The sequence below is a fragment of the Streptomyces sp. BoleA5 genome (assembly GCF_000373665.1).
In the GTDB taxonomy this organism is placed as follows: domain Bacteria; phylum Actinomycetota; class Actinomycetes; order Streptomycetales; family Streptomycetaceae; genus Actinacidiphila.
Genome location: NZ_KB892114.1, coordinates 1 through 98,787 on the forward strand (window position 1 = coordinate 1; position 98,787 = coordinate 98,787).

Sequence of the window (98,787 nt, forward strand, 5' to 3'; positions counted from 1 at the left end):
GCGAGGAGCTGCAGCAGGTGGTTCTGGATGACGTCGCGTGCGGCGCCGATGCCGTCGTAGTAGCCCGCGCGGCCGCCGATGCCGATGTCCTCGGCCATCGTGATCTGCACGTGGTCNACGTAGGAGCGGTTCCACAGCGGCTCGAACATCGTGTTGGCGAAACGCAGCGCCAGGATGTTCTGGACCGTCTCCTTGCCCAGGTAGTGGTCGATCCGGAAGACCTCGGCGGGCGGGAAGACCTGGTGGACCACCTGGTTGAGCTCCTGGGCACTGGCCAGGTCGTGGCCGAAGGGCTTCTCGATCACGGCCCGCCGCCAGGAGCCCTCGGGAGGGTCGGACAGCCCGTGCTTCTTCAACTGCTGTGCGACCAGGGGGAAGAACTTGGGCGGCACGGAGAGGTAGAAGGCGAAGTTGCCGCTGGTGCCCCGGGCCTTGTCGAGCTCCTCCACGGTCGCGCGCAGATTCTCGAAGGCGTCGTCGTCGCCGAAGTCGCCGGGCACGAAGCGCATTCCGGCGGCCAGCTCCGTCCAGACCTCCTCACGGAAGGGGGTGCGCGCGTGCTCCTTGACGGCGTCGTGGACGACCTGCGCGAAGTCCTCGTCCGCCCAGTCGCGGCGGGCGAAGCCGACGAGCGAGAAGCCCGGGGGCAGCAGCCCGCGGTTGGCCAGGTCGTACACGGCGGGCATCAGCTTCTTGCGGGACAGGTCGCCCGTCACACCGAAGATCACCAGCCCGGACGGGCCCGCGATGCGCGGCAGCCGCCGGTCGGATGGATCGCGCAGCGGATTCTTCCAGCTGTCGGTTTCCGTCATGGGTCCACTTCTCTTCATGGTGGGTGCGGCGCGTCGTGGCGCGTCCGGGTGTCATACGGCGCCGAAGAGTTCCAGGAGTGTGTCCTTGCCGAACATGCGGGCGGTGTCGATGGCCGACGGGGTGCCCGCGGCGGGGTCGGCGCCGCCGTCGATCAGGACGCGGACCACCTCGTCCTCGCCCTTGAAGACGGCACCGGCCAGCGGCGTCTGGCCGCGGTCGTTGGCACGGTCGGGGTCGGCGCCGTGCCGCAGGAGGGCGGCCACGGTGGCGGCGTGGCCGTGGTAGGCGGCGAGCATGACGAGGGTGTCGCCCTTGTCGTTGGTGAGGTTCGCCGGGACGCCCGCGTCCACGTAGGCCGCCAGCCTCTCCGTGCCGCCGCGGCGGGCGAGGTCGAACATCTCGGCTGCGAGCCGCAGGACGCCGGGGTCCTGGGCCGGATCGTTCTGCGGGGTCGGCTCGCTCATCGTTCCTCACTGCAAGGGGCCGGTCGCCGTGCGCGGAGGGGACCGCTCTCGTGATCCACCCTAAGCGGCCTCAACCGCCCTGGCCTCGCCGGGCGGGCTCCCGGATCGTGCAGCGGCCGGGGTGTGGACCGAACGAGAAGCCATGGCCGAAGCTTAACGATGTTGATCACTCGAACGGGCGACTTCACTGCTCCGTCGGCGGGGCCTGCCACATGACACGCCGGATGACCGGCGAGGATCACGCCGGAAGAAACAGTTCAGCAGAGCTGAAAGGGTGAACCTCCCTATAAATCACCCATTCGCCTCTTTTCAGAACATATTACTATCTGTAATTCTGGAACAACTCATGGTGACAGTCCCCATCACACAGGAGTAGCCCCCATGATCCTGTCCATCTCAGGCGTCGTCCTGCTCGGCATCATCGTCTTCCTGTTCTTCCGGAAGGACGGACTCAAGGCGTCCCACGCACTCGTCTGCGCCCTCTTCGGTTTCTACCTCGCGGGCACCGCCATCGCCCCGAGCATCAAGGCCGGCGGGGCGAGCCTGGCGAGCCTGCTGGGCGGGATCAAGTTCTAGGCCGTTCCGCACGGCCGATCCACCGGGCCCGGCGCCGCTCCGCACCGGGCCCTTCCCGTCACGTCCCCTCCCACCCTCCCACCGTCCCCACCCACCGTCCCCTCCCGCCGTCCCGTCGTACCGCCCCCGCAACGACCCTCTGGAGCTCCCCGTGGTCCGGCGCCCCCTCTCCGCCCTCCTGAGCAGCCGCCCCTCGCTCACTCGCGGCCGTGAGCTCGCGCGGGCCGCCGTCGACAGCACCACGGACGTCCTCCACCCGCTCTTCGTCATCGCGCGCGGGCTGCGCCGCCAGGCCGGCTGGGCACGCGACTGGTGGGGCAGCACGCCCAAGGACCGGCGCGGACCGGCGCTGCTGGCCTCCGTGGGGGCCGGGTTCCTCGTCCTGGTCCTGCTGCCCTACGGCGCCTACCTGATGTTCGCCGCCTGGATGGGTTCCGCCGGCTGGATGGGAAGGGACCGCACCCCCGCCCCGAGCGGACCGAGCGGCGCCGAGAACGACCGGCTGACCGCGCTGTACGAGGCCCTGGTGCCGTATCTGTCCGTCGCCGACGACCCCAGCCCGCTCTACGCCCACGACGGCAGCTGGGAGAACGTCTTCGGCGACCACGCCTTCGAGGACGGACGACTGGTGCGCCTGCACCTGAAGTACCCCGCCTACTTCACCGACGGCGAGGCCGCCGCCAGGGCCCGCGTCGAGCACGTGCTGCACGCCAAGGTGGGCAGGGGCCGCGAGTACCGCTTCGAGTGGAACGAGGAGGAGAACCACCTCACCCTCACCGCGCTCCCCCCGCTGCCCACGGACATCGCCGCCCAGCGCTTCGTCACCTCCCCCGGGGAGACGGTGCTCGGCTTCACCGACCCCGGGTCGGTGCAGCGCACCGTCCCCGTCCAGGACGGCGAGGAGGTCAGGGACGCTCCCCCGGTGGTGTGGCGCACCGGCCCGCGCTCGACGGAGCCGCACCTGCTCGCCCTCGGCCACCCCGGCACGGGCACCACCACACTGCTGCGTTCCATCGCGCTCCAGGCACTGCCGGAGGGCGACGTCGTGGTGGTCGACGGCAGCGGGACCGGCGAGTACGCGTTCCTGTCCGGCCGGCCCGGTGTCATGGCCGTCGAGAGCGGCCTCGCGGGAACGCTGGCCACCCTGGAGTGGGCGGCGCACGAGACCGAGCGCCGTCTGATCGCCGTCAACCGCGCCCGGCAGGCGGGCCGCACCGCGCCCGACGACGTACGGCGGCCGCTGTGGATCCTCGTCGACCGGCCGACGGTGCTCAGCCAGCTCGCGCACGCCGAGAGCCGTCCCGACCCGCAGGAACTGCTGGACATCCCGCTGCGGCACGGCCGGGCGGCCGGGGTCACCGTCGCCGTCGCCGACCACCTCGACGGCGCCGAGGCGCTCTCCCAGGTGGTCGTCGCCCAGACCAGGGCCCGGGTGCTGCTGGGCGCGGTCACCGCGGAGCAGACCCAGGCGGTGCTCGGCGCGCCGCAGTGCTCGACGTCCGCCGCGCAGGTGCCGCCGGGCCGCGGCTATGTGCGTCTGGGCACGGGGCCGGTGCTCCGGGTGCAGGTGCCGGCGACCCCGGACCCCTTCGACGAGGACGCCGGCGACGCGCACCGCCAGGCCGTCATGGCGCTGCTGCCGCCCGCGGACGGCGCGCACGGGACGGAGCCCCGGGAGCGGGAGGCGGCGACCGCCGATGCCCCCGGCGCGGTCATGGTCTCCGAGCCCTCGGGCGCGGTCCGGCAGGCCGGAGACCCGGCTCTCGAGCGCTGAGCCGGAACTCCCCGGCGCAGCGGCTCGCCGGCGCGGGTCAGCGGCGCGGCAGTTCGTGCAGCCGCACCTCGCTCAGCACGCCCGCGGCCGCCACGGCGGTGAGGTAGGTGCCGTACGGCTGACGCCTGCGGTCGGTCGGGGAACCGGGGTTGAGCAGCCGCAGCCCGCCCGGTGCGGTGCTGTCCCAGGGGATGTGGCTGTGCCCGAAGACCAGCACGTCCAGATCCGGGAAGCGCTCCTCGCAGCGGCGTTCGCGTCCCTGTGCCGGGCCGCTGTCGTGCACCACGCCGAAGCGCAGCCCGCCCAGCTCGGCGAGGGCGACCTCGGGCAGGCGCGCGCGCAGCCCGGGGCCGTCGTTGTTGCCGTAGACGCCGATCACCCGGCGTGACCTCGCCTCCAGCAGGTCGAGGGTCGCGTCGTCGACCCAGTCGCCGGCGTGGATGACGGCGTCGGCCTCGGGAATCCGGTCCAGTAGTTCGGCCGGAAGCTCCTTGGCACGTTTGGGCAGGTGTGTATCGGACATCACAAGAAGACGCACACGTCCACGCTATCCGCGCGGGGGGACGGAAGCGGTGCCGGGCACGGCGGCCGGAAGTCAGGCCGGCGTCACGGCGTGCCGCGCGGCGGCGTGGCCGGTGGGGCGACCCCGCGGTCGCCGGGACCGCGGGCCTCATCGATGAAGGGCCCACACGTCATGTGCGGTGACACCACCCCCACTCGCTCGGCGGAACTCGTGCAGCCCGCCGAGGCCGCCTACGTGGGCGCCGCGCGGCACTTCACGTCCGAGCTGCTCGGGCTCTGGGGACTGGCCGCGGAGGACCGCATCGCCGCCGAACTGATCGTCGACGAGCTCGCCGCGAACGCCGCGCGTCACGGGCGGGCCCAGATGTCGATCCGGCTGTGCATGCACGACGACGGCCTGGTCATCACCGTCACCGACAGCGGCGAGGCCCGGCACCACGACGGGGCCTCGCCCGACAGCACCCCGCCGGACGAGCACGGCCGCGGGCTGGAGATCGTGCGCCGGCTGGCCGGGTCCACCTGCATCCACGACGACGAGCGGGGCCGCCGCGTGGTCACCACGCGCCGCCTCGCCCCGCTCCAGCGGTCCGTCGCCGGGGTCACCAGCCCGGCGTCGTAGGCGCCCGCGGGCATGGGCGACAATGGCGGGCCGGACGGGGTTCCGCGGACCCAACGTCCGCGGGACGCGGGCCACATGGGCCTCCGCGGCGGTCCCCCGGACCGGCCCGCACCCGGAGGAACGACAGTGACGTCCCGCGTGAACCCGCACCAGCCCTCCGGGACCGCGACGGTCGTGCCGCCGCACCGGGTGCTGGTGCTGTTGTTCGAGGGACTGCAGTTGATGGACGTGACGGGTCCGCTCGATGTGTACACGGCGGCGAACGAGTACGGCGCGCACTACGTGACGAGCACCGTCTCCCCGGACGGCGCGCCGGTGACGACCACCGCGGGACTGCGGCTGGTGCCCGACCTGGCGCTGGACGAGGTCGACTTCCCGGTCGACACCCTGGTCATCCCCGGGCGCCCCGACTGGTGGGCGGCGGTGGCCGACACCGCGCTGGTGGCCGGCATCACCCGCCTCGCGGACCGCTCCCGTACCGTCGCCTCGGTCTGCGCGGGCGCGTTCCCGCTGGCCGCGACCGGACTGCTGGACGGACGGCGGGCCGCCACGCACTGGCGGCTGGCCGACGACCTCGCCGCCCGCTACCCCAAGGTCGAGGTCGACAGCGACGCGATCTTCGTACGGGACGGCCGCTTCATCACCTCCGCGGGCATCAGCGCGGGAATCGACCTGACCCTGTCCCTGGTCGAGTCCGACCTCGGCCCGGACATCGCCCGCAAGGCGGCCAAGTTCCTGGTCGTCTTCATGGCCCGGCCCGGCGGCCAGTCGCAGTTCAGCGTCCGGCAGAGCCCCCGGCACCCCGCGCACTCGGTGCTGCGCCAGGTCCTCGACCAGGTGGCCGCCGACCCTGCCGCCGACCACAGCCTGGCCGCGCTCGCGGCACGGGCCGGGGTCAGCTCACGGCATCTGACCCGGCTGTTCCGCACCGAGACCGGCGGCACCGCCGCGCAGTACGTCGAACGCATCCGCGTCGAGGCCGCGCAGGCCCTGCTCGAAGCCGGCGACGACGCCCTCGACACGGTCGCCCGGCGCAGCGGCTTCGGGTCCGAGGAGACGCTGCGCCGCGCTTTCCGGCGCCGACTCGGCGTCAGCCCCGGGACCTACCGCGACCGCTTCCGCACCACCCGGCCGTACGGCACCGAAGAGGACTGACCGCACCGGCCGGGACGGGCGCCGCGGTCACTCCGCCCAGGGGGACTGGAGGATGGTGTCCACGAAGTTCCCGCGGACGAAGCCGGGCACGAAGCGCTCCAGGACGTCGGCCTTGACGTTGCCGAACGTCGTGCCGGGGCGCGGTGCGATGCCGTGGGTGAACTCCTTGAGGATGTTGTTCTTGAAGTCTGGCCGCGGGTGGGCGGCGACAACCGCCTCGCGCTCCTCCGCCGTGATCTCGTCGTACCCAAAACCGAGGACGTCGACCTCGACGCCCGAGGTGACCAGGGCGATCTCGGGCGCCATGTGCCACGGGATCTCCGGGGTGGTGTGCAGGGCGATCGCCTCCCACACCAGCCGCGCACGCTCCTCGGGGACGTCGTGCTGCAGCAGGAAGCGGCGGGCCTCGTCGGCGCCGTCGATCTCGAAGCGCTGGTCGGTACGGGCGTAGGTGTCGGTCAGCCCCAGGTCGTGGAAGAGGGCGCCGACGTACAGCAGCTCGGGGTCGAAGTCCCACCCGCGGTTGCGGCCGCGCATCGACGCCCAGAAGTACACCCGGCGGGAGTGGTGGTACACCACCGGGCCGGCGGCCTTCCGCACCAGTTCGGTCGCCTCCGCCACGAGCCGGGTAGCGGGCACCTCGATGTCCGCGATGATTTCAGCCACGTCGAATCTCCTGACAGGTCTCCGGGTTCCGCCGGCGGCCGGGCGGGGCGCCCGGTGCCGGTGGATCCATCGTCGGCCGCGGCGGCCCGTCCCGCCGGATGCCGGTGGGACGCGCGACCCTCGGATCGGGACACGCGGTCCGGCCGCCCGCACGGAGGGACGGGGGTCAGCACGCGTCGGCGAGCTCGGCGACGACCTGCGCGTCCTCCTCCGCGAGCGCACCGGTGCGACGGCCCGCGCCCCGCGCGGCCGCTGACACCGCCCGGACCCGTGGAAACCCGCGGGCGGCGGCGGCCGGCCGCCGCCTCCGGGGCGCGCGGGGGCGTCAGGGACGGACGTAGCGCAGGACGCCGAGCATGGCGTCCTCGGCGAGTTCCCCGTCCGGCTCGGCCACGCAGGCGTCGAGAGCCTTGCGCAGGGCGTGCGCGTCGAGCCCCGAACCGATCATCACCAGCCGGGTGGCGCGGGATTCGCCCCGGGACCAGGACGACGGCACGAAGCGAAGGAAGCCGCCGACGGCGTGCAGGGTGTACTTCCGGCGATGGGCGGGCGCGGCGAAGCGCACGAAACCCTTCATCCGGTAGAGCCCAGCGGGCCTGTCGTCGAGGAACTCCATCAGCCGGCGGGGGTGCAGCGGCGCCTCGGAGGTGAACTCCACGCTGTCGTACGCCGCGTGGAGATGGCCGGTGTGGTCGCCGTCCGCGTGGTGCCCGTGGCCGTCGTCGGCGGACAGCTCGTCGAACGACAGCTGGCGGGCGGCCGTGCCGACCGCCGCACGGGCCCGCGGTTCGAAGAGCAGGGCGGGGTCCACTCGGCCGTGGGCGGCCTCGACGAGCGGCGTTCCGGGGGCCACGGCCGCCAGCGCGTCACGCACGCGTTCGCGGCCGGCGGCGTCGACGCGGTCGGTCTTGTTGAGGACGACGAGGTCGGCGGCCCGCACATGGCGGTCGAGTTCGGGGTGCCGCGCACGCACCGCCTCGAACTCGGCGGCGTCGACGACCTCGACCAGCCCGCCGTAGGTGATGGCGGTGTCGGTGCTCGCGAGCAGCAGCCGGATCATGCCCTGAGGCTCGGCCAGACCGCTGGCCTCGATGACGATGACGTCGATGCGGGCCTGCGGACGGGAGAGCCGGGCGAGCATGTCGTCCATCTCGGTGGCGTCGACGGCGCAGCACAGGCAGCCGTTGTCGAGGGCGACCATGGAGTCCACCTGGCCGGCGACGGAGAGAGCGTCGATGTTGATGCTGCCGAAGTCGTTGACGATGGCGCCGATGCGGGTGCCGCCGCTGTTGCGCAGGAGGTGGTTGAGGAGCGTGGTCTTTCCCGAGCCCAGGAATCCCGCGATGACGACGACCGGAATCCGTTGCTTGGCCAAGGCTTCCTCTCCGGGTACGGGCGGCGGCGCCTCATCGTAAGCCCCGCGCACCCCGTGGTGCTTCGTGCAGGCCGGCGCCGGGCGCAGAACCGCGGCGGGGGCGGCGGGGTCTTCCGACGCGTCCACGGGGATGGCCGGACGACGGAGGAGGCGCCCATGGCGGAGCAGGAGGCGGACCGTGGCACGGTCCTGGTGTGCATCGCGGCGGAGGACGAGGAGACGGCGTACCGCATCGTGGACCTGATCTCCGGGCGGCACCCTGCGACGGAACCGCAGCTGCGGCACACCCGCGAGGGCGTGGTGGCGTGCGCGCTGCGGGCACAGACGCTCCGGGTGCTGGGCGACGCGTGACGCGCTCGGCGGGCCGGTCCCACCGGCCCGCCGAGCGAGGGGGACGTCACGGGTGCTGACCGAACTCGCCCTCGCGCACACCTTCCCTGAACGCCGTCCACTCCTGTGCGGTGAACCGCAGGGGCGGCAGGTCCTTGTTCTCGGAATCCCGGATGGCGACGGCTCCGCCGCCGAGGTCCGCCACCTCGACGCACTCCGGCAGGTAACCGCTCTTACTGCTCTTGACCCAGCGCGCATCCCTCAGGTCCCGCGCGTAGAGGTCGGCCTTTCTCGCTCGCATGGGGAACCCCCGATCGAGGTCCGGTACTGCCTTCCCGACCACCCTGAACCCGATCCCTTCCGCGACGCAAGCACCGAGGCCATCAGGTGGTCGCCCCAGGCAACCATATGCTCGGCGGAGAAGGGGGACGCCGCGGTCGACGGGGCTCGGCGGACCCGCTCACCGAGGCCTCGATCGGCCTCGGCGGACCGGCCCGCCGAGCGGAGTCGATACGCGGTGGGCCCTAACCGAACTCGCCGTCGCGCACACCCTCCCGGAACGCCGTCCACTCCTCGGCGGTGAACCGCAGGGGCGGCAGGTCCGTGTTGTTCGAGTCGCGGATCGCGACGGCTCCGCCGGCGAGTTCCGCGACCTCGACGCAGGTTTCCCGGTAGGGGCTCTTGCTGCTCTTCACCCAGCGCGCTTCGGTCAGGTCGCGCGCGTAGAGGTCGGCCTTCATCCCGTGCATGAGAAGCTCCGTTCGATGCTCGATCGGAAGTTCCCCCTTCCCACCCTTGCCCCGTCCCGGCGACCTCGCAACCGGCGCCGCGCCAGGGACCGGCGCGAGGCCCACGGCCAGGTCAAGTGCCCCTGGCCGAAGGGACTCTGACGGAACGTCGAACATCGATCGCACCCTGTCGCGAAGCACCGGAACCAGGCAGTATCGAACACATGGCGGCATCATCGGGATGCGACGTCTGCGGGCGGGAGGACGACACCGTCCGCGACTGCGGCATCCGTCATCTCCCGCTCGCCGTGTGCGACGGGTGCTTCGCGGACATGGCGCGGGCCCGGCGCGCACCACTGCCCCGCCCCCTTGACGGGGCGGAGGTGATGGCCGCCGTGCTGGAGGCGCTTCACGAGGACAGCCGGCGCTCCTCCTGAGCGGGGCCGGGCGCGGGCGGATCCGCGAAGGTCGACGGCAGCACGGCACGTCCGCGGCCCGCACCGACCGGCACGCAACGGGCTCGGCGAAGGTCGGCCGCGGACAGCCCCTCGGCGCGCAGCGCCACCGCCCGCACGGGGGCGCCGTGCCGACCGAGGGCCTCGTGCATGGCGTAGGCGGCCTCGGCGAGTTCCCCGGGGTCGGAGGTGGGCTCCGGCAGGCTGCGGCTGCGGCTGACGGACGAGCCGCCGGCGAGCCGGACGGTCAGGGTGAGCCCGGTGGCGGTGCGGCCCGTGCTGCGCAGCCGGTCCCCGAGGCCGAGCCCGAGTTCGAGGACGGCCCGGCTCAGCGCACCCTGGTCGGTGGGGTCGGTGGCGTCGGCGGTGAAGAGACGGTCGGCGGCGAGCGAGCCGGGCGGGTGCTCGGGCGTGATCGGGGCGGGGTCGAGGCCGTGCGCGCGTTCCCACACGCCGCGCCCGGTGTCGGCGCCGAGGACCGCCTGGATCTCGGGCAGCGGCGTGGCGGCGACCTCCCCGACGGTGTACAGCCCGGCCACCGCCAGCGTCCGGACGGCCTCCGCGGTGATCCCGGGAAGGGCCGCCACCGGTTTGGCGCGCAGGAAGTCGGCGACGGCCCGCGGATCGGAGTCGACGGCCCGGATCCGGCCGACGAGAACGTCGCAGGCGGCCATGGCGGCGACCGTGCGGCTTCCGGCGACGCCGATCGTGAGGCTCACGTCGTACAGGGCCGAGGCCCGGGTGCTGATCATGAGGGCGAGCTGCTCGGGCAGCAGCCCGTAGAAGCTCACCGCGGAGCGTACGTCGGCCACGACCGCGTCCGGCGGTTCGGCGCGGACGACGGGGGTGAACCGGCCGACGAGCCCGGCCAGCGCCGCGAGCGTCGCCGGATCGGTCCCGCCGCAGCGGATGTACAGCACGCAGGGACCGGGGTCCTGGTGCGGCTCGGCTTCGACCATGATGTGTCCGCCTCCACCTCTTTCGAACAACTGCTCGATTTCGAGTGTAGGGCATTCCGGCCCCCCGCGTCCGCCTCATAGGGTGCGTCGCATGACCCTGACCGCCGTCCAGCGCCGAGCCCTGCTGGAGTCCGACGCCAACACCGGTCAGCTCGGCGCACGCGAACCGACCTGCGCCGCGCTGGCCAGGCAGGGCCTCGCCGTGCGTTACGGGCGCACCGGCGGCTACTACCTCACCCAGGAGGGCCGCCGGGTCCGCACCGAACTGGCCCGCGTGGAGCCCCCCGCCCGGGAGTCCGGGGCGGCGCCCGCCGTCGCTCCCGGCCCGCAACCGGAGCCGGTCGCGGAGCCCGGCTTCGCGGCCGACGACGGGCACGGCACGGGCACCGCCGCCCCCCGCCGCGCCGCCGAGGTCGCGTCGGCCTGGTCGGGGCTGCTGGAGATCCGCCGTGTCCTGCAGGACGGCGACACCACGCGCCCCGCACCCTGGGAGCGCGAACGCCTCGTCCACGCCGTCGCCCTGGCGCTGGAGGCGGCCGGCCGGCCCCCGTCAAGGCGCGACGCCGCCGGGCGGCCCTCGGCCACCGGATACGCCGTAGCGCCCTCCGCCCAGAGCGGGGTCGCCGAGGTGTCCTGGCACTCGCCCGCCGGAGACGCCGCCGGCACCGCCGAGGCCGAGCTGTTCCGGTGCCAGGGCGTACTGGAGGCGTACGGCTGGCAGTGCACGCTGCACCACGACCGCCGGCGGAGGGCGTTCCTGCTGGTCTCGCCGCGCAGGGCGTGAGGGAGCAGGATGGAGGCAGCGAGCGTAGGAGGTCCGCCATGAAGTCCACGTCCTCGGACGCCGATCCGTTCCTCTACGCCGAGACCCCGTCCCAGGCGGAGGGGGAGCGGATCTACGACGAAGCCGAGCGCAGCACGATGGAAATCCACCCGGACGTGCCCCGGACGACCCCCTCCCAGGCGGAGGGCGAGCGCATGGACGACATCCCGCCCCAGTGACGCGGGGCGGGAACGGGCCGGCAGGCCGGAAGTCCGTCCGCCGGGTGATCCGTCAGCGGTCCCTGGGGGAGAGCGCCGCCAGGGCGAGGAGGAGTACGGCCAGTCCCGCCCAGGACAGCGGAGTCGGCCGCTCGGCGAGCACGGCGAGCACGACGGCGCCGAGCAGCGCGGCCACGGCGGGCTCGGCCAGGGTGAGCGTGGTGGCCGCCGACTGGTGTGTGCCGCAGCCCGAGCCCGAAGAGCCGGTAGGCCAGGAACGTCGTCAGCACGGCGAGGTACAGCACCACGGCGGCGCCGCGCGGCGTGGCGAGCCTGTCGGCCTGATGGCCTGCCGGGGGCCGGGGTCTGAACCGTCAGTGAGTGCGCCCGGTCAGGCGCACAGCGGCGGAAGGACGACGTGCCAGTAGGAATTCACCCGACGATCCTACCGATGAGCGGGCATGGCAGGGTGACCGTATGCCGATCACTGATGTCACCGATGAGCAGCCCGGACGGGTCGTCGACCTGCGCAGCGACACCGTCACACGGCCCGGCGCGGCCATGCGCCGGGCCATGGCGGAGGCCGAGGTGGGCGACGACGTCTTCGCCGACGACCCGACGGTCAACGCCCTCCAGGAGCGGATCGCGGAGCGGCTCGGCTTCGAGGCGGCGCTGTTCGTCTCGTCCGGCACGCAGAGCAACCTGTGCGCGCTGCTGACGCACTGCGGCCGCGGTGACGAATACATCGCCGGGCAGTCGGCGCACGTGTACCGCTGGGAGGGCGGCGGCGGTGCGGTGCTCGGCGGGATCCAGCCGCAGCCGCTGCCCCACCGGGCGGACGGGACGCTGGACCCGGCCGACATCGCGGCCGCGGTGAAGCCGGACGATCCGCACTTCCCGCGCACCCGGCTGCTGTGCCTGGAGGACACCATCGGCGGCCGGGCCGTCCCCATGGACTACCTGCGGGCCGCCACCGGGCTGGCGCGCGAGCACGGGCTGGCCACGCACCTCGACGGGGCGCGGCTGTTCAACGCCGCGGTGGCCGCGGGCGGCGACCCGTACGAACAGGCGCGGCTGATCGCCGGCCACTTCGACAGCGTCTCGGTCTGCTTCAGCAAGGGTCTGGGCGCCCCGGTCGGTTCCGCGCTGCTGGGCAGCCGGGAGTTCGTGGCGCGGGCGCTGCGCTGGCGCAAGGCGCTCGGCGGCGGGATGCGGCAGGCGGGCATCCTTGCGGCGGGTGCGCTGTACGCGCTGGAGCACCAGGTGGCGCGCCTCGCCGAGGACCACGCGAACGCGGCGCTGTTCGCGGAGGGGATCAAGGGCGTGCCGGGTCTGGTGGTGGGCGACGCCCAGACCAACATGGTCTTCGCCGAGCCGGCGCCGGGGCTGTCCGCCGAGGAGGTGCAGGAGCGTCTCGCACGGCGCGGGCTGCGCTGCGCCGGCTACCCCGGGCGGCTGCGCTTCGTCTTCCACCTGGACGTCTCGCGCGCCGACACGGAGGAGGCCGTGCGCATCGTCCGCGAGACCCTCGACTGCGCCCCGCGCGGCTGACGATCCACCGGTTCCGCTTCCCACGCCGGTCGTTCCGCAACCTCCGGTGGCTCCCGGTTGTCCTAGGGGGTGAGGCCGTCGCGCGACGGCCTCACCGGGGAAGGGGAAGCGATGAGAGCGGGAGCGTCAGCGGGACGACGGGCGGGGGCCGCCCTCGCGGTGGCGGTGATGGCCGTGACACCGGTCGTGGCGGGGGGCGGCACGGCGCAGGCCGCATCGTGCACGACGAGCAAGGGGCCGTACCAGAAGCAGGTGGAGAAGTTCCTGGGACGGCCGGTGGACGGTAAGCAGTCGGCGGCCGACTGCAAGGCGATACGCGCCTTCCAGACGAAGTACGGGATATCGCCGAACATCGGCTACGCGGGGCCGGTGACCTGGGGCGTCATGAAGATCATGAACGCCCAGAAGGCGGCGGGCTCCAATCCCGACAAGGCCGGCAAGTGCCCCACGAACAAGGGGCGGATCGCGTGCGTGGACCTCACGCGGCAGCTGAGCTGGATACAGGACGGCAAGAAGCTGAAGTACGGGCCGGTCCCGGTGCGCACCGGCCGCAACGGCTACGAGACCCGCACCGGCGCCAAGAAGATCTACTGGCGGAACATCGACCACTGGTCGACGCTGTACAACGTCGCCATGCCGTACAGCCAGTTCTTCGACGGGGGGCAGGCGTTCCACTCGATCGCGGGGAGCGTGTGGTCGCCGCCGGGGTCGCACGGCTGCGTGAACATGCGCAAGGCGGACGCCAAGAAGTACTGGAGCCTGCTGAAGAACGGTGACGACGTGTACGTGTACGGGCGCAAGCCCGGTACGTGAGGGGGCTCGACGCCGGTGGGGCGGGCGGGACCGGGCGGGCCTCCGTCCGGGACCGCCCGCCCCTTCTTGGTCCAGACCTCTTGACGGGGTGTGGGGGCGGCAGTTCAATCACGGCGTGAACTAAGCCTTGAACAAAGACGGACGGGAATCCCGTGCCCCCACGCACGAGGTTCCAAGGAATGTCAGGTGCATGACCGTCATGCACCCACCCCCGTCCGTCACCCCCACGACCGCCCCGAAAGGCAGCGCCCCTGTGAAGGCACTCCCCCCACGCCCCCGCCCGCGCCGACTCCCGCGCACCCGCGCCCTGTTCGCCGCCGGCCTCGCCGGGCTCCTCGCCCTCGCCGCCCTCACCACCACCGGCACCGGCGACCGCCCCCTCCCCGCGGCCCCCGCCGCCACCGCCGCCGTCACCACCTTCGCCGACGAGTTCGACGGGCCGGCCGGCAGCGCCGTGGACGGCGGCAAGTGGCAGATCGAGACCGGCGACAACGTCAACAACCACGAGCGGCAGTTCTACACCGCCGGCAACCGCAACGCGGCCCTCGACGGCCAGGGCCATCTCGTCATCACCGCCCGCAAGGAGAACCCCGCCGGCTACCAGTGCTGGTACGGCAGTTGCCAGTACACCTCCGCCCGGCTCAACACCGCGGGCCGCTTCACCACCACCTACGGCCACGTCGAGACCAGGATGAAGGTCCCGCGCGGCCAGGGCATGTGGCCCGCGTTCTGGATGCTGGGCAACGACATCGGCGACGTCGGCTGGCCCGCCAGCGGCGAGATCGACATCATGGAGAACGTCGGCTTCGAGCCCGGCACCGTGCACGGCACGATCCACGGCCCCGACTACTTCGGCTCGGGCGGCATCGGCGCCGGCTACACCCTGCCGGGCGGACAGGCCTTCGCCGACACGTTCCACACCTTCGCCGTCGACTGGAACCCGGACTCCATCAGCTGGTCCGTCGACGGCACCGTCTACCAGCGGCGCACCCCCGCCGACCTCGGCGGCCGCCAGTGGGTGTTCAACAAGCCGTTCTTCGTCATCCTCAACCTCGCCGTGGGCGGCTACTGGCCGGGCGACCCTGACGGCAGCACCGCCTTCCCGCAGCAACTGGTCGTCGACTACGTCCGCGTCACCACCTCCGACGGCGGGGGCGGGGGCGGCACCACCGGCCGCATCACGGGCCTCGCGGGCAAGTGCGTCGACGTCGCCGGGGCCAACCCCGCCAACGGCACACCCGTCCAGCTCTACGACTGCAACGGCACCGCCGCCCAGCAGTGGACCACGGCATCCGACGGCACCCTGCGCGCCCTCGGCAAGTGCCTGGACGTCAAGGACTTCGGCACCGCCGACGGATCCCAGCTGCAGCTGTGGGACTGCGCCGGCGGCACCAACCAGAAGTGGGTCCTGTCCGGGGCGCGCGACATCGTCAATCCGCAGGCGAACAAGTGCCTGGACGTCACCGGCAACAACTCCGCCAACGGCACCAGGCTCCAGCTGTGGACCTGCACCGGCGGCGCCAACCAGAAGTGGACACTGACCCCCTGACCCCCTGATCCCCTGACCCCCTGAACTCCCCGCCCCCAGGTCCTCCGCCCCGCGACCCTGATCCCGGGGCGGAGGACCCGGAAACCGACGGACCGCCATGACATCGTCACCCCATGACGGACCCCCTCGCGTTGACCCGTACGGCCGCGCCGAGTTCGCCCGCGAGCTGCATCGTCAGGTGCGGTCTCCCCCGGCCTGGTGCGCACCGATGTGGCGCGCTTCGGGTGGCAGGGCGCCGAGGGCGCGATCGCCGCCGGACTGCCGATGGGACGCATCGGGGAACCCGGCGTGGCCCGGGCCGTGCGCCGGCCGGTCTCGGACGAGGCGGCCTGGGTCACGGGCACCGAGCTGGTGGTGGACGGCGGCGGGACACGCGTCCGCGCCGCCCGCACCGGCTCCGGCGGAGTCACCCCCGCCGGAGCCGACGCCGTACGGGAGCGGCTGCTCGGCCGCCGGCCCGCTCCGGGACGCCTAGAACTGCACGTCGGAGCAGGCGTAGAAGGCGTTCCCGGTGTCCGCGACGGACCACACGGCCAGGATGATGTGCTTCCCGGTCCGGCTGGGCATGGTGCCCTGGTGGGTGACGGTGGCGGGCGGCCTGGCGCCGTTGTAGTCGACGGTCAGGAACGGCGTCAGGGTCAGCGCGGAGCGGGTGAGCGGCCGGCTGGGGTCGAAGCCCTGCTTGGTGATGTAGTACCTGAAGTCGCTCGTCGCGTGCGACGCGGTGAACTGCCAGCGGAAGCTGTAGCTCTGATTGGCCGTCACCTTGGTGGCGGGCCAGCCGGTGCCGCCGCGCGGGTTGTCGAGCTGGGCGAACCGGCTGTTGCCACCGGCGCAGAGGGTGCCGTCGGAGGGGCCGAGGGACGGGAAGCCCTTGGGGCCCTCGACGCTCTGCGGCTCCCACTGGATGTCACCGCAGTTGGTCACGGCGCCGTTGGCGCAGAGCTTCTGACGACTGATGGGGGCGTCGGTGTAGCCGTGGCTCCAGGCGCTGCCGGTGCCGAGCACGGACAGCACCGCGAGGCCCAGACCGACGACGGCGGGGCCGAATTTCCTGTGCATGCTTCGCTCCTCGGAGAACGTGGGGGAGTTCTGAGAGCAGTGCGCAGCCTGCAGGCACTAGGTCTGGACCAACAGCGAAGGTACTCCCATGAATTGGTCATGTCCAGACCAAGAGCAAGGGGAAGCCCCGGCCAGGACGGGGGGATCTGGCCGGGGCAGCTGAGGAGTTCGCCGCGGACGCTCCTGGGTCCACCGGGCGAGCTGATATTAGTTTAACAGTGAAGGAGGAGTGCTTCGCACCACTCAAACCTGTCAACGTTGTGGTGTGACGCACATGCGCGGGTCCAGCACCCGCTGCAGCCGGTACGCCACCGGCCGGAAGCCCACCGCCGGCCAGTGACCCGCCGACACCGGCGAACCCGCCGGCCAACTGGCCGTGATGTACCGGTAACCGCTGTCGTACGCCCACGCCAGCGCCGTCGCGAGCAGCACCCGGCTGATGCCCTCGCCCCGCGCGGCCTGGGTCACGTACGCCTCGACCAGTTCCACGCACCCGTCGGGCACGACCGGGCCAGGGCCCGCCGGCGTCAGCACCACCATGCCGATCTCCTCTCCCCTGCGGGCCGCGACCCACGCCCCGCAGCGCGCGTCGGCCAGGGTGTCGGCGTAGTGCGTCCGCAACGTCGCGAGCGCGCCCTCGGGTTGCGGCCGGAACACCGCCGTGCCGCGGTCGGCGCGTGCCGCCTCCACCGCCATCCGCCCGATGCGGTCCAGGTCTCCGGGCCCCGCACGGCGCACCGAGAGCGCGTCCACCCCGCGCGGCTGCCGCCCGCGCGGCCGCACCGCCATCAGGCCCCGCACCCGCTCCAGGCCGAAGCCGGTCCGGAACCAGGCGGAGGCCACCGCCTCGTCGGCCGGCAGGTCCACGTAGTGCACGTGCCGGCGCTCCGCGACCAGGCGCGCCGCCACCGCCGCGTACAGCCCGCGCAGCACGTCCTCCCCCACCCCGTCCCGGCCGCCGCGCAGCGCGTGCCCGCCGTAGGAGACCAGCGCGGAACGCGGATGGGCGCGCAGCACCGCCCGGTCGTCGTCCCCGAGGTCCAGCGGGGTCGCGGCGAGGTAGCCGGTGACCGTCCCGTCGCCGCCCCGGGCGAGGACGGCCTCCACGCCCGGCCCGGCCAGGACCTCGCCGAGCAGTTCCTCCCCCGGCGGCGCGCCGGTCCGGCCCGGCTGGTGGGGCAGCGCCTTGCGGGTCCTGGCGTACCAGCGGTCGAGGAGGGCCGCTGCCTCGGGGACGTGCTCGGTGGTCAGCGGGGCGATGGCGACAGTCATGGTGGACCGGGACGCTAACGGTCCCGGCGGGGCGGCGGCAAGGGCCGTCGCGTCACCCGGTCCAGGCCGGGTGGCGCGGGTCGTCGGTGTGCACCACGACGTCCGCGGTCGCGGCGGGTGCGGCCTCCTGCTCGTAACGGGCGTACGCCGGGAGCGTCCAGCGCTCCTCCTGCGGCGTGCGCCTGGTCAGGGCCGCCCCCGACATCCTGAGGTGGACGCAGAGGTCGAAGGGGAAGCCGTAGCCCTGCAGCAGCGCGCCCTCCAGCAACAGCACGCCCCCGGGCGGGAGTTCCTCGTACGCGGCCCGTGTCGCGCGGTCGGTCGCCGGGTCCCGCAGCGAGGGCAGCACCCGCCCGGTGCCGCCCGGCGCGAGCGGGCCGAAGGCCTCCCGCCACAGCGCGCCCGTGTCCAGCCAGCGCTCGTAGAAGGCGTCGGGATCGTGGCGCCCGAGTTCGTAGCGCTGCGAGGCGGGCCGCCAGTAGGTGTCCGCCCGTACCCGCACGACCGGCCGGCCCCGCAGCCGCAGTGCCTCCGTCAGCGCCTCCCCCAGCGCGTGCGGGCGCGTGGCGGGAGCCCCGTCGATGGCGACCCGGGGGCGCTCGCCGCCGTCGTCCGGCTTCAGCTCCAGCACGCGCTCGGCGACGGCATCGGTCAGCCGTTCCCAGGTCACAGGCGTCAGTCGCACGCCCTCCATACTGCCGGTCGGGGTCCGCGCCCGCGCAGGCGGCCCGTGTTCACCCCCCGCCGGCGACCTCGCCGCGGAGCTCGCAGGGGGGCTCGCCCGGCCCCCACGGCACCCGCAGGTCGACGGTCGTGCCCTCGCCCGGGGCGCTGCGGACGGTGAGCCGGGCGTCGATGAGCTCCGCACGCTCGCGCATCGCCGACATGCCGATGCCGCGGGTCTGCGGCGAAGGCGACGCGGCGGCGCGGGGGGCGGCGCGGCCCGCGGCGGTCGCCGCGGCCATCCCGTGCCCGTTGTCGGTGATCGCCACGTGCACGTAACGCTGGTCGCTCTCCAGGTTGACCACCACCCGGGTCGGCTCGGCGTGCTTCACGGCGTTGGTGATCGCCTCCTGGACGATCCGGTACATCTGCGCCTGCGTCTCGGCCGTGAGCCTCCCGCACACGGTGTCCGCCTGCGGGCCGAGCCGCAACTCGGTGCGGATGCGGTACGTCTCGAAGGAGCGCCGGCACAGCGCCTGCAGCGCCGGCTGCAGACCCAGCTCGTCCAGGACGACGGGGCGCAGGTCGACGATCAGATGCCGCAGCGAGACGATCTGGTTGCCGACCAGGCCGCGCGCCTGGTCGATGGCCTCCCGCATGGCCTCGGGCCGCCCGTCCGCGGCGGCGGTGGACAACACCACCTGCACCGCGCCGAGTTCCTGCAGGGTGTCGTCGTGCAGCTCGCGCGCCCAGCGGCGGCGCTCGCGCTCCTCGCCGTCGTGCCGGGCCCTGACCCGCTCCCTGCGCAGCCTGGTCTCCCGGCGTGCCGAGGAACGGACGGCGAACAGCGCGTAGGCGACCAGCAGCAGCGGCAGCACGTGCAGGACGTTCAGCGAGGGCTGCTGGGCTACACGGACCGTCCCGGCCACGGTCAGCATCAGCGCGAAGGCGATGGCCACGATCAGCCACATCCGCTGCCGCGGCGCCACCAGGGGGGTGAGGAGCAGATAGCAGACCGCGGAGGCCAGGGCGAGGGCGAGCTCCCAGGCCTGCGAGCGGTCGGTGACCTCCATGACGGTCGCCGCCGCCAGGAGGCAGGTGCCCAGCCCCTCGAGGGCCAGGCGCGTCCCGGTCCTTCCTGGGCCGGACGGCGTCATGCCACCAGCCCGCGCTCTCTGGCCGCCGCGATCAGCTCGGCCCGGCTCTCCTTGCCGAGCTTGTCCCGCAGCCGCGACCGGTGGGTCTCCACCGTCCGTACGGAGACGAACAGCCGCCGGGCGATCTCCTGGTTGGTGTGCCCCAGCGCCAGCAGGGTCAGGACCTGCGCCTCGCGGTCGGTGAGCGGCTCCTCGTGGTGCCGCTCCGCCAGGTCCAGGTCCTCCACGGCGAGCCGGGCACCGAGCGAGGGCTGGACGTAGGTGGCACCACACGCCACCTGGTGGGCGGCGGCGATCAGTTCCTCGGCGGCGGCCTCCTTGAGCAGGTAGCCGGCGGCGCCCGTGCGCAGCGCCTCGCGGGCGAACGCCGGGTCCTCCTGCATGGTCAGCACCAGGATGCGCGTCCTGGGTGACTCGGCCAGCAGTGCCGGGATCGTCGGGAGGCTGGATCTGCCGGACATCGTCAGGTCCAGGACGAGCACCCGCGGATGGTGGCGCCGTACGGCCTCCAGCGTCTCGGGGACGGTGGACGTCTCGGCGACGATCTCGAAGGCCGGGTCGGCGGCCATGAGCAGCCGCATGCCCGCGCGGACCACCAGGTGGTCGTCGGCGAGTACGACCGTGATGACCGGGTGCGACTGCCTGCCGTCGGAGCGGCTGAGGACGTCCATAGCACATACGGTAGATCGCGCGCGCGCGGGGGGGCAGCCCGCGCCGCCGGTGTTGCGGGGAAACCGCACTCACATCTGCGGGAAATCCCCGATGGCCTCTGCGGACGGACAGGGATGCGTTCGCGCGGACGGCGCTGCAGGCTCGGTGACAGTGCTTGAAAGGGCCACCAACCGCCGACCCCACACCTCACCCGAGGCGAACGTCATGCTCTGTGCCACCCTCCCGCCCCAGGCCGGCCCTGCGGACCGGCCGTGGTCCTACGACGCAGCCCAGCAGCTCGTGGATTCAGCCGTGCCGACCGTGGCCGACTTCGCCGCCGTCGAGGTGTCGGACGCCACCGTCTCCGAGCAGGCGGCCATTTCGGGCCTGCCGGCCACCGGGCTCGCCTTCCGGCGGGGCGCCTTCCGGGCGGCCAGGGGCGCGGCGATCCCGCGCGCCTACGAGGTCGGCGAGGTCAGCAGCCTGCCGGCCAGGACGCCGTACCACGCGCCGCTGACCGACCTGCGGCCGCACCTGGTGTTGAACCTCCGCCCGCAGACGGGATGGCTCACCCGCGACCCGGTGCGCGCCCCCCTTCTGCGGATCAGCGGCACGCACTCCCTGCTCGTGATGCCCCTGGACGTCGGGGGTGTCGTCCTCGGCATCGCGGCCTTCTACCGCACGACGGGCTCCCCCGCCTTCTCGCGCGCCGACCTGGTGCTGGCCGGCACCCTGGCCCGCAAGGCGGCCCGGCTGCTGGACGGCGCCCGCCGGCGCCTGGTCCAGAACGCCGCCGGGCGCATCCTGCAGGAGGCGCTGCTGGCACCGCAGGGCCCGCGGGTCAGCGCGATCGAGGATCCGCGCGGGCACCTGCCGTCCTCCGCGGCCCCCGGCGCCTGGGTGGACGTCATCCCGCTGCCCAGTGCCCGGGTGGCCCTGGTGACGGGTACGGTCCGCGGGCAGGGCCTCTCCGCGGCGACCGCGATGAGCCAGCTCAAGGCCGCGGTCCGGGCGCTGGTGCTGCTGGACATGAGCCCCGGTGAGGTCATCTCGCGGCTCCACCGGCCCGCCGCGACCCCCGTGGGCAACGAGGCCGACCGGTGCCTGATCGTCGTCTACGACCCCGTGGCCTGCCGCTGCACCGTGGCGTGCGGCGGCTGCACGGCCGCCGCGCCGGCGCCGCCCCCGGGCGCGGCGGACGGGGACGGCCCCGCGCCAGGCGAGCCGGAGGTCACCGAGTGCGACGTGCCGCCCGGCAGCGTGCTGGTGCTCAGCTGCGGAGCGGACGGGACCCACGCCGGCGCGCAGGAGGCCGGCCAGGTGACCGGGCTGCGTGTGCTGCCCGCCGCCGACGCGGCGGCCGCGGACCCGGCGACGGTGCTCGACGGCGTCCTGCGCACGGCCGCTCCCGGCACGGACCCGGTGCTCCTGGCCGCCCGCACCCGCTGCCTGGACTCCGACGACGTCGCCACCCGCGAGGTGGCCAACGACCCTGCGGCGGTGGCGGACGCACGGGACTGGGCGGACCGGCTGCTGACCGAGTGGAAACTGCCGGAGCTGGCCTTCACCACCACCCTGGTCGTCAGCGAACTCGTCACCAACGCCATCCGTTACTCCACGGGGCCGATCCGGTTGCGCCTCATCCGCGACCGGGTCCTGGTCTGCGAGGTGTCGGACTCCTGCAGCGCCGCCCCGCACCCACGTCACGCCTCTCCCAGCGACCAGGACGGGCGCGGGCTGGCCATCGTCGCGCAGCTCACCGACGCCCAGGGCACCCGCTACACCGCGACGGGCAAGACGGTGTGGGCGGAGCAGCTCATCATCCCGCCGGTCGCCGCGTAGGCCCGGCCGCGCCGGGCCCACACGGCGGCGGGCGTCAGTCGGCGGGGATCTCCGACCGGTCGCCGCCCCAGAGCGTGTGGAAGGAGCCGGACCTGTCCACCCGCTTGTAGGTGTGCGCGCCGAAGAAGTCGCGCTGCCCCTGGATGAGCGCGGCCGGCAGCCGCTCCGCGCGCAGGGCGTCGTAGTACGCGAGCGCCGCGGAGAACCCCGGCGCGGGGACGCCGAGCTGGGCCGCCGTGGAGACGACCCGGCGCCAGGCGGCCTGCGCGCTGCCGAGGGCGTCGGCGAAGTGCGCGTCCGTCAGCAGCGTGGGACGGCCGGGCTCGGAGTCGAAGGCCTCCTTGATGCGGTTGAGGAAGCTCGCCCGGATGATGCAGCCGCCGCGCCAGATCGTCGCCATCGCGCCCGCGTCGATGTCCCAGCCGAACTCCTTGCTGCCCGCCTGGATCAGGTTGAAGCCCTGGGCGTACGCGACGATCTTCGAGGCGTACAGCGCCTGCTCGACGTCGTCGGCGAAGCGGTCGCTCGCCGCGCTGTCCAGCCAGGTCTCGGCCGGCCCGGGCAGTCCGCGCGAGGCGGCGCGCAGCTCCGCGCTGCCGGACAGCGAGCGTGCGAAGACCGCCTCGGCGATGCCGGAGACGGGGACGCCGAACTCCAGGGCGTTCTGCACCGTCCAGCTGCCGGTGCCCTTCTGGCCGGCCTGGTCCAGTACCACGTCGACGAAGGGCTTGCCGGTGTCGGCGTCCGTGTGGGCCAGCACCTCGGCGGTGATCTCGACGAGGTACGACTCCAGGCGGCCGGAGTTCCAGGTGCGGAAGATCTCCGCGATCTCGCCCGGCCGCTTGCCCGCGGCGTGGCGCAGCAGGTCGTAGGCCTCGGCGATGAGCTGCATGTCGGAGTACTCGATGCCGTTGTGGACCATCTTGACGAAGTGTCCGGCACCGTCCGGGCCCACGTGGGTGCAGCAGGGCACCCCGTCGACCTTGGCGGCGATGTCCTCGAGGATCGGGCCCAGGGACTCGTACGACTCCGCCGAGCCGCCCGGCATGATCGAGGGGCCGTTGAGGGCGCCCTCCTCGCCGCCGGAGATCCCGGAGCCGACGAAGTGCAGACCCTGTTCGCGCAGCGCCTTCTCCCGGCGCCTGGTGTCGCGGTAGTCGGCGTTGCCGCCGTCTACGACCATGTCGCCGGGCTCCAGCAGCGGCACCAGCTCGTCGATCACGGCGTCGGTGGGGGCACCGGCCTTGACCATGATGATGATGCGCCGGGGCCGTTCGAGTGAGTCGACGAACTCCTTGAGGGACTCCGCCGGATGGAACTCGCCCTCGCTGCCGAACTCCTCCACCAGGGAGCGCGTCCTGGCCGGGGTGCGGTTGTACAAGGCCACGGGGTGGCCGTGCCGCGCGAGGTTCCGGGCCAGGTTGCGGCCCATGACCGCGAGTCCGGTGACGCCGATGCGGGCCTGCTCCGCCATCTGCGGTTCCTCTCTCTTGCTGTGGTATGGGGGGCACGTACGACGTCCAGCCTGTCAGCCAACCGTCCGGGCGGCCGGGATTCCGGCGGATCCGTCAGCTGCCCGTGCCGATCCGGCCCTGACCCGCTACACGGGCCATCGCACGGCGCAGTCCCCTGGCCGGCGGCGCGGGGACGGCCCCCGCCGGTGCCGGTGCCCGGGCCTGGCTCGCGAGGAGCGCTCCCGTCGTCGCCGACGGTGGTGGCGGGGGCGGCATCGGGGGCGGCGGCATGATGCCGTGGTCGCCCAGGGCCTCGCGCAGCCGGCGCGCGTCCTCCGGGAGGTCGCGGCGCCAGGCCCAGCCGAGGAAGGGGCCCAGCAGCAGCATGCCGCCGCCGAGCTGGCAGGTGACCTGCAACTGGACGAACGCGCCCCGCGAGTGCGGCAGCATCCGGAACGCGAACTCGGGCGTCTGGGTGCCCAGCGGGCTCCACATCCGCCGGCCGCGGTAGGTGATCCGCCGGCAGGGCTGGAAGACCGAGCAGACCAGCCGGTGCTCCCGGTGGCGGCCCGGATAGTGGTAGCGGTAGACGGCCCGCTCGCCGGGGGCGACGGCGTCCGCCGCCACGGCGGCGACACCGGAGTTCCACGACGCGAGGTTGCGGGCGTCGGCAAGGTAGTCGAAGACCTCTTCCACGGTACGGGTGACGATCACGCTCGTAGACACCGTCGGCATCGCAGACCTCCCCGGTGCCGGCGCGGCCAGCATGTGAGCAGAGTGGCTTCTTGGCTCCTCACCGACAGCCTGCGTCCAATCGGGCGGTGTGTCGTGGCGGGTGAGCCGTCCGGGTGAATCCGGGGTACGTGACCGGCGCGAACGGTGTGCGACCGGACCCTCGCGGTCAGTGCCGGACGGGCTCCGTACCGCTCCTGCGGTCGCGGAATTCGCACCACACTGCCTTGCCCGAACCGTGCGGCTCCACGCCCCACGCGTCCGCGAGGCGGTCGACCAGCAGCAGACCGCGTCCGGACACCTCGCGCTCGCCGGGCTGGCGGCGGCGCGGCCAGTTCGCCGCCAGGTCGTGCACCTCGATGCGCAGCCGCCGGGTGACGTCGGGCGTGGCGTGGGCCAGGGAGGGGTCGGGGAGCATGCGCAGGGTGAGCAGGGCGCCGCCGTCGGTGTGCACCAGCGCGTTGGTGATCAGCTCCCCGGCGGCGAGTTCGGCCTCGTCGACCCGGTCGCGCAGGCCCCAGCCGGCCATGGCGCCGCGGACCAGGGCCCGGGCCTCGGAGAGCGCCTCGGGGTCGCCGGGGGCGATGCGCCGGTGCAGCCGGTGCGGCGGGTGCGGGGAGGCGTCGCTGTCGCGCCGGAGCAGCAGCAGGGCCATGTCGTCGTCCGTGGCCTGTTCGCTCATGACGGCGGTGAGGTGGTCGGCGAGGGCCGGTACCTCGACGGGGCCCTCGCACAGCGCCGCGGACAGCCGTCGCACACCGTCGTCGAGGTCGGCGCCGGGTCGCTCGACGAGTCCGTCACTGAACATCAGGAGGGTCTCGCCGGGGCCGAGTTCGGCGGGGGTGACGGGGTAGTCGGGCCTGCCGAACTGGGCGGAGAGGCCGAGCGGCAGCCCGCCCGCGGTGGGCAGCACGCGGACGGTACCGTCGGACTGCCGCACCAGCGGGTCGATGTGCCCGGCGCGCACCAGCAGGGCGGACCCGGTGGCCGGGTCGACCTGGGCGTACAGGCAGGTGGCGAAGCGGTCGGTGTCCAGCTCGTACAGGAAGGCCGAGGCCCGCGCCATGACGCTGGCGGGCGGGTGGCCCTCGCCGGCGTAGGCGCGCAGCGCGATCCGCAACTGGCCCATGACGGCCGCCGCGTGGGTGTCGTGGCCCTGGACGTCACCGATGATGACGGCGACCCGGCCGCCGGGCATCGCCACGACGTCGTACCAGTCGCCGCCGATGTCCCTGGCCAGCCGGGCGGAGCGGTAGCGCACCGCGATCTCGGTGCCTGGGATGCGCGGGATGGTGCGGGGCAGCATCGCGGTCTGCAGCCCCTGCGCGATGTCGTGCTCCTGGTCGAAGAGGATGGCGCGCTGCAGGCTCTGCGCGATGCTGCCGCTGAGCGCGATCAGCAGATGGCGCTCCTGCGGCGAGAAACCCTGCTTGTGGCGGTACAGCAGGCCCAGGGCGCCGATGGGCTGGCCCTGGGCGATCAGCGGGAGGTAGGCGGCGGCGGAGGCGCCGAGCGGCTCGATGTGCGGCCACAACCTGGGGTAGCGCCGGGCGAACTCCTCGCCGGAGGTGATGAAGCGCGGGACGAGGGTCCGTACGACCTCGCTCATCGGGAACTCGTCCTCGATCCGCGTGTACTGCAGCGAGGGCACCCAGCTGTCGGCCTTGGCGTCGCTCACCACGTGGACCCGGCCGGCCTCGACCTGGCCGAGGAAGAGGCTGGCTATGCCGAGCCGGTCCATCCTGGGGTTCCCGGTGAGGGCCGCGGTCACGTCGCGCACGGTCACGGCCTGGGCCAGCGACGCGGTGACCTCCATGACCAGGTTGCTCTCGGCCGGGCGGTCCTCGTCCGCGCGCAGGCACTCCGCGGCCTGGGCGAGTTCGTCGGTGGCGTCGCTGACGAGGCCTATCACCCGGTTCGCGCGGCCGGTCCCGTCGCGGACGATGCGTCCCTGGAAGCGGACCCAGCCGCGGCGGCCGTCACCGCGGGTGAGCCGGCCGAAGGCGAGGAAGGAGGAGCGGCCCTCGGCGAGCGCCTGGGTGATCGCCTCGGTGACGTCGGTGGCCTCGTCGGGCGACAGCCGGGCGAACATGGCCTTCGGGTCCCCGTCGAAGTCCTCCGGGCGCAGGTCCACCGTCCGCAGGGCGTGCTCGTCGAGGTGCACGCGGTCGCGTTCGAGGTCCCAGTCGAAGCCGCCGACGTCGTTGAGCGACATCCGGGCGGCGGCGGGAGCCGGCCAGGCCACCGTCGCGGGCGCAGGGGGCGCCCACTCCCGAGACTCAGCCATCACGCCCTCCGGACCCGCTCCCCGCTGCGCCGAGCCGCACCGGAACGGGGAAAGCGTACCCATACTCCGGTAGGGCGCCATGTTACAGACGTGACGTGTGAGAGAGCCGGGTTTCCGCTGGTTCCGGACACGCCCCCCGGTGGTCGCCCGGCCCCCTCCTTCGGTCCGCCGGACGGCTCAGCGGGACGCCGGCGGCGCGTACTTGTAGCCGACCCGGCGCACGGTGACGATGCTGGCGCGGTGTTCGGGGCCGAGCTTGCGCCGCAGACGGGCGATGTGGACGTCGACGGTGCGCCCGTCGCCCACGTGGCCGTACCCCCAGACCGTGGTGACGAGCTGGTCGCGGGTGTGCACACGGTGCGGGTGCGCCACCAGGTGGGCGAGCAGCTCGAACTCCAGGTACGTGAGGTCGAGCGCGCGCCCCGGTACCCGCGCCTCACGGCGCTCGGCGTCGACGGAGACCGGCAGGCCGGCGGGTGCCGGGGGCTCGGGCGGCGCCTGGCCCTCGACGGGGACGAGGACGAGGTAGCCGACCATCGGCGGCCCGCCCACGCCCGCGGGCATCAGGTGGCCGGGGGCGGGAAGCCAGGTCGCGCCGGGCGGCAGGAAGTCCGGTACGGGCGGGACGTCGCCGCCGCGGGCGTCGCCCGTACGGACGGCGCGCAGGTGCAGGCGGTTGGCGGCGGGCAGGGGCGGTGACTGCGTGCCGGTGCTGGAGGACATGCGGGTCTCGGCTCTCGCGCGAAGGGTCGTCGGACGACGTGTTGCGCGGGACCGCCGGGAGGCCGGCAGCGGGCGGCGACCGGGAGGGACGGCGTCAGCTGGGGACCGGGGTCCGCGCGGGGACCGCGCGACAACACTCCCGGTCGAACTGGTACTCCTGCCTGGACGGCCAGAACGGCTCGAGGTCGCTGCGACCTGTCGCGGTGTCAATGAGGCTGGCCATGGCACCCATTGAACCAGACGCGGCGCCCACCGGGACAGGGAGAACCCGCTACGCGGCTCTGACCAGGCGTTACAGCGGTTGCGGCTCGGGCTGGGGCTCGGGATCGGGCTCCGGCTGCGGGGGCGGCGCGGGCACCGGGTCGGGCGTCGGGCCGGGAACGGGATGCGGGGCGGGCGGCACGGGGTCGGGCGGGAAGGGCGGCACCGGGCTCGGGGCGGGCGGCACGGGCGGCACCGTGGCGCGGCGCGCTGGGGCGGTCATGACGTTCTGCCTCCTCGGACTCGCCGGAACGGATCTTGCGCTGCGCTTACCCGGCCCTCCCCGTCCTACCCGTCCTATCCTCAGCCTCATGACCTGGTTGCGCGCCCTGCGCCGCAGCGCCCGCGAGGGGCTGCGGATCGAGCGCGCCGGGCTCGAACCGCTCGTCGCGCTGCGCGCCGCGGCGGGCGTCGCCATCGTCATCGGGCTGTCGCTGTGGCTGGCCGGCCCCCTGGTCGCCGCCTCCTCCGCGTTCGGCGCCTTCGCCTCCGGCATGGCCACCTTCCAGCGCAGTTGGCGGCCCCGGCCGGTGCTGGCGCTGGTCGCCGCCGGCGGGCTCGCCGTCAGCACCTTCCTGGGCTACCTGGCGGGGGCGCACTGGTGGGTGTTCGTGGTGCTGCTGGCGGTCTGGGCCTTCCTGGCGGGCATGGCCTGGGCGCTGGGGGCCACCGCCGGCATCGTCTCGTCGCTGACCGTCGCCGTCATGCTGGTCGTGATCACCCTGCCGACGTCCGCGCTGAGCGCCTTCGGCCACGCCCTGGTCATCGCGGCGGGCGGGGTCGTGCAGGCGGCGCTGATCGTGCTGTTCCCGGTGCGCCGCTGGGGCCTGCAGCGCGACGCGCTGGCCGACGCCTTCGCGGCGGAGGCCGACTACGCGCGGCGGCTGCGGCACGACCCGTTCGCGCCGTTCGACCCCGAGCCGCTGATGACCGCGCGCAGCGCGGCCGTCATCACCGACCGGCAGGCGCGGCGGCGCCCGGCCGCGCTGCGCGGGAAGCGGGTGCTGGCCGAGCGCATCCGCCCCGTTCTGACCTCGCTCGCCGATCCGACGGTCGGCGCGGCCGCCGAGGGGCCGGAGCGCGACCGGGCCCGCGAACTGCTGGCCGCGGCGGCCTCGGTGCTGGACGCGGTGGCACGCGCGGTCCGCGAGGCCGAGCCGGTGCGCGTACCGCCGGAGGCGGAGTCCGTGGTGCTCGTCGAACCCGCCCCGGAGGAGCGCTTGACCGGGCCCGCCCGGCGCACCGCGCTGCGGCTCGTCGCGCTGCTCAGCGAGGCGGTCTCCTCCGCCGCCGGCCGCGGCGGCTCGGTGAGCACCGACACCGCGCACCTGCGCCGCCCCAGCGTGCCCGAGCTCCTGCCGCTCGCCGTGCGCACCGTGCGGCGCGAGGTTCGTTTCGACTCCCCCGTCCTCCGGCACGCCGTCCGGCTGGCGGCCGTCACCCCCGCGGGCTACGCCCTCGGCGCGGCCCTGCCGCTCGGCCACGGCTACTGGGCGCCGCTGACCTCGGTGCTGGTGATGCGGCCCGACTTCTCGCAGACGTACGGCCGCAGCGTGGCCCGCTTCGTCGGGACCCTCGCGGGCGTCACCGTGGCGACCGCGGTGATGCAGTCCTTCGCCCCGGGGCCGTACCCCTGCGCCGCACTGGCGGTGGTGTCCGTCGCCCTGATGTACGGGCTGATGCGCACCGGCTATCTGGTCTCCCAGGTGGCCGCGTCGGCGTACGTGGTCTTCCTGCTCGGCATGGCCGGTTCCAGCTGGACGCAGACGGTGCCCGACCGCGTGCTGCTCACGATGCTCGGCGGGGTGCTGGCGATGGCCGCGTACGCGCTCTTCCCGGCGTGGGAGACCCCGCGGCTGCGGAACCGCCTGGCCGACCGCGTCAAGGCCACCGGGCAGTACGCCGCCGCCGCGATGGAGGCCCATGCCGCCCCCGCGCGGGGACGGCGCGAAGCCGTGCGGGCGGCCCTGCTGGACGCCCGCGCGGCCGCGCTCGCCTGGGACCAGGCCGTCGCCCGTGCCGACGCCGAACCCGTGCGGGGCCGCGGCCTGTCCCGCCGCGCCGCCGACGGCGCCGACGCGGCCCTGTCGGCCATGGGCCGCGTCCCCATGCTCATGGAGGCGCACCTACCGGCCCCCGACGCCGACCCGGTCCCGGACGCCGCGCCCTTCGCCCGGCACCTGCGCACGGCCACGGCGGACGCCGCCACCGCGGTCCGCGAACGACGCTCCCCGGACTTCGCCCCCGTGCGCGCCGCTCTTCAGGCCTGGCCCCGCTCGGACTCCGACCGCATCGTCCGCCGCAGCGCCGAACTCCTCATGGAGACCCTCGACGACCTCGAAGCGGCCCTGCGCCCCCGGCCCCGCACCCGTCCCGCCCGCCGCCGCTGACGCCTCCCGGCGGGGGCCGGGGGCCGGGGGCACGGACGGCCGCGAACAGGCCGGCCGGGGTCAGCGGATGGGCATGCCCGACAGGGTGCGGGCGATCACCAGGCGCTGGATCTCGCTCGTGCCCTCGAAGATCGTGTAGATGGCGGCATCCCTGTGCATGCGTTCCACGGGGTACTCACGGGTGAAGCCGTTGCCGCCGAGGATCTGGATGGCCTGGGCGGTGACCTTCTTCGCCGTCTCGCTCGCGTACAGCTTGGACATCGAGCCCTCGGCCGAGGTGAAGGGCTTGCCCGAGACCGCCATCCAGGAGGCGCGCCAGACCAGCAGGCGGGCCGCGTCGACCTGGGTGCGCATGTCGGCCAGCTGGAAGGCGACGCCCTGGTTGTCGATGATGGGGCGGCCGAACTGGGTGCGGGTCATGGCGTAGTCGAGGGCGACCTCGTACGCGGCGCGGGCCGTGCCCACGGCCATCGCGCCGACGGCCGGACGGGAGGCCTCGAAGGTGGCCATGGCGGCGTTCTTCACACGTTCGCCGCCCCGGGCCCGCTCGCGGGCCCGGGCGAGGCGCTCGTCGAGCTTCTCCTTGCCGCCGAGCAGGCAACTTCCCGGGACCCGGGCCCCGTCGAGCACGACCTCGGCCGTGTGCGAGGCGCGGATGCCGTGCTTCTTGAACTTCTGCCCCTGGGAGAGCCCGGGGGTGTTCGGCGGCACGATGAAGGAGGCGTGGCCCTTGGATCCGAGCTCCGGGTCGACGACGGCGACGACGACGTGGACATTGGCTATGCCGCCGTTGGTCGCCCAGGTCTTGGTGCCGTTCAGGACCCACTCGTCCTTGGCCTCGTCGTACACGGCGGTGGTGCGCATCGAGCCGACGTCGGAGCCCGCGTCGGGCTCGGAGGAGCAGAAGGCGGCGACCTTCACGTCGTTGACGTCGCCGTACATCTGGGGGATCCAGGTACCGATCTGCTCCTCGGTGCCGTTCGCCAGCACGCCGACGGCGGCCAGGCCGGTGCCGACGATGGACAGGCCGATGCCCGCATCGCCCCAGAAGAGCTCCTCCATGGCGATCGGGATGCCGAGGCCGGTCGGGTCGAAGTACTGCTGGGCGTAGAAGTCGAGCGAGTAGAGTCCGATCTTCGCGGCCTCCTGGATCACCGGCCAGGGGGTCTCCTCGCGCTCGTCCCACTCCGCCGCAGCCGGGCGCATGACGTCGGCCGCGAAGCCGTGGATCCAGTCGCGCACCGATTTCTGGTCGTCGTCGAGCTCGAGCGAGAAGTCGCCCATCGTCCCCTCCACGTGCTTGTTACTTGCGGTAACGCCCAGTGTGTTACCGGCCGGTAAGGGATGTCAACCGGACTTGGGGTGTTACGTTGCGCAGGCGCGAGGAAATTCGAACGGGCGGGGAGGCTCGGGTGGACACCAGCCAGCGGCGGGAGCAGCGAACGGCATCCGCGGCGGAGGAACGGCGCAGGGAACTCCTCGAGGCCGCGGACCGCGTCGTGCTGCGGGACGGCCCCGAGGCGTCCATGAACGCCATCGCCGCCGAGGCGGGCATCACCAAGCCCATTCTGTACCGCCACTTCGGCGACAAGAGCGGACTTTACCGAGCCCTGGCAAAGCGCCACACCGACGCGCTGCTCGCCAACCTGCGGGCCGCCCTCGACGCGCCCAACGAGCGCCGCGACCGGGTGGAGGCCACCCTCGACGCGTACCTGTCGGCCATCGAGGCCCGACCGCAGGTCTACCGCTTCCTGATGCACCCCGCCGAGAACGCCGCCGACTCCGACCGCGGATTCGACATCGGCCGCCACTCCGCCCCCGTGCTGCGCCGCATGGGCGAGGAACTGGCCGGCTTCATCGCCGAGCGGCTCGACCTCGGCCCGGAGGGCCGGCTCGCGGCCCGGGTGTGGGGGCACGGCATCGTCGGCATGATGCACGCGGCCGGGGACTGGTGGCTGGGCGAGCGCCCCGTCGCCCGCGACGTCCTCGTCCGCCACCTCGCCGACCTGCTGTGGGGCCGCCTCGCCGCCGTCGGCGACCGCCCGGGCGCAGCGGGCCTCTGACCGGCCAGGGCGCGTCGTCACATGGGCTCCCCCAGCTACCGCCGGGAGGGGCCCCAGGTGCGGTGCATCGCAAGGCGGAGAGTCGTCCTCGTCGTGGGCTACTCGGACGATTCGACAACGCAGCGTGGGGGCACCTCCCAGCGGAGCCGGGGCTAGAGCGAAACGCCGTCGCCGGGCGCCCAGGGGGCCCGGCGGACCGCGCGCAGCGCGCGGTGGCGGCGCAGGCCGGTGAGCCGGTCGGTGAACAGGCCGCCGCCGAGGTGGTCGCACTCGTGCTGGAGGCAGCGGGCGAAGAAGCCGGTGCCCTCCACGCGCAGCGGTGCGCCGTCCTTGTCGACGCCCTCGATCACGCTCTCGTCGTGCCGGGCGGTGCCCGCGTGCACGCCCGGCAGCGACAGGCAGCCCTCGTGGCCGGTCACCACGACCCCGTCGTTGTGCACGAGCCGGGGATTGACCACGTGTCCGAGATGCCGGACGTCCTCGTCGTCCGGGCAGTCGAAGACGAACACCCGCAGCGGCACGCCGATCTGGTTCGCGGCCAGCCCCACCCCGTCGTGCGCGTACATCGTGGCGAACAAGTCCTCGACGAGGGAAGCGAGTTCGGCATCGAAGACGGTCACCTCGCGGCAGGGTTCCCGGAGCCCGGGATCACCGAGCAGCCGCATCGGGCGGACGGTCCCGGAGCTGCCGGGGATGGGGGTGTGTCGCATGCCGGCCAGCGTACGGGGGCGGCTCGTTTCAGCGCCGGTGGGGGAAGTGGATAGGCTGATCGGCGACCGATGCCTTCCGGCCGGTGCAACGGCCCCGGTGCGCACACCGCGGCCGACCGCCGGAAAGGTGAGCGGGGGCGGACGCGAGGAGGATGTGGAGACGATGGCAGGCAACGCGGAGCCACTGTCGCCGCGGGCGAAGCTGGCCGTGACGGCGGGCAAGGCCGCGGCGGCGGTGTCGCGGGCGGCGGGGCGCGGCAGCGGATCGGTGATCGGCGGCCGGGTGGCGCTGAAACTCGACCCGGATCTACTGGCCCGGCTGGCGACCCATCTCGACGTCGTGCTCGTTTCGGCCACCAACGGCAAGACCACCACGACGCGGCTGCTCGCCGAGGCGCTGCGCGCCAACGGCGAGGTCGTCTCCAACGCCCTGGGCGCCAACATGCCGGCCGGCATCACCTCGGCGCTCGCCGGCGGCTCCGAGGCGCGCTACGGCGTGATCGAGGTCGACGAGAAGTACCTGGCCGGCGTGGCCCGTGACGTCAAGCCCAAGGCCATCGCCCTGCTCAACCTCTCCCGCGACCAGCTGGACCGCGCGGCCGAGACCCGTATGCTCGCCGAGAAGTGGCGCGAGGGCCTGGCGGGCTCGGACGCCGTCATCATCGCCAACGCCGACGACCCCCTGATCACCTGGGCCGCCTCCTCGTGCCCGACCGTCGTCTGGGTCGCCGCCGGCCAGGAGTGGAAGGACGACGCCTGGTCCTGCCCCTCGTGCGGCGGTGTCCTGCAGCGGCCGGCCGAGGACTGGTTCTGCGGCGAGTGCGGTTTCCGCCGCCCGACGGCGACCTGGGCGCTCTCCGGCGACCACGTGATCGACCCGTACGGGTCCGCCTGGCCGATCCAGCTCCAGCTGCCCGGCCGCGCCAACAAGTCCAACGCCGCCGTGTCCGCCGCCGCCGCGGCCGCCTTCGGGGTGGACCCCAAGGTCGCCCTGGAGCGGATGTACAAGGTGCAGGCCGTCGCCGGCCGCTACGACGTGGTGCAGTTCCAGGACCGCGACGTCCGGCTGCTGCTGGCGAAGAACCCGGCCGGCTGGCTGGAGACCTTCTCGCTGATCGACGGCCCGCCGACCCCGGTGATCCTCTCGGTGAACGCCCGCGGGGCCGACGGCACGGACACCTCCTGGCTGTGGGACGTGGACTACACCCGTCTGGCCGGGCACCCGATCCGGGTCATCGGCGACCGGAAACTGGACCTCGCGGTCCGCCTCGAGGTCGCGGGCCTGGACTTCCAGGTGTGCCAGGACTTCGACGAGGCGGTGCGCACCTCGCCGGCCGGCCGGATCGAGGCCATCGCCAACTACACCGCCTTCCAGGACCTCCGCCGCCGCGTCGGCAACTGACCGAAGACCCGTTTCGACAGGAGAACACGCTGTGAGCGACTCCAGCCTGCGTCTGGTGTGGGTCTACCCCGACCTGCTGAGCACCTACGGTGACCAGGGCAACGTCCTGGTCACCGAGCGCCGGGCCCGCCAGCGGCGGGTGCCGGTCACCCGGATCGACGTACGGTCCGACCAGCCGATCCCGACCTCCGGTGACATCTACCTCATCGGCGGCGGCGAGGACCGCCCGCAGCGGCTGGCCGCCGAGCGGCTGCGCCGCGACGGCGGGCTGAACCGCGCGGTCGACAACGGCGCCATCGTCTTCTCGGTGTGCGCCGGCTACCAGATCATCGGCCACGAGTTCGTCAACGACCTCGGCCGCCCCGAGCCGGGCCTCGGCCTGCTGGACGTGGTGAGCGTCCGCGGCGAGGGCGAGCGCTGCGTCGGCGACGTGCTGGCCGACATCGACCCCGCGCTCGGCCTGCCGCCGCTGACCGGCTTCGAGAACCACCAGGGCGTCACCCACGTCGGCAAGAACGCCCGCCCCCTGGCCCGAACCCGCTTCGGCAACGGCAACGGCACCGGGGACGGCACCGAGGGCGCGTACAACGAGACCGTGTTCGGCACCTACATGCACGGCCCCGTCATGGCCCGCAACCCGCAGATCGCGGACATGCTGATCAAGCTGGCGATGGACGTCAGGGCCCTGCCGCCGGTCGACGACCAGTGGTACGAGGCGCTGCGCGCCGAGCGCATCGCGGCGGCGAGCCAGCCCGCCTGAGGCCCGCACCGTCGCGGGCCGGACCGGGGGACAACGGGGGCCGGGGCCGGGTGGTGTCCGCACTGCGGGCGGCGTTTCCGCAGCCCGGACCCGGCTCGATAACCTAGCGGCAGCGGTGCGCGTCGCCGCGGGTCCATCCGGACGACGAGGTCCGGCGCCCGGATCGATCTTTCAGGAGTAACCAGCAAATGCGTATTGGTGTGCTGACGAGCGGCGGCGACTGCCCCGGCCTCAACGCCGTCATCCGGTCGGTCGTGCACCGCGCGGTCGTCGACCACGGGGACGAGGTCATAGGCTTCCACGACGGGTGGAAGGGCCTCCTCGAGTGCGACTACCGCAAGCTCGACCTCGACGCGGTGGGAGGCATCCTGGCCCGTGGCGGCACCATCCTCGGCTCCTCCCGGGTCCGCCCCGAGCACCTGCGGGACGGTGTGGAGCGGGCCAAGGGCCATGTCGCCGACCTGGGCCTGGACGCGATCATCCCGATCGGCGGCGAGGGCACCCTCAAGGCCGCCCGGCTGCTGTCCGACAACGGGCTGCCGATCGTGGGCGTGCCCAAGACGATCGACAACGACATCGCCTCCACCGACGTCACCTTCGGCTTCGACACCGCCGTGACGGTGGCCACCGAGGCGCTGGACCGTCTGAAGACCACCGCCGAGTCGCACCAGCGCGTGCTGATCGTCGAGGTCATGGGCCGGCACACCGGCTGGATCGCCCTGCACTCCGGCATGGCCGCCGGTGCGCACGCGATCGTCGTGCCGGAGCGCCCCTTCGACGTCGACGAGCTGACCCAGCGGGTCGGCGAGCGCTTCTCCGCGGGCAAGAAGTTCGCGATCGTCGTGGTCTCGGAGGGCGCGAAGCCCCGCGAGGGCACGATGAACTTCGAGTCGGGCGCCAAGGACGTCTACGGCCACGAGCGCTTCACCGGCATCGCCACCCGGCTCTCGATCGAGCTGGAGGAGCGGCTGGGCAAGGAGGCCCGCCCGGTCATCCTCGGCCACGTGCAGCGCGGCGGCACCCCCACCGCCTACGACCGGGTACTGGCCACCCGCTTCGGCTGGCACGCGGTCGAGGCCGCGCACAACGGCGACTTCGGCATGATGACGGCGCTGCGCGGCACCGACATCACGCTGGTGCCGCTGGCCGAGGCCGTCGAGCACCTCAAGACCGTCCCGGCCGAGCGGTACGTCGAGGCCGAGTGCGTGCTGTGACGCGCTGATCGCGCTCCCAGGCCCTGTCGCCGCCCCCGGTCGCAAGCGCGGCCGGGGGCGGCTCTAGTCTGGTGCGGGCGCACCCGCCCCAACCGGCACAATGCCGACGGCTCGGTGCGTGCGCAGGCGCGACAGGAGAGTGACGGATGGACCACGGCGGACACGGGATGACGACGGAGCTCCCGCCGTTCACCCTTGGCCGGGGGCTCGAGTTCAGCGGGGATCCGGTCTTCCTGGCCGGCTGTGTGCTCGCGCTCGTGCTCTACGGCTGGGGGGTCGTACGACTGCTGCGGCGCGGCGACCGCTGGCCCGCCGGCCGGATCGTCGCCTTCGTCGCCGGAGTGCTCTCCATCGCCCTGGTGATGTGCACCGCGCTGAACGACTACGGCATGGTCATGTTCAGCGTCCACATGGTGCAGCACATGGTCGTCAGCATGGTCTCCCCCATCCTCCTGCTGCTGGGCGCCCCGGTGACCCTGACGCTGCGGGCGCTGCCGGCGGCGGGACGCGGCCGCAGGGGCCCGCGGGAGCTGCTGGTCGCGCTGCTGCACAGCCGCTACATGCGGGTGATCACGCATCCGGCGTTCACCATCCCGCTGTTCATCGCCAGCCTGTACGGGCTCTACTTCACCCCGCTGTTCGACACCCTCATGGGCAGCCGCACCGGGCATATCGCGATGATGGTCCACTTCCTCGCCGTGGGCCTGGTGTTCTTCTGGCCGATCATGGGCGTGGACCCGGGACCGAACCGGCCGAGCCATGTGATGCGCATCCTGGAGCTGTTCGCCGGGATGCCGTTCCACGCCTTCTTCGGCATCGCCCTGATGATGGCGAGCGAGCCGATGATCGGCGCCTTCCAGCACCCGCCCGCCTCGCTGGGGATCGACGCGCTGGACGACCAGACCGCGGCCGGCGGCATCGCGTGGGCGTTCAGCGAGATCCCGTCCGTGATCGTACTCGTCGCGCTGCTGATCCAGTGGTACACCTCCGACCAGCGCCAGGCGCGTCGCAAGGACCGCGCCGCGGACCGTGACGGCGACGCGGAACTGGCAGCCTACAACGCGTACTTGGCATCCTTGGAGGCACGGGGTCGCGGCTGACGGGGCCGCCCGCCGCGAAGGGAGGCCCGCGATGGGCGACCAGGTACGGATATCGGGCGACGCGCTGCAGTTGCCGGGCGGCGTGACGGTGCGCTTCATGCGCACGCTGCGGCTGCCGGAGACGGGGACGCATCCGCTTCCACCCGGGATCGGCACCTTCCCGCTGCGCCGGGTCTCGGACCACCCCGGCACCGCGCCCCCGGAGTGGCTCGCGCGCGGCGGGGTCATGCTGCCCGTCTACCAGCGCGAGGCCATGTGGCTCAGCTTCTCGGCCTCCGCGCCGGCCGCGCTCCAGGTGGGCGTCGGCAAGGTCTGCGCGGTGTCGGGACGGCCGTGGAGCGACCGGCTGTCGCAGGACCCGCAGAACTATGTGGTGCTGCCGCGCCAGCCGTGGCTGGACGGCATCAACTCCGGCTCCGGGACGATCCGGCAGTTCGTGGCGCTGCCGCTGGGCCTCGGCGCGACCGTCGAGGGCCAGGTCAGCGGCGAGGAGGTCTGGGGCGGGGTGCAGTTGCAGGTGTCCGAGCTCGGCGAGGAGCGACTGGCCGCGTGGCGGGCCGAGCAGCGGCGCCGGGAGAGCAGCCGTCGCGCGGCCTTCGGGGGCTACGGCGGCGCTCCGGGGGCGATGCCGATGGCCGCCCCGGCGGCCGCGCCGCCGCCGGCCCCGGGGGGCGCACCGCGCCCGGCGGGGGGTGCGACCCGGTCCCCGGTCTCCATGGGGCTGGGCGCGGGCGGCCGGATGCGGCAGGAGGTCTACCGCGACGACCGCAAGCCGTCCGACTGGCGCGACCGGCCCTCCGGCCGGGTCTTCGTCCACCTCACGACGGTGCCGGAATGGCGCCGCATCACCGGTGAGCCGGCTCCTCCCTCCCCGGTGAACCGCGCGGCGTACACCGCCGCCGGACTGCCCTGGTTCGACTACTACGACGCCGACGCGGAGGACCTGGCGGCCCCCGGCACGCTCGGCCGGGTCAAGCCCGTCGGCGACTGGCTCGGCGAGGACGATTCGCCGTGGGTGGCACCGCACCCGGGTCAGGTGAAACAGCTGGGGGACGGGAACCAGGTCACCGACGGCGACTGGTAGCGCACGGCGGGCGGCGGCGGGACCATGGAGTCCGGGCCGCCGCCCCGCGGCCCCCGGGGAGGAGGCCAGGGATGCACACACCTGCGAAGGCGATGATCACGTGCACGGTGGCGTGTCTGGTCGCCGTGACCGCGTACACGGTCGCGCTCGGCCCCAACGGCTGGGTGTGGTTCGCCTGGGTCGTCCTCATGCTGGCGACGATCGGGGTGTTCGCGATCCGCACCCCGCGCTGAGGGTTCCGCGGGCGGGGGGCGGGGGGCGGGGGCGCGGGCTGAGGCGGCGGCGGTGTCCGGGGACGGACAGCCGCCGGCGACCGCGCCTGCGCCACCCTCACGCTCTCCTGGGAAGGCGCCGGGCCGGGTACGCGCAGGTGGGAGCGACGTCCCGATCCGGGCGACGCCCCGCTCCGTCCCCGCGCCGTTCCCCTCGCGGGATCCGTTGTCCCTCATCGCCTGCTCCCCCTCGGTTTGCGTGTGCTCCGGTGTCACGCGTCGAGCAGCCGGTCGATGACACCGGCCGCCCAGTGCTCGTACTGCTGCGGGGTCCAGCCGGAGAGCCCGGTCAGCAGGTGGTAGACCTCGACGCCGAGGACGGCCCACACCCCGTCCAGCTCCTCCTGGGTCACCGCGCGCCCCGTGACGCGGGCCATGCCCTGCCCGACGCTGACGCGGCGGCGCCGCTGGTTGTCCCGGAGCCTCTGCGCGAGGTCCGCGTTGGAGGCGGCCGCCTCGCGCAGCGCGAGGTGCACACCGGCGGTACGCCGGTGGATCACGGTGACCAGGCGTGCGGCGGCGGCGATCCGCTCCTGCCGGGTGCCGGACCCGAGCCCTGCGAACTCCGGCCGTTCGGCCAGCGTTTCGGGCCGTGCGTCGCCGACCACCGCGACATCGAGCGCGGCCATCAGCAGTTCGCCCTTGGACCGGAAGCCCGCGTACACCGTCTCGACCGACACCCCGGCCTCGCGGGCGACGTCCCGCATCCCCGTCGCCGCCCAGCCCTGCTCGCCGAACAGCCGGACGGCCGCGGCCAGCACCACGGCCCGTGTCTCCCCGGCCTGTTGCTCGCGTCGCGGTGAGCGGTACGGGCGCCGTGCCCGGGGTGCCTCCTCCGTCGCCATCAGTGCGCCGTTCCGTTCCGCGCGTGGTCCCGCGCGGGCCACCACTGCGCGCGGCGGCGCCGGTAGGCGCGGGCGAAGCCGTACAGCAGGACGAGGCGCGGGACCGGGGGCACCAGTCGGACGACGATCCGGTGCCCCCCGGGGTCGATGCCGTCGAGCAGCCAGTGCCCCTCCATGCCGAGCTGCGTGAACGGCTTGGACCTGACGTTGTACTCCTGGTCCCAGGCGTGCCATTCGGCCTGGGTGAGGGTCGCCGACACCACGGGCATGGCCTGCGCGACCTCGCGCTCCAGGTGCGGCACGAGAACGGCCGTCAGCGAGTCGAGCGCCGCGAGGAGCCGGATGCGCGTCTGGTCGGAGGCCGTCTCGGCGTACCGCCTGGCGGCGTCCGTCACGGTCACGGCGGCCGGGGTGATCCTGCGGTGGTCGGCGTCCAGGGAGTCCAGCAGTGGCCCGGTGGCCGGGTCGCGCTCGCGCACCAGCGGCCACAGGCCCTCGTCCTCACCTGTGTGGTGCGTGTGGAGGAACTCCATCAGCCACACGACGTGGCGGCCGACCGCGCCGCCCTGTCGCGGCTGCGGATACGGCTCGGTGGTCAGCACCGTCCGCGCGCGCTCCAGGTCGCGGCGCAGCGCGCCGTGCACGATCCCCATCATCCGTGTGTCCGCCGGTGCGGAACCTGTCCCCATCTCGCCCTCCCCGTGGCTGTCTTGGCAGGACAGTAGGACGGGACCGTTTTCCCTACAAGGTCGTTCCAGTGAATTCTGGTCCACGACCGCGGGCGCCGGCTCCGGCGTCAGGCTCCGGTGCCTCGCCCTCGCCCTCGCCCTCGCCGGAGAACGGAGGCGGTCACCGCGGCCACGGCGGCGGTCACCACGAGGCTCCCGGTCGCGACCATCCCCACGCCGACCAGGAACAGGCCGCTCGAGTCGTCCGACCAGTCGTAGAAGGCGGCGGCGGTCAGGCCGGCCGTGGTACCGAGCACGGCGGCCGGGAAGAGGCCCCGGGACGCGGCCCAGCACACGAGCGGCAGCAGCGTCAGCACCAGCCCCACGACCTGCCACGCTTCGTAGGGACCGGTCTCCGTGCCATCGGGCCGGACGTCACGATGCTGGTCCCAGCCCAGCCAGGCGGCCCAGGCGGCCGACGCGACGACGGCCTGCAGGACGACCGGCAGCAGCCGGGACAGGGGATTCGCTGATTCTCGAGGCATGACCCGAGCGTCCCCTCCCGCCGCTTCGCCGGCCAGAGCGCGTGTACTCAGTCCGCACCGAGTACACGTCACCGGCCGGACCGGGGCGCGGACACTCGACGAAGCGGACGTAGCCCCGGTGTCGGGCGGGGATGTCAGGCGGGGGCGTGGCGGGCGAGGCCGGAGACGAGGAGGTCGAGGCCGAACTCGAAGCGCTCGTCGCCCTCGTCGCGCATGAGGGCGTCGACCATGCCCGTGATGTGGGGGAAGCCCTCGGGGGGCAGGGAGCGGAAGTACTCGCGGATGCGCACGACCTGCTCGTCGAGGGTGACGCCGCTCTCCCCGAAACCCTGGCCGCGCAGGCTCTCCTCGACCGCGGTGGCCGTGACGAAGAGCGCGAGCGCGTCCACACCGTAGGCGCAGACCTGGTCGGAGAGGCCACCGGCCTTGAGGATCGCCAGCATCGCCTCGGCGTTGAGGAGGGCGTTGGGGCCGAAGGGGATGCCCTGGCCGATGGCGGCGCGCGCCAGGTCGCGGTGCGCGACGAGGACCCTGCGGCCCTGCCGTGCCAGCTCCTTGACCTGCTCCTGCCACCGCTCGGGGTCGGGCTCGGGGCGGGTCACACCGGCCTGGATGCGGTCGAGGAGCAGCTCGAGCAGCTCCTCCTTGTTGGCGACGTGCGCGTAGAGCGAAGCGGCGCCGGTGTCCAGCTCCTGGGCGACCCGGCGCATGCTCAGCGCGTCCAGGCCCTCGGCGTCGATGACGTGGAGGGCCGCTGTGACGATCGCCTCGCGGCTGAGGCTGCGGCGGGGGGCCTTCTTGCGCTCGGCGCGCCAGGGCGGGACGGGGACCGATGTCACGTGCTGCGTACCTCCGGGAGCGGAACACCGACAGCGTACTTGACACGAACGTCGTTCGTTGTCTAGAACACTGTTCGTTCAAAACGAACGGCGTTCGTCCGACCGTGCGCCACCGCGCCACCCGCCCCGATGGAGGACCCATGAGCACCCAGGCGCTCTCCCCGCCCGCTCCCCCGGCAACCGGCCATCCCTTGCGCAAGCTCGGGCTGGCCGTGATCCTCGCCGTCGAGATCATGGACCTGCTCGACGCCACGATCGTCGGCGTCGCCTCGCCCTCGATCCGCGCGGATTTCGGCGGCAGCTCCACCCAGATCCAGTGGATCACCGCCGCCTACACGCTGGCCTTCTCCGTACTGATGATCACCGGGGCGCGGCTCGGCGACATCGTGGGCCGCCGCAGGATGTTCCTCGCCGGGCTCGCCGGCTTCACGGTGTGCTCCGCGCTGTGCGCGGCCGCGGGCTCCGCCGGGACGCTGATCGGGGGGCGGGCCGCGCAGGGGCTGTTCGCCGCGATGATGGTGCCGCAGGGCCTCGGCATCCTGCGCCAGATGTTCCCGCCGAAGGAGCAGGGGGCGGCCTTCGGCGCGTTCGGGCCCGTCATGGGTCTCGCCGCGGTCGCCGGGCCGGTGCTCGGCGGTCTCCTCACCGACGCGGACCTGTTCGGCTCCGGCTGGCGCTCGGTGTTCCTGATCAACGTCCCGATCGGCGTCCTCGCCTTCGCCGTCGCGCTGCGCATCCTGCCCGAGGGCCGCTCGCCGCACGCGCCGCGGCTGGACCTGCCGGGGTCGGCACTGGTCAGCCTCGGCGTGCTCATGCTCGTCTACCCGCTGGTCCAGGGCCGGGACCTGGGCTGGCCGCTGTGGACATACCTGTCGATGGCGGGCGCGGTCCCGGTCCTCGGTGTCTTCGCCCGGTACCAGCGGCGGCTCGTGGCGCGCGGCGGCTCCCCGCTCGTCGAACCCGGGCTCTTCCGCCACCGCGGCTTCTCCGCCGCGCTCGTGGTGGGCGTCGCCTTCTTCGCCGCGGTCAGCGGGCTGATGCTGGTGCTCACCCTGCACCTGCAGGTGGGGCTCGGCTACAGCGCCCTGCACGCCGGGGCGTCGATGGTCCCCTGGTCCGCCGGCACGGTCGTGGGCGCGGTCCTCTCCGGTGCCGTCCTCGGCCCCCGGTACGGCCGGCGCACCATCCAGGCCGGCTTCGCGCTGTCGGCGGTCGCGGTCGCCGCGCTGGCGCTCACCGTGCACCTGGCGGGCCACGGGGCCACCACCTGGCAGCTGCTGCCCGCCCTCCTGCTGAACGGCTTCGCGATGGGCCTGGTCATGGCGCCGTTCTTCGACATCGCCCTCGCCGACGTCGAGGAGCGCGAGACCGGCTCGGCCTCCGGTGTCCTCAACGCCGCGCAGCAGCTCGGCGGTTCGGTCGGGGTCGCCGTCCTCGGCACGGCGTTCTTCTCCTACGCCGCCGACGGAGGCACGGTGCCCGCGACCCAGTGGACGGCCCTCATGGCCGCGGCCGCGTTCGTCGCGGCACTGGCGGCCGCCTTCCTGCTGCCCCGCCACGCCCGCGAGGGCACGGCGGGACACTGAGGGACCATGGCGCCGGGCGGTGTGGAGGGGGGCCGGCCGCGCGGGCGCGGCGGCCGGGACGGACGCGGTGGAGATCGCCTCCGGGCCCGGCTCCGGGCCCGGAGGCGACGACGGGTCAGGTCCGGGCCGTTCTCCTGGCGGACGCGTGCGGCCCCGGTGACGCGCGGCACCGGCCGCGCCTAGACTGACGATCCTCGAATCGCGTTGTGACCTGGCAGAACGCCGCCCGGAGCCGATCGGCGCCAGTTGGGAGTCAGTCCGTGTTCTACTACGTGCTCAAGTACGTGGTCCTCGGCCCGTTGCTGCGGGTGCTGTTCCGCCCGAGGATCGAGGGCATGGAGAACATCCCGGAGGAGGGCGCGGCGATCGTCGCGGGCAACCATCTGTCGTTCTCCGACCACTTCCTGATGCCCGCGATCCTGCCGCGCCGGATCACCTTCCTGGCGAAGGCCGAGTACTTCACCGGCACCGGCCTCAAGGGGCGGCTGACCGCGGCGTTCTTCCACAGCATCGGCCAGATCCCGGTCGACCGCTCCGGCGGCAAGGCGGGCGAGTCGGCGATCCGCGAGGGAATGAAGGTGCTCGGCAAGGGCGAGCTCCTCGGCATCTACCCCGAGGGCACCCGCTCCCACGACGGACGCCTCTACAAGGGCAAGGTCGGCGTGGCCACCATGGCCATCCGCGCCAAGGTCCCGGTCGTCCCGTGCGCGATGATCGGCACGTACGAGATCCAGCCCGCGGGCCGGCGGCTGCCGCGCATCAAACCGGTGACGATCCGCTTCGGCGAGCCGATGGAGTTCTCCCGCTTCGAGGGGATGGACAACGAGCGCTATGTGGTGCGCTCGGCCACGGACGAGATCATGTACGCGATCCTCGCCCTGTCCGGTCAGGAGTACGTCGACCGCTACGCCGCCGAGGTCAAGGCCGAGCAGCAGGGCCAGTCCGGCATCGGCTCCCGGCTGCGCCGCGGCGCCTGACCGGTTGCGCCCTGCGCGGATCCGCGCAGGGCGAACAACCCTGGTCCCGGCGCGCTCGGGCCGCCTAGCGTCGCCGTCATGACGGGAACTGCGTTCGTGATCGGGGCGACGGGACAGATCGGCCGGGCGGCGGTGCGCGCCCTCGCCGAGGACGGCTATGAGGTGCGGGCCGCCTCCCGCGGCGGCGGCGGCGGTGGGGTGGAGTGGCCCGAAGGGGTACGGCCGGTGGCCCTGGACCGCGAGGACACCGCGGCGCTGGCGGCGGCGCTCGGCGAGGGCTGCGACGTGCTGCTGGACTGCGTGGCCTACGGGCCGGAGCACGCACGGCAGTTGACGGGGCTGGCGGACCGGATCGGCTCCGCGGTCGTCGTGTCCAGCTGCTCTGTCTACGAGGACGGCCGGGGCCGCAGCCTCGACACCGACGGGGAGCCGGGCGGCGCGCCCGTCTTCCCGGTGCCCGTCGCGGAGACGCAGCCGGTGCTGGCCCCCGGCGAGGGCGGCTACTCGGCGCGCAAGTCGGCGCTGGAGCGCGACCTGCTGGCGGCGCAGGGGCGGTTGCCCGTCACGCTGTTGCGCGCCGGGGCGGTCCACGGCCCGTACAGCCTGCGCCCGAGGGAGCTGTACTTCGTCAAGCGGGCCGTGGACCGGCGGCCGTTCAGGGTGCTCGCGTACGGCGGGGAGAGTCGCTTCCACCCGGTGCACGCCGCGAACCTCGCCGAACTGGTGCGGCTGGCCGCCCGCCGCCCGGGCTCCCGGGTGCTCAACGCCGGCGACCCGTACGCCCCGACGGTGGCGGAGATCGCGGACGCGATCGCCGCGCTGCTGGGACACGAGGCGCGGACGTACGCCGTGGACGGCCCTCCCCCGGCGAAGAACGTCGGCGACACCCCGTGGACCACGGCGCACCCCTTCGTGCTGGACATGTCGGCCGCGGAGCGCGAGCTGGGCTACCGTGCCGTGACCGGCTACGCGGAGTCGCTGCCGGAGAACGTGGCCTGGCTGGTGGAACGGCTCGGCGGACGGGACTGGCGGGAGGCCTTCCCCGTCCTGGCGTCGACGTACGACCGCTTCGGCGACCTGTTCGACTACGAGGCCGAGGACCGCTGGCTGGCCGCCGGAAAACCGCTCGCCGGGCCCGGGCAGGCGAACTAGCCTCGGAGCCGTGAGCAGGGACAGGACATGAGTGCGCGGCTGCGGGCACTCGCCAAGGAGACGGAAGACCTCGTCGCGACCGGCCGCTACCGGACGGCACGCGGGGTGGAGGTGGCCATCGGGGAGGCCGTCGCGCGGGCCGTCCGGGGGACGCGGATGTACGGCCCGGGACCCGTCGACCCCGGTCCCGGCGCCAAGCGCATCGGGCCCACCGCCTTCGAGGTGACGGGCGAGGACAGCCTGCAGGCGGCACGCCGCCTGGCGCAGCGGGCCCCGGGGGTCCCGGAGGTCCCGGTCGCCGTGCTGAACTTCGCGTCGGCCCGCAACCCCGGCGGCGGCTACGTCAACGGGGCACAGGCGCAGGAGGAGGCGCTGTGCCGTGCGTCGGCGCTCTACACGACGCTGCTCACGGTGCGGGAGTTCTACGACTGGCACCGGGCGGACCGCAGTCCCTTCTACAGCGACCGGGTGATCCACTCCCCCGGCGTCCCGGTCTTCCGCGACGAGCGCGGCGCCCTGCTGGACGAGCCCTTCGAGGCCGGCTTCCTCACCTCCGCCGCCCCCAACGCGGGGGTGATTCTCCGTCAGGAGCCCGACGCCGCGGACCGCGTGCCCGCCGCGCTGTCGGCCCGGGCGGGCAGGGTGCTGGAGGTCGCCGCGGCGCACGGGTACCCCTCCCTGGTGCTGGGCGCCTGGGGCTGCGGGGTGTTCCGCAACGACCCGGCGGCCGTCGCCGCCGCCTTCCGCGAGCACCTCGGCCCGGGCGGGCGGTTCGCGGATCGTTTCGGCCGGGTCGTCTTCGCCGTACTCGACCGGCGCGCGGACTCGCCCACCCGGGCCGCCTTCGCCGCCGCCTTCCCGGGGTAGAGGAGTCCCATGAGCGACAAGCGCAACATCGACACCGTGATGGACGCCGTGGACCAGAAATGGATGCCGCACGTCCTCGCCGAGGTCAACGACTACGACGTCAAGGTCGCCAACGTGGAGGGCGACTTCCCCGAGCACGCGCACGCGGACACCGACGAGTTCTTCCTCGTCCTCGCCGGCCGGCTGCACCTGGAACTGCCGGACCGCACGGTGACCCTGGGCCCGCACGAGGTGTTCACCGTCCCCCGCGGCGTCCCGCACCGGCCGCGCGCCGAGGAGGGCACCCGCATCCTGATGTTCGAGCCGCGTGGCACCGTCAACACCGGCGACGGCAACGAGGGCGCGGGTACCACCGGGGTGCGGCTCGGTTAGCCTCCCGGGCCCGGAACGCCGACGGCCCCGCCACGCCCAGTGGGCGCGGCGGGGCCGTCCGTCTTGCTACCGCGGTGGGTCAGCTCGTGGGCGGCACCGGCGCGGCGTGCGGGGCGCACGTCACGTCGGACCGGTCGAGACTGCCCGTCACGAAGTAGCCGGTGACACGGTCGTTGACACAGGGGTTGACCAGGCCGGTGACACCGTGCGAGCCGGCGCCCTTCTCGGTGATCATGAGCGAGCCCTTGAGTCGCTTGTGCAGCTCCACGGCGCCCGTGTACGGGGTCGCCGCGTCACGGGTGCTCTGGACGATCATGACGCGCGGCAGGCCGTGGCCGGTGCGCACCTCCACCGGGGTCCGCTGCGGGACGCCCCACGTGGCGCACGGCAGGTTCATCCACGCGTTGGACCAGGTCAGGAACGGGTACTTGGCGTGCAGCCGGGTGTTGTCGCGGTCCCAGGTGCGCCAGTCGCGCGGCCACTTGGCGTCGGTGCACTCCACCGCCGTGTAGACCGCGTTGCCGTTCTCCGAGGAGATGTTGCCCGCCGTGTCCGACAGGTCGGGGGCCGCGGCGTCGACCAGTGCCTGGGTGTCGCCCTTGAGGTAGGCACTCCAGATCCCGGCCACGGCCGCCCACGACGAGTCGTAGTACGGGGCGCTCTGGAAGAGGCCGAGCAGTTCGGCCGGGCCCACGACGCCGCCGATGGGGTGCGCCTTGGCGGTGGCCCGCAGCTTCTCCCACTGCGCCTGGACCTTCGCCGGGGTGTTGCCGATGTGGTAGACCGAGTCGTACGTGGCGACCCAGGCCTTCCAGTCGTTCCAGCGGCCCTCGAACGCGACGTCCTGGTCGAGGTTGTTCTGGTACCAGATCTGGTCGCGGGACGGGTTCACGACGCTGTCGACGACCATGCGGCGCACGTGCGACGGGAAGAGCGTGGCGTACACGGCGCCGAGGTAGGTGCCGTAGGAGACACCGAGGTAGTTGAGCTTCCGCTCGCCGAGGGCGGCGCGGACGACGTCCAGGTCGCGCGCGGTGTTGGCCGTCGTCATCTGCGACAGCATCGCGGCGCCGGTGCGCTCCTTGCAGCCTTCCGCGTACTCGGCGGCCAGCTTGCGCTGTGCCCGCTTGTCGGCCTCGCTGTCCGGGACCGGGTCGGCCTTGGGCGCCTTTACGAACTCCTGCGGGTCGGCGCAGGAGATGGGCGCCGAGTGGCCGACCCCGCGCGGGTCGAAGCCGACGAAGTCGTAGGCCTTCGCGGTCGCCGCCCAGATCGGGTTCTTGGTCGTCACGCGGAGCGGGAAACGCATGCCGGAGCCACCGGGGCCGCCCGGGTTGTAGATCAGGGCGCCCTGGCGCTCGGCGGCGGTGCCGGTGTTGCCGACGTGGTCCACCGCGATCTTGATCGTCTTGCCGTAGGGCTTGGCGTAGTCGACGGGGACGGTCACCCAGCCGCACTCGACGGGGCTCGCGATACCCCAGTCCGCCGGGCAGGCGGCCCAGTCGATGCCCTTCCTGGCCGCCTGCGCGGCGGCGATCCGTACGCCCTGGGCCTCGGCGGTGCCGCTGTGTCCGTGCGTCTTCGGCGCGCTGCGGGCGACCGCGGTCTGCGGTGCCGCCGTGGCGACGGTGCCGGCTATCAGGGCTGCGGTCAGCCCGAGCACGGCCGTGCGTCTCACCATGAACTCCCCCTGCTGGTGGTGCCGCTCGTGGCGGCCCGATCACAACTGCAGGGGAATCCTTTCGTCTTCCACACCTCCGAGAGAAGATCTTATGAGCGTTTCTTTACCAACCCATGAGTCGGAAACCCCGGTTGGCTGGCGCCGTCCACCGCCGCCCCGGCGAGGCCGCGTACGAGGTTGCGGGGCCGGGGCACCTCGTGGCCGGCGAGGGCGCGGGCGAGCGGCACGACGAGGGCACCGCCGGCGGTCGTCGCCGGCGTGACGGCCCGCGCGCCGAGGCGAGGACGGCGCCGCCCGGGGCCGCGGGGGACTCGATGCCGGTCCGGCCCGCGCGTGGCGGCAGGACCGGCTTCCGGGCGGGACGGGGGCGGCGCGGGGACCCCGGTCGGCGGGCGCTGCGGACGCGTCGGGGCGGGTTCCGGCCCGGCGCGGCGGCCCCGCGCCCGCCGACGGGCCTCACCCGTTCGGCCCAGCGCCTTTTGCCCCGCCCTGGTGAGGGCCGCACAGTCGAGTGACGGCGGTGACTGGGCGCCATCCCCCGGGATGGGCGACGCGATCCCCCGGGCGACCGTCCCGGGACCCGCGCTCGACGGCCCCTGGCACGCGATCCCGCACCGCCCCGTGCGAGCGAGCGGCCCTCCCGGGCCCCACGCCACCGTCCTCAGCGCGGCTGCGGCGTGCGCACGGTCCTCGCGCCCCCAAGGATCGAGGTCCCATGGACAGCACCCCGAAGACACGCGTCGTTCTGCGGATTCGGCTTCACGAGGGCAAGGGGGATCAGTATGCGCAGGCATACGACCTCGTGCACCGCGGCATCGTCACGGCAGACGGCTTCATCAGTTCGCAGCTGTGCCGGTCCCTGGCGGACCCGGACAGCTGGATCGTCACCAGCGAGTGGCGGTCGCTCGACCAGTACCTCGCATACCTGGCGAGCGAGGACTTCAAGGCGCGGCGGGTCGGGCTGCGCGAGTGCATCCTGGAGCACGAGTCGACGCAGTACACGGTCGTCGCCGACGTGAAGCCCTGACGCGGCGCCGGCTGCGGCCCCCGGGGCGGTGCCCGCCCCGGGGGCCGGTCCGCGTGCGCGTCAGCGCCAGCGGTACAGCTCCTTCAGCCGGTTCACGACGATGTTGAAGCGGCCCCGGTCCAGCGCGCAGGCCTCGCGGCGCATGCCGTCGGCGTGGACGCGCAGCACCCGGTCGACGTTCACCCAGGAGGCGCGGCCGGACTTGTCCCACGGGCCGGAACCGATGGCGACCCACTCGCGGTCGTCGTTGTGCTCCTTGCTGGAGAGCTGCACCGCGAGCAGGGTGCCGCCCCGCTCGCGTGCGACGACGAGGACCGGTCGGTCCTTGCCGCGGCCGTCGTTCTCCTCGTAGGGCACCCAGGTCCAGACGATCTCGCCCGGGTCGGGGTCGCCGTCGTGGGCCGGTGCGTACTCGGTGCGGACGGGGCCGACCTGCTCCGGCTGTGCCTCGGTGGTCGCGCTGGGGCCGTAGCGGCCGGGGTTCTCGGTGTCTATGGACGTCACGGGGCCACGCTAGCCGACAGCAACCGGCGCAGGCACAGCCCGTCCGGGGCGACGGCGGTCAGCAGCGCGGCGGGACCGGCCAGCGGCGTCAGGACGGACTCGCCCTGTTCCGCCTCCCGTACCGGCACCCTGGCCTCCACCGGCTTCTCCTCGAACGCCGGGTCGACGACGAGCAGTTGGCCCGCGGCACGGTAGGTGTGCAGGACGGCGGGGCCCGCCCAGCCCGCCGCGCCCGGCCCGAAGGAGAGTTCCTGGTCCAGCAGCGGACGGCCGCCGATCCGTACCGTGAGGCGGGTGGTGAGCCGGCCCGGCCGCTCCCCGGCCCGGCCGAGGATCTGCTCCTCGCGCAGCACCAGGCGGGCGCCCGGGGCGAGTTCGGCCGTGGTGGTCATGCGGAGGTCGCTGCCCTCCGCGGCGATCAGCGGCTGCGGCAGCCAGTGCAGTTCGGCGTCCTCGCCGACGGTGAGCCGTAGGTCGTACCGCGCCTGCTCGCCGCCGCGGCCGGGCAGCGCGACGGTGGCCGCCGCCGCGTCGACGTGCAGCACGGCGCCCGGTGCGGCGGTGACGTGCACGGCCAGCCGGTCGCCGCCGAGCGGGGCCGTCATGGCGCCCACGACCGTCACCCTGGCCGCCCGTTCGTCCGCGGACCGGGTGCGGCGCAGCGCGAGCGGCCCCTCACCGGCGAGTTCGGGCAGCGCGGTGCCGCCGCGGCCGTCCGGGACGGCGGTGATCCGCGCGGTGGCGTGGACCCCGCTCACGCGGGGACCGTCGCCCAGGCCGCGAGCCGCGCCCGGACCCACTCGGCGACGGGGGCGACCCCGTTCTCGGCCACGAGGGAGGTGAAGACCACGGGCAGTTCGCCGCGCTGCTGCCTCGCGTCGCGCGCCATGCGGCCGAGGTCGGAGCCCACGTAGGGGGCGAGGTCGGTCTTGTTGACGACCAGCAGGTCGGCGGTGGTGACGCCGGGACCGCCCTTGCGCGGGATGTCGTCGCCGCCGGCCACGTCGATGACGAACACCTGGGCGTCGGCCAGTCCCTTGGAGAAGGTGGCGGTGAGGTTGTCGCCGCCGGACTCCACCAGGACGAGGTCGAGTGGCCCGGCGGTGTCCTCCAGTTCCTCGACCGCTTCGAGGTTGGCCGAGATGTCGTCGCGGATCGCGGTGTGCGGGCACGCGCCGGTCTCCACGGCGGCGATGCGCTCGGGCGGCAGGACGGCGTTGCGCAGGAGGAAGTCGGCGTCCTCACGCGTGTAGATGTCGTTGGTGACGACGGCGATGGACAACTCGTCGCGCAGCGCGCGGCAGAGCGCGGCGACGGTGGCGGTCTTGCCCGAGCCGACCGGGCCGCCGAGGCCGATGCGCAGGGCCCGGCGGCTGCCGTCGGGGCGGGCGGTGGATGCGGCCCAGGTGTGCCGCTGCGGGAAGACGGTGTGCCCGTGGTCGAGGTGCATGAGGTTCCCCCTAGGAGGCGAAGAGGCGGACGGGCCACCCGGCGTGGGCCTCGGCGTACACGTCGAGCAGGGGCGCGGAGGCGGCCGGCAGGGCGCCGGTGCCCTCGGTGAGGCAGCGGTGGGCGGCGTCGGCCGCCCGGGCGGCGACCTCGTCCAGGTCCGGGGCGAGCCGGGCGAGGACGGCCGTCACCTCGAACGGGTCCAGGCTCAGCAGGCGTACGGCCGCGGTGGCCGGGCCGGTCACGGCCTCGTACGCCGCCGCGTGCGCGGCGTCCAGCGGGGTGAGCCCGGCGGCCCGGGCCGTGACGCCGAGCACGACGGGCTGGTGGGCGCCCCGCGGCCGCGCGGTGGCGAGCGCGTCGAGGCCGGGTGACGGCCAGGCGGCGCGGGCGGCGCGCATCATCTGGCGGCCGAGGCGCCGGGCGGTCTGCCGCAGTGCGGGCGAGGGGGTGCGGGCGTCCGCGGCCTCGTCCAGGGCGAGCGGGTCGGCGCCCGCCGCGGCCGCTGCGGCGAGCGCCGCGGCCACCAGGCCCGCGGTGTGGAGTCTGCCCCGGCAGAAGTCCTCGAGCGTGCCGGGGCCGGTGATCCGGCCCGCCGTGACGGCGGCCTCGGCCCCTGCGGAATGGGCGTGGCCGCCGGCGGGGAAACGGCCGTCGGCGAGCAGCAGCAGCGCGGCGCGGTTCATCGTCCTCCTGCTTCGGTCAGAACAGGAAGTACCGCTGGGCCATGGGAAGTTCCACGGCCGGGGCGGGTTCGACGACGTCTCCGTCGATGCGGACGGTGAAGGTGTCGGGATCCACCTCGACGCGCGGCATGGCGTCGTTCTCGCGCATGTCCGCCTTGGTGACGCGCCGGGTGTCGCGGATCGGGAGGAACCGCTTCCCGAGGGCGAGGCGTTCGGCGAGGCCGTCCTCCAGGGCGGTGTGCGTCACGAAGGTGAAGGAGTTGGCGGCGGGGGCCCCGCCGATCGCACCGAACATCGGGCGCGGCAGGACCGGCTGGGGGGTCGGGATGGAGGCGTTGGCGTCGCCCATCTGCGCGTAGGCGATCTGGCCGCCCTTGAGGACGAGTTGCGGCTTGACGCCGAAGAACGCCGGGTCCCACAGCACCAGGTCGGCGAGCTTGCCGCTCTCGACGGAGCCGATCTCCCCGTCGAGCCCCTGGGCGACGGCGGGGTTGATGGTGTACTTGGCGACATATCGACGTGCGCGCAGGTTGTCGGCCCGCCCGTCGCCGGGCAGGGCGCCGCGCCGCCGCTTCATCACGTGCGCGGTCTGCCAGGTGCGCAGCACGACCTCGCCGATCCGGCCCATGGCCTGGGAGTCCGAGGAGATGATCGAGATCGCCCCCAGGTCGTGCAGGACGTCCTCGGCCGCGATCGTGCCGGGCCTGATCCGCGACTCGGCGAAGGCGAGGTCCTCGGGCACGGCGGGGTTGAGGTGGTGGCAGACCATCAGCATGTCGAGGTGCTCCTCGACGGTGTTGACGGTGTGCGGGCGGGTCGGGTTGGTCGAGGACGGCAGGACGTTGGGGTGGGCGACGACCGTCATGATGTCCGGTGCGTGCCCGCCGCCCGCGCCCTCGGTGTGGTAGGCGTGGATGCCCCGCCCGGCGATGGCGGCGAGGGTGTCCTCGACGAAACCGGCCTCGTTGAGGGTGTCGGTGTGGACGGCGAGCTGCGCACCGGTCGCCTCGCAGACCGTCAGGCAGGCGTCGATCGCGGCCGGGGTGGCGCCCCAGTCCTCGTGGATCTTGAAGCCCACGGCCCCGCCGCGCAGCTGGGAGAGCATCGCCTCGTGGGAGACGGTGTTGCCCTTGCCGAGCAGGCCGATGTTGACCGGGTAGTGCTCCAGCGCGGCGAACATCCGGGCCAGGTGCCAGGGTCCGGGCGTGATGGTGGTGGCCTTGGTGCCCTCGGCCGGGCCGGTGCCGCCGCCGACGAGCGTGGTGATGCCGGAGGCCAGGGCCTCGTCCACGATCGTCGGGGAGATGAAGTGGACGTGCGCGTCGACCGCCCCGGCGGTGACGATCCTGCCGTTGCCGGCGATGACCTCGGTCTCGGGCCCGATGACGAGGTCCGGGTGGACGCCGTCCATGGTGTCGGGGTTGCCCGCCTTGCCGAGCGCCGCGATCCGCCCGTCGCGGATGCCGATGTCCGCCTTGACCACGCCCCTGTGGTCCAGGACGACGGCGCCGGTGATCACCGTGTCGGGGGTGCCCTCGGCCCGGGTGGCGCGGGCCTGCCCCATGGACTCGCGGATCACCTTGCCGCCGCCGAAGACGACCTCGTCGCCCGAGCCGTCGGCGCCTCCCGACAGGTCCCGCTCGACCTCGATCAGCAGGTCGGTGTCGGCGAGCCGCAGGCGGTCCCCGGTGGTCGGCCCGAACAGGTCGGCGTATACGGCGCGCGAGAGCTCAGCCATCGAGGGCACCTCCGGTCTCACCGCGCAGTCCGGCCACGATCCGCGCGCCGCCGAGCGGCACGAGATCGACCTCGACGGGGATGCCGGGCTCGAAGCGCACGGCGGTGCCGGCGGCGACGGCCAGGCGCTTGCCGCGGGCCGCGGCGCGGTCGAAGACGAGGCCGGGGTTGGCCTCGGCGAAGTGGTAGTGGGAACCGACCTGGACCGGCCGGTCGGCGGAGTTCAGCACGGTCAGGCGGGTCACCGGCTTGCCCTCGTTGAGCACGACGGGTTCGGCGGCGTACAGGATCTCCCCGGGGATCACGCGGCGGCTCCTAGACGATCGGCTCGTGGACGGTGACGAGCTTGGTGCCGTCCGGGAAGGTGGCCTCGACCTGGACGTCGCGGATCATCTCCGGCACGCCCTGCATGACGTCGTCCCGGGTGAGCACCTTGCGGCCGGAGGCCATGAGTTCGGCGACGGTGCGGCCGTCCCTGGCGCCCTCCAGGAGGTGCGAGGTGATCAGGGCGACGGCCTCCGGGTGGTTCAGCCGCAGGCCCCTGGCCCGCCGCTTCTCCGCCACGTCGGCGGCGACGTGGACGAGCAGGCGTTCCTGCTCGTGGGGGGTCAATTGCATGGCCACACCTCGCAGTCGTCCCGGGTGAAGGGCCCGCGGGGCGTCCCCGGCCCGCGGATCCGCTCTGCCGTTGTCCGGAAGCCGCAGGCTAGTTCGGCGGCGTTTCGTCCGCGTTAACTCCCGCCCTCCGGGGTGGGGGCGGCGGGCGCGCGGTCCGGCGCCCCCGGGAACGGCGGGGTGCCACGGCGCCGGCGGCGGGTCGCCGCCGATCGGCGTGCGGGCGACCTCCGGCAGCATGCCACGGCGCTCGCGCTCCTTGGCGCACGACACGGGTGCGGCGGCCACCAGGCGGGCACGGGGTCGCGCGGCGCCTCGCTGCCGACCTTGACGGCGACGCGGTGGGACCCGCGTCGCCCGCACCGGAGCGGTGCGGCCCGGCGGCCGCGCCGGCGCCGGGCACTCGTCGACGCGCGACAGCGCCTTCCTGGACGGCCAGGCGGCCACGGGCCCGGTGGCGCGGCCGACCGCCTGGGCGCTGCCGGGCTGCGCCCGCCTGCCCCTGCGCGCCGTCGGGCAGAGGCCCCGCCCGCCGCTACGTGCCGCTCAGGCCCCGTCGTGGCGGGCGTTCGTCGAGCCACGGTGCTCCGCCGCGATGCCGAAGCGGCGGCGTTCGCCCGTGGCGGACACCGTCCCGCGCACCGAGGAGACCGTACTGACCACCGCCTCCTCGGGGGCGGCGTCCAGTTCTTGGAGTCGTTGCAGGTCAGCGGCGGAGACCAGAGCGACCAGCGGCTTGCCGTGACGTGTCACGACCACCCGCTCACCGCCGTAGACGACGCGGTTGATCAGCTCCGCCAGCTCCGCACGCGCTTGTGTCACCGGTACTTCGTGGGCCATGCTCCCCATCATAACGAGATGTACGTCCTGTACATTTTTTACAGCGACGGGCGCCCCTGCCCCGGGTGCCCACGGAGGTGCAGCGATGCTTCGACCGACCGCCCGCTACGTCCTGCCCGAGTTCACCGAGCGCACCAGCGAGGGCGTGCGTTCCATGGACCCGTACTCCAAGCTGCTCCAGGAGCGGATCGTCCTGCTCGGGACACCCATCGACGACACCTCGGCCAACGACGTGATGGCGCAGCTGATCCACCTGGAGGCCGCCGCCCCGGAGCAGGACATCTCGCTCTACATCAATTCCCCCGGCGGGTCCTTCACCGCGATGACGGCGGTCTACGACACGATGCAGTTCGTCAGCTGCGACGTGTCGACGGTGTGCGTCGGCCAGGCGGCCTCGGCGGCGGCCGTCCTGCTCGCCGCCGGAACGCCCGGCAAGCGGCTGGCGACCCCCGGCTCGCGGGTGCTGATCCACCAGCCCTCGTTCGCCGAGGTCATCCAGGGCACGACGGCCGACCTGGAGATCCAGGCCAGGGAACTGCTCCGCCGACGGGACCAATTGGAGGAGCTGCTCGTACGGCACACCGGGCAGGACCGCGACCGGATCCGGGCCGACATCGAGCGGGACACCATTTTTGACGCTCCGTCGGCACTCGCCTACGGCCTGGTGGACCGGCTGACGATGAGCCGCAAGGACGGCGCGGGCCGCGCACCGCGCGCCCTGCGGTGACCGGCGATGATGCCCGAACTGCCCCCGCTCCCGGCCCTGACCAGGGCCGAGGGCGAGCTCGTCGACGCCTACCTGGGGGTCGTGGACCTGCTGGGCCGGATCAACCCGTCCCGCTCCAGGGACACCTACGGGGCGCTGCGCGCCGCGCAGGCCCTGGTGGGACGGGCCGCGCAGCTGCGTGACGCGCTGACGCTGATGCACATGCGCGGGGAGAACGAGGTGCACACGGCGACGATGGAACGGGCCCTGCGGGTGCTCGACGGCGAACGGCGCGCAGGGCAGGTCGCCTTGCCTCCGCCGAGGCCACGCTGACAGAGCGTCACGACACACTGGTCCGTTCGGGCGGCGCGAACTCGAACCGAATGGACTCGCCCGATCGTTGTATCTGCCGTGGACGGCCGAGTGGCCCCGAGTTGCGCGATATGGCCGCACACATCCGGAATCTGACGCTCCATCCCTGGTGTTCGACTCCTTTCGAGTCGTCAGTCAGGGCTGTGTGTCCTGGAGTCCACCCGAATAGGTGAGTCGTGAACAGACTCACATTCGACCGGTTGCGCTGGGAATCGGCCGCTTCGGTGGGTGATCATCCCTTCGACGACAAGCCCCCGTCATCCCGGCGGGGCGGTCCGCGCGGACGCCGAATCCTGCCGCCGCGCGGATGCCCGGTCGACAACGACGCATCGGCAGGAGCGGAGGACCCGAGCACGGCGGGTCCGGCGCCGGTCGCCGGACCCTTGGGGTGAAGCCGCATCCGCGGCCGGGCATCTTCGCCTGCCCGAACCCGACAGGTCATCCTTCGCAGGCGGACGACGAAGGGTTGCGCATGAGTGCGCCGACAGCCATGTCCGGGGTCCTGTGCCGGCTGGGGGCGGTATCCGCCCTCACGGCGGCCGCCGTGGCCGGTCCCGCGGTACTGCCCGAACTCGCCCAGCAGGCCGACGCGGCGACGGTCTCCGCCAAGGCGCTGAAGATCGCGGCGTCCAAGAAGGGCGCCCCGTACCAGTACGGGGCCGCGGGTCCCGGCAGGTTCGACTGCTCCGGGCTCACCTTCTACTCCTTCAAGAAGGCGGGCAAGAAGCTCCCCCGCACGGCGGGGGCGCAGTACAACAGCGTCCGGCACATCCGGAAGTCCGCACGGACCCGTGGTGACCTGGTCTTCTTCCACTACGGGAGCAACGTCTACCACGTGGGGATGTACGCGGGGCACGGGAAGATCTGGCACTCCCCCAGGCCCGGCGGCCGGGTCCGGCTGGAGAAGATCTGGAGCGGCAGCGTCTGGTACGGCCGGGTGAAGTGACCCCGGTCGCGTCGCCCGGGAGGCGGGGCTCCCGGGCGGCGCGACCGGCACCGCGGACGGGCCGGTAACGTGCCGGTGTGTCCCTGATACGGATCCTCGCCGGCGCCGCCGCGGGCGTCTTCCCGCCCGCCGACGGATCGGTGACGGTCCTGCCGCAGCCCGCGCCGCGCGACGCCGGGGTGATCGCCTTCACCGCCCATGCCGTGGTCTCCGCGGATGCCGATCCGGAGCGGATCCGCGGGCTGCTGCCGCCCGACGACCTCTCGGCGCCGCTCGGTCCGCCGTTCCTCACCGCCCTGTGCGGGCTGCTGGACCGCACGGTGGACAACGTCGACCTGCTGACCGCCGCCTCGGCCCTGCCGGGACCACCGCCGGTCGCCCTGGGCCTGCCCCTTCGGGAGAGCGCCGACCGGGATCACCCGCGGATCGCCCGGGCCCTGCGCCACCGTGACCAGGTACGGGCGTGGACGGTGCCGGGGGGCACCGTACTGACGGGCCGGGGTGTGGCGGGCCGCTGGGAGGCGGCGGTGGAGGTCGATCCGGAGGCGCGCGGCGCGGGCCTCGGCCGCCGGCTCGCGCTGGCGGCACGTCATCTCGTCCCGGAGGGCGGGGCGGTATGGGCGCAGGTCGCCCCGGGCAACGCGGCCGGCGTGCGGGCGTTCACGGCGGCGGGTTTCGTGCCGATGGGTGCCGAGGCCCTGCTGCTCACCCGGGAGGGCTGAGCTCCGCCGGAGTCACTCGACGGCGGCGGCGGTGGCCCAGGGCAGGTGGATCCACACCGTCTTGCCGCCCTCCGCGGTCGGGGTGACCAGGAGCGAGCCGCCCGCCTCCGCCGTGAGATGACGGATGATCACCATGCCCCGGCCGTTGTCCTGCTGCACGGCGGCGGGCAGACGCTGGGGCCACCGGGGGTGACTGTCCGTGACCCCGATGCGCAGTTGTTCGTCCCGGTCCAGCTGCACGTCGAGGGTGAAGGTGGGTGACTGGCCGAACGTGTGCAGCACCGCGTTGGTCGCGAGCTCGGAGACGATGAGCCGCACGGAGTCGGCCGGGTCCGAGTCCTCGGGCATGCCCCACTCCACCAGCAGCTCGCTCACGTAGCGGCGTACCGCGGGGACCGAGGCAGGGTCGCTCGGCAGGGTGACGGATGCTTCCTGGTGGTCTGCCATGGCGACGCTGTCCCTTTCCCGCCGTGACCAGGACGCCGGCCGCGCCGCGCCCGTGGCCGCGCGCGCGACGGCCGAAGGCGCCGTGCCCCGCCTTCCGCGCGGCACGTCCCCGTACGGCACTCACGCGCCAGAGTGTCACCCATCGTGCCCTTAATCCGGTGTCACCACAGCTATATGCATATATCTGTCGCCCAAAGCGGTGAACTCTGCTACGAGAGAACGTATTTGCGCGGCAGACTTCGCTCGGGGACCGGCGGGGGTGCCGGGAACCGGGAGGTGCACACACCATGCAGCAGGTGCCGGCGGTACGCCGCCGAAAGATCGGCTCGGAATTGCGCCGTCTGCGCGACACGGCGGGGCTCACGAGCGGTGAGGCCGCCCAGCGCCTGGGATGGCACCAGTCCAAGGTGAGCCGGATCGAGACCGGCCGCAGCGGGGTGCGCCCCGAGGACGTCACGGCGCTGCTGGACGTGTACGGAGTGCGCGACCAGCGACTGCGGGAGATGCTCGCCGCCCTCGCCGGCGAGGGCGACCGGCGTGGCTGGTGGCATGAGTTCCGGGAGGAACTCCCTTCGGCCTACCGGGACTTCATCTCCCTGGAGACCGACGCCTGCCGTGCGCGGACGCTGGAGACGACGGTGGTGCCCGGGCTGCTGCAGACCCCGGACTACGCCCGCGAGCTCACCCGTTCCGTCCTCCCGCAACTCGGTCCGCGGCAGATCGCGACCCTGGTGCAGGTGCGGATGGCCCGCCAGGCGGTGCTGCGCGCCGAACCGCCGCTGGAGCTGTGGGCGGTGCTGGACGAGGCGGTGCTGCGCCGCAGCGTGGGGGGTCCCGGAGTGATGGCGGCGCAATTGAGCCATCTTGTGGAGCTCGGTTCACTGCCTCATGTGCATCTGCAGGTGCTGCCTTTCTCGGCCGGTGGGCATATAGGCGTTACTGGCCCTTTCGTAATCTTCTCATTTCCGCGCATTGCTGATCTGGACGTGGTTGTTTTCGACCATTTGACGAGTAGTCTCTATCTGGATCAGCACGAGGACGTCAGGGCGTACGGTGCTGCCTTCAATCGGCTGCGCTCCCACGCCCTGTCGAGTGAGCAGTCGCTGTCCTTCATCTCCGCTATCAGCAAAGGCGCGTAAGGAGGCACACCCCCCATGTCCGACGCTCTGCCTCAGTACGTCACCTCCAGTGCGTCCCTCTTCGGTGTGAATTGGCGACGCAGCAGCTACAGCACGGCGGCGAACAACTGCGTCGAGACGGCCCTCGTCGGGGACGGGCCGCTCTCGGGACAGCTCGCCGTACGCGACTCCAAGGATGTGCGCGGCCCCGCCCTGCTCTTCCCCCCGGCGGCCTGGGCGGAGTTCCTCGCCGCCGTGGCGACGGGGAGCCTGACCGAACGCCCCTGACCTCAGGGGCGCGGCGGCGCCGTACGGACGATCGTCCCCACGGCGTCGCCGATCTCCCGGTCCGTCAGATCCGCCCGCGCGGTGAGCCGCAGCCGCGAGATCCCGTCGGGCACGGACGGCGGCCTGAAGCACCCCACCGCGAGACCCGCCGCACGGCACGCCGCGGCCCACTCGACCGCCGCCTCGGGCGACGGCGCCCGCACCGACACCACGCACGCGTCCGGCGCGGTGGCGTCCAGCCCCGCCCCCGCCAGCCGCTCGTACAGCTCGCGGGCGACCGCCCGGGCCCGTACGGCACGCTCCGGCTCCCGCCCCAGCAGGCGCAGCGCGGCGAGTGCCGCGCCCGTCGCCGCCGGGGCGAGGCCCGTGTCGAAGATGAACGTCCGCGCGGCGTTGACCAGGTGCTCGATGACCCGGGCCGGGCCGAGCACCACGCCGCCCTGGCTGCCCAGGGACTTGGAGAGGGTGGCGGTGCACACCAGTCCGGGCGCGCCCGCCAGACCCGCCTCGGCAGCCGCCCCCCGGCCCCCGGGGCCGAGCACCCCGAGTCCGTGGGCGTCGTCCACCAGCAGCGCGGCCCCGTGCTCACCGCAGACGGCGGCCAGCGCGCGGAGCGGGGCGGCGTCGCCGTCCACCGAGAAGACCGAGTCGGTGACGGCCACGGCGGGCCCGTCGTGACCGATGAGCGCCTTGTGCAGGGCGTCCGGATCGGCGTGCGGCACGACCTCGGTGCCGGCACGGGAGAGCCGGCAGCCGTCGATGAGCGAGGCGTGGTTGCCGCTGTCGGAGACGATGAGCGTGCCCGGCTCGGTGGTGAGCGCGGTGACGGCGGCAAGGTTGGCGGCGTAGCCGGAGGCGAGGACCAGCGCCGCCTCGAAGCCGCAGAAGGCGGCGAGTTCGGCCTCCAGTTCGGCGTGCAGCTCGGTGCTGCCGGTGACCAGTCGCGAACCGGTCGAGCCGGCGCCCCAGCGCAGGCAGGCGTCCGCACCGGCGCGGGTCACCTCGGGGTGGTGGGCGAGCCCCAGGTAGTCGTTGGAGGCAAGGTCCAGCAGCGGCGAGCTGACGGGACGGGGCCGCAGGGTGCGCACCAGCCCGGCGGCGCGGCGCCGTTCGGCGTGCGCGTCGATCCAGTCGAACGGGTCGCGGGTCATGGTCGTCCCCTGGGGTCGGCGGAGGGTTCGGCAGCACCGTAGTGTGCCGGACCGCCTCGCACGGTGTGGTGATGCACACACCCTGAGCGAGCGGTCTTGTGGGATGTCCCATTGGCCGCGGCCGGTGCCGTGCGTCAGGATCGCGGCATGGAACTGCTCAATGCTTTGGTGGAGAAGGGCCTGCGCCGCGAGCTGCCCACCCGCGAGGAGGCGCTCGCCGTGCTGGCGACCTCCGACGACGAACTCCTCGACGTGGTGGCCGCGGCCGGCAAGGTGCGCCGCGCGTGGTTCGGCCGCCGGGTGAAGCTGAACTACCTGGTCAACCTGAAGTCGGGGCTGTGCCCCGAGGACTGCTCGTACTGTTCGCAGCGGCTCGGCTCGGAGGCCGGGATCCTCAAGTACACCTGGCTGAAGCCCGACGAGGCGGCGGCCGCCGCGGCGGCGGGGGTCGCCGGCGGCGCCAAGCGGGTCTGCCTGGTGGCGAGCGGGCGCGGCCCCACCGACCGCGACGTGGACCGGGTCTCCCGGACCATCGAGGCCATCAAGGAGCGGAACGAGGACGTCGAGGTGTGCGCCTGCCTGGGCCTCCTCTCCGACGGACAGGCCGAGCGGCTGCGCGGAGCGGGCGCCGACGCGTACAACCACAACCTCAACACCTCCGAGGCCACCTACGGGGGCATCACCACCACCCACACCTACGCGGACCGGGTCGAAACGGTGCAACAGGCCCAGGCGGCGGGCCTGTCGGCCTGCTCCGGACTGATCGCGGGCATGGGCGAGAGCGACGAGGACCTGGTCGACGTGGTCTTCTCGCTCCGCGAGCTGGACCCCGACTCCGTCCCGGTGAACTTCCTGATCCCCTTCGAGGGCACCCCGCTGGCGAAGGAGTGGAACCTCACCCCGCAGCAGTGCCTGCGGATCCTGGCGATGGTGCGGTTCGTCTGCCCCGATGTGGAGGTCCGCATCGCGGGCGGCCGGGAGGTGCACCTGCGGACCATGCAGCCGCTCGCGCTGCACCTGGCGAACTCCATCTTCCTGGGCGACTACCTCACCAGTGAGGGCCAGGCCGGCAGGGCCGACCTCGACATGATCGCGGACGCCGGTTTCGAGGTGGAGGGCGCCGGAGAGGTGACCCTGCCCGTGCACCGCGTGGACGCGGCGGCCGCGGCCGGGGGCTGCGGTGCCCAGGGCTCCGCGGGCTGCGCCTCGCACGGCGAGGGCGAGGGCGGCGGCTGCGGCCCCTGCGGCGGCCACGCCCAAGGCACGGGTCACGGCGCCGGTCACGGCTCCGGTCACGCCGCGCAGCCTGCGGCCGCGGGTGCCGCCCGCACCGACCTGGTGGCCGTACGCCGCCGCGGCACCGGCACGGACCTGCCCCCCAATGCCTGAGCCGCTCACCCCGGGCGAACTGCTGGCACTGGACCGGGAGCACGTCTGGCATCCGTACGGGCCCATGCCGGGCCGTCAGGAACCGCTCGTCGTCGAGTCCGCGGCCGGGGTCCGGCTGCGGCTCGCCGAGCCCGTCGAGGGGATGACCGACCTCGTCGACGGCATGTCGTCGTGGTGGTCGGCGATCCACGGCTACAACCACCCGGTGCTCAACGAGGCGGCCCGCGGCCAGCTCGACCGGATGAGCCACGTGATGTTCGGCGGGCTCACCCACGAGCCGGCCGTGCGGCTCGCCGCCCGCCTGGTGGAGATCACCCCCGAGCCGCTGCGGCACGTCTTCCTCGCCGACTCCGGCTCGGTCTCGGTCGAGGTCGCGGTCAAGATGTGCCTGCAGTACTGGCGTTCGCTCGGGCGGCCGGAGAAGCAGCGGCTGATGACCTGGCGCGGCGGCTACCACGGCGACACCTGGCAGCCGATGTCCGTCTGCGACCCCGAGGGCGGCATGCACGGGCTGTGGTCCGGCGTCCTGCCCCGGCAGGTCTTCGCGGACGCCCCGCCGGCCGCCTACGAGGAGGCGTACGCGGACCACCTGCGGGAGACGATCGCCCGTCACGCGCACGAGCTGGCCGCGGTCGTGGTGGAGCCCGTCGTGCAGGGCGCGGGCGGCATGGCCTTCCACTCCCCCGACTACCTGCGGGTGCTCCGCGAGGCGTGCGACGAGCACGACGTGCTGCTGGTGTTCGACGAGATCGCCACCGGCTTCGGGCGCACCGGGACGCTGTTCGCCGCCGAGCAGGCCGGGGTCTGTCCGGACGTGATGTGCCTCGGCAAGGCCCTGACGGGCGGCTACCTGACGATGGCCGCCACCTTGTGCACCCCGCGCGTCGCCGACGGGATCTCCCGGGGCGAGGTGCCGGTGCTCGCCCACGGGCCGACCTTCATGGGCAACCCGCTGGCCGCGGCCGTCGCCTGCGCCTCCCTCGACCTGCTGCTCGGCCAGGACTGGGCGCAGGAGGTCAAGCGGATCGAGGCCGGGCTGCGCGAGGGGCTCGCGCCCGCCGCAGGCATCCCGGGGGTGCGGGACGTGCGGGTGCTGGGCGCGATCGGCGTCGTCCAGCTCGACCACCAGGTCGACCTCGCCACCGCGACGCGGGCCGCCGTCCGCAGCGGGGTATGGTTGCGCCCGTTCCGGGACTTGATCTACACGATGCCCCCGTACGTCACGGGGGACGAGGACATCGCGCGCATCTGCGCGGCGGTGCGCGCGGCGGCGGAGGCGGCATGACGGTGTTGTTCGTGACCGGCACGGGCACGGAGATCGGCAAGACGGTGACCACGGCGGCGATCGCGGCGACCGCGCTGTTCAGCCAGTACAGCGTCGCGTACCTCAAGCCCGCGCAGACCGGGGTGGGCCCCGGCGAGCCGGGCGACGCGGCCGAGGTCACCCGGCTCGCCGGGCCCGAGGTCACCAGCGTCGAACTGGCCCGGTACCCCGAGCCGCTGGCGCCCGCCACGGCCGCGCGGCGCTCCGGTGCCGCCCCGGTGGGCCCGGCCGACATCGCTGAGGCGGCGGCGAAGCTGGCGGCGGTGCACGACATCGTCCTTGTCGAAGGCGCGGGCGGGCTGCTCGTCCGCCTCGACGAGGTGGGCTCGACGCTGGCGGACGCGGCGCGGATGCTCTCGGCGCCGGTGCTCGTGGTCACCCCGGCGGGACTCGGCGCGCTGAACAGCGCCGCGCTGACCGCGGAGGCCCTCAAGGCGCGGGACCTGAAGTGCGCGGGCTTCGTCATCGGCAGCTGGCCGGAGGACGCGGACCTGGCCGCCCGCTGCAACCTCGCCGACCTTCCCGAGGTCACCGTCGCCCCGCTCCTGGGCGCCCTGCCCGCCGGCGCGGCCGCCCTCGACCCCGCCGCCTTCCGTGAGGCGGCACCCGGCTGGCTCTCGCCGCGCATCGGCGGCCTGTGGGACGCGGCCGCCTTCACCTCCTACTGGGCACCCGCCGCCGCCCTGGCCTGAGCCTCGTCGGCGCCCGCGCCCGACCCCGCTCCGACCCCGCCTCGACCGCCCCCGGGCGTCCCCCTACGGACGCCCGGGGGCGGCGGCGCGCGTACGGCGCGCGGACGGCGCGCGACACGCCGAATTCGCCCCGGTACGAGGAGGCTTGGGCCGGGCTCCGGAGCGGCAGAATCGGAGGGAGGGGTGCCGAGGCGAAGGAGGTCCGGCCATGAGGAGCCGTACCGGCGTGACGCGTGAACCGGTCCATCACCCGCTGTTCGCCCGCTTCTACGCCCGCTGCGGTCCGGTGATGGACGCCCGCGCGGGCTTCGCCGCGCACCGGGAGACCGCGCTCGCCGGACTGACCGGCCGGGTCATCGAGATCGGCGCGGGCTCGGGGCTGAACTTCCGCCACTATCCGCGCACCGTCGCCGAGGTGGTGGCGATCGAGCCGGAGCGGCATCTGCGCCGGCTGGCCGTGGACGCCGCGCAGCACGCCGAGGTGCCGGTGGACGTCGTGCCCGGTGTCGCCGAGGCGCTGCCGGTCAAGAGCGAGGCCTTCGACGCGGCGGTCGCGTCGCTGGTGCTGTGCTCCGTACGCGACCAGAAGCGCGCCCTCGCCGAGCTGCACCGGGTGCTGCGCCCGGGCGGGGAGCTGCGGCTGCTGGAGCACTGCCGGGCCGAGGGGCGCGGGCACGCGGCGCTGCAGTGGGTGGCGGACCGCACCCTGTGGCCGCTGCTGTTCGGCGGCTGCCGGACGGGGCGGGACACGCTCGCCGCGGCCGAGGCGGCCGGTTTCGAGGTGCTGGAACTGCGCCGCTTCCACGTCCCGGAGCGGGGCAAGGGCCTCACGCTGCCCCTGCCGAGTTCCCCGCACATCCTGGCCACCGTGCGGCGCCCCGGCTGAGCACCCGGTCGAGGACCACGGCCTGGAACTCTCTGTACCTACCGGTATGTACACTGCTGTCATGGAGACGACGCCCGACCGCCTGATCGAGAGCACCCGCGAACTGCTCTGGGAGCGCGGCTACGTCGGCACCAGCCCGAAGGCCATCCAGCAGCGCTCGGGCGTCGGCCAGGGCAGCATGTACCACCACTTCTCCGGCAAGCCGGAACTCGCGCTCGCCGCCGTCCGCCGTACCGCCGAGCAGATGCGGGAGACCGCCGAGCGCGAACTCGCCCTTCCGGGCACGGCGGTCGAGCGGGTCTCCCGCTATCTGCGCCGCGAACGCGACGTGCTGCGGGGCTGCCCGATCGGACGGCTCACCCAGGACCCGGAGGTCGTGACGAGCCCGCAGCTGCGGGCGCCGCTCGACGAGACCTTCGAGTGGCTGCGCGGGCGGCTGGCGGACGTGCTCGCCGAGGGCCAGGCGCGCGACGAGATCGCGCCCGGCCTCGACACCGGCGACATCGCGGCCGCGCTCGTGGCCGTGCTCCAGGGCGGCTACGTGCTCGCCCGGGCGGCCGGCAGCGCCGCGCCCTTCGACCATGCCGTCAGCGGCGCGCTGGCGCTGCTGACGCAGCGGGCCTGAACGGGCCCCGGCCCAGGGCCACCACACCCCAGGGGGACGCATGTACGCGATGCAGTACGGGATCACGCTGCCCGCCGACTACGACATGAAGGTCATCCGGGACCGGGTCGCCGGCCGGGGCCGGCTCACGGACGCTTACGAGGGACTGGGTTTCAAGGCGTATCTGATCCGTGAGCGCGGTACGGACGGCTCCCCGGTCAACGAGTACGCGCCGTTCTACCTCTGGGACGACACCGGCGGCATGAACCGCTTCCTGTGGGGCGGGGGCGGCTTCGGCGGCATCGTCGCGGACTTCGGGCGCCCGGACGTCAGCCACTGGACGGGCGTCGCCCACCGTCCGGGGCCCGCATTCGGCGCCGCTCCGGCCGCGGCGAGCCGGCTGCGGCAGCGGATGCCCGCCGGGGCGGACCCGCGCGGGCCGGTCGCGCGGGCACTGGAGGCCTGGGAGGAGCGCGCCGCCACGGCCGGCGTCCACACGGCCGTGCTGGGCGTGGACCCGCGCCACTGGGAGACCGTCCTCTTCACGCTCTGGGAGCGGACACCGCCGGCCGGCGTCACCGATCCCGACCGCTACGAGGTGCTGCACCTGTCGGCCCCGCACCTGCACGAGGTGCCGGTCGGCCGCCAGTGGCCGTAGCGCTCAGACGCACCAGGAGCGCAGTTCGTCGGCGATCTCGTGCACGTCGGCGGTGCCGCTCTTGACCAGCCGGGCCAGGTCGCGCACCCGCTCGGGGGAGGTGGCGACCTTCAGGCCGCCGGCCACCAGGTAGGCGTAGGCGACCGCGGAGGCGAAGAGCGCGTTGGAGCGTTCCAGGGCCGGAACGTGGACCAGCAGCTGCAGGGCCCGCCTGCGCCTGCGGTCGCCGGACCCGGTCCGGCCGCGTGTGTGCACCATCGATTCGGTCCCCCCCTCGGTACCTGCCCTCGTCCCCGTCCCGGCCGCACGGCGCCCGCGCGGGTGCATCTACAGACGCACCGGGACGGCCGGACGGTTTCGGCCGGACGAACGCGCGGTCGCGTGGCGGCCGCCCGCGCGCCCCGGCGCTCACCCTCGGGGACGATGCGGCGCCGCACCCGACGACCTACGCTCGGGTCGCATACGGACAAGTGCGCACTTCCTCATCCTGGGGGGCAGACGTGTCGACATGGACGGCAGCGGACACAGAGGGCATCGAGGCGGGAGCGGAACCCGCCGCGCGGGCGACGGCGCTGACGAAGTCGTACGGGACGGGCGAGACCCGGGTGGTGGCGCTGGACGAGGTGGACGTGGAGATCGCCCGCGGCCGCTTCACGGCTGTGATGGGGCCCTCCGGGTCGGGGAAGTCCACCCTGATGCACTGCCTGGCGGGGCTGGACTCGGTCACCTCGGGGCAGGTCTGGATCGGCGAGACCGAGATCACCCGTCTGCCGGAACGAGAACTGACCCGGCTCCGCCGTGACCAGGTCGGCTTCGTCTTCCAGGCGTTCAACCTGCTGCCGACGCTCACGGCCGCAGAGAACATCACGCTGCCGATGGACATCGCCGGCCGCAGGCCCGACGGGGAGTGGGTGGACCGGGTGATCGACACGCTGGGTCTGCGCGACCGGCTGGGGCACCGTCCGGCGCAGTTGTCGGGCGGGCAGCAGCAGCGCGTGGCGTGCGCCCGCGCCCTCGCCTCCCGCCCGCAGCTGATCTTCGCGGACGAGCCGACCGGCAACCTCGACTCGCAGGCGGGCGCGGAGGTGCTGGGTTTCCTGCGCGAGGCCGTGGACGCGCTCGGCCAGACCGTGGTGATGGTGACCCACGACCCCGGCGCGGCGGCCTGGTCGGACCTGGTGCTCTTCCTGGGCGACGGACGGATCGTCGACGAGATGCACGAACCGACCGCGGACGGCGTCCTGGAACGGCTCAAGCGGTTCGACCCGCTGCGGAAGCAAGGATAGGCACCGGCGATGCTCCGGGCGACGCTGCGCAGCTTCCTGGCCCACAAGGGCCGGCTGCTGCTCAGCGCGCTCGCCGTCCTGCTGTCGGTCGCGTTCGTCACCGGCAGCATGATCTTCTCCGACACCGTCAACCGCACCTTCGACCGCCTGTTCGCCTCCACGTCCGCCGATGTGACGGTGGGTCCCCCGGAGGCCTTCGCCGACGACCAGCAGTTCGCCTCAGGACAGGTGCGCACCCTGCCGGCGTCCCTGCTGGACCGGGTGCAGGCGGTACCGGGCGTCGCGGACGCGCGGATCGACGTCACCGTGCACAACACCACCGTCGTCGACGCGGAGGGCCGGCCGGTGGAGCCGACCACCGGGGCCCTCACGGTGGCCACCGACTGGTCGGGCAATCCGCGCAGTCCCGTCCGGCTCACCAGCGGTCACGCGCCGCACGGCCCCGACGAGGCGCTGATCGACGCCGACACCGCCGCGAAGCGTGACCTCGGGATCGGCGACCGGCTGCGGGTGCTGGCGCAGCCGGGCGCGTTCCCGGTCCGCCTCGTCGGCATCGCCACCTTCACCACCACCAATCCGGGCGCCGCCCTGCTGTTCGTCGACACCCCCACCTCGCAGACGCGGCTGCTGGGGCGGACCGGTGTCGCGACGTCGGTGCAGGCCGACGCCGCTCCCGGAGTCCCGGACGACGTGCTGAAGAAGCGGATCTCCGCCGCGCTCGGTCCGGGCTACACGTACACGACCCAGGCGGAGCAGGCGAAGTCGGCGGTGGAGAGCCTGGCCACCTTCCTGGACGTGATCAAGTACGTGATGCTGGGCTTCGCCGGGGTCGCGGTCCTGGTCGGGGTCTTCCTGATCGTCAACACCTACTCGATGCTGATCGCCCAGCGCACCCGGGAGCTCGGCCTGCTGCGGGCGCTCGGGGCGGACCGCGGCCAGGTGCGGCGGTCGGTGCTGGTGGAGGCGCTGCTGCTCGGGGTGGTGGGCTCTGCCACGGGTCTGGTCTGCGGAGTCGGGCTCGCGACGGGCCTGTTCCAGCTGCTCGGAGTGTTCGGGATGAACATCGACGCAGCCGAGATGGTCATCCGCGCGCGCGTGCCGGTGGCGGCCTTCGCCGTCGGCCTTCTCGTGACGCTGGTCGCGGCCTACCTGCCGGCGCGGCGGGCGTCGCGGGTCTCCCCCATGGCCGCGCTGTCCGACGCCGAGGTCGCCGGTGCCGGGCGGAACCTGCGGTCGCGGGCGGTGGGCGGCGCGGTCGCCACGCTGGTGGCCGCGGGGGCGCTCACCGGGGCGGCGGTGGCCGGGAGCACCGGTGACGCCGCGACGTTCCTGGGGGCCGGCATCGGGCTGTCGCTGATCGCGGCGGTGGTCGTGGGGCCGCTGCTGGTGCGCCCGGTGATCCGGGTGCTGGGCGGGGCGTTCCCCCACGTCTTCGGGCCGGTGGGCCGGATGAGCCAGCGCAACGCGCTGCGCAACCCGCGCCGCACGGGCGCGACGGCCGGCGCGCTGATGATCGGGCTGGCCCTGGTCACCGGCATGTCCATCGCCGGCTCGTCGATGGCGAGCTCCTTCGACCAGGAGATCGACCGGGCGCTGGGCGCGGACTACGTCGTGCAGGGCACCCACTTCGCGCCGTTCACCCCGGAGATCACCGAGCGGGTGCGCAAGGTGCGCGGCGCCGGGGAGGTGACGCCGGTGCGGTACGTCTCCGTCCTGATGACGCTGCCCGGCGGCCGTACGGCCAAGCTGACCGGGACGGCCATCGGCCCCGGGGCGGACCGGGCGCTCAACCTCGACTACGCCGCGGGCGACACGGCGCGCGCCCTGGCCCGCGACAGCCTCTCGCTCTCCGCGACGTACGCCGCCCACCACGGTCTGCGCGTCGGCAGCCGCGTCCCCGTGCGCTTCGTCGACGGCCGCTCGGCGACGTTCACCCTGCGCGCGCTGACCACCAGCCAGAGCACTCTGCTGGGCGACGACGCGACCCTGACCATGGGGCTCGCCACCGCCGAGCGGTTCCTCCCCGGCGGCCAGGACGCCGCGCTGTACGTGAACGCCGCGCCCGGCACGGACAAGCCGACGCTGCGGGCGAACCTGGAGCGGGCGCTCACGCCCTATCCGCAGGTCGAGGTCCGCGACCAGGCCGACTACAAGGAGCTGGTGCGCACCCAGATCTCCGTGCTGCTGAACCTCGTGTACGCGCTGCTCGGGCTGGCGATCGTCATCGCCGTGCTGGGCGTCGTCAACACCCTCGCCCTGTCGGTCATCGAGCGCACCCGGGAGATCGGACTGCTGCGGGCGATCGGCCTGTCGCGGCTGCAACTGCGCCGGATGATCAGGCTGGAGTCCGTAGTGATCGCGCTCTTCGGCGCGGTGCTGGGACTCGCCCTGGGGCTGGTCTGGGGTGTGGTGACACACGAGGTGCTCGCCCTCGAGGGCATGCGGGCCTTCGCCGTTCCCTGGACCACGGTGGGCGCGGTCATGGCTGGTTCCGTGGTGGTGGGCCTGGTCGCCGCGCTGCTGCCGGCCCTGCGCGCCTCGCGGATGAACGTCCTGGCCGCGATCGCCCACGAGTGAGCCTCCCGGAGGCGGGGAAGGCCGTCGACCGGAGGCGGGTCGCGACGAGGAGGCGGTCATGGCACGGCGGTTCCGGTTCGGGGTGAACCTTCTGGAGCCCGCGCGGGGCGAGGCGTGGCAGCACAAGTGCCGGCGGGTGGAGGAACTCGGCTACGACGTGCTGCAGGTGCCGGACCACCTGGACTGGCCCACTCCCTTCCCGTCGCTGGTCGCGGCGGCGCACGCCACGCGGCGACCGGTGCTGGGGACCTTCGTCCTCAACGCGGCGTTCTGGAACCCCGTCCTGCTGGCCCGCGAGATCGCCACCACCGTCCGGCTCACCGGCGGCCGGCTGGAGCTGGGTCTCGGCGCGGGCTACGTGCGCGCGGAGTTCGAACGCGCGGGCCTGCCCTACGGCACCGCCCGCGACCGGGTCGACCACCTGGAACGCACCGTCGAGGCACTGACCGGGCTGTTCCCGGGGCCGGGCGGCGCGGACGGCGAGGACGGCCGGGGACGGCACGGGCGTGCCGTTGCCCCCGCTGCCCCCGCTGCTCCTGGGCGGGAACGGCCCGCGCATGCTGCGCCTGGCGGCACGGCACGCCGCCGTCGTCGCCTTCACCGGCGCGGAGGCCGACCCGGCCGGGGACGACGGCGAGCTGCGGCTGCTGTCGGCCGCGGCCGTGGAGGAGCGGGTGGCGGCCGCGCGCGGCTTCGCCGCGGAGTACGGCACCGACCCCGACTTCAACGTCCTCGTCCAGCGGGTCGTGGTCACCGGGGACCGCGCGGCGGCGGTCCGGGAGCTCGCCCCGCACGCGCCGCACCTCGACGAGGAGGAACTGCTCGATCTGCCGACGCTCCTCGTCGGCACGGTCACCGAGATCGCGGAGCAGCTGCGGCGGGGCCGGGAGCGCTTCGGCTTCGGCTACGTCACCGTGCTGGAACCCGCGATGGAGGCCTTCGCCCCCGTGATCGCGGAGCTGCGGGGCGGCGAACCGGGGGAAGGGCACGGCGCCCCGTAAATCGCTCGCCGCCCGGGCCCGCGGGCTGCTTGGCTGACCCGCATGGACCATCTCGGGATTCGCAGCGCGGTACCGGCCGACGCCGGACGGGTGCTGGATTTCTGGCGGACGGCCGCCGAGGGCACCAGCATCAGCGACGACCCGGACGGCGTCGCACGGCTGATCGCACGTGACCCGGGCGCCCTGCTGCTCGCGGAGGCCGGCGGTGTGCTGGTCGGCACGGTCATCGCGGGCTTCGACGGCTGGCGCTGCCACCTGTACCGGCTGGCGGTCCACCCCGAGCGACGGCGGCAGGGCGTCGCCCGGGCCCTGCTGGCGGCGGCCGAGGACCGCTTCACCGCGCTGGGCGGCCGGCGCGGCGACGCCATGGTGCTGGAGCGCAACGAGCGCGCCCACCACGCCTGGCGCTCGGCGGGCTACGCGCCCGAGCACCACTGGCGCCGCTGGACCAAGCCGTTCGAGCGGAGCTCGTAGCGCGCGGTCCGGGCCGGGGTGCGACCCCCGGCCGCGGTGTCCCCGGGCTGTCCGTTGTGCCCGCGCTTCCTACGATGGGCGTATGGACGACCCCGCGAGTCCGCCGCGTCCCGGGTCCCCACGCCAGCGGCGCGCGCTCCGCCCCGGCCTGACCGATCATGGGACCGAGGTGTCCCGATGACCGAAGTGCTGCTCCTGGCCGTCGCCCTGCTGCTGACCCTGGCCTGCGCCGTCTTCGTCGCCGCGGAGTTCTCCCTGACCACGGTCGAGCGCACCGACCTGGAACGGGCCGAGCAGGCGGGCGAGCGCGGCGCCCCGGCGGCGCTGCGGGCCGTGCGCAGCCTGACGGTGCAGCTGTCCGGCGCCCAGCTCGGCATCACCGTCACCGGACTGGTCATCGGCATGCTGGCGCAGGCCTCCATCGCCGAACTGCTGGCGGGACCACTGCGCGCGCTGGGGATGTCGGCCGCCGGGGCCGCGTCACTGGGCCTGGTGCTGGGCACCGGCATCTCGACGGTGGTGCTCATGGTGGTGGGCGAGCTCGTCCCCAAGAACTGGGCGATCTCCCGCCCGCTGCCGGTGGCCAAGGCCGTCGCCCCGCCGCAGACGGTCTTCACCGCCGCCTTCGGCCCGCTGATCCGCCACCTGAACAACACCGCCAACCGTGTCCTGCGCCGCCTGGGCATGGAACCCGCCGAGGAGCTGGCCTCGGCGCGAAGCCCCGAGGAGCTGGTCGCCCTCGCCCGGCACTCCGCCCGCGCGGGCGCGCTGGAGGCCGACACCGCCGAGCTGTTCGTACGGACACTGAGCCTGGCCCGGCTGACCGCCGAGAACGTGATGACCCCCCGCGTCCAGGTCGTCGCCCTGGAGGAGGGCGCCACCTGCCGGGACGTCGCCGACATCACCCGCGCCACGGGGCTGTCCCGCTTCCCCGTCCACCGGGGCGGCCTGGACAACGTCATCGGCATCATCCACATCAAGGACGTCCTGGCCGTGCCGTACGAGCGCCGGGAGGGCCACCCGATCACCCCGCTGCTGCGGGAGCCGGTGCCGGTCCCCGAGTCGCTCACCGTGGACCGGCTGCTGGACCGGCTGTCCGGCTCGATGAGCATGGCCGTCGTCATCGACGAGTACGGCGGCACGGCGGGGGTCGTCACCCTGGAGGACATCGTGGAGGAGGTCGTCGGCGAGGTCCGTGACGAGCACGACCCGATGGAGACCCCCGACCTGGCCTTCATCCACCAGGACCGCACCGGCCGCCGCGTCTACGACGCCGACGGGGCCATACGGACGGACCAGCTCGCGCACATCGGCCTGCGGATCGGGGACGGCCCCTACGAGACGCTCGCCGGCCTGGTCGCCGAGCGGCTCGGGCGCATCCCCGCGACCGGCGACACCGTCGAGGTTCACGGCTGGATGGTCGAGGTCACCGACGACTCGCACCATCGCGCGGCGCACGTACGGCTGATCTCCCCGGCGCCCCGCGGGCAGAACGGGCTCGCGCGGGCGCAGGGCGCGGACGACGGGACGGCGGGCGCGCGATGATCTTCCTGCAGTTGTTCATCGGCGCGCTGACCCTGGTCGCGAACGCCTTCTTCGTCGGCGCCGAGTTCGCGATGATCTCCGTCCGGCGCAGCCAGATCGAGCCCCGCGCGGAGGCCGGGGAGCGCGGCGCGCGCCACGTCCTGTGGGGGCTGCAGCACCTGTCGCCGCTGATGGCCGCCGCCCAGCTGGGCATCACGCTGTGCACGCTGGTGCTGGGCATCGTGGCGGAACCGGCCATCGAGCACCTGCTGGCGCCGCTCTTCCACCTGCTGCACGTGCCGCAGGGCGCGATCCACGCCCTGTCCTTCGCGATCGCGCTGATCCTGGCCACGTACGCGCACATGCTGTTCGGCGAGATGGTCCCGAAGAACATCGCGCTCGCCGCGCCGGAGCGCACGGCGCTGGTCCTCGGCCCCCCTCTGGTCACCCTGGCGCGGGCGCTGCGCCCGGTCATCTTCACGGTGAACGCCTTCGCGAACGGGCTGCTGAAGCTGCTGAGGGTCGAGCCGAAGGACGAGGTCGCGGCGGTGTTCTCGGACGACGAGCTGGCCCGGATGGTGACCGACGCCGGTCAGGCCGGGCTGCTGGACGAGCGGGCCGCGATCCGTCTGCAGGACGCCCTGGAACTGGGCCGCCGTCCGGTCCGCGCGGTCGTCGTCCCCTGGGAGCGCGTGGTCTCCGCGCGCTTCGGGACGACCCCGGCGGGGCTGGAGCGCCTGGCCGCCCGGTCAGGCTTCTCGCGCTTCCCCGTCACCGACGACACGTGCCGCATCCTCGGCTACCTCCATGTGAAGGACGCCCTCGCGCTCGGCCCCAGCCGCCACGACCAGCCCTTCCCGCGCGGCGCGCTGCGCCGGATCACCCGGGTCGGCGCGGCCACTCCGCTGGACGACGTCCTGGCGGCGATGCGGGCCAGCGGCGCGCACCTGGCGGCGGTCGTCGACGACCAGGGCCGCGGGCTCGGTCTGGTGACCATGGAGGACGTGCTGAAGGAGCTCGTGGGCCACGCACCGGCCGCCTGAAACGGCGCTCCGCGGGGCCGGTAGGATCTCGCCCGCCATGCAGATGAACGCCACCCACACCAGCTTCGTCGCGCTCGGCGACTCCTTCACCGAAGGCATGTCCGACGCGCTCCCCGACGGCTCCTACCGGGGCTGGGCCGACCTCCTCGCCGGACGGCTGGCCGCCCACGCGCCGGGCTTCCGCTACGCCAACCTGGCGGTACGCGGCAAGCTCATCCAGCAGATCGTCGACGAGCAGGTCGAGACCGCGGCCTCCATGGACGCCGACCTGATCACCCTGGTGGGCGGGCTCAACGACGTGCTGCGGCCCAAGTGCGACGTGCCCAGGGTGTGCGCGCTGCTGGAGGAGGCCGTGGAACGGCTGGCGCCGTCGTGCAGGCAGCTGGTGCTGATGCGCAGCCCGGCCCGCCGGGGCCCGGTGGCGACGCGGTTCCTGCCCCGCATGGAGCAGCTGTACGGCTTCGTCGACGACCTGGCCGCCCGGCACGGCGCGCTCGTGGTGGATCTGTACGGCGCCCATGTGCTGGGCGACCCGCGCCTGTGGGCCGAGGACCGCCTGCACCTCGACGGCGAGGGCCACCGCCGGGTCACCGAGGCGGTCTGGCAGACCCTCGGGCACACCGCGCAGTTCGACTGGACCGAGGCCCTGCCCGACTCCCTCCCCCTGTCATGGCCGGCCCGCCGCGCGGCCGACCTGCGCTTCACCCGCCAGCACCTCGTCCCGTGGATCGGCCGCCGCCTCACCGGCCGCTCCTCCGGCGACGGCCTGCCGCCCAAGCGCGCGGAGCTCGTGCCGTACGAGCTCTGAGCGCGGGCCGTCCGGCTGTCCCGCCGTCTCGCGCCCGCCTGGGTGGGTGCGAGGCGAACCCGCACCCACCCGCCCACGTGAACGGCCCAGGGCATGACACCGGCGTCCGGGCATACCGCAGCCGATCAGCGTCCCGGAGCCTCTGACCTGGGCATTCTCGGACGTATAGGACGGCGGCGACCGCCATGGGCGGCGGGTAAACTTTCGCTACGTGACTTCCAAGCCCCGCATCCCCAACGTCCTGGCCGGCCGCTACGCCTCCGCGGAACTCGCCACCCTGTGGTCCCCCGAGCAGAAGGTGGTGCTGGAGCGCCGTCTGTGGCTGGCCGTGCTGCGGGCCCAGAAGGACCTCGGGATCGAGGTGCCGGACCAGGCCCTCGCGGACTACGAGCGCGTGCTGGAGCAGGTCGACCTCGCGTCGATCGCCGAGCGGGAGAAGGTCACCCGGCACGACGTCAAGGCGCGCATCGAGGAGTTCAACGCCCTCGCCGGGCACGAGCACGTCCACAAGGGCATGACCTCGCGCGACCTCACCGAGAACGTCGAGCAGCTGCAGATCCGGCTCTCCCTGGAGCATGTGCGCGACCGCACCGTCGCCGTCCTGTCCCGGCTCGGCAGCCTCGCCGCCGAGTACGCCGAGCTGGTCATGGCCGGCCGCTCGCACAACGTGGCCGCCCAGACCACGACCCTCGGCAAGCGGTTCGCGACCACGGCCGACGAACTGCTCGTCGCCTTCGCCCGCGTCGAGGACCTCCTCGGCCGCTACCCGCTGCGCGGCATCAAGGGCCCGGTCGGCACCGCGCAGGACATGCTCGACCTGCTCGGCGGCGACGCCGGCAAGCTCGCCGAGCTGGAGCGCCGGATCGCGGCGCACCTCGGCTTCTCCGAGGTCTTCACCTCCGTCGGCCAGGTCTACCCGCGCTCGCTGGACTACGACGCCGTCACCGCGCTGGTGCAGCTGGCCGCCGCGCCGTCGTCGCTCGCCAAGACGATCCGCCTGATGGCCGGGCACGAGCTGGTCACCGAGGGCTTCAAGCCCGGCCAGGTCGGCTCCTCCGCCATGCCGCACAAGATGAACACCCGCTCCTGCGAGCGCGTCAACGGCCTGGCGGTCATCCTGCGCGGCTACGCCTCCATGGTGGGCGAGCTGGCCGGCGACCAGTGGAACGAGGGCGACGTCTCCTGCTCCGTGGTGCGCCGGGTGGCCCTGCCGGACGCGTTCTTCGCCTTCGACGGCCTGCTGGAGACCTTCCTGACAGTGCTCGACGAGTTCGGCGCCTTCCCGGCCGTCATCGCCCGCGAGCTCGACCGCTACCTGCCGTTCCTCGCCACGACGAAGGTCCTCATGGGCGCCGTGCGGGCCGGCGTCGGCCGCGAGCTCGCGCACGAGGTCATCAAGGAGCACGCGGTCGCCTCCGCGCTCGCGATGCGCGAGAAGGGCGCCGAGCGCAACGAGCTGCTGGACCGGCTCGCCGAGGACGAGCGCATCCCCCTCGACCGCGGCGGGCTGGACGCGCTCATGGCCGACCGCCTCTCCTTCACCGGCGCGGCCGCGGACCAGGTCGCCGAGGTCGTACGCCGCATCGCCGAGGTCGCCGGCCGGTACCCGCAGGCGGCCACCTACACCCCCGGGGCCATCCTCTGACCACGGTCAGGCGGACCCGCCCCACCCAGGACGAGCTGGAGGCCGCCCGCGACCGCGTCATCCCCGACGTGATCGCGGACGGCCTGCGGGTGCTGTTCTGCGGCATCAACCCCGGGCTGATGTCGGCCGCGACCGGTCACCACTTCGCCCGCCCGGGCAACCGCTTCTGGCCCGTGCTGCACGCCAGCGGGTTCACCCCGCGCCGGCTCGACCCGGCCGAACAGGGCGAACTCCTCGCCTCCGGGCTCGGGATCACCAACGTCGTCGCCCGCGCTTCGGCCCGCGCCGACGAACTCACCCGCGACGAACTCCTCGAGGGCGGGCGACTGCTGACGGAGCGGGTGCTCCGGTACGAGCCGCGCCGGCTGGCCGTCGTGGGCGTCACCGCCTACCGCGTCGCCTTCGCCGAGCCCCGCGCCCGCATCGGCCCCCAGGAACGCACGATCGGCGGCACCCGCATCTGGGTCCTGCCCAACCCCAGCGGCCTGAACGCCGGTTGGTCGACCCAGGCCATGACGGAGGAATTCGGTCGCCTGCGCGACGCGTCGCAGGATTGACGCGGCGAGGGCGCTCGGTCCCGGATGACCTGCGAACCTCCGACGGCCCTCGGTCCTGGACGGAAGCAGCCGCGGGACGGCGCCTCACACCGTGCCCTCGGGCACCAGCGGACCGGGGTGCGGCGCGAGCAGGGCGCGCGGGGGCCTGGAGGGGTGCGACGTGGTCAGGGCACGGCCGCGGCGTCGCCGACGGCGGCGACGAGCTGGAGGGGCAGTTCCCGGTCCCACTGCCCGACGCACACGCCGACCCAGCGGCCGTCGACGCGCCAGGCCCACGCCACGTGGGCGTAGTTGCACAGGGTGCTGAGCGGGCGCGGCACCGGCTCCCCCTCGACGAGACGTTCGAGGTGGGCGGCGAGGTCCACCGTCTCCGGGGCGCCCCAGCGTTCGGTGAACACCTCGACCAGCGCCTGGCACTCGGCTTCCGTGTCGTCCTCGGCCTGCCGTCTGTCCGCCGGGTCACCGTCGGCGTCCCAGAAGTCCTCGCTGATCCGGAGGGCCGCCATGTGGTAGCCGGGGCCGCTTTCGACCGCGCCGGAGCGCTCTTCGCGCGCCGGGAAGGGGCGGGCGCGCAGCGCGTCGACGGTGGCCACATGGCCGGGCAGGTCCATGACTCCAGTAAACCCCGCGCCTGTGACACTTGACATCGAGTCAGTAACCCTGTGCCGGTGCCACTCGCCGCGGGCCGCCGGGACGGGTACGATCCGGCCAACACGCGCGCGAGCAGGGAGGACGTACGTTGGGGCGGCTCACCGGCGGGGACCCGTCCCTGCTCCGGCGGATCAATTCCGCGGTGGTGCTCCATGCGCTGCGCGGCGAGTCCGCCGTGAGCCTGACCGAACTGGTGCAGACGACGGGGCTTTCGCGGCCGACCGTCGAGGGCGTGATCGAGGGCCTGGCGGAGTCGGGCCTGGTGGTGGAGGTGCCGCAGGAGCCCGGTGACGCCCGCAGACAGGGCCGTCCGGCGCGCAGGTTCCGCTTCCACGCGGAGGCGGGGCACCTGCTGGGCGTCGAGATCGGGGCCCGGCAGATCCGGGCGCTGCTCTCGGACCTGAGCGGCCGGGTCCTCGGGTCGCTGGCGCACGACGTCGCCGACGCGCTGCCGGCCGAAGAGCGCCTGGAGCGGGTCCGCGGCACCGTCGCCGAGTTGCTGCGCAAGGCCGGCGTGGCCCGCAGCACCCTGTGGGCGGTCGGTGTGGGCAGCCCGGGGATCGTGGAGACCGACGGCGCGGTGCGGCTGAGCACGGCACTGCCCGGCTGGACGGGGCTGCCGCTGGGCGAGCGGTTGCGCCGGTCGTTCCGCTGCCCCGTGCTGGTGGAGAACGACGCGAACGCCGCCGCCGTCGCCGAGCACTGGAAGGGCGCGGCCGTCGGCACCGACGACGTGGTGTTCGTCCTGGCGGGCCTCAGCCCCGGGGCCGGGTCGCTGATCGGGGGCCGGCTGCACCGCGGCTTCGGCGGGGCCGCCGGCGAGATCGGGGCGCTGCACCTGCTGGGCCGTGAGGCGCGGCCGGAGCGGCTGCTGTCCACGACGGGCACGCCGCTGCACCCGCTGGACGAGTCCGCGGTGGCCGAGGTCTTCGCGCTCGCCAGGTCGGGGGACGTCCAGGCGCGGGAGGCCTTCGACCGGTTCCTGCAGCGCCTGGTGCACGACGTGGCGGCGCTGGTGCTGGCGATCGACCCGGAGCTGGTGGTGATCGGCGGCTGGGCGGCCGGACTGGACGGCGTACTGGAGCCGCTGCGCACCGAGTTGGCGCGCTACTGCCTGCGGCCCCCGGAGGTGGCGCTCTCGGCGCTGGGGCACGAGGCGGTCGCCACGGGGGCGCTGCGGCTCGCGCTCGACCACGTCGAGGAACAGCTGTTCGCGGTGGCCCGGGCCTCGCTGCTCGGCCGCTGAGCCGCGCGCGGCGCGAGCGCGGACCGAAGCGGCGGAGCCCGGGACGGCGGAACCACCGGACCCGGCCAGGGCAATACGGGCGAAATTCCACGGCCCGTCGGCCTGCCTGCTTTGCCGGGTTGTCCGACCAGCCGACGATCCGTCGCATCGGCGAGCGTGCCGCGCCGGCGGGCGCGGCCGGCGAAAGGGCGTCCGCGTGCGGCGAGCAGTGGTCCTGGCAGTGTCCGTGGTGCTGACGGCCGGCGCGGCGACCGCCCCGGCCGCCGCGCACTTCCCGGAGCCCGTGGTCGCCGAACAGGTGCGGATGGCGGGTGCCTCGGTGGCGGCCCGGGCGGCCGGGGCCGCCGGGATCAGCTTCGGGGCGTGCCCCTCGGACAGCGGGCTCAAGGCGCCCGTGCAGTGCGGCACGGTCCAGGTCCCCGTGGACTACGCGGAACCGGGCGGCGCGAAGATCGGCCTGCTCGTGAGCCGCCTGCGCGCCGCCGGCCCCGCCTCGGTCCGGCAGGGCTCCCTGGTGTTCAACCCGGGCGGCCCCGGTGCGTCGGGGCTCTGGTTCCCCTCGGTGGGCCGGTCCGGGGCGGGGGCGGTCACCCGCAAGGTCTGGGAGACCGCGGCCAGGACGTACGACCTGGTGGGCTTCGACCCGCGCGGGGTGGGCCACTCCGCGCCGCTGTCCTGCCCGGACCCGGCGGCCACCCGGCACGCCCCCACCGCCGACCCGCGCCCGGCCACCGCCGCGGTGAAGGCCGCCAAGCGCGCGGAGGCCCGGCGCAAGGCGGAGAGCTGCGGAGCGCGGGGCGGCGCGCTGCTGCGGAACATGCGCACCGCGGACCTGGCGCGGGACCTCGACGTCATCCGCGCCGCCCTCGGCGAGCCGCGTCTCAACTACTACGGCGTCTCCTACGGCACCTACCTGGGCGCGGTGTACGCCACCCTCTTCCCCTCGCACGTGCGCCGCATGGTCGTGGACAGCGTCGTCAACCCCGACCCGAGCGGCGTCTGGTACGGCGCCAACCTCGCCCAGGACGTGGCCTTCGAGCGCCGCTGGGCGGACTGGCGCGCCTGGGTCGCCGGGCACGACGCCGTGTACGGCCTCGGCAGCACGCCCGGCCGTGTGCAGGCGAGCTTCGACCGGGCGATGCGGATGCTCGGCAAGCGCCCCGCCGGCAAGGTGGGGGCCGGGGAACTGCACTCGGCGGCGGTGCAGGCCGCGTACTACGACCAGCGGTGGGTCTCCTTCGCCCATCTGCTCTCGCGCTACCTGCGCGGGGACGACGACCCGCTGATCGCCGCGGCCGCCCCCGACCCCGGGGCGGCGAAGGACGAGGAGAACAGCGAGGCGGTCTACCTGGCGGTGGAGTGCTCGGACGCGGCGTGGCCGCGCGACTGGAACGTGTGGGACCGGGACAACTCACGGGTCGCCCGGCAGCACCCCTTCGAGACCTGGGCGAACGCCTGGCTCAACCTGCCCTGCGCCTCGTGGCCGGTCGAGGGCGGGCGGGCGGTGGACGTCGGGGCCCGCCCCGGATCGGGGCTGCCGCCCGTGCTGATCGTCCAGTCGGAACGGGACGCGGCCACCCCGTACGAGGGCGCGGTCGAGCTGCACCGCAGGCTGCCGGGTTCACGGATGATCACCGAGGCGGGACGGGGCTCGCACGGCCTGATCAGCTTCTGGAACGAGTGCGTCACCGCACGCGTCGACCGCTACCTGGTGTCCGGCGCCGCCGGTGACCGGGACGTCAGCTGCTCCGGGCACCCGCTGCCCGTGCCGTCCGGCAGCGGCGGCGCCAAGGACGCCAACACGGGCCGCTTCTACTGACCGGACGGGACGGGCGAGCGCGCGGGGGTCACGACGCGGCCGCGTGCCGCTCCTGGCCGTGGTGGGTGATCTCCATCGCGCCGCTGTCGCCGAAGGTCAGCCGGCAGGTGTCGGCGCGGTACGTGGCGACGGCCACGGCCGCGACGCGTCCGCCGCTGAAGTAGCGGGTGGTGACGACCAGCACGGGGGCGCCGGGCAGCCGGTCGAGCTGCTTGGCGTCCTCGGCGCGGGCCGAGCCCAGCTCCACGGCCCGGTCGTCGCCGTCGAGTTCGACGGCGTGCAACTCCCGCAGGACGGCGGGGGCGTGGCCGGCCGGAGTCAGGTCGCGGGGAAGGCCGGGAACGGAGGACCGGGGGACGTAGAGCAGCTCGGTGGCGACGGACTGGCCGCCCATCGAGCGCACCCGGCGGACGGTGTGCACCGCCTCGTCGGTGTCGGTGCCGAGCACGTCCGCGACGGCGGCAGGGGCGGCGGCCTCGACGCAGCCCACGGTGCGCCAGGCGTCACCGGTCGCGCCGGGCCAGCTTCCCCTCGACGGGCCGACGGAGACGCCCACACGCGGCGGGGCGACCGTGGTGCCGACGCCGCGGCGGCGCTGCAGGCGGCCCTCGAGCTCCAGCTGCTCCAGCGCCTGGCGCAGGGTCGCCCGGGCGACACCGAAACGGGCGGCGAGATCACGCTCGTTGGGGAGGATCTCACCGACCTCGAACTCGGAGTCGAGCGCGTCGATGAGGACGGTCTTGAGGTGCCAGTACTTGGGCTCCGGCACGTTCTCGAGCTGCGTGGTCCCCACCCTGTCCTCCGCAATCCGCCTGACGCCGTCCGGGGTTTGTTCAGCCTTGTTTCCGAACGGCTCTTTATTAAAGGTTCTTGCACTACCAGGCGACGATAGAGCCGCCCTCCGAGTTGGTCAAGACCAATGCTCAGGGGCCCGGCCGCGTGCGGACGGCAGGACCGCGCACCGTTCACGAGGTGTTCGCGCCCGTCGTGCGCCGTTCGGCCGCTGGTAGCGTTGGTGATCACGTCGAGCGAGGGGAGCTGCCATGGGTCCGGTCACGGTGGTCACCGGAGGCGGCCGCGGCATCGGCGCGGCGGTCGCCCTGCGGCTGGCCCGCGAGGGGCACGCCGTCGGCATCGGCTACGAGAAGGACTCCGACGCCGCCGAGGACACCGCCCGCAAGGTGCGGGACACCGGCGCCCGCTGCCTCGTGGTGCGTGTCGACACCAGCGACGCCGCGCAGGTGGACGCGCTCTTCGACACGGTGGTCGAGCGGCTCGGCGCGGTCACGGGCCTGGTCAACAACGCCGGCGTCACCGGGCCGCTGGGGCGGTTCACCGAGACCCCGGTCGAGGTCATGCGCCGGGTGATCGACGTCAACGTGATGGGCGCGATCCTGTGCGCCCGGCGCGCGGCGCTGGAGATGTCCACCCGGCACGGCGGCCGGGGCGGCGCCATCGTCAACATCTCCTCCGGCGCCGCGACCCTCGGCGGCCCCGGGGAGTACGTGCACTACGCCGCCAGCAAGGCCGCGGTCGACGCCCTGACCGTGGGCCTCGCCAAGGAGCTGGCGCCGGACGGCGTACGCGTCAACTCCGTGCAGCCCGGCATGATCGTGACCGACATCCACGCCGCCATGGGCGACCCCGAACGGCCCTGGCGCAACGCGGACCGCGTGCCCATGCGGCGGCCCGGAGAGCCCGACGAGGTCGCCGGCGCGGTGGCGTGGCTGATGTCGCCGGACGCGTCGTACACCACGGGCGCGGTGCTGCGCGTCTCCGGCGGCCTCTAGGCCGCGTCGTCGAACCTGTTCAGCGACACCTGGCACGGCACTCCCCAAGGTGACGCCGGGAGGTGCCCCCACGCTGCGTCGTCGCATCGTCCGAGCAGCCCCCTACGAGGACGATCCTCCGCCTTGCGATGGACCGCATCTGGGGGCCCCTCCCAGCGGTAGCCGGGGGAGCTCATCCGACGACAAGGCCTGGCCCCGCGGCGGGCTACGGCTACCGCGAGGCGGCGGCCTCCTCGTCGTCCTCCGTGTCGATCATGCGCAGTATGTCGGTGGCGAGCGCGGCGACCTGCGGGATCAGCTCCGGTGTGGCCAGGGCCAGATGGCACAGCGACCAGGTCAGGGGGACGACCCGGGTCCGCCTCGCCTCCAGGGCGTCCAGCAGGCGGCGCCCGACGAGTTCGGCCGCGTCCTTGCGCACGGCGGGGTCGGTCCAGGCGGTCGCGACGATGGCGAGCGCAGCCGCCTCGCACACCCAGTCCTCGGCGTTGTTCAGCACGTCCACGAGGAGCGCGCGGCGCCGGGAGTCGGCCCAGGGCTCGTCCGCGCGGTGGTGGGCCAGACCCAGGCACGCCCACACCTGCACGCAGCGGATCCACAGGTCGGGGGCCTGGGCGGCGAGCGCGCGGCCCATCTCGTCCTCGCGCGGGGCCGGCGGATGGACGAGCACACCCAGCAGGTCCTCGGGGTCCAGCGCGGAGAGCGCCACCGCGTCGTCGTAGGCGGCGACCAGGTACGGCCAGCCGTGCCACGCCAGCCGGCGCACCGCTTCGGCCGCCTCCGGGGACGGCGGTCGCACGGCGGGCCGCGCGGTCGTGCCCTCGTAGGCCCACAGCGCGACCTCCACGGGGCGCGGCGGGATCCGCGGGTCCGGCTCGGGCACGGACTGGATCTCGGTCACCGCGTTCGGGTAGGCGGAGCGGAGCGCGAGCAGCGCGCTCGGCGGCTCCAGCGCGGAGATCGTCAGCGTCAGCCCGGCGTCGCCCGGCACGGACTGCCCGAGCGCTTGGTGCAGCAGGCTGACGACGGCCTCGTTGCCGCCGGGTATCCAGTTGAGCCACGGCGTGCCCTGACTCAGCCGGGCCAGCAGGTCCGCGGCGTAGCCATGCCCGGGCTCGGCCCGCAGGTGGTCGGCGAGGGCGACCAGATGCCGCAGGTCCGGCTCGGTGGCGTGGCGCAGCGCGTGCACCGCGGGGGCCGCCTTCGGGTGCGAGGGGTCGGCCGCCAGCGCCCGCTCGGCCCACGCCACGCCCTCGGCGGGACGGCCGAGGCCGTCCAGCAGTTCGGCGATGTCGACGTACAGATCGAGGTCGGAGGGGTCGCGGGCGACCTCGCGCCGCCAGACCTCCAGCGCCTCCTCGGAACGGCCGGCGCTGCGCAGCGCGTAGCCGAGCATCACCGCGGCGGGGTGGGAGGGTTCGAGTTCGTACGAGCGCCGCGCCCAGCCCACCGCCTCCTCGGTGCCGCCCATGCGGCGGGCGAGGGTGGAACCGCACCACAGCAGCATCGTGTGGTCGGGATGGCGGGCGACGCTCGCGCGGACCAGGTCGAGCAGCGGCACCAGCGGGCCGCGCCGCTCCTCGTCGACGGGGTCGGGCAGTTGCGGCGCGACGCGCGCCGCCGCGCGGGCCACGGTGTCCGGCGGGACGAGCTCCGCGATGTCGGGGCGGCACAACCACGCCACGTCAAGCCAGGGCCGCTGCGGTTCGTACCCGGCGCACTGGGCGAGCAGGCCGACGGCCTCGTCCCAGTGGCCCGCGACGGCGCAGAGGTGGCCGCGCGCCGCCACGGTGCCGATGAACGCCCGCTCCTCGGGGGCGAAGTACGCCAGCGCCGCCTCCGCTCCCCCGACGCGGGCGGCGAACTCGGCCAGTGCCTCGTGGATCTCGGGGAGTCCCGGGTCGCGCGCCAGCGCGTCCTCCAGGTGCCGGGCGGCGTGCCCGAGGTCGCCCCCGGCCAGCGCGATGCGCGCGGTGGCCACTTCGCCCTCCGCCTCCAGCCGCGCCCCGCTCTCGTGACCCTCCGGATGATCGTGCACAGCCGCTCCCCACCTCGAACCGCTCCCGGCGCTCCTGCCCCCGGGGCACCCTAACCGACGCCGCTGAACCCGAGGCCGCGCGCGGGGCGGTGTCCGGCCGGCCGGACATCTCGACCCTCGCATTACTTTGCATCCCGCACCCGCAGACGCCGGTTACGGCGAGCGCGCCACCCACGGAGGGTGGGCGTGGTCATCGGCCGGCTGTACGCGCGGACGGCGACGAGACCGGCGCCACCGAAAGGGCGAACACCGCTCCGGAGCCTGAACCCCGGCCCTGAAGCAGCCCGCACACCACCGACGAGGGCCGCGCCCAGCCTCCCGTCCGCAGCCCGCGTCCTTGCGCCCGAAGGGGCGCGGGACGGCGGGACAGCCGGACCTCGCACCGGCACCACCGCCGGCCCGCCCCGTGCGCTGCCGATTCGTTAACACAAGGAAACGGATTCAAAACCCGAGCGGGCTCTCCGGCGTACACAATCCCTCCAGCCTGCAGCAGGTTGCCGGTTGCTGCACCAACCCCGAGGAGCACCATGTCCGCTCAGGCCACCGACGTGGCGAAGGGCTCTGCGCCACCACCACCGCAGAACGCACTGGACCGCTACTTCCGCATCGGGGAGCGCGGGTCGACCTTCGGCCGCGAAGTCCGCGGCGGTTTCGCCACCTTCTTTACGATGGCGTACATCCTCGTGCTGAACCCGATCATCCTGGGAAGCGCGAAGGACAAGTTCGGACACGCCCTATCGACCGGTCAACTGGTCACCGCCACCGCGCTGGTGGCGGCCGTCATGACCATCATCATGGGCGTCGGCGGCAACCTGCCGCTGGCCATCGCCGCGGGCCTCGGCCTCAACGCGGTCGTCGCCTTCCAGATCGCGCCCATGATGAGCTGGGACGACGCGATGGGCCTGATCGTCATCGAGGGCCTGGTCATCTGCGTCCTGGTGGTCACCGGGCTCCGCGAAGCGGTGATGCACGCGATACCGCAGCCGCTGAAACAGGCGATCAGCGTGGGCATCGGCCTGTTCATCGCCTTCATCGGCTTCGTGGACGCCGGCTTCGTCAGCCGCATCCCGGACGCCGCGAACACCACGGTCCCCGTGCAACTGGGCGGGAGCGGGGCGTTGTCGGGCTGGCCGGTGCTGGTCTTCTGCCTGGGCGTGCTGCTCACCATCGCCCTGCTGGCCCGGAAGGTGAAGGGCGCGATCCTGATCAGCATCGTCGCCATGACGGTGCTGGCCATCGTGGTCGACGCCGTCGCGGACGTGAAGAGCTGGGGCCTGACCACGCCCAAGGTGCCCGCCGACGTTTTCGCCGCACCGGACTTCGGGCTGCTGGGGCACTTCAGCCTCTTCGGCGCCTTCGCCGAGGTCAGCTTCATCACGGTCGTGATGCTGGTCTTCACCCTGATCCTGTCGGACTTCTTCGACACCATGGGCACGGTCGTCGGCATCACGGCCGAGGCGGGTCTGCTGGACGAGGAGGGCAAGGTCCCGAACCTGGGCCGGGTGCTGCTCATCGACGGTGCCGCGGCGGTCGCGGGCGGCGCCGCCTCCTCGTCGTCGAACACCGCCTACATCGAGTCGGCGGCCGGCGTCGGCGAAGGTGCCCGTACGGGCTTCGCCAACCTGGTCACCGGCGGCCTGTTCGCGGTGGCCCTCTTCCTGAGCCCGCTGCTGACGATCGTGCCGCTGCAGGCCGCGGCTCCGGCCCTGGTCGCGGTCGGCTTCCTGATGATGACCCAGGTCAAGAACATCGGCTGGGACGAATTCGAGATCGCCGTCCCCGCGTTCCTGACGATCGCCGTGATGCCCTTCACCTACTCGATCACCAACGGCATCGGCGCCGGCTTCGTCGCCTTCGTGCTGCTCAAGGCCGTGCTGGGCAAGGCCCGTCAGGTGCACTGGCTGCTGTGGGCGGTGTCGGCGCTGTTCGTCGTCTATTTCGCGATCGACCCGATCGAGCAGCTGCTCGGGGTCAAGTAGACATCGGCGGGCCGCGGGGGCCGCTACGGCCTCCCGCGGCCTCACGATGCAGACCCCGACCGGGACGGGGGCCCCCGGTCGGGGCCGCTGGCCGAGCCGGCGTTCCGCCCCCGGCCCGTACCTGTCGAACTACGGGCGCGGGGAGGGAGTTCCCGCCCGTTCCGGACCCCCCGGTGTGATGTGGCGCACGGCCACGCCGGGCGGCGCCCCGGCGGGTGTCCGCACGGCCGCCGGGCCCGGCACCTGGGTACGTGTGCTTCGCGCGAGCGTTTTATCTCGATTCGGCAACGCTGGGTTTGAGCCGGGGGCACCCCCTTATCGGCACGCCTGGTTGCTTGATACATATGGTTCGCGCGTTCCTGTCCGTCGACGGTCGCACGACTCCCCCACCTGCTCGCCGTGCTTCGGCCGTCCCTCACCCAGGAACGCCCATGTCTTCGCGGACCGCGCCCTCGCGCGCCCTGCTGCCGCTCGTCGCCCTCTTCTGCGCCGGCTACCTCGCCCCGTACCTGATGCCGACCGTCGTCGGCCGCCTCACCGCCGGTCTCGGTCTGAGCGGTTCCCAGGCCGGCGCGGTGGGCAGCGCGCTGCTGCTCGGCTCGGCCTGCGCGGGGTTCACGCTGGCCTCGCGCGTCGACCGGATCGGCCGCGCGCGGCTGGCGCGATACGGGCTGCTGTTGATCGCGGGCGGCTTCACGACGGCCGCGGCCACCGGCCATGTGCCCCTGGTCGTCCTCGGCTGCGTGGCGGGCGGGTTCGGCTCGGGCACCTCGACGGCCGTCGCCGCCGTCGGCATATCCGGTGAACGGGAGCCCCACCGGGTCACGGTGCTCGCGCTGCTGGCCACCTCGGCGACGGCCGGAACGCTCTACCTCGTGCTGCCGCGGCTGGGCGGGGGCCACGCCCTGCCGTTGGCGGCCATCGCCGCGACGGCCCTGCTCGTGCTTCCGCTGACCCGGCGGCTGCCGACGCTGCCCCGCCCGCACTCCACGGCCGCCGCGCCACCGGCCGGGCTGCCGCTGCCGCACCTGGGCGCCGGGGCCGTGCTCGCCGTGTCGATGCTGTGCTGGTCGCTGGCGCAGAACGCGCTTTGGGGGGTGAGCGGCCGCATCGGGCTGGACCGCGTCGGCCTGTCGGAGGCCGCGGTCGGCATGGTGTTCGCGGTCGCCCTCGGGGGCGGACTGCTCGGCGTCGTGGCCGCGGGAGCCCTCGGTGCGCGCCTCGGGCGCGCGGTGCCCGTCGGGGCGGGCACGGTGGTGATCGCCGTGTGCGTGGCGGTCGGCGCCTCCGCCCGCGGCCCGGTCGCGTTCGCGGTGGGCGAGGTGCTGTGGAACACCGTCTACCCGGTGGTGCTCTCGTATCTGATCGGGCTGGCCGCCGCCCTCGACCCGCGGGGCCGCTGGGCGGTGTACGCCGGTTCCGCTTCCTCGCTCGGGGTGGCGTGCGGACCGCTGACCGGCGCGCTGCTGTGCGCGCGGCTGGGCTTCCCGGCGATGGGCGCGGTCCTGGGCTGCCTGCTCCTGCTCGCCGCCGTACCGCTCACCGCGGTGGCCCGCGGCGCGGGTTCCCGCGGCTGGGGCCGGGGCGCCGTGGCGGTCGGCCGCCGCGCCGCCGCCGCGGTCGTGGCCCGCGCGGACGTCGGCCGGGCGGCCTGAGCGGAATTCCGGATGCGGCGGCGGGGGCGCGTCTGGCAGGGTGCCACCTCGTGAACGACACCGGGACCATCCTCGTCACCCCGCTCGCCGAGCGCCCCGCGCTCATCCCGCGGCTCTGGGAGATATCCGAGAACTGGCCGGCCTTCGTCCCCCAGGACCCGGTCGCCGGCGCCCTGTTGCACCGGGTGGCCGAGGACTTCCCGCGGTACTGCGTCGTCGCGACCGACGGCGACCGGGTCGTGGCGCGCGGCTTCGCCGTCCCGTTCGACGCCACCGCCGAGGGGCGCGAGGAGACTCCGGACCAGGGCTGGGACCGCGTGCTGGTGTGGGCGTACACCGACCTGCGCGACGGGCGTCCGGCGACGGCCGCCAGCGCACTGGAGATCACCGTCGACACCGGGTACCTGGGGCGCGGCCTGTCGCACCGCATGGTGGCCGCGCTGCGCGACGCGGCGCGGGACCTGGGCCACGAGGCGCTGCTCGCCCCGGTCCGTCCCACGGCCAAGCACCTGAGGCCGCGGCTCCCCATGACGGACTACGCCGGACTGCTGCGCGAGGACGGGCTCCCCGAGGACCCGTGGCTGCGCGTGCACGTCAGAGCGGGCGGTGTCGTCGTGAAGGTGGCGCCGGCCTCGATGACGGTCAGCGGGACGCTGGCCCAGGACGGCGCCGTCGAGGTACCCGGGGCGCTGGTTCCGGTGCACTGCGACACCGCGCACGACCACGCCGTGTACGTCGAGCCCAACGTCTGGATCCGCCACGCCACGGGCGCCCGCTAGCCGAGCGCCCGGTCCAGGTTGAAGGCGGCGCTGATCAGGGCCAGGTGTGTGAAGGCCTGCGGGAAGTTGCCGCGCTGCTCCCCGGCGCGGTCGATCTCCTCGGCGTACAGGCCCAGGTGGTTGCCGTAGGTGATCATCTTCTCGAAGGCCAGGCGCGCCTCGTCCTTGCGCCCGGCGCGGGTGAGGGCCTCGACGTACCAGAAGGAGCAGATGGAGAAGGTGCCCTCGTCGCCGGGGACGCCGTCCGGGCTCGCCAGCGGGTCATAGCGGTACACCAGGGAGTCGGAGACCAGGTCCTTGCCGAGGGCGTCGAGTGTCGAGAGCCACTTGGGGTCGGTCGGGGAGATGAACTTGGACAGCGGCATCATCAGCACCGACGCGTCCAGTACGTCCTCGCCCTCGCTCTGGGTGAACGCGCCCCGTTCCTGCGACCAGCCGTTCCGCATGATCCGCCGGTAGAGGTCGTCGCGGGCGCCGTACCAGCGCTCGCGGTTGGCGGGCAGGCCGCGGTGGTTCGCCATCCGGATGCCGCGCTCGATCGCCACCCAGCACATCACGCGGGAGTACAGGAAGTTCTTGCGGCCGCCGCGGGTCTCCCAGATGCCCTCGTCGGGCTGGTCCCAGTTGTCGCAGACCCAGTCCACGAGTTCGCAGACGGTGTCCCAGTGGCCGCTGGAGATCGGCTTGCCCCACTTGTCGTACAGGTAGAGGGAGTCGATGAGCTCGCCGTAGATGTCCAGCTGGAGCTGGTGGACGGCGTTGTTGCCCACCCGTACGGGCGCGGAACCCGCGTAGCCCTCCAGGTGGCCCAGCTCCCGTTCGGGGAGTTCCGAGCGGCCGTCGATGCCGTACATGATCTGCAGCGGACCGGCGGAGCAACGCGGTCCTCCCGTGCAGACGCGATCCGACAGGAAGTTCATGAAGGACTCGGCCTCGTCGGTGAAGCCCAGCCTGAGCAGCGCGTAGACGCAGAAGGCGGCGTCGCGGATCCAGACGTAGCGGTAGTCCCAGTTGCGCTCGCCGCCGATGCGCTCGGGGAGGCTGGTGGTGGGCGCGGCGATGATGGCGCCGGTCGGCGCGTAGGTGAGGAGCTTCAGCGTCAGCGCGGACCGGTGCACCATCTCGCGCCAGCGGCCCCGGTACTTCGACTGGGAGAGCCAGTGCCGCCAGTAGCGCACGGTCTTCTCGAACTGGTCCTCCGCCTCGGTCAGCGGGCAGCCGCGCGGGCCGACGCCGTCGCCGACCTGGTCCAGGGCGAAGACGGCGGCCTCGCCCTCGGAGAGCTTGAACTCGGCCCACACGTCCCGGCCGTCGTTCTCCAGCGGCACCGAGCAGGTCAGGGCGATGGTCTGGGCCGGGGTGGCGAACAGCGCCTGCATGCCGTTCATGTGCACGGTGTGCGCCGCGGTGCCGTAGTCGAAGCGCGGGGCCACCCGCATCCGGAACGGCAGTACGCCGCGCACGCAGACCACGCGGCGGATCAGCCGGTGCCGTTCGGCCTCGTGGGACTCGTCCACGACCGGCATGAAGTCCTGCACCTCGCCCATGCCGTCCTCGGCGAAGAACCGGGTGATCAGCACATTGGTGTCGGGGAAGTAGAACTGCTTGGTGCGCGCGGGCACGTCCGCGGCCAGCTCGAAGCTGCCTCCCCGGTCGGCGTCGAGGATGGAGGCGAAGATGCTGGGGGCGTCGAAGCGCCCCGAGCAGTACCAGTCGATGGTGCCGTTCGTGCCGACCAGCGCCGCGCTGCGCAGGTCGCCGATGAGCCCGTGGGCGGCGATCGGCAGGTACCGGCCGTCGGCCGGCGCGAAATCGGACCGGAGGGCTTCGGCTGTCACGGTGGCCTCCTCACATGCCAGGAAACGGCAAAAGCCACCATTCAGACTAACCCTCCATGTCCTCCTTCTTCTCGGTCGGGAGCGTGCCGCCCGCCGGGCCTACGCCTCCCCGGCCTCTGCCCTCTCCGGTCCGGCGGGCCGCTCACCGGCGTATTCGAGGACGGAACGGGCCTCGGCAAGCCGCTGCGCGGCGACCCCGGCGTCCCCGCCCTCGTCGCCGCCCTCGTCCTGTCCGTGGTACTCGGCGATCACCGCCCGGGCCCGCTCCGCCGCCGCGGCGTGCCGTCCCAGGTCGGCCTCGAGCCAGGCGGCCATGAGCTGGGCCGCACTGCGCGCGGGACCCGGGCCGAAGATTGTGATCGCGCGTTCGGCGCAGGCCAGGCCCTCCTCGTACGCGGCGCGGGCCGAGCCGTCCGTGTCGTCCTCGCCGGGCTCGCCCGGGCACGAGCGGACGATCAGCTCACCGGTCTGCCGGTGGGTCCCCGCCAGTTCGGCGCGCAGATGGGCGGCGGCCGCCCCGTCTCCGGCCGCCGTCGCCGCGGCCAGTGCCTCCTCGGCGACCGCGGCGGCCTCGGCCATCGCGGCACGGCCCTCGGCGAGGCCCCCCTGGCCGTCATGGAGGGTGAGCCAGGCCCGGGCGCGCAGGGTGCGCACGAGCGGGACGGGACGCTCCATGGCGCGCCAGAGCTCACCGGCGCGGCAGTACGCCTGTGCGGCCTCACCGGCCAGGCCGGCCCGTTCCAGGGAGTCGGCGGCCAGGTTCGCCAGGACGGCGTGGTCCTGCTGCTCCTCCCAGTCCTGTGCGATCTCGGCGGCGAGCAGGAACTGCTCGGCCGCGGCGCGCGGCTCGTCCAGGTCACGCAGTGCCTCGCCCAGCCACCAGCGGGCCTGGACGACCCGCCCGTCGTGGTGGGCGCGCACCAGGTCGGGCAGGGCCGTCTCCAGGACGGTGGCGGACTCCGCGGCCCTGCCCTCGCGCAGCAGCGCCCCGCCGAGGACGAGTCGCGCCCAGGCGCCGAGCTCCTCCGACATGTCGCCCTCGTCGGCCCAGTGGGCGCCCTCCAGGGCGTGGTCGGCGGCCTCGGCGTCGGCGCCGCGGGCGGCGAGTGCGGCGGCCAGCACGGTGTGCAGGTGGGCGCGGTGCACCGGGCCCAGGGCGGTGGCGCCGTGCTCCAGCGCGGCCCGGGCGGACTCCTCCGCGGTCGCGTGGTCGTCCCGCTGGAGGGAAAGGTCGGCGAGCAGCGCCTCGGGTTCGGCGGCGTACCAGGGGGTCCCGGCCTCGTGGTGGAGGCGGGCGGCCCGTGCGAAGAGCCCGGCGCAGGCCCCGACGTCGCCGCGGGCGGCGGTGTGGCGGGCGTGCAGAGTGATCGCGTCGGCGAGCCGGCCCGCCATCCTCTCCTCGTCGCGGTGCTCCTCGGCGAAGGCGATGATCCGCAGCAGCTCCGCCTCGTCCCCGGCGCCGGGCGGGCCGACCTCGAGCCTGGCCAGCCAGGCGCCGGTCAGCTGGCGGGCGGTGGCCCGGCCCGCGTCGTGCAGTTCCCGCAGTGCGTCGAGGGCGGCGTCGAGCGCGGCGGAGGCCCGGCCGGTCCGCTCCGCGAGGGCCTTCGCGTAGGCGGCGCGGACGCGGCAGGCGGCGGCCTCGCCCGGCTTCCCGGCCGCCTCGTACAGTTCCGCGGCGGTGTCGAAGAGCGGGACGGCGGTGCCGGGGTCGGTGAAGGCGGCGATGCCGGCGTGGTCGGCGATCTCGGCGCGGTCCGGGTCGCCCAGGGCGGTGCCGGTGCGTTCCGCGGCCCGGCCCGCGGCGGCCCAGGCGGCGCCCGCGTCGGGGTGCTGGGCGTCGCTCAGCGCGCGGGCCTCGGCCAGCAGCGCGCCGACGTCCTCGCGGTCCGCGGGCACGGCGGCTGCCGCGGGCGCGGGCTGCGCGGGGGCGGCGGGCGCGGTCAGGCGCTGCCGGGCCCGGACGCCCAGCGGGAGCCGCTCCACGAGGGGCCCGGCGGCGAGGCGCTCGCGCAGGCGGCGGCTGACGGCGTCGTTGCCGTTGCGGGCGTCGAAGCGCGCGGAGACGGCCGCGGCCTCGCGTTCGGCGTGGGCGAGCAGTGCGCGGGCGGTCCAGTCGGTGCCGGCGGGTCCGGGAACGCTCCGGTCGCCATGGCCGAGGGCGACGAGGCGGCGCATCAGCAGACCGGTGACGGCGAGGTGGTCCATGAGCGTGTCGGGGTCGCCGGTGTCGGTGAAGTACGCGGGGTGTTCGGCGAGGATCTCCAGGGCGCGTGCCTCGTTGCCGGTCAGCGCGCAGAACTCGACGTGGCCCGCGACGGCGCCGCGCATGCTCTCCATCGGCCGCACCAGGCGGTAGCCGCGCAGGTGGTGGGCGCGTGCCTCGTCGAGCCGGCCGAGCCGGACCAGCGGCAGCAGCGAGGACGCCAGCACATTGTGCGGTTCGTGGGCGCAGGTGTACTGCCCGGCGAGGACGGGCTCCCAGGTGCGCAGCGCCTCCTCGTCGCGGCCGCGGTCGACCTGCCAGCTGCCCTGGCCGTGGAGTTCGCAGGCGTGGCAGTCGGCCATGGCGTCGCGGTCGGCGGCCAGCCACGCGGCGTGGGCGGCCTCGGCGCGGGCGGTGTCGCCGAGGTGCCGGGCGATACGGAACTCGCCCTGATGGACGGCGCGTTCGGAGTGGCCGGCGAGGCGGTAGCGGTGCTCCATCTCACGCTGCCACTTCTCGATGGAGGCGAGCGGGATACCCGGCTGGTCGAGCATGTTGCCGGCCACCCACTTGAAGATCCAGTGCAGGTGGTGGGCGCTCTCGCCGTCGAAGTCGCCGGGCCGCTCGTCCCACATGCGCAGCAGGCGGGCGAACGGCACGAAGAACTTGTCCCGCTCGCTGCTGTACGCATAGGCGTTGACGAGGTTGAACAGGGCTTGCAGGAGGAGCGGGGTGTCCCCGGTGGCCTCGGCCTCGGCGACGAGCCGCTCCGCGACGGCGTTGCGGGCGCGGCCCTCGGGCTCGTCCCGGTTCTGCCGCAGGGCGCGGCGTATCGTCTCGGCGGTCGGCTGCTGGTTGCTCATCGGCCGTCCTCCTGATCGGCGTCGCCGGGCCTGCCCGCGGGGCCGTCCGGGGTCCGCGCCGCCCACTGCAGCAGACCGAGGAAGGCGCGGTTGAGGAGCGCGGAGTCGGCCGGGCGCAGCGGGCGCTGGGCCATCAGCAGGGCCTGGCCGTACAGCGCCTCGGCGGCGGTGCCGACGAGTTCGGGGTCGGTGAAGCCGCTGATCCGCCGGACCAGCGGGTTGAGGTGGTTCAGCACGAGCCGGGCGCGCGGGGTGCCGCCGCGCAGCGAGCCGAGGATGCCCGCCCACAGCTCGTCGGCCTGCTCCTCCTCCTCGGCGCGGGCGCGCTCGTGGCGGGCGGCCCGGTCGTCCAGGTGGAGCGCGGGGACGGTGACCGGGTGGAAGGTGCGCAGCGACACGTCGCAGCCGAGCGGGTCGAGCCTGGCGCGGGCCGCGGCGAGGAAGCCGGACAGGGCGAGTTCCTCGGCGGGATCGACGGCGTCGAGGTGCGCGGTGACGGTGTCCGCGTCGAGTTCGGCGACGGCGGTGCCCGGGCGCACGGCGGGCAGCAGCTCGACCAGGTCCGCGTCGTAGGTGTAGCCGCCGTTGACGACCCCGATGCCCTGCGCGGAGGCGATGGCCGCGACCTGGCGGTACTCCTCGACGGTGCGGGTGAAGTGGACGACGGGGTGGCGGCGGGCGAACTCCTCGAGCGAGAGCTGCCCGTCGGTGGTCTCGAACGGCAGCCACGGCAGCATCGTCCGGAGCATCCCGGCGTCGTGCCGGGCGAGCGACTTGACGCCGAGGTGGTGGACGGCGAGGAACTGGGCGAGCCGTTCCCGGTCGCCCGCGGCGAGTTCGGTCAGCCAGCCGCGGATGCGTTCGCCGAGCGCCTCGCGGACGGCGGCGAGCGTCTCGTCGGCGTACAGGCTCTCCCGGGACGCGGTGGGCCGCAGACTGTCGGTGTCGATCACACAGCGGACGAAGAAGGCCCATTCCGGGAGGAGTTCGTCGGCCCGGTCGGTCAGCAGCATGCCCTTGAGATGGACGCGGTGCCCGGCGCGCTGGGCGGGGCTGACCGCGGCCGGCAGGACGTAGCCGACGCCGCGCACGCCCGCGAGGGGGACGTCGAGGTCGATGACGTCGAGCGGGGTGAAGCCGAACTGCTCGTGGCAGTGCCGGGCGAGCGCGACCCGGCGGGCGGCCTGCCCGGGGTGCGGGCGCTCCCAGACCGGCGGGCGTTCGGTGACGGGCGTGTCGCCGACCCGCACGTCGTACGGCAGCAGGGAGCCGAAGTCCTTGGCGAGGGCGAGCACGCGCTCCTCGGCGAGCCACTCCGCGGCGCCCGGCCGGGCGGTCAGGTGCACGGTCGTACCGGGCTCGGGGTGGTCCCGCGCGGGCAGCGTGCGGACGGTGTACGAGCCGTCGTCCCGGGCGGTCCACTCGACGGGCGGGACGTCCGGGGTGCGGGCGGACCGGCTGACGACGCGGATCTCCGCGGCGACGACGAAGCAGGCGAGCAGCCCGATGCCGAACTGGCCGAGGAACTCCGAGCGGGCGCTCTCCAGGCTGTCGCGCTTGGAGCTGCGGCCGATGGTGGCCAGCAGGTCGTGCACGTCGGACTCGGTGAGGCCGACGCCGGTGTCCTCGACGCGCAGCCGTCCGCCCTCGGCGTGCAGCCGCACGCGGGCGGGGGCGTCGGGCTGTTCGGCCCGGCGGGCGGTGATCGCGTCGACGCCGTTCTGCAGCAGCTCCCGCAGGTAGACCCTGGGGCTGGAGTAGAGGTGGTGGGACAGGAGGTCCACCAGGCCACGCAGGTCGACCTGGAAGGCGTGCGGTGTCTGATCTGCAGTCATCGTGGGGGCGCCGGTGCGTTCCGGGGAGGGCGAACGGGGCGCGGGTAGGGCGATCGGGTGATCGCGGCCGCCTGATTGCGGACCATCGTATGGCGGCGGAGCCCGCGGTGACCAGGTGGTTTCGTCGCGCGGGGCGGCCGGTGGGGAGTGCGGGCGGATGGGCGCCGCCGTGCGGCGCGGTGCGGTTGTTCACTGGGCGTTCGGATCGACGGAACACGGCGCGAGTAGGAACGGGGGCGGACGCACTGGCGGACGCATATCGGCGGACGCATATCGGCGTACCTGCACGGTACTTGGGAGGTCAGGATGACGGACGGATCCGGGAGCGCGGTCGGGCGGCGCTCGGTGCTGAGGGGCGGGCTCGCGGCCTCCGGGGCGCTGCTGGTGCCGGCGGCCGCCGCGCCCGCGCTCGCCCTGTCGGGCAGGCCCGCGGCGACGTCGGGTGTGCAGACCGGCGACGTGACGGCGTCGGGCGGTCTGGTGTGGGTGCGCGCGGACCGGCCGGCACGGATGGTGGTGGAGACCTCGGCCACCGAGTCGTTCCGCCACACCCGGCGCTTCCACGGCCCGGCGGTCGGCCCCGGCTCCGACTTCACCGGGGTCACCCGGCTGCACGGCCTGCCGGCGGGCGAGCAGATCCACTACCGGGTGCTGCTGGCCGACCCCGACGACCCTCGCCGCACCGGCGAGCCGGTCACGGGCACCTTCCGTACGGCGCCCGACGCGCGGCGCGGCGGGGTGCGCTTCGTGTGGTCTGGCGACCTGGCCGGGCAGGGCTGGGGCATCAACCCCGACATCGGCGGCTACCGCATCTTCGACGCCATGGGCGCGGTGGACCCGGACTTCTTCCTGTGCAGCGGCGACAACATCTACGCCGACGGCCCGATCGCGGCGACCCAGGCGCTCCCCGACGGCAGCGCCTACCGCAACATCACCACGGCGGAGAAGTCCAAGGTCGCCGAGACCCTGGCCGAGTTCCGCGGCAACTTCCGCTACAACCTGCTCGACGAGGCCCTGCGGCGCTTCAACGCCCGGGTGCCGTCGGTCATCCAGTGGGACGACCACGAGGTCCGCAACAACTGGTACCCGGGCGAGGTGATCGCCGCCTCGGACCCGCGCTACACCGAGAAGAGCGTGGACGTCCTCGCGACCCGGGCGCGGCGGGCGTTCGCCGAGTACTTCCCCGTCTCCTCGCTGCGCCCGGACGGCGCCGGGCGGGTCTACCGGGTGCTGCGGCAGGGCCCGCTGCTGGACGTGTTCGTCCTCGACATGCGCACGTACCGCAACGCCAACTCCCCCGACGACCAGGCCCACGACGCGCAGGGCATCCTCGGCCGGGAGCAGCTGGAGTGGCTGAAGCGGGAGCTGTCGCGCTCGCGCGCGGTGTGGAAGGTGATCGCCGCGGACATGCCGCTCGGGCTGGTGGTTCCCGACACCACGGAGGGGAAGCCGAACATCGAGGCCGTCGCGCAGGGCGACCCGGGCGCCCCGCTCGGCCGCGAGCTGCAGATCGCCGAGCTGCTGCGGTTCGTCAAGCACCGCGGGATCACGGGCACGGTGTGGCTGACCGCCGACGTCCACCACACCTCGGCGCAGCACTACCAGCCCTCGCGCGCGGCGTTCACGGACTTCGCGCCGTTCTGGGAGTTCGTGTCGGGCCCGCTGAACGCGGGTGCCTTCCCGGCGAGCGCGCTGGACGGCACCTTCGGTCCGGAGCGGGTCTTCGTGAAGGCGCCGACGGCATCGAACGTCTCGCCCGCCGAGGGCTACCAGTTCTTCGGGCAGGTCGACATCGACGGCCACTCCGGCGACATGACGGTGCGGCTGCGCGAGCAGGACGGCACGGTGCTGTTCACGAAGGTGCTGCGGGCGGGGCTGGTCGGGCAGTAGCGGAGGCCGCGCCGCCTTCCGGGGCTTCCGTGTCCCGCTGCCGTCGGGCAGCGGGACACGGTCGTCGACGGTCCTCGGCCCGCCTGCCGAGGGCGGCTACGCGTCACCTGTGCGCAGGGGCGTGACGAGCTCCGGCGGGCGCACCGACCGGAGCGCGACTCCCGCGCTCGGTGGCGAGGGGAGTCTCACCCTCCGACCGGGCCTTGCGGCGCGAGGCCCCGGCAGGCCTCCGCCGCCGCGTGGAACTGCTGCTTCGTGAAGGACGTGCCGTCCGGCAGCTGGGCGGTCCGCGGGTCGGGATCGGGGTAGCCGGGCAGTCCGTTCTCACGCACGCAGGCCGAGAACTCCCTGTGCTTCTCCATGTCCTGCGGGCTCACGTACAAGGACACGGTGTTCCCCTTGCCCGCACGCGGCTCGCACGTCTGGAAAGCGGGGTCGGTCACCGGCAGTGCGCTGCCGTCCGCCATGCGCGCGAACATGGTGTTCGCTTCCGGCTTCGGGTCAGGGTCCTTCGCGTCGACGCCGTGCTCGCGCAGACACCGCGCGTAGTCCGTCCACCCGGCCACGTCGAAGGGTCCGCTGTACACGGAGGTGTACTCGTGCTCCGCACCGTCGGCGGCGTTGCCGATCTCGACGCTCCCGACCAGGGCCGCCGCCGCGGCGGCGGCCAGCACCGCGGAGGTGCCGAGCGTGCGCTTGACCAAGGTACGCATCAATACATCTCTCTTTCCATGGGATCCGGATGGGCCGGGAGCCGACCCGGTCGTCCCATCCGACCAAACCCCGTGTGAACCGGATGTGAGACGCCGACTCCCCCCGCCCGCAAGGTCGTCCTCGCAATGCGGGCTCTGACCTGAGGAGTTGGCGTGCCTTTGGGGTCACTCGTTCTCCGGGCGGTCCTGTTCGGGTTGGTCGGGGCGGATGGTGATGTGGTCGGGTTCGAGTTCGAGCATGACGCGGTTGCGGATGTCGAGGGCGTGGGTGTAGTCGCGGGGGAGTTGGAGGCGGCCGGAGCGGTCGACGGTGGCGTATTCGCTGGCGTGGACGGTGGTGCGGCCCTCGTCGTCGACGCTGGTGCGGCGGACGACTTCGGAGGCGGTGCGGCCGTCGCGGATGGCGACGGTGCGGTCGACCGCGGTGGCGACGGCCTGGTCGTGGGTGACGACG

97 protein-coding genes, 4 pseudogenes and 1 riboswitch are annotated in these 98,787 nt (G+C 73.8%); of the genes and pseudogenes, 55 read left to right on the top strand and 46 right to left on the bottom strand.

Annotated elements, in window-relative coordinates; translation table 11 throughout:
- A partial coding sequence (locus B085_RS0126160) for a glucose-6-phosphate dehydrogenase (protein ID WP_018561569.1) occupies window positions 1–812 on the bottom strand: 812 nt, incomplete at its 3' end.
- A 51-nt stretch (window positions 813–863) separates the two neighbouring features.
- Window positions 864–1,277, bottom strand: coding sequence for an ankyrin repeat domain-containing protein (locus B085_RS0126165; RefSeq protein ID WP_018561570.1), 414 nt, complete (start codon window positions 1,275–1,277; stop codon window positions 864–866).
- 381 nt (window positions 1,278–1,658) lie between these two features.
- Here B085_RS0126165 and B085_RS0126170 point away from each other — a divergent pair, with 381 nt between their 5' ends.
- Both B085_RS0126170 and B085_RS0126175 read left to right on the top strand, forming a co-directional pair.
- Complete coding sequence (locus B085_RS0126170) at window positions 1,659–1,853, top strand: hypothetical protein (RefSeq protein WP_018534760.1); 195 nt, start codon at window positions 1,659–1,661, stop codon at window positions 1,851–1,853.
- 151 nt (window positions 1,854–2,004) lie between these two features.
- Window positions 2,005–3,627 carry an ATP-binding protein gene (locus tag B085_RS0126175; RefSeq protein WP_018561571.1) on the top strand — a complete coding sequence of 541 codons (1,623 nt, stop codon included), beginning with the start codon at window positions 2,005–2,007 and terminating at the stop codon, window positions 3,625–3,627.
- A gap of 37 nt (window positions 3,628–3,664) precedes the next feature.
- Here the strand turns inward: B085_RS0126175 and B085_RS0126180 are convergent, their stop codons facing one another.
- On the bottom strand, window positions 3,665–4,165 hold the full coding sequence (locus B085_RS0126180) for a metallophosphoesterase family protein (RefSeq protein ID WP_026251457.1): 501 nt from the start codon (window positions 4,163–4,165) through the stop codon (window positions 3,665–3,667).
- A gap of 156 nt (window positions 4,166–4,321) precedes the next feature.
- Between B085_RS0126180 and B085_RS43810 the strand changes: the two genes are divergently transcribed.
- Complete coding sequence (locus B085_RS43810) at window positions 4,322–4,768, top strand: ATP-binding protein (protein ID WP_018561573.1); 447 nt, start codon at window positions 4,322–4,324, stop codon at window positions 4,766–4,768.
- 126 nt (window positions 4,769–4,894) lie between these two features.
- Window positions 4,895–5,923 carry a GlxA family transcriptional regulator gene (locus B085_RS0126190; protein WP_018561574.1) on the top strand — a complete coding sequence of 343 codons (1,029 nt, stop codon included), beginning with the start codon at window positions 4,895–4,897 and terminating at the stop codon, window positions 5,921–5,923.
- Between the two features lie 27 nt (window positions 5,924–5,950).
- On the opposite strand, the gene B085_RS0126195 is transcribed toward B085_RS0126190, so the two are convergent.
- Together B085_RS0126195 and B085_RS0126205 are read right to left on the bottom strand one after the other, a co-directional pair.
- Window positions 5,951–6,589: an HD domain-containing protein gene (locus tag B085_RS0126195; RefSeq protein WP_018561575.1), complete on the bottom strand. Its 639-nt coding sequence runs from the start codon at window positions 6,587–6,589 to the stop codon at window positions 5,951–5,953.
- A 325-nt stretch (window positions 6,590–6,914) separates the two neighbouring features.
- A complete protein-coding gene (locus B085_RS0126205; RefSeq protein ID WP_018561577.1) occupies window positions 6,915–7,964 on the bottom strand; it encodes a CobW family GTP-binding protein in 1,050 nt (349 codons plus the stop codon).
- A gap of 156 nt (window positions 7,965–8,120) precedes the next feature.
- Between B085_RS0126205 and B085_RS0126210 the strand changes: the two genes are divergently transcribed.
- Window positions 8,121–8,315 carry a hypothetical protein gene (locus B085_RS0126210; RefSeq protein ID WP_018561578.1) on the top strand — a complete coding sequence of 65 codons (195 nt, stop codon included), beginning with the start codon at window positions 8,121–8,123 and terminating at the stop codon, window positions 8,313–8,315.
- 46 nt (window positions 8,316–8,361) lie between these two features.
- On the opposite strand, the gene B085_RS0126215 is transcribed toward B085_RS0126210, so the two are convergent.
- Complete coding sequence (locus B085_RS0126215; protein WP_026251459.1) at window positions 8,362–8,595, bottom strand: DUF397 domain-containing protein; 234 nt, start codon at window positions 8,593–8,595, stop codon at window positions 8,362–8,364.
- Between the two features lie 223 nt (window positions 8,596–8,818).
- The gene (locus B085_RS0126220; RefSeq protein WP_018561580.1) at window positions 8,819–9,043 is read right to left on the bottom strand and encodes a DUF397 domain-containing protein; all 225 of its coding nucleotides are present in this window, start codon (window positions 9,041–9,043) and stop codon (window positions 8,819–8,821) included.
- Window positions 9,044–9,246: 203 nt separating this feature from the next.
- On the opposite strand from B085_RS0126220, the gene B085_RS0126225 reads away from it, so the two are divergent.
- The gene (locus B085_RS0126225; RefSeq protein WP_018561581.1) at window positions 9,247–9,459 is read left to right on the top strand and encodes a hypothetical protein; all 213 of its coding nucleotides are present in this window, start codon (window positions 9,247–9,249) and stop codon (window positions 9,457–9,459) included.
- Here the strand turns inward: B085_RS0126225 and B085_RS43815 are convergent.
- Window positions 9,432–10,436, bottom strand: a complete 1,005-nt coding sequence (locus tag B085_RS43815) for a DNA polymerase Y family protein (protein ID WP_018561582.1) — start codon at window positions 10,434–10,436, stop codon at window positions 9,432–9,434. The genes B085_RS0126225 and B085_RS43815 overlap by 28 nt on opposite strands.
- Before the next feature lie 91 nt (window positions 10,437–10,527).
- Between B085_RS43815 and B085_RS0126235 the strand changes: the two genes are divergently transcribed.
- Window positions 10,528–11,220: a hypothetical protein gene (locus B085_RS0126235; RefSeq protein WP_018561583.1), complete on the top strand. Its 693-nt coding sequence runs from the start codon at window positions 10,528–10,530 to the stop codon at window positions 11,218–11,220.
- A 38-nt stretch (window positions 11,221–11,258) separates the two neighbouring features.
- A complete protein-coding gene (locus tag B085_RS0126240; RefSeq protein ID WP_026251461.1) occupies window positions 11,259–11,438 on the top strand; it encodes a hypothetical protein in 180 nt (59 codons plus the stop codon).
- Window positions 11,439–11,490: 52 nt separating this feature from the next.
- Here B085_RS0126240 and B085_RS51510 read toward each other — a convergent pair whose 3' ends face one another.
- Complete coding sequence (locus B085_RS51510; RefSeq protein WP_018561585.1) at window positions 11,491–11,613, bottom strand: hypothetical protein; 123 nt, start codon at window positions 11,611–11,613, stop codon at window positions 11,491–11,493.
- A 281-nt stretch (window positions 11,614–11,894) separates the two neighbouring features.
- Here B085_RS51510 and ltaE point away from each other — a divergent pair, with 281 nt between their 5' ends.
- The 4 genes and pseudogenes from ltaE to B085_RS47380 all read left to right on the top strand — a co-directional run.
- Window positions 11,895–12,968 (top strand): low-specificity L-threonine aldolase, encoded by a 1,074-nt coding sequence (gene ltaE, locus B085_RS0126250; RefSeq protein ID WP_018561586.1) that lies wholly within the window; start codon window positions 11,895–11,897, stop codon window positions 12,966–12,968.
- A gap of 168 nt (window positions 12,969–13,136) precedes the next feature.
- Window positions 13,137–13,781 carry a L,D-transpeptidase family protein gene (locus tag B085_RS0126255; protein WP_018561587.1) on the top strand — a complete coding sequence of 215 codons (645 nt, stop codon included), beginning with the start codon at window positions 13,137–13,139 and terminating at the stop codon, window positions 13,779–13,781.
- Between the two features lie 190 nt (window positions 13,782–13,971).
- Window positions 13,972–15,330 (top strand): RICIN domain-containing protein, encoded by a 1,359-nt coding sequence (locus B085_RS0126260; protein WP_018561588.1) that lies wholly within the window; start codon window positions 13,972–13,974, stop codon window positions 15,328–15,330.
- Between the two features lie 192 nt (window positions 15,331–15,522).
- Window positions 15,523–15,687: pseudogene (locus B085_RS47380) on the top strand (3-oxoacyl-ACP reductase); the annotation flags it as partial.
- 114 nt (window positions 15,688–15,801) lie between these two features.
- On the opposite strand, the gene B085_RS0126265 reads toward B085_RS47380, so the two are convergent.
- The 5 genes from B085_RS0126265 to B085_RS0126285 all read right to left on the bottom strand — a co-directional run bounded on the left by B085_RS0126265 (window position 15,802) and on the right by B085_RS0126285 (window position 20,155).
- Window positions 15,802–16,392 (bottom strand): lytic polysaccharide monooxygenase auxiliary activity family 9 protein, encoded by a 591-nt coding sequence (locus B085_RS0126265; RefSeq protein ID WP_018561589.1) that lies wholly within the window; start codon window positions 16,390–16,392, stop codon window positions 15,802–15,804.
- 252 nt (window positions 16,393–16,644) lie between these two features.
- A complete protein-coding gene (locus tag B085_RS0126270) occupies window positions 16,645–17,664 on the bottom strand; it encodes a GNAT family N-acetyltransferase (RefSeq protein WP_018561590.1) in 1,020 nt (339 codons plus the stop codon).
- A gap of 52 nt (window positions 17,665–17,716) precedes the next feature.
- Window positions 17,717–18,349 carry a uridine kinase gene (locus tag B085_RS0126275; RefSeq protein ID WP_026251463.1) on the bottom strand — a complete coding sequence of 211 codons (633 nt, stop codon included), beginning with the start codon at window positions 18,347–18,349 and terminating at the stop codon, window positions 17,717–17,719.
- 49 nt (window positions 18,350–18,398) lie between these two features.
- A complete protein-coding gene (locus B085_RS0126280; protein ID WP_018561592.1) occupies window positions 18,399–19,484 on the bottom strand; it encodes a sensor histidine kinase in 1,086 nt (361 codons plus the stop codon).
- Complete coding sequence (locus B085_RS0126285; protein ID WP_018561593.1) at window positions 19,481–20,155, bottom strand: response regulator; 675 nt, start codon at window positions 20,153–20,155, stop codon at window positions 19,481–19,483. The genes B085_RS0126280 and B085_RS0126285 overlap by 4 nt, the downstream gene beginning before the upstream one ends.
- A gap of 205 nt (window positions 20,156–20,360) precedes the next feature.
- Between B085_RS0126285 and B085_RS43820 the strand changes: the two genes are divergently transcribed.
- A complete protein-coding gene (locus B085_RS43820; RefSeq protein ID WP_158689827.1) occupies window positions 20,361–21,977 on the top strand; it encodes a SpoIIE family protein phosphatase in 1,617 nt (538 codons plus the stop codon).
- A 34-nt stretch (window positions 21,978–22,011) separates the two neighbouring features.
- On the opposite strand, the gene gndA is transcribed toward B085_RS43820, so the two are convergent.
- The 6 genes from gndA to B085_RS47385 all read right to left on the bottom strand — a co-directional run bounded on the left by gndA (window position 22,012) and on the right by B085_RS47385 (window position 27,657).
- Entirely contained in the window at window positions 22,012–23,451 is a 1,440-nt protein-coding gene (gene gndA, locus B085_RS0126295) for an NADP-dependent phosphogluconate dehydrogenase (protein WP_018561595.1), read from the bottom strand.
- A gap of 94 nt (window positions 23,452–23,545) precedes the next feature.
- Window positions 23,546–24,166, bottom strand: coding sequence for an SRPBCC family protein (locus B085_RS0126300; protein WP_158689828.1), 621 nt, complete (start codon window positions 24,164–24,166; stop codon window positions 23,546–23,548).
- A 166-nt stretch (window positions 24,167–24,332) separates the two neighbouring features.
- The gene (locus tag B085_RS0126305) at window positions 24,333–26,450 is read right to left on the bottom strand and encodes an ATP-binding SpoIIE family protein phosphatase (protein WP_051102171.1); all 2,118 of its coding nucleotides are present in this window, start codon (window positions 26,448–26,450) and stop codon (window positions 24,333–24,335) included.
- 177 nt (window positions 26,451–26,627) lie between these two features.
- Window positions 26,628–27,173: a winged helix-turn-helix domain-containing protein gene (locus B085_RS0126310; protein WP_018561598.1), complete on the bottom strand. Its 546-nt coding sequence runs from the start codon at window positions 27,171–27,173 to the stop codon at window positions 26,628–26,630.
- Between the two features lie 94 nt (window positions 27,174–27,267).
- Window positions 27,268–27,396 carry a hypothetical protein gene (locus B085_RS51515; protein ID WP_267881099.1) on the bottom strand — a complete coding sequence of 43 codons (129 nt, stop codon included), beginning with the start codon at window positions 27,394–27,396 and terminating at the stop codon, window positions 27,268–27,270.
- A 69-nt stretch (window positions 27,397–27,465) separates the two neighbouring features.
- Window positions 27,466–27,657: a hypothetical protein gene (locus tag B085_RS47385; protein ID WP_086020737.1), complete on the bottom strand. Its 192-nt coding sequence runs from the start codon at window positions 27,655–27,657 to the stop codon at window positions 27,466–27,468.
- A gap of 88 nt (window positions 27,658–27,745) precedes the next feature.
- Between B085_RS47385 and B085_RS0126320 the strand changes: the two genes are divergently transcribed.
- A complete protein-coding gene (locus B085_RS0126320; protein ID WP_026251466.1) occupies window positions 27,746–29,824 on the top strand; it encodes an FUSC family protein in 2,079 nt (692 codons plus the stop codon).
- Window positions 29,825–29,884: 60 nt separating this feature from the next.
- Here the strand turns inward: B085_RS0126320 and B085_RS0126325 are convergent, their stop codons facing one another.
- Window positions 29,885–31,108 carry an acyl-CoA dehydrogenase family protein gene (locus B085_RS0126325; protein ID WP_018561601.1) on the bottom strand — a complete coding sequence of 408 codons (1,224 nt, stop codon included), beginning with the start codon at window positions 31,106–31,108 and terminating at the stop codon, window positions 29,885–29,887.
- 128 nt (window positions 31,109–31,236) lie between these two features.
- Between B085_RS0126325 and B085_RS0126330 the strand changes: the two genes are divergently transcribed.
- A complete protein-coding gene (locus B085_RS0126330; RefSeq protein WP_018561602.1) occupies window positions 31,237–31,887 on the top strand; it encodes a TetR family transcriptional regulator in 651 nt (216 codons plus the stop codon).
- Window positions 31,888–32,039: 152 nt separating this feature from the next.
- On the opposite strand, the gene def is transcribed toward B085_RS0126330, so the two are convergent.
- On the bottom strand, window positions 32,040–32,597 hold the full coding sequence (def, locus tag B085_RS0126335) for a peptide deformylase (protein WP_018561603.1): 558 nt from the start codon (window positions 32,595–32,597) through the stop codon (window positions 32,040–32,042).
- A 163-nt stretch (window positions 32,598–32,760) separates the two neighbouring features.
- Between def and B085_RS0126340 the strand changes: the two genes are divergently transcribed.
- From B085_RS0126340 to B085_RS50155, 6 genes are all read left to right on the top strand, one after another.
- Entirely contained in the window at window positions 32,761–33,999 is a 1,239-nt protein-coding gene (locus B085_RS0126340; protein WP_026251467.1) for a MurT ligase domain-containing protein, read from the top strand.
- 31 nt (window positions 34,000–34,030) lie between these two features.
- Window positions 34,031–34,759, top strand: a complete 729-nt coding sequence (locus B085_RS0126345; RefSeq protein ID WP_018561605.1) for a type 1 glutamine amidotransferase — start codon at window positions 34,031–34,033, stop codon at window positions 34,757–34,759.
- 188 nt (window positions 34,760–34,947) lie between these two features.
- On the top strand, window positions 34,948–35,973 hold the full coding sequence (locus tag B085_RS0126350; protein WP_026251468.1) for a 6-phosphofructokinase: 1,026 nt from the start codon (window positions 34,948–34,950) through the stop codon (window positions 35,971–35,973).
- A 146-nt stretch (window positions 35,974–36,119) separates the two neighbouring features.
- On the top strand, window positions 36,120–37,073 hold the full coding sequence (locus B085_RS0126355) for a cytochrome c oxidase assembly protein (protein ID WP_018561607.1): 954 nt from the start codon (window positions 36,120–36,122) through the stop codon (window positions 37,071–37,073).
- Between the two features lie 31 nt (window positions 37,074–37,104).
- On the top strand, window positions 37,105–38,157 hold the full coding sequence (locus B085_RS0126360; RefSeq protein WP_018561608.1) for a hypothetical protein: 1,053 nt from the start codon (window positions 37,105–37,107) through the stop codon (window positions 38,155–38,157).
- A gap of 71 nt (window positions 38,158–38,228) precedes the next feature.
- On the top strand, window positions 38,229–38,390 hold the full coding sequence (locus tag B085_RS50155; RefSeq protein ID WP_018561609.1) for a hypothetical protein: 162 nt from the start codon (window positions 38,229–38,231) through the stop codon (window positions 38,388–38,390).
- A gap of 251 nt (window positions 38,391–38,641) precedes the next feature.
- Here the strand turns inward: B085_RS50155 and B085_RS0126370 are convergent, their stop codons facing one another.
- The 4 genes from B085_RS0126370 to B085_RS0126385 all read right to left on the bottom strand — a co-directional run bounded on the left by B085_RS0126370 (window position 38,642) and on the right by B085_RS0126385 (window position 41,326).
- Window positions 38,642–39,274 (bottom strand): TetR/AcrR family transcriptional regulator, encoded by a 633-nt coding sequence (locus B085_RS0126370; protein WP_018561610.1) that lies wholly within the window; start codon window positions 39,272–39,274, stop codon window positions 38,642–38,644.
- On the bottom strand, window positions 39,274–39,963 hold the full coding sequence (locus tag B085_RS0126375; RefSeq protein ID WP_106435040.1) for a hemerythrin domain-containing protein: 690 nt from the start codon (window positions 39,961–39,963) through the stop codon (window positions 39,274–39,276). The genes B085_RS0126370 and B085_RS0126375 overlap by 1 nt, the downstream gene beginning before the upstream one ends.
- A 107-nt stretch (window positions 39,964–40,070) precedes the next feature.
- The gene (locus tag B085_RS0126380) at window positions 40,071–40,487 is read right to left on the bottom strand and encodes a hypothetical protein (RefSeq protein WP_018561612.1); all 417 of its coding nucleotides are present in this window, start codon (window positions 40,485–40,487) and stop codon (window positions 40,071–40,073) included.
- A 134-nt stretch (window positions 40,488–40,621) separates the two neighbouring features.
- A complete protein-coding gene (locus B085_RS0126385; RefSeq protein WP_018561613.1) occupies window positions 40,622–41,326 on the bottom strand; it encodes a TetR/AcrR family transcriptional regulator in 705 nt (234 codons plus the stop codon).
- A 140-nt stretch (window positions 41,327–41,466) separates the two neighbouring features.
- On the opposite strand from B085_RS0126385, the gene B085_RS0126390 reads away from it, so the two are divergent.
- The 5 genes from B085_RS0126390 (at window position 41,467) to B085_RS0126410 (ending at window position 46,280) form a co-directional block, all read left to right on the top strand.
- A complete protein-coding gene (locus B085_RS0126390) occupies window positions 41,467–42,912 on the top strand; it encodes an MFS transporter (protein WP_018561614.1) in 1,446 nt (481 codons plus the stop codon).
- A 260-nt stretch (window positions 42,913–43,172) separates the two neighbouring features.
- Window positions 43,173–43,889, top strand: a complete 717-nt coding sequence (locus B085_RS0126395) for a lysophospholipid acyltransferase family protein (RefSeq protein WP_018561615.1) — start codon at window positions 43,173–43,175, stop codon at window positions 43,887–43,889.
- A 78-nt stretch (window positions 43,890–43,967) separates the two neighbouring features.
- Window positions 43,968–45,041, top strand: coding sequence for an NAD-dependent epimerase/dehydratase family protein (locus B085_RS0126400; protein ID WP_037732496.1), 1,074 nt, complete (start codon window positions 43,968–43,970; stop codon window positions 45,039–45,041).
- Between the two features lie 27 nt (window positions 45,042–45,068).
- Complete coding sequence (locus B085_RS0126405; protein WP_018561617.1) at window positions 45,069–45,908, top strand: TIGR02452 family protein; 840 nt, start codon at window positions 45,069–45,071, stop codon at window positions 45,906–45,908.
- 9 nt (window positions 45,909–45,917) lie between these two features.
- Window positions 45,918–46,280 carry a cupin domain-containing protein gene (locus B085_RS0126410; RefSeq protein WP_018561618.1) on the top strand — a complete coding sequence of 121 codons (363 nt, stop codon included), beginning with the start codon at window positions 45,918–45,920 and terminating at the stop codon, window positions 46,278–46,280.
- A 79-nt stretch (window positions 46,281–46,359) separates the two neighbouring features.
- Here B085_RS0126410 and B085_RS0126415 read toward each other — a convergent pair whose 3' ends face one another.
- Window positions 46,360–47,961: an alpha/beta hydrolase gene (locus tag B085_RS0126415; RefSeq protein ID WP_018561619.1), complete on the bottom strand. Its 1,602-nt coding sequence runs from the start codon at window positions 47,959–47,961 to the stop codon at window positions 46,360–46,362.
- 715 nt (window positions 47,962–48,676) lie between these two features.
- Between B085_RS0126415 and B085_RS0126420 the strand changes: the two genes are divergently transcribed.
- On the top strand, window positions 48,677–48,988 hold the full coding sequence (locus B085_RS0126420; protein WP_018561620.1) for an antibiotic biosynthesis monooxygenase family protein: 312 nt from the start codon (window positions 48,677–48,679) through the stop codon (window positions 48,986–48,988).
- A gap of 60 nt (window positions 48,989–49,048) precedes the next feature.
- Here the strand turns inward: B085_RS0126420 and B085_RS0126425 are convergent, their stop codons facing one another.
- The 8 genes from B085_RS0126425 to B085_RS0126460 form a co-directional block, all read right to left on the bottom strand.
- A complete protein-coding gene (locus B085_RS0126425; protein ID WP_018561621.1) occupies window positions 49,049–49,492 on the bottom strand; it encodes a type II toxin-antitoxin system PemK/MazF family toxin in 444 nt (147 codons plus the stop codon).
- Window positions 49,489–50,292: an urease accessory protein UreD gene (locus tag B085_RS0126430; RefSeq protein ID WP_018561622.1), complete on the bottom strand. Its 804-nt coding sequence runs from the start codon at window positions 50,290–50,292 to the stop codon at window positions 49,489–49,491. Before B085_RS0126430 ends, B085_RS0126425 begins: the two co-directional genes overlap by 4 nt.
- Complete coding sequence (ureG, locus tag B085_RS0126435) at window positions 50,247–50,942, bottom strand: urease accessory protein UreG (RefSeq protein WP_018561623.1); 696 nt, start codon at window positions 50,940–50,942, stop codon at window positions 50,247–50,249. Before ureG ends, B085_RS0126430 begins: the two co-directional genes overlap by 46 nt.
- A 10-nt stretch (window positions 50,943–50,952) precedes the next feature.
- Window positions 50,953–51,627, bottom strand: coding sequence for an urease accessory protein UreF (locus B085_RS0126440; RefSeq protein ID WP_018561624.1), 675 nt, complete (start codon window positions 51,625–51,627; stop codon window positions 50,953–50,955).
- A gap of 16 nt (window positions 51,628–51,643) precedes the next feature.
- A complete protein-coding gene (locus B085_RS0126445) occupies window positions 51,644–53,365 on the bottom strand; it encodes an urease subunit alpha (protein WP_018561625.1) in 1,722 nt (573 codons plus the stop codon).
- On the bottom strand, window positions 53,358–53,669 hold the full coding sequence (locus B085_RS0126450; RefSeq protein WP_018561626.1) for an urease subunit beta: 312 nt from the start codon (window positions 53,667–53,669) through the stop codon (window positions 53,358–53,360). The genes B085_RS0126445 and B085_RS0126450 overlap by 8 nt, the downstream gene beginning before the upstream one ends.
- A 10-nt stretch (window positions 53,670–53,679) precedes the next feature.
- Window positions 53,680–53,982, bottom strand: a complete 303-nt coding sequence (locus tag B085_RS0126455) for an urease subunit gamma (protein WP_026251471.1) — start codon at window positions 53,980–53,982, stop codon at window positions 53,680–53,682.
- Between the two features lie 543 nt (window positions 53,983–54,525).
- Window positions 54,526–54,819 carry a type II toxin-antitoxin system Phd/YefM family antitoxin gene (locus tag B085_RS0126460; protein WP_018561628.1) on the bottom strand — a complete coding sequence of 98 codons (294 nt, stop codon included), beginning with the start codon at window positions 54,817–54,819 and terminating at the stop codon, window positions 54,526–54,528.
- Between the two features lie 85 nt (window positions 54,820–54,904).
- Between B085_RS0126460 and B085_RS0126465 the strand changes: the two genes are divergently transcribed.
- The 4 genes from B085_RS0126465 (at window position 54,905) to B085_RS0126480 (ending at window position 57,565) form a co-directional block, all read left to right on the top strand.
- Window positions 54,905–55,546 (top strand): ATP-dependent Clp protease proteolytic subunit, encoded by a 642-nt coding sequence (locus B085_RS0126465; RefSeq protein ID WP_018561629.1) that lies wholly within the window; start codon window positions 54,905–54,907, stop codon window positions 55,544–55,546.
- A gap of 6 nt (window positions 55,547–55,552) precedes the next feature.
- On the top strand, window positions 55,553–55,858 hold the full coding sequence (locus B085_RS0126470) for a hypothetical protein (RefSeq protein WP_018561630.1): 306 nt from the start codon (window positions 55,553–55,555) through the stop codon (window positions 55,856–55,858).
- Window positions 55,859–56,209: 351 nt separating this feature from the next.
- A riboswitch (cyclic di-AMP (ydaO/yuaA leader) is annotated at window positions 56,210–56,366 on the top strand.
- A 3-nt stretch (window positions 56,367–56,369) separates the two neighbouring features.
- On the top strand, window positions 56,370–56,843 hold the full coding sequence (locus B085_RS0126475) for a C40 family peptidase (RefSeq protein WP_026251472.1): 474 nt from the start codon (window positions 56,370–56,372) through the stop codon (window positions 56,841–56,843).
- A 77-nt stretch (window positions 56,844–56,920) separates the two neighbouring features.
- Entirely contained in the window at window positions 56,921–57,565 is a 645-nt protein-coding gene (locus B085_RS0126480; RefSeq protein WP_018561632.1) for a GNAT family N-acetyltransferase, read from the top strand.
- 12 nt (window positions 57,566–57,577) lie between these two features.
- Here B085_RS0126480 and B085_RS0126485 read toward each other — a convergent pair whose 3' ends face one another.
- Window positions 57,578–58,012 (bottom strand): ATP-binding protein, encoded by a 435-nt coding sequence (locus tag B085_RS0126485; RefSeq protein ID WP_018561633.1) that lies wholly within the window; start codon window positions 58,010–58,012, stop codon window positions 57,578–57,580.
- Between the two features lie 287 nt (window positions 58,013–58,299).
- On the opposite strand from B085_RS0126485, the gene B085_RS0126490 reads away from it, so the two are divergent.
- Both B085_RS0126490 and B085_RS0126495 read left to right on the top strand, forming a co-directional pair.
- Complete coding sequence (locus B085_RS0126490; RefSeq protein ID WP_018561634.1) at window positions 58,300–59,151, top strand: helix-turn-helix domain-containing protein; 852 nt, start codon at window positions 58,300–58,302, stop codon at window positions 59,149–59,151.
- Between the two features lie 15 nt (window positions 59,152–59,166).
- Complete coding sequence (locus tag B085_RS0126495; RefSeq protein WP_018561635.1) at window positions 59,167–59,418, top strand: DUF397 domain-containing protein; 252 nt, start codon at window positions 59,167–59,169, stop codon at window positions 59,416–59,418.
- 2 nt (window positions 59,419–59,420) lie between these two features.
- Here B085_RS0126495 and B085_RS0126500 read toward each other — a convergent pair whose 3' ends face one another.
- The gene (locus B085_RS0126500) at window positions 59,421–60,569 is read right to left on the bottom strand and encodes an 8-amino-7-oxononanoate synthase (protein WP_018561636.1); all 1,149 of its coding nucleotides are present in this window, start codon (window positions 60,567–60,569) and stop codon (window positions 59,421–59,423) included.
- 147 nt (window positions 60,570–60,716) lie between these two features.
- Between B085_RS0126500 and bioB the strand changes: the two genes are divergently transcribed.
- The 6 genes from bioB (at window position 60,717) to B085_RS0126530 (ending at window position 66,122) form a co-directional block, all read left to right on the top strand.
- Window positions 60,717–61,958 carry a biotin synthase BioB gene (gene bioB, locus B085_RS0126505; protein ID WP_018561637.1) on the top strand — a complete coding sequence of 414 codons (1,242 nt, stop codon included), beginning with the start codon at window positions 60,717–60,719 and terminating at the stop codon, window positions 61,956–61,958.
- Window positions 61,951–63,243, top strand: a complete 1,293-nt coding sequence (locus B085_RS0126510) for an adenosylmethionine--8-amino-7-oxononanoate transaminase (protein ID WP_018561638.1) — start codon at window positions 61,951–61,953, stop codon at window positions 63,241–63,243. The genes bioB and B085_RS0126510 overlap by 8 nt, the downstream gene beginning before the upstream one ends.
- The gene (bioD, locus tag B085_RS0126515; RefSeq protein ID WP_018561639.1) at window positions 63,240–63,974 is read left to right on the top strand and encodes a dethiobiotin synthase; all 735 of its coding nucleotides are present in this window, start codon (window positions 63,240–63,242) and stop codon (window positions 63,972–63,974) included. The genes B085_RS0126510 and bioD overlap by 4 nt, the downstream gene beginning before the upstream one ends.
- A 208-nt stretch (window positions 63,975–64,182) precedes the next feature.
- On the top strand, window positions 64,183–64,860 hold the full coding sequence (locus B085_RS0126520) for a class I SAM-dependent methyltransferase (RefSeq protein ID WP_018561640.1): 678 nt from the start codon (window positions 64,183–64,185) through the stop codon (window positions 64,858–64,860).
- Between the two features lie 61 nt (window positions 64,861–64,921).
- Complete coding sequence (locus B085_RS0126525; RefSeq protein ID WP_018561641.1) at window positions 64,922–65,485, top strand: TetR/AcrR family transcriptional regulator; 564 nt, start codon at window positions 64,922–64,924, stop codon at window positions 65,483–65,485.
- A gap of 40 nt (window positions 65,486–65,525) precedes the next feature.
- Complete coding sequence (locus B085_RS0126530; protein ID WP_018561642.1) at window positions 65,526–66,122, top strand: DUF4865 family protein; 597 nt, start codon at window positions 65,526–65,528, stop codon at window positions 66,120–66,122.
- 3 nt (window positions 66,123–66,125) lie between these two features.
- Here B085_RS0126530 and B085_RS43825 read toward each other — a convergent pair.
- Window positions 66,126–66,341, bottom strand: a pseudogene (locus B085_RS43825) (fic family toxin-antitoxin system, toxin component); the annotation flags it as partial.
- 281 nt (window positions 66,342–66,622) lie between these two features.
- Between B085_RS43825 and B085_RS0126540 the strand changes: the two are divergent.
- The 9 genes and pseudogenes from B085_RS0126540 to mug all read left to right on the top strand — a co-directional run bounded on the left by B085_RS0126540 (window position 66,623) and on the right by mug (window position 77,037).
- Window positions 66,623–67,408, top strand: coding sequence for an ABC transporter ATP-binding protein (locus B085_RS0126540; protein WP_018561644.1), 786 nt, complete (start codon window positions 66,623–66,625; stop codon window positions 67,406–67,408).
- Between the two features lie 9 nt (window positions 67,409–67,417).
- Complete coding sequence (locus B085_RS0126545; RefSeq protein ID WP_018561645.1) at window positions 67,418–69,985, top strand: ABC transporter permease; 2,568 nt, start codon at window positions 67,418–67,420, stop codon at window positions 69,983–69,985.
- Between the two features lie 58 nt (window positions 69,986–70,043).
- Window positions 70,044–70,986: pseudogene (locus B085_RS43830) on the top strand (TIGR03621 family F420-dependent LLM class oxidoreductase).
- 42 nt (window positions 70,987–71,028) lie between these two features.
- Window positions 71,029–71,460: a GNAT family N-acetyltransferase gene (locus B085_RS0126555; protein ID WP_018561648.1), complete on the top strand. Its 432-nt coding sequence runs from the start codon at window positions 71,029–71,031 to the stop codon at window positions 71,458–71,460.
- Between the two features lie 177 nt (window positions 71,461–71,637).
- Window positions 71,638–73,005, top strand: coding sequence for a hemolysin family protein (locus B085_RS0126560; RefSeq protein WP_018561649.1), 1,368 nt, complete (start codon window positions 71,638–71,640; stop codon window positions 73,003–73,005).
- Complete coding sequence (locus tag B085_RS0126565) at window positions 73,002–74,027, top strand: hemolysin family protein (RefSeq protein WP_018561650.1); 1,026 nt, start codon at window positions 73,002–73,004, stop codon at window positions 74,025–74,027. The genes B085_RS0126560 and B085_RS0126565 overlap by 4 nt, the downstream gene beginning before the upstream one ends.
- Before the next feature lie 37 nt (window positions 74,028–74,064).
- Window positions 74,065–74,835, top strand: a complete 771-nt coding sequence (locus tag B085_RS0126570; protein WP_018561651.1) for an SGNH/GDSL hydrolase family protein — start codon at window positions 74,065–74,067, stop codon at window positions 74,833–74,835.
- 211 nt (window positions 74,836–75,046) lie between these two features.
- Window positions 75,047–76,480, top strand: coding sequence for an adenylosuccinate lyase (gene purB / locus B085_RS0126575; protein ID WP_018561652.1), 1,434 nt, complete (start codon window positions 75,047–75,049; stop codon window positions 76,478–76,480).
- 68 nt (window positions 76,481–76,548) lie between these two features.
- Entirely contained in the window at window positions 76,549–77,037 is a 489-nt protein-coding gene (mug, locus tag B085_RS0126580) for a G/U mismatch-specific DNA glycosylase (protein WP_018561653.1), read from the top strand.
- 164 nt (window positions 77,038–77,201) lie between these two features.
- On the opposite strand, the gene B085_RS0126585 is transcribed toward mug, so the two are convergent.
- A complete protein-coding gene (locus B085_RS0126585; RefSeq protein ID WP_018561654.1) occupies window positions 77,202–77,648 on the bottom strand; it encodes a hypothetical protein in 447 nt (148 codons plus the stop codon).
- Window positions 77,649–77,776: 128 nt separating this feature from the next.
- Between B085_RS0126585 and B085_RS0126590 the strand changes: the two genes are divergently transcribed.
- Together B085_RS0126590 and B085_RS0126595 are read left to right on the top strand one after the other, a co-directional pair.
- Window positions 77,777–78,934 carry an ROK family transcriptional regulator gene (locus B085_RS0126590; RefSeq protein ID WP_018561655.1) on the top strand — a complete coding sequence of 386 codons (1,158 nt, stop codon included), beginning with the start codon at window positions 77,777–77,779 and terminating at the stop codon, window positions 78,932–78,934.
- A 196-nt stretch (window positions 78,935–79,130) separates the two neighbouring features.
- Entirely contained in the window at window positions 79,131–80,753 is a 1,623-nt protein-coding gene (locus B085_RS0126595) for an alpha/beta hydrolase (protein ID WP_234018659.1), read from the top strand.
- A 28-nt stretch (window positions 80,754–80,781) separates the two neighbouring features.
- On the opposite strand, the gene B085_RS0126600 is transcribed toward B085_RS0126595, so the two are convergent.
- Window positions 80,782–81,546 carry a GntR family transcriptional regulator gene (locus tag B085_RS0126600; protein ID WP_018561657.1) on the bottom strand — a complete coding sequence of 255 codons (765 nt, stop codon included), beginning with the start codon at window positions 81,544–81,546 and terminating at the stop codon, window positions 80,782–80,784.
- A 250-nt stretch (window positions 81,547–81,796) separates the two neighbouring features.
- Here B085_RS0126600 and B085_RS0126605 point away from each other — a divergent pair, with 250 nt between their 5' ends.
- Window positions 81,797–82,543 carry an SDR family oxidoreductase gene (locus tag B085_RS0126605; protein WP_018561658.1) on the top strand — a complete coding sequence of 249 codons (747 nt, stop codon included), beginning with the start codon at window positions 81,797–81,799 and terminating at the stop codon, window positions 82,541–82,543.
- Between the two features lie 211 nt (window positions 82,544–82,754).
- Here the strand turns inward: B085_RS0126605 and B085_RS43835 are convergent, their stop codons facing one another.
- Window positions 82,755–84,578, bottom strand: coding sequence for a tetratricopeptide repeat protein (locus tag B085_RS43835; RefSeq protein ID WP_018561659.1), 1,824 nt, complete (start codon window positions 84,576–84,578; stop codon window positions 82,755–82,757).
- Between the two features lie 527 nt (window positions 84,579–85,105).
- Between B085_RS43835 and B085_RS0126615 the strand changes: the two genes are divergently transcribed.
- The 3 genes from B085_RS0126615 to B085_RS0126625 all read left to right on the top strand — a co-directional run bounded on the left by B085_RS0126615 (window position 85,106) and on the right by B085_RS0126625 (window position 88,991).
- Window positions 85,106–86,557: an NCS2 family permease gene (locus B085_RS0126615; protein ID WP_018561660.1), complete on the top strand. Its 1,452-nt coding sequence runs from the start codon at window positions 85,106–85,108 to the stop codon at window positions 86,555–86,557.
- A 431-nt stretch (window positions 86,558–86,988) separates the two neighbouring features.
- Window positions 86,989–88,212 carry an MFS transporter gene (locus tag B085_RS0126620; protein ID WP_018561661.1) on the top strand — a complete coding sequence of 408 codons (1,224 nt, stop codon included), beginning with the start codon at window positions 86,989–86,991 and terminating at the stop codon, window positions 88,210–88,212.
- Window positions 88,213–88,262: 50 nt separating this feature from the next.
- Window positions 88,263–88,991, top strand: a complete 729-nt coding sequence (locus tag B085_RS0126625) for a hypothetical protein (RefSeq protein ID WP_018561662.1) — start codon at window positions 88,263–88,265, stop codon at window positions 88,989–88,991.
- On the opposite strand, the gene B085_RS0126630 is transcribed toward B085_RS0126625, so the two are convergent.
- From B085_RS0126630 to B085_RS0126640, 3 genes are all read right to left on the bottom strand, one after another.
- Window positions 88,988–90,829 (bottom strand): glycoside hydrolase family 15 protein, encoded by a 1,842-nt coding sequence (locus B085_RS0126630; RefSeq protein ID WP_018561663.1) that lies wholly within the window; start codon window positions 90,827–90,829, stop codon window positions 88,988–88,990. The genes B085_RS0126625 and B085_RS0126630 overlap by 4 nt on opposite strands.
- 99 nt (window positions 90,830–90,928) lie before the next feature.
- Window positions 90,929–93,895, bottom strand: coding sequence for a hypothetical protein (locus B085_RS0126635; protein ID WP_018561664.1), 2,967 nt, complete (start codon window positions 93,893–93,895; stop codon window positions 90,929–90,931).
- Window positions 93,892–95,730, bottom strand: a complete 1,839-nt coding sequence (locus B085_RS0126640; protein ID WP_018561665.1) for an HSP90 family protein — start codon at window positions 95,728–95,730, stop codon at window positions 93,892–93,894. Before B085_RS0126640 ends, B085_RS0126635 begins: the two co-directional genes overlap by 4 nt.
- 306 nt (window positions 95,731–96,036) lie before the next feature.
- Here B085_RS0126640 and B085_RS0126645 point away from each other — a divergent pair, with 306 nt between their 5' ends.
- Window positions 96,037–97,620 carry an alkaline phosphatase D family protein gene (locus tag B085_RS0126645; RefSeq protein ID WP_018561666.1) on the top strand — a complete coding sequence of 528 codons (1,584 nt, stop codon included), beginning with the start codon at window positions 96,037–96,039 and terminating at the stop codon, window positions 97,618–97,620.
- A 185-nt stretch (window positions 97,621–97,805) separates the two neighbouring features.
- Here B085_RS0126645 and B085_RS45880 read toward each other — a convergent pair whose 3' ends face one another.
- Both B085_RS45880 and B085_RS0126655 read right to left on the bottom strand, forming a co-directional pair.
- Window positions 97,806–98,333 carry a hypothetical protein gene (locus B085_RS45880; RefSeq protein WP_018561667.1) on the bottom strand — a complete coding sequence of 176 codons (528 nt, stop codon included), beginning with the start codon at window positions 98,331–98,333 and terminating at the stop codon, window positions 97,806–97,808.
- A 165-nt stretch (window positions 98,334–98,498) separates the two neighbouring features.
- Window positions 98,499–98,787, bottom strand: a pseudogene (locus B085_RS0126655) (ABC transporter ATP-binding protein); the annotation flags it as partial.

What these genes read in the sequence shown, in the direction of transcription:
- B085_RS0126400 (WP_037732496.1), top strand. Translation starts at nt 43,968, where the DNA reads ATGACGGGAACTGCGTTCGTGATCGGGGCGACGGGACAGATCGGCCGG.
- B085_RS0126555 (WP_018561648.1), top strand. Translation starts at nt 71,029, where the DNA reads ATGGACCATCTCGGGATTCGCAGCGCGGTACCGGCCGACGCCGGACGG.
- B085_RS0126410 (WP_018561618.1), top strand. Translation starts at nt 45,918, where the DNA reads ATGAGCGACAAGCGCAACATCGACACCGTGATGGACGCCGTGGACCAG.
- B085_RS0126280 (WP_018561592.1), bottom strand. Translation starts at nt 19,484, where the DNA reads ATGACGCCGTCCGGCCCAGGAAGGACCGGGACGCGCCTGGCCCTCGAG.
- B085_RS0126620 (WP_018561661.1), top strand. Translation starts at nt 86,989, where the DNA reads ATGTCTTCGCGGACCGCGCCCTCGCGCGCCCTGCTGCCGCTCGTCGCC.
- B085_RS0126375 (WP_106435040.1), bottom strand. Translation starts at nt 39,963, where the DNA reads ATGGGGACAGGTTCCGCACCGGCGGACACACGGATGATGGGGATCGTG.
- B085_RS0126255 (WP_018561587.1), top strand. Translation starts at nt 13,137, where the DNA reads ATGGCCGTGACACCGGTCGTGGCGGGGGGCGGCACGGCGCAGGCCGCA.
- B085_RS0126355 (WP_018561607.1), top strand. Translation starts at nt 36,120, where the DNA reads ATGGACCACGGCGGACACGGGATGACGACGGAGCTCCCGCCGTTCACC.
- def (WP_018561603.1), bottom strand. Translation starts at nt 32,597, where the DNA reads ATGCGACACACCCCCATCCCCGGCAGCTCCGGGACCGTCCGCCCGATG.
- B085_RS0126380 (WP_018561612.1), bottom strand. Translation starts at nt 40,487, where the DNA reads ATGCCTCGAGAATCAGCGAATCCCCTGTCCCGGCTGCTGCCGGTCGTC.
- B085_RS0126305 (WP_051102171.1), bottom strand. Translation starts at nt 26,450, where the DNA reads ATGGCTGAGTCTCGGGAGTGGGCGCCCCCTGCGCCCGCGACGGTGGCC.
- B085_RS0126500 (WP_018561636.1), bottom strand. Translation starts at nt 60,569, where the DNA reads ATGACCCGCGACCCGTTCGACTGGATCGACGCGCACGCCGAACGGCGC.
- B085_RS0126475 (WP_026251472.1), top strand. Translation starts at nt 56,370, where the DNA reads ATGAGTGCGCCGACAGCCATGTCCGGGGTCCTGTGCCGGCTGGGGGCG.
- B085_RS0126490 (WP_018561634.1), top strand. Translation starts at nt 58,300, where the DNA reads ATGCAGCAGGTGCCGGCGGTACGCCGCCGAAAGATCGGCTCGGAATTG.
- B085_RS0126360 (WP_018561608.1), top strand. Translation starts at nt 37,105, where the DNA reads ATGGGCGACCAGGTACGGATATCGGGCGACGCGCTGCAGTTGCCGGGC.
- B085_RS47385 (WP_086020737.1), bottom strand. Translation starts at nt 27,657, where the DNA reads ATGACCGCCCCAGCGCGCCGCGCCACGGTGCCGCCCGTGCCGCCCGCC.
- B085_RS0126640 (WP_018561665.1), bottom strand. Translation starts at nt 95,730, where the DNA reads ATGACTGCAGATCAGACACCGCACGCCTTCCAGGTCGACCTGCGTGGC.
- B085_RS0126225 (WP_018561581.1), top strand. Translation starts at nt 9,247, where the DNA reads ATGGCGGCATCATCGGGATGCGACGTCTGCGGGCGGGAGGACGACACC.
- B085_RS0126210 (WP_018561578.1), top strand. Translation starts at nt 8,121, where the DNA reads ATGGCGGAGCAGGAGGCGGACCGTGGCACGGTCCTGGTGTGCATCGCG.
- B085_RS0126420 (WP_018561620.1), top strand. Translation starts at nt 48,677, where the DNA reads ATGGACAGCACCCCGAAGACACGCGTCGTTCTGCGGATTCGGCTTCAC.
- B085_RS0126215 (WP_026251459.1), bottom strand. Translation starts at nt 8,595, where the DNA reads ATGCGAGCGAGAAAGGCCGACCTCTACGCGCGGGACCTGAGGGATGCG.
- B085_RS0126350 (WP_026251468.1), top strand. Translation starts at nt 34,948, where the DNA reads ATGCGTATTGGTGTGCTGACGAGCGGCGGCGACTGCCCCGGCCTCAAC.
- B085_RS0126340 (WP_026251467.1), top strand. Translation starts at nt 32,761, where the DNA reads ATGGCAGGCAACGCGGAGCCACTGTCGCCGCGGGCGAAGCTGGCCGTG.
- gndA (WP_018561595.1), bottom strand. Translation starts at nt 23,451, where the DNA reads ATGGCGGAGCAGGCCCGCATCGGCGTCACCGGACTCGCGGTCATGGGC.
- B085_RS0126240 (WP_026251461.1), top strand. Translation starts at nt 11,259, where the DNA reads ATGAAGTCCACGTCCTCGGACGCCGATCCGTTCCTCTACGCCGAGACC.
- B085_RS0126495 (WP_018561635.1), top strand. Translation starts at nt 59,167, where the DNA reads ATGTCCGACGCTCTGCCTCAGTACGTCACCTCCAGTGCGTCCCTCTTC.
- B085_RS0126220 (WP_018561580.1), bottom strand. Translation starts at nt 9,043, where the DNA reads ATGCACGGGATGAAGGCCGACCTCTACGCGCGCGACCTGACCGAAGCG.
- B085_RS0126615 (WP_018561660.1), top strand. Translation starts at nt 85,106, where the DNA reads ATGTCCGCTCAGGCCACCGACGTGGCGAAGGGCTCTGCGCCACCACCA.
- B085_RS0126485 (WP_018561633.1), bottom strand. Translation starts at nt 58,012, where the DNA reads ATGGCAGACCACCAGGAAGCATCCGTCACCCTGCCGAGCGACCCTGCC.
- B085_RS0126320 (WP_026251466.1), top strand. Translation starts at nt 27,746, where the DNA reads ATGACCTGGTTGCGCGCCCTGCGCCGCAGCGCCCGCGAGGGGCTGCGG.
- B085_RS0126440 (WP_018561624.1), bottom strand. Translation starts at nt 51,627, where the DNA reads ATGAACCGCGCCGCGCTGCTGCTGCTCGCCGACGGCCGTTTCCCCGCC.
- B085_RS0126415 (WP_018561619.1), bottom strand. Translation starts at nt 47,961, where the DNA reads ATGGTGAGACGCACGGCCGTGCTCGGGCTGACCGCAGCCCTGATAGCC.
- B085_RS0126635 (WP_018561664.1), bottom strand. Translation starts at nt 93,895, where the DNA reads ATGAGCAACCAGCAGCCGACCGCCGAGACGATACGCCGCGCCCTGCGG.
- B085_RS0126370 (WP_018561610.1), bottom strand. Translation starts at nt 39,274, where the DNA reads ATGGCGACGGAGGAGGCACCCCGGGCACGGCGCCCGTACCGCTCACCG.
- B085_RS45880 (WP_018561667.1), bottom strand. Translation starts at nt 98,333, where the DNA reads ATGCGTACCTTGGTCAAGCGCACGCTCGGCACCTCCGCGGTGCTGGCC.
- B085_RS0126470 (WP_018561630.1), top strand. Translation starts at nt 55,553, where the DNA reads ATGATGCCCGAACTGCCCCCGCTCCCGGCCCTGACCAGGGCCGAGGGC.
- B085_RS0126265 (WP_018561589.1), bottom strand. Translation starts at nt 16,392, where the DNA reads ATGCACAGGAAATTCGGCCCCGCCGTCGTCGGTCTGGGCCTCGCGGTG.
- B085_RS0126310 (WP_018561598.1), bottom strand. Translation starts at nt 27,173, where the DNA reads ATGTCCTCCAGCACCGGCACGCAGTCACCGCCCCTGCCCGCCGCCAAC.
- B085_RS0126520 (WP_018561640.1), top strand. Translation starts at nt 64,183, where the DNA reads ATGAGGAGCCGTACCGGCGTGACGCGTGAACCGGTCCATCACCCGCTG.
- B085_RS0126165 (WP_018561570.1), bottom strand. Translation starts at nt 1,277, where the DNA reads ATGAGCGAGCCGACCCCGCAGAACGATCCGGCCCAGGACCCCGGCGTC.
- B085_RS0126235 (WP_018561583.1), top strand. Translation starts at nt 10,528, where the DNA reads ATGACCCTGACCGCCGTCCAGCGCCGAGCCCTGCTGGAGTCCGACGCC.
- bioB (WP_018561637.1), top strand. Translation starts at nt 60,717, where the DNA reads ATGGAACTGCTCAATGCTTTGGTGGAGAAGGGCCTGCGCCGCGAGCTG.
- B085_RS0126325 (WP_018561601.1), bottom strand. Translation starts at nt 31,108, where the DNA reads ATGGGCGACTTCTCGCTCGAGCTCGACGACGACCAGAAATCGGTGCGC.
- B085_RS0126455 (WP_026251471.1), bottom strand. Translation starts at nt 53,982, where the DNA reads ATGCAATTGACCCCCCACGAGCAGGAACGCCTGCTCGTCCACGTCGCC.
- B085_RS43815 (WP_018561582.1), bottom strand. Translation starts at nt 10,436, where the DNA reads ATGGTCGAAGCCGAGCCGCACCAGGACCCCGGTCCCTGCGTGCTGTAC.
- B085_RS0126645 (WP_018561666.1), top strand. Translation starts at nt 96,037, where the DNA reads ATGACGGACGGATCCGGGAGCGCGGTCGGGCGGCGCTCGGTGCTGAGG.
- B085_RS43810 (WP_018561573.1), top strand. Translation starts at nt 4,322, where the DNA reads ATGTGCGGTGACACCACCCCCACTCGCTCGGCGGAACTCGTGCAGCCC.
- B085_RS0126545 (WP_018561645.1), top strand. Translation starts at nt 67,418, where the DNA reads ATGCTCCGGGCGACGCTGCGCAGCTTCCTGGCCCACAAGGGCCGGCTG.
- B085_RS0126565 (WP_018561650.1), top strand. Translation starts at nt 73,002, where the DNA reads ATGATCTTCCTGCAGTTGTTCATCGGCGCGCTGACCCTGGTCGCGAAC.
- B085_RS43820 (WP_158689827.1), top strand. Translation starts at nt 20,361, where the DNA reads ATGCTCTGTGCCACCCTCCCGCCCCAGGCCGGCCCTGCGGACCGGCCG.
- B085_RS0126560 (WP_018561649.1), top strand. Translation starts at nt 71,638, where the DNA reads ATGACCGAAGTGCTGCTCCTGGCCGTCGCCCTGCTGCTGACCCTGGCC.
- B085_RS0126465 (WP_018561629.1), top strand. Translation starts at nt 54,905, where the DNA reads ATGCTTCGACCGACCGCCCGCTACGTCCTGCCCGAGTTCACCGAGCGC.
- B085_RS0126530 (WP_018561642.1), top strand. Translation starts at nt 65,526, where the DNA reads ATGTACGCGATGCAGTACGGGATCACGCTGCCCGCCGACTACGACATG.
- B085_RS0126170 (WP_018534760.1), top strand. Translation starts at nt 1,659, where the DNA reads ATGATCCTGTCCATCTCAGGCGTCGTCCTGCTCGGCATCATCGTCTTC.
- B085_RS0126300 (WP_158689828.1), bottom strand. Translation starts at nt 24,166, where the DNA reads ATGCCGACGGTGTCTACGAGCGTGATCGTCACCCGTACCGTGGAAGAG.
- B085_RS0126260 (WP_018561588.1), top strand. Translation starts at nt 13,972, where the DNA reads ATGACCGTCATGCACCCACCCCCGTCCGTCACCCCCACGACCGCCCCG.
- B085_RS0126525 (WP_018561641.1), top strand. Translation starts at nt 64,922, where the DNA reads ATGGAGACGACGCCCGACCGCCTGATCGAGAGCACCCGCGAACTGCTC.
- B085_RS0126510 (WP_018561638.1), top strand. Translation starts at nt 61,951, where the DNA reads ATGCCTGAGCCGCTCACCCCGGGCGAACTGCTGGCACTGGACCGGGAG.
- B085_RS0126585 (WP_018561654.1), bottom strand. Translation starts at nt 77,648, where the DNA reads ATGGACCTGCCCGGCCATGTGGCCACCGTCGACGCGCTGCGCGCCCGC.
- B085_RS0126405 (WP_018561617.1), top strand. Translation starts at nt 45,069, where the DNA reads ATGAGTGCGCGGCTGCGGGCACTCGCCAAGGAGACGGAAGACCTCGTC.
- B085_RS0126285 (WP_018561593.1), bottom strand. Translation starts at nt 20,155, where the DNA reads ATGGACGTCCTCAGCCGCTCCGACGGCAGGCAGTCGCACCCGGTCATC.
- B085_RS0126570 (WP_018561651.1), top strand. Translation starts at nt 74,065, where the DNA reads ATGCAGATGAACGCCACCCACACCAGCTTCGTCGCGCTCGGCGACTCC.
- ltaE (WP_018561586.1), top strand. Translation starts at nt 11,895, where the DNA reads ATGCCGATCACTGATGTCACCGATGAGCAGCCCGGACGGGTCGTCGAC.
- B085_RS0126605 (WP_018561658.1), top strand. Translation starts at nt 81,797, where the DNA reads ATGGGTCCGGTCACGGTGGTCACCGGAGGCGGCCGCGGCATCGGCGCG.
- B085_RS0126270 (WP_018561590.1), bottom strand. Translation starts at nt 17,664, where the DNA reads ATGACTGTCGCCATCGCCCCGCTGACCACCGAGCACGTCCCCGAGGCA.
- B085_RS50155 (WP_018561609.1), top strand. Translation starts at nt 38,229, where the DNA reads ATGCACACACCTGCGAAGGCGATGATCACGTGCACGGTGGCGTGTCTG.
- B085_RS0126390 (WP_018561614.1), top strand. Translation starts at nt 41,467, where the DNA reads ATGAGCACCCAGGCGCTCTCCCCGCCCGCTCCCCCGGCAACCGGCCAT.
- ureG (WP_018561623.1), bottom strand. Translation starts at nt 50,942, where the DNA reads ATGCACCTCGACCACGGGCACACCGTCTTCCCGCAGCGGCACACCTGG.
- B085_RS0126445 (WP_018561625.1), bottom strand. Translation starts at nt 53,365, where the DNA reads ATGGCTGAGCTCTCGCGCGCCGTATACGCCGACCTGTTCGGGCCGACC.
- bioD (WP_018561639.1), top strand. Translation starts at nt 63,240, where the DNA reads ATGACGGTGTTGTTCGTGACCGGCACGGGCACGGAGATCGGCAAGACG.
- B085_RS0126460 (WP_018561628.1), bottom strand. Translation starts at nt 54,819, where the DNA reads ATGGCCCACGAAGTACCGGTGACACAAGCGCGTGCGGAGCTGGCGGAG.
- B085_RS51515 (WP_267881099.1), bottom strand. Translation starts at nt 27,396, where the DNA reads ATGGCCAGCCTCATTGACACCGCGACAGGTCGCAGCGACCTCGAGCCG.